General features: G+C 43.0%; 114 protein-coding genes, 2 tRNA genes and 1 other RNA gene (2 of these 117 running past the window's edge). 69 read left to right on the plus strand and 48 right to left on the minus strand.

What is annotated here, in order from left to right; genetic code table 11:
• On the plus strand, window positions 1-387 hold the final stretch of the coding sequence (locus AC2D6U_RS01750; RefSeq protein WP_484719215.1) for an alpha/beta fold hydrolase. Its footprint begins 501 nt before the window's first position; only the last 387 of its 888 coding nucleotides appear in the window; the start codon falls outside the window, past its left edge; it ends in the stop codon at window positions 385-387.
• Window positions 388-433: 46 nt separating this feature from the next.
• On the opposite strand, the gene AC2D6U_RS01755 is transcribed toward AC2D6U_RS01750, so the two are convergent.
• Together AC2D6U_RS01755 and AC2D6U_RS01760 are read right to left on the minus strand one after the other, a co-directional pair.
• A complete protein-coding gene (locus tag AC2D6U_RS01755) occupies window positions 434-1,471 on the minus strand; it encodes a DUF481 domain-containing protein (protein WP_484719216.1) in 1,038 nt (345 codons plus the stop codon).
• 52 nt (window positions 1,472-1,523) lie between these two features.
• On the minus strand, window positions 1,524-2,081 hold the full coding sequence (locus tag AC2D6U_RS01760; protein WP_484719217.1) for a hypothetical protein: 558 nt from the start codon (window positions 2,079-2,081) through the stop codon (window positions 1,524-1,526).
• A gap of 84 nt (window positions 2,082-2,165) precedes the next feature.
• Here AC2D6U_RS01760 and AC2D6U_RS01765 point away from each other — a divergent pair, with 84 nt between their 5' ends.
• Both AC2D6U_RS01765 and AC2D6U_RS01770 read left to right on the plus strand, forming a co-directional pair.
• Window positions 2,166-2,753 (plus strand): hypothetical protein, encoded by a 588-nt coding sequence (locus tag AC2D6U_RS01765; protein WP_484719218.1) that lies wholly within the window; start codon window positions 2,166-2,168, stop codon window positions 2,751-2,753.
• Window positions 2,754-3,689: a pyruvate kinase gene (locus tag AC2D6U_RS01770; RefSeq protein ID WP_484720574.1), complete on the plus strand. Its 936-nt coding sequence runs from the start codon at window positions 2,754-2,756 to the stop codon at window positions 3,687-3,689.
• 18 nt (window positions 3,690-3,707) lie between these two features.
• Here AC2D6U_RS01770 and AC2D6U_RS01775 read toward each other — a convergent pair whose 3' ends face one another.
• The 4 genes from AC2D6U_RS01775 to AC2D6U_RS01790 form a co-directional block, all read right to left on the minus strand.
• A complete protein-coding gene (locus tag AC2D6U_RS01775) occupies window positions 3,708-4,793 on the minus strand; it encodes an AI-2E family transporter (RefSeq protein ID WP_484719219.1) in 1,086 nt (361 codons plus the stop codon).
• Between the two features lie 99 nt (window positions 4,794-4,892).
• Window positions 4,893-5,531 carry a hypothetical protein gene (locus AC2D6U_RS01780; RefSeq protein ID WP_484719220.1) on the minus strand — a complete coding sequence of 213 codons (639 nt, stop codon included), beginning with the start codon at window positions 5,529-5,531 and terminating at the stop codon, window positions 4,893-4,895.
• A gap of 16 nt (window positions 5,532-5,547) precedes the next feature.
• Window positions 5,548-6,168, minus strand: coding sequence for a hypothetical protein (locus tag AC2D6U_RS01785; RefSeq protein WP_484719221.1), 621 nt, complete (start codon window positions 6,166-6,168; stop codon window positions 5,548-5,550).
• On the minus strand, window positions 6,119-6,418 hold the full coding sequence (locus AC2D6U_RS01790; RefSeq protein ID WP_484719222.1) for a hypothetical protein: 300 nt from the start codon (window positions 6,416-6,418) through the stop codon (window positions 6,119-6,121). Before AC2D6U_RS01790 ends, AC2D6U_RS01785 begins: the two co-directional genes overlap by 50 nt.
• A gap of 261 nt (window positions 6,419-6,679) precedes the next feature.
• On the opposite strand from AC2D6U_RS01790, the gene hisG reads away from it, so the two are divergent.
• The 8 genes from hisG (at window position 6,680) to hemL (ending at window position 16,723) form a co-directional block, all read left to right on the plus strand.
• Complete coding sequence (gene hisG / locus AC2D6U_RS01795; RefSeq protein ID WP_484719223.1) at window positions 6,680-7,540, plus strand: ATP phosphoribosyltransferase; 861 nt, start codon at window positions 6,680-6,682, stop codon at window positions 7,538-7,540.
• Complete coding sequence (gene hisD / locus AC2D6U_RS01800; protein ID WP_484719224.1) at window positions 7,537-8,826, plus strand: histidinol dehydrogenase; 1,290 nt, start codon at window positions 7,537-7,539, stop codon at window positions 8,824-8,826. The genes hisG and hisD overlap by 4 nt, the downstream gene beginning before the upstream one ends.
• On the plus strand, window positions 8,819-9,868 hold the full coding sequence (hisC, locus tag AC2D6U_RS01805) for a histidinol-phosphate transaminase (RefSeq protein ID WP_484719225.1): 1,050 nt from the start codon (window positions 8,819-8,821) through the stop codon (window positions 9,866-9,868). The genes hisD and hisC overlap by 8 nt, the downstream gene beginning before the upstream one ends.
• Entirely contained in the window at window positions 9,865-10,962 is a 1,098-nt protein-coding gene (gene hisB / locus AC2D6U_RS01810) for a bifunctional histidinol-phosphatase/imidazoleglycerol-phosphate dehydratase HisB (protein ID WP_484719226.1), read from the plus strand. The genes hisC and hisB overlap by 4 nt, the downstream gene beginning before the upstream one ends.
• Before the next feature lie 35 nt (window positions 10,963-10,997).
• Window positions 10,998-11,894 carry a hypothetical protein gene (locus tag AC2D6U_RS01815; RefSeq protein WP_484719227.1) on the plus strand — a complete coding sequence of 299 codons (897 nt, stop codon included), beginning with the start codon at window positions 10,998-11,000 and terminating at the stop codon, window positions 11,892-11,894.
• A 194-nt stretch (window positions 11,895-12,088) separates the two neighbouring features.
• Window positions 12,089-13,618, plus strand: coding sequence for a glutamine-hydrolyzing GMP synthase (guaA, locus tag AC2D6U_RS01820; RefSeq protein WP_484720575.1), 1,530 nt, complete (start codon window positions 12,089-12,091; stop codon window positions 13,616-13,618).
• Window positions 13,618-15,453, plus strand: a complete 1,836-nt coding sequence (locus AC2D6U_RS01825) for a hypothetical protein (protein WP_484719228.1) — start codon at window positions 13,618-13,620, stop codon at window positions 15,451-15,453. The genes guaA and AC2D6U_RS01825 overlap by 1 nt, the downstream gene beginning before the upstream one ends.
• Window positions 15,434-16,723 carry a glutamate-1-semialdehyde 2,1-aminomutase gene (gene hemL / locus AC2D6U_RS01830; RefSeq protein WP_484719229.1) on the plus strand — a complete coding sequence of 430 codons (1,290 nt, stop codon included), beginning with the start codon at window positions 15,434-15,436 and terminating at the stop codon, window positions 16,721-16,723. Before AC2D6U_RS01825 ends, hemL begins: the two co-directional genes overlap by 20 nt.
• On the opposite strand, the gene AC2D6U_RS01835 is transcribed toward hemL, so the two are convergent.
• The 4 genes from AC2D6U_RS01835 to AC2D6U_RS01850 form a co-directional block, all read right to left on the minus strand.
• On the minus strand, window positions 16,720-17,892 hold the full coding sequence (locus AC2D6U_RS01835) for a DUF3667 domain-containing protein (protein ID WP_484719230.1): 1,173 nt from the start codon (window positions 17,890-17,892) through the stop codon (window positions 16,720-16,722). The genes hemL and AC2D6U_RS01835 overlap by 4 nt on opposite strands.
• A gap of 105 nt (window positions 17,893-17,997) precedes the next feature.
• Window positions 17,998-18,597, minus strand: a complete 600-nt coding sequence (locus AC2D6U_RS01840) for a hypothetical protein (protein ID WP_484719231.1) — start codon at window positions 18,595-18,597, stop codon at window positions 17,998-18,000.
• 292 nt (window positions 18,598-18,889) lie between these two features.
• A complete protein-coding gene (locus AC2D6U_RS01845) occupies window positions 18,890-20,041 on the minus strand; it encodes a DUF2911 domain-containing protein (RefSeq protein ID WP_484719232.1) in 1,152 nt (383 codons plus the stop codon).
• Window positions 20,042-20,107: 66 nt separating this feature from the next.
• Complete coding sequence (locus tag AC2D6U_RS01850; protein WP_484719233.1) at window positions 20,108-20,614, minus strand: DUF4442 domain-containing protein; 507 nt, start codon at window positions 20,612-20,614, stop codon at window positions 20,108-20,110.
• Window positions 20,615-20,664: 50 nt separating this feature from the next.
• Between AC2D6U_RS01850 and AC2D6U_RS01855 the strand changes: the two genes are divergently transcribed.
• The 7 genes from AC2D6U_RS01855 to AC2D6U_RS01885 all read left to right on the plus strand — a co-directional run bounded on the left by AC2D6U_RS01855 (window position 20,665) and on the right by AC2D6U_RS01885 (window position 28,575).
• A complete protein-coding gene (locus AC2D6U_RS01855) occupies window positions 20,665-21,789 on the plus strand; it encodes an NAD(P)/FAD-dependent oxidoreductase (RefSeq protein ID WP_484719234.1) in 1,125 nt (374 codons plus the stop codon).
• 32 nt (window positions 21,790-21,821) lie between these two features.
• Window positions 21,822-23,276 (plus strand): Na+/H+ antiporter NhaC, encoded by a 1,455-nt coding sequence (gene nhaC / locus AC2D6U_RS01860; protein ID WP_484719235.1) that lies wholly within the window; start codon window positions 21,822-21,824, stop codon window positions 23,274-23,276.
• 32 nt (window positions 23,277-23,308) lie between these two features.
• A complete protein-coding gene (locus AC2D6U_RS01865; protein WP_484719236.1) occupies window positions 23,309-23,857 on the plus strand; it encodes a 3'-5' exonuclease in 549 nt (182 codons plus the stop codon).
• Window positions 23,854-24,492: a porin family protein gene (locus AC2D6U_RS01870; protein WP_484719237.1), complete on the plus strand. Its 639-nt coding sequence runs from the start codon at window positions 23,854-23,856 to the stop codon at window positions 24,490-24,492. Before AC2D6U_RS01865 ends, AC2D6U_RS01870 begins: the two co-directional genes overlap by 4 nt.
• A 42-nt stretch (window positions 24,493-24,534) precedes the next feature.
• Window positions 24,535-25,122: a hypothetical protein gene (locus AC2D6U_RS01875; protein ID WP_484719238.1), complete on the plus strand. Its 588-nt coding sequence runs from the start codon at window positions 24,535-24,537 to the stop codon at window positions 25,120-25,122.
• A 61-nt stretch (window positions 25,123-25,183) separates the two neighbouring features.
• The gene (locus AC2D6U_RS01880) at window positions 25,184-26,143 is read left to right on the plus strand and encodes a DUF4097 family beta strand repeat-containing protein (protein ID WP_484719239.1); all 960 of its coding nucleotides are present in this window, start codon (window positions 25,184-25,186) and stop codon (window positions 26,141-26,143) included.
• Window positions 26,144-26,211: 68 nt separating this feature from the next.
• A complete protein-coding gene (locus AC2D6U_RS01885; protein WP_484719240.1) occupies window positions 26,212-28,575 on the plus strand; it encodes an ABC transporter permease in 2,364 nt (787 codons plus the stop codon).
• On the opposite strand, the gene AC2D6U_RS01890 is transcribed toward AC2D6U_RS01885, so the two are convergent.
• The 4 genes from AC2D6U_RS01890 to AC2D6U_RS01905 are packed head-to-tail and all read right to left on the minus strand — an operon-like array spanning window position 28,544 to window position 32,850.
• On the minus strand, window positions 28,544-30,757 hold the full coding sequence (locus AC2D6U_RS01890) for a hypothetical protein (protein ID WP_484719241.1): 2,214 nt from the start codon (window positions 30,755-30,757) through the stop codon (window positions 28,544-28,546). The two genes, AC2D6U_RS01885 and AC2D6U_RS01890, sit on opposite strands and share 32 nt — an antisense overlap.
• 58 nt (window positions 30,758-30,815) lie before the next feature.
• Window positions 30,816-31,346 carry a GNAT family N-acetyltransferase gene (locus AC2D6U_RS01895; RefSeq protein ID WP_484719242.1) on the minus strand — a complete coding sequence of 177 codons (531 nt, stop codon included), beginning with the start codon at window positions 31,344-31,346 and terminating at the stop codon, window positions 30,816-30,818.
• 2 nt (window positions 31,347-31,348) lie between these two features.
• Window positions 31,349-31,960, minus strand: coding sequence for an IMPACT family protein (locus AC2D6U_RS01900; protein WP_484719243.1), 612 nt, complete (start codon window positions 31,958-31,960; stop codon window positions 31,349-31,351).
• Window positions 31,957-32,850 carry a hypothetical protein gene (locus AC2D6U_RS01905; protein ID WP_484719244.1) on the minus strand — a complete coding sequence of 298 codons (894 nt, stop codon included), beginning with the start codon at window positions 32,848-32,850 and terminating at the stop codon, window positions 31,957-31,959. The genes AC2D6U_RS01900 and AC2D6U_RS01905 overlap by 4 nt, the downstream gene beginning before the upstream one ends.
• 68 nt (window positions 32,851-32,918) lie before the next feature.
• Here AC2D6U_RS01905 and AC2D6U_RS01910 point away from each other — a divergent pair, with 68 nt between their 5' ends.
• From AC2D6U_RS01910 to AC2D6U_RS01925, 4 genes are read left to right on the plus strand one after another with little or no spacing between them, the layout of a single operon-like run.
• The gene (locus AC2D6U_RS01910; RefSeq protein ID WP_484719245.1) at window positions 32,919-33,308 is read left to right on the plus strand and encodes a sugar 3,4-ketoisomerase; all 390 of its coding nucleotides are present in this window, start codon (window positions 32,919-32,921) and stop codon (window positions 33,306-33,308) included.
• Window positions 33,305-34,240: a GNAT family N-acetyltransferase gene (locus tag AC2D6U_RS01915; RefSeq protein ID WP_484719246.1), complete on the plus strand. Its 936-nt coding sequence runs from the start codon at window positions 33,305-33,307 to the stop codon at window positions 34,238-34,240. The genes AC2D6U_RS01910 and AC2D6U_RS01915 overlap by 4 nt, the downstream gene beginning before the upstream one ends.
• Window positions 34,241-34,251: 11 nt before the next feature.
• Complete coding sequence (locus AC2D6U_RS01920; RefSeq protein ID WP_484719247.1) at window positions 34,252-35,508, plus strand: MATE family efflux transporter; 1,257 nt, start codon at window positions 34,252-34,254, stop codon at window positions 35,506-35,508.
• The gene (locus tag AC2D6U_RS01925; RefSeq protein ID WP_484719248.1) at window positions 35,505-36,425 is read left to right on the plus strand and encodes a glycosyltransferase family 2 protein; all 921 of its coding nucleotides are present in this window, start codon (window positions 35,505-35,507) and stop codon (window positions 36,423-36,425) included. Before AC2D6U_RS01920 ends, AC2D6U_RS01925 begins: the two co-directional genes overlap by 4 nt.
• A 52-nt stretch (window positions 36,426-36,477) precedes the next feature.
• On the opposite strand, the gene AC2D6U_RS01930 is transcribed toward AC2D6U_RS01925, so the two are convergent.
• Window positions 36,478-37,014: a cysteine dioxygenase gene (locus AC2D6U_RS01930; protein WP_484719249.1), complete on the minus strand. Its 537-nt coding sequence runs from the start codon at window positions 37,012-37,014 to the stop codon at window positions 36,478-36,480.
• Between the two features lie 133 nt (window positions 37,015-37,147).
• On the opposite strand from AC2D6U_RS01930, the gene AC2D6U_RS01935 reads away from it, so the two are divergent.
• From AC2D6U_RS01935 to AC2D6U_RS01945, 3 genes are all read left to right on the plus strand, one after another.
• Window positions 37,148-38,533: a pyridoxal phosphate-dependent decarboxylase family protein gene (locus AC2D6U_RS01935; RefSeq protein ID WP_484719250.1), complete on the plus strand. Its 1,386-nt coding sequence runs from the start codon at window positions 37,148-37,150 to the stop codon at window positions 38,531-38,533.
• Between the two features lie 6 nt (window positions 38,534-38,539).
• Window positions 38,540-40,057 (plus strand): sodium/proline symporter, encoded by a 1,518-nt coding sequence (locus AC2D6U_RS01940; protein WP_484719251.1) that lies wholly within the window; start codon window positions 38,540-38,542, stop codon window positions 40,055-40,057.
• A 159-nt stretch (window positions 40,058-40,216) separates the two neighbouring features.
• Window positions 40,217-40,501 carry a hypothetical protein gene (locus AC2D6U_RS01945; protein WP_484719252.1) on the plus strand — a complete coding sequence of 95 codons (285 nt, stop codon included), beginning with the start codon at window positions 40,217-40,219 and terminating at the stop codon, window positions 40,499-40,501.
• A gap of 181 nt (window positions 40,502-40,682) precedes the next feature.
• Here AC2D6U_RS01945 and AC2D6U_RS01950 read toward each other — a convergent pair whose 3' ends face one another.
• From AC2D6U_RS01950 to trxA, 3 genes are all read right to left on the minus strand, one after another.
• Window positions 40,683-41,669 carry a bifunctional methionine sulfoxide reductase B/A protein gene (locus tag AC2D6U_RS01950; RefSeq protein ID WP_484719253.1) on the minus strand — a complete coding sequence of 329 codons (987 nt, stop codon included), beginning with the start codon at window positions 41,667-41,669 and terminating at the stop codon, window positions 40,683-40,685.
• 63 nt (window positions 41,670-41,732) lie between these two features.
• Entirely contained in the window at window positions 41,733-42,113 is a 381-nt protein-coding gene (locus tag AC2D6U_RS01955; protein WP_484719254.1) for a DUF302 domain-containing protein, read from the minus strand.
• Window position 42,114: 1 nt separating this feature from the next.
• Window positions 42,115-42,483, minus strand: coding sequence for a thioredoxin (gene trxA, locus AC2D6U_RS01960; RefSeq protein WP_484719255.1), 369 nt, complete (start codon window positions 42,481-42,483; stop codon window positions 42,115-42,117).
• A gap of 126 nt (window positions 42,484-42,609) precedes the next feature.
• On the opposite strand from trxA, the gene AC2D6U_RS01965 reads away from it, so the two are divergent.
• On the plus strand, window positions 42,610-43,170 hold the full coding sequence (locus AC2D6U_RS01965) for a hypothetical protein (RefSeq protein ID WP_484719256.1): 561 nt from the start codon (window positions 42,610-42,612) through the stop codon (window positions 43,168-43,170).
• Here AC2D6U_RS01965 and AC2D6U_RS01970 read toward each other — a convergent pair.
• From AC2D6U_RS01970 to AC2D6U_RS01980, 3 genes are read right to left on the minus strand one after another with little or no spacing between them, the layout of a single operon-like run.
• On the minus strand, window positions 43,164-43,406 hold the full coding sequence (locus AC2D6U_RS01970; RefSeq protein ID WP_484719257.1) for an acyl carrier protein: 243 nt from the start codon (window positions 43,404-43,406) through the stop codon (window positions 43,164-43,166). The two genes, AC2D6U_RS01965 and AC2D6U_RS01970, sit on opposite strands and share 7 nt — an antisense overlap.
• Window positions 43,407-43,453: 47 nt before the next feature.
• Entirely contained in the window at window positions 43,454-44,803 is a 1,350-nt protein-coding gene (locus AC2D6U_RS01975; RefSeq protein WP_484719258.1) for a sensor histidine kinase, read from the minus strand.
• On the minus strand, window positions 44,793-46,169 hold the full coding sequence (locus AC2D6U_RS01980; protein WP_484719259.1) for a sigma-54-dependent transcriptional regulator: 1,377 nt from the start codon (window positions 46,167-46,169) through the stop codon (window positions 44,793-44,795). Before AC2D6U_RS01980 ends, AC2D6U_RS01975 begins: the two co-directional genes overlap by 11 nt.
• Before the next feature lie 569 nt (window positions 46,170-46,738).
• On the opposite strand from AC2D6U_RS01980, the gene AC2D6U_RS01985 reads away from it, so the two are divergent.
• The 3 genes from AC2D6U_RS01985 to AC2D6U_RS01995 all read left to right on the plus strand — a co-directional run bounded on the left by AC2D6U_RS01985 (window position 46,739) and on the right by AC2D6U_RS01995 (window position 50,198).
• Window positions 46,739-47,986, plus strand: a complete 1,248-nt coding sequence (locus AC2D6U_RS01985) for an efflux RND transporter periplasmic adaptor subunit (RefSeq protein ID WP_484719260.1) — start codon at window positions 46,739-46,741, stop codon at window positions 47,984-47,986.
• 32 nt (window positions 47,987-48,018) lie between these two features.
• Window positions 48,019-48,732 (plus strand): ABC transporter ATP-binding protein, encoded by a 714-nt coding sequence (locus AC2D6U_RS01990; protein WP_484719261.1) that lies wholly within the window; start codon window positions 48,019-48,021, stop codon window positions 48,730-48,732.
• A gap of 107 nt (window positions 48,733-48,839) precedes the next feature.
• Window positions 48,840-50,198 carry a TolC family protein gene (locus tag AC2D6U_RS01995; RefSeq protein ID WP_484719262.1) on the plus strand — a complete coding sequence of 453 codons (1,359 nt, stop codon included), beginning with the start codon at window positions 48,840-48,842 and terminating at the stop codon, window positions 50,196-50,198.
• On the opposite strand, the gene AC2D6U_RS02000 is transcribed toward AC2D6U_RS01995, so the two are convergent.
• The 4 genes from AC2D6U_RS02000 to rsfS all read right to left on the minus strand — a co-directional run bounded on the left by AC2D6U_RS02000 (window position 50,191) and on the right by rsfS (window position 54,327).
• Window positions 50,191-50,991, minus strand: coding sequence for a hypothetical protein (locus AC2D6U_RS02000; RefSeq protein WP_484719263.1), 801 nt, complete (start codon window positions 50,989-50,991; stop codon window positions 50,191-50,193). The genes AC2D6U_RS01995 and AC2D6U_RS02000 overlap by 8 nt on opposite strands.
• Entirely contained in the window at window positions 50,981-51,748 is a 768-nt protein-coding gene (locus AC2D6U_RS02005) for a UDP-2,3-diacylglucosamine diphosphatase (RefSeq protein ID WP_484719264.1), read from the minus strand. Before AC2D6U_RS02005 ends, AC2D6U_RS02000 begins: the two co-directional genes overlap by 11 nt.
• Before the next feature lie 81 nt (window positions 51,749-51,829).
• On the minus strand, window positions 51,830-53,911 hold the full coding sequence (gene ftsH, locus AC2D6U_RS02010) for an ATP-dependent zinc metalloprotease FtsH (protein WP_484719265.1): 2,082 nt from the start codon (window positions 53,909-53,911) through the stop codon (window positions 51,830-51,832).
• Window positions 53,912-53,967: 56 nt separating this feature from the next.
• A complete protein-coding gene (gene rsfS, locus AC2D6U_RS02015; protein WP_484719266.1) occupies window positions 53,968-54,327 on the minus strand; it encodes a ribosome silencing factor in 360 nt (119 codons plus the stop codon).
• Between the two features lie 55 nt (window positions 54,328-54,382).
• Between rsfS and AC2D6U_RS02020 the strand changes: the two genes are divergently transcribed.
• From AC2D6U_RS02020 to AC2D6U_RS02035, 4 genes are all read left to right on the plus strand, one after another.
• Entirely contained in the window at window positions 54,383-55,144 is a 762-nt protein-coding gene (locus AC2D6U_RS02020; protein ID WP_484719267.1) for a biotin--[acetyl-CoA-carboxylase] ligase, read from the plus strand.
• A gap of 65 nt (window positions 55,145-55,209) precedes the next feature.
• The gene (gene ahcY, locus AC2D6U_RS02025) at window positions 55,210-56,517 is read left to right on the plus strand and encodes an adenosylhomocysteinase (protein ID WP_484719268.1); all 1,308 of its coding nucleotides are present in this window, start codon (window positions 55,210-55,212) and stop codon (window positions 56,515-56,517) included.
• A gap of 75 nt (window positions 56,518-56,592) precedes the next feature.
• Complete coding sequence (locus tag AC2D6U_RS02030) at window positions 56,593-57,372, plus strand: FkbM family methyltransferase (RefSeq protein ID WP_484719269.1); 780 nt, start codon at window positions 56,593-56,595, stop codon at window positions 57,370-57,372.
• Between the two features lie 111 nt (window positions 57,373-57,483).
• Window positions 57,484-58,113, plus strand: a complete 630-nt coding sequence (locus AC2D6U_RS02035) for an O-methyltransferase (protein ID WP_484719270.1) — start codon at window positions 57,484-57,486, stop codon at window positions 58,111-58,113.
• Here the strand turns inward: AC2D6U_RS02035 and AC2D6U_RS02040 are convergent.
• Entirely contained in the window at window positions 58,101-59,756 is a 1,656-nt protein-coding gene (locus AC2D6U_RS02040) for an ArnT family glycosyltransferase (protein WP_484719271.1), read from the minus strand. The genes AC2D6U_RS02035 and AC2D6U_RS02040 overlap by 13 nt on opposite strands.
• Before the next feature lie 74 nt (window positions 59,757-59,830).
• Here AC2D6U_RS02040 and AC2D6U_RS02045 point away from each other — a divergent pair, with 74 nt between their 5' ends.
• The 3 genes from AC2D6U_RS02045 to AC2D6U_RS02055 are packed head-to-tail and all read left to right on the plus strand — an operon-like array spanning window position 59,831 to window position 61,987.
• The gene (locus AC2D6U_RS02045; protein ID WP_484719272.1) at window positions 59,831-60,643 is read left to right on the plus strand and encodes a glycosyltransferase family 2 protein; all 813 of its coding nucleotides are present in this window, start codon (window positions 59,831-59,833) and stop codon (window positions 60,641-60,643) included.
• A 7-nt stretch (window positions 60,644-60,650) separates the two neighbouring features.
• Window positions 60,651-61,427, plus strand: a complete 777-nt coding sequence (locus AC2D6U_RS02050; protein WP_484719273.1) for a glycosyltransferase family 2 protein — start codon at window positions 60,651-60,653, stop codon at window positions 61,425-61,427.
• Window positions 61,424-61,987, plus strand: coding sequence for a DUF3109 family protein (locus AC2D6U_RS02055; RefSeq protein ID WP_484719274.1), 564 nt, complete (start codon window positions 61,424-61,426; stop codon window positions 61,985-61,987). Before AC2D6U_RS02050 ends, AC2D6U_RS02055 begins: the two co-directional genes overlap by 4 nt.
• A 27-nt stretch (window positions 61,988-62,014) precedes the next feature.
• Here AC2D6U_RS02055 and accC read toward each other — a convergent pair whose 3' ends face one another.
• The 8 genes from accC to pdxA all read right to left on the minus strand — a co-directional run bounded on the left by accC (window position 62,015) and on the right by pdxA (window position 69,381).
• A complete protein-coding gene (gene accC / locus AC2D6U_RS02060) occupies window positions 62,015-63,358 on the minus strand; it encodes an acetyl-CoA carboxylase biotin carboxylase subunit (RefSeq protein ID WP_484719275.1) in 1,344 nt (447 codons plus the stop codon).
• Between the two features lie 44 nt (window positions 63,359-63,402).
• Window positions 63,403-63,882, minus strand: coding sequence for an acetyl-CoA carboxylase biotin carboxyl carrier protein (gene accB / locus AC2D6U_RS02065; protein WP_484719276.1), 480 nt, complete (start codon window positions 63,880-63,882; stop codon window positions 63,403-63,405).
• Window positions 63,883-63,894: 12 nt separating this feature from the next.
• Window positions 63,895-64,458, minus strand: coding sequence for an elongation factor P (gene efp / locus AC2D6U_RS02070; RefSeq protein ID WP_484719277.1), 564 nt, complete (start codon window positions 64,456-64,458; stop codon window positions 63,895-63,897).
• A gap of 24 nt (window positions 64,459-64,482) precedes the next feature.
• A complete protein-coding gene (locus tag AC2D6U_RS02075) occupies window positions 64,483-65,481 on the minus strand; it encodes a beta-ketoacyl-ACP synthase III (RefSeq protein WP_484719278.1) in 999 nt (332 codons plus the stop codon).
• Between the two features lie 164 nt (window positions 65,482-65,645).
• A complete protein-coding gene (gene rpmF, locus AC2D6U_RS02080; RefSeq protein ID WP_484719279.1) occupies window positions 65,646-65,837 on the minus strand; it encodes a 50S ribosomal protein L32 in 192 nt (63 codons plus the stop codon).
• A 26-nt stretch (window positions 65,838-65,863) separates the two neighbouring features.
• On the minus strand, window positions 65,864-66,409 hold the full coding sequence (locus AC2D6U_RS02085; protein WP_484719280.1) for a YceD family protein: 546 nt from the start codon (window positions 66,407-66,409) through the stop codon (window positions 65,864-65,866).
• 75 nt (window positions 66,410-66,484) lie between these two features.
• The gene (locus AC2D6U_RS02090; RefSeq protein ID WP_484719281.1) at window positions 66,485-68,152 is read right to left on the minus strand and encodes a SulP family inorganic anion transporter; all 1,668 of its coding nucleotides are present in this window, start codon (window positions 68,150-68,152) and stop codon (window positions 66,485-66,487) included.
• A gap of 134 nt (window positions 68,153-68,286) precedes the next feature.
• Entirely contained in the window at window positions 68,287-69,381 is a 1,095-nt protein-coding gene (gene pdxA / locus AC2D6U_RS02095) for a 4-hydroxythreonine-4-phosphate dehydrogenase PdxA (RefSeq protein ID WP_484719282.1), read from the minus strand.
• Here pdxA and rsmA point away from each other — a divergent pair.
• The 5 genes from rsmA to AC2D6U_RS02120 all read left to right on the plus strand — a co-directional run bounded on the left by rsmA (window position 69,380) and on the right by AC2D6U_RS02120 (window position 73,456).
• Window positions 69,380-70,162, plus strand: coding sequence for a 16S rRNA (adenine(1518)-N(6)/adenine(1519)-N(6))-dimethyltransferase RsmA (gene rsmA / locus AC2D6U_RS02100; RefSeq protein ID WP_484719283.1), 783 nt, complete (start codon window positions 69,380-69,382; stop codon window positions 70,160-70,162). The two genes, pdxA and rsmA, sit on opposite strands and share 2 nt — an antisense overlap.
• Entirely contained in the window at window positions 70,144-71,508 is a 1,365-nt protein-coding gene (gene mgtE, locus AC2D6U_RS02105; RefSeq protein ID WP_484719284.1) for a magnesium transporter, read from the plus strand. The genes rsmA and mgtE overlap by 19 nt, the downstream gene beginning before the upstream one ends.
• Window positions 71,505-72,455 carry an NAD(P)-dependent oxidoreductase gene (locus tag AC2D6U_RS02110; RefSeq protein WP_484719285.1) on the plus strand — a complete coding sequence of 317 codons (951 nt, stop codon included), beginning with the start codon at window positions 71,505-71,507 and terminating at the stop codon, window positions 72,453-72,455. Before mgtE ends, AC2D6U_RS02110 begins: the two co-directional genes overlap by 4 nt.
• A 132-nt stretch (window positions 72,456-72,587) precedes the next feature.
• Complete coding sequence (gene greA, locus AC2D6U_RS02115) at window positions 72,588-73,064, plus strand: transcription elongation factor GreA (protein ID WP_484719286.1); 477 nt, start codon at window positions 72,588-72,590, stop codon at window positions 73,062-73,064.
• Window positions 73,064-73,456, plus strand: coding sequence for an HIT family protein (locus AC2D6U_RS02120; protein ID WP_484719287.1), 393 nt, complete (start codon window positions 73,064-73,066; stop codon window positions 73,454-73,456). The genes greA and AC2D6U_RS02120 overlap by 1 nt, the downstream gene beginning before the upstream one ends.
• Window positions 73,457-73,474: 18 nt before the next feature.
• On the opposite strand, the gene treF is transcribed toward AC2D6U_RS02120, so the two are convergent.
• The 4 genes from treF to ruvC all read right to left on the minus strand — a co-directional run bounded on the left by treF (window position 73,475) and on the right by ruvC (window position 76,274).
• Window positions 73,475-75,073 (minus strand): alpha,alpha-trehalase TreF, encoded by a 1,599-nt coding sequence (gene treF, locus AC2D6U_RS02125; protein ID WP_484719288.1) that lies wholly within the window; start codon window positions 75,071-75,073, stop codon window positions 73,475-73,477.
• Window positions 75,074-75,175: 102 nt separating this feature from the next.
• A complete protein-coding gene (locus AC2D6U_RS02130; RefSeq protein WP_484719289.1) occupies window positions 75,176-75,358 on the minus strand; it encodes a hypothetical protein in 183 nt (60 codons plus the stop codon).
• Between the two features lie 110 nt (window positions 75,359-75,468).
• Window positions 75,469-75,639 carry a hypothetical protein gene (locus tag AC2D6U_RS02135; RefSeq protein WP_484719290.1) on the minus strand — a complete coding sequence of 57 codons (171 nt, stop codon included), beginning with the start codon at window positions 75,637-75,639 and terminating at the stop codon, window positions 75,469-75,471.
• 77 nt (window positions 75,640-75,716) lie between these two features.
• Window positions 75,717-76,274, minus strand: a complete 558-nt coding sequence (gene ruvC / locus AC2D6U_RS02140) for a crossover junction endodeoxyribonuclease RuvC (protein ID WP_484719291.1) — start codon at window positions 76,272-76,274, stop codon at window positions 75,717-75,719.
• Between the two features lie 53 nt (window positions 76,275-76,327).
• On the opposite strand from ruvC, the gene AC2D6U_RS02145 reads away from it, so the two are divergent.
• From AC2D6U_RS02145 to AC2D6U_RS02210, 14 genes are all read left to right on the plus strand, one after another.
• Window positions 76,328-77,434, plus strand: a complete 1,107-nt coding sequence (locus tag AC2D6U_RS02145; protein WP_484719292.1) for a glycosyltransferase — start codon at window positions 76,328-76,330, stop codon at window positions 77,432-77,434.
• On the plus strand, window positions 77,431-77,688 hold the full coding sequence (locus AC2D6U_RS02150; protein ID WP_484719293.1) for a hypothetical protein: 258 nt from the start codon (window positions 77,431-77,433) through the stop codon (window positions 77,686-77,688). The genes AC2D6U_RS02145 and AC2D6U_RS02150 overlap by 4 nt, the downstream gene beginning before the upstream one ends.
• A complete protein-coding gene (locus AC2D6U_RS02155) occupies window positions 77,685-78,908 on the plus strand; it encodes a PP2C family protein-serine/threonine phosphatase (RefSeq protein ID WP_484719294.1) in 1,224 nt (407 codons plus the stop codon). Before AC2D6U_RS02150 ends, AC2D6U_RS02155 begins: the two co-directional genes overlap by 4 nt.
• A complete protein-coding gene (locus AC2D6U_RS02160; protein ID WP_484719295.1) occupies window positions 78,895-79,518 on the plus strand; it encodes a polysaccharide deacetylase family protein in 624 nt (207 codons plus the stop codon). Before AC2D6U_RS02155 ends, AC2D6U_RS02160 begins: the two co-directional genes overlap by 14 nt.
• On the plus strand, window positions 79,518-80,594 hold the full coding sequence (locus tag AC2D6U_RS02165; protein ID WP_484719296.1) for a glycosyltransferase: 1,077 nt from the start codon (window positions 79,518-79,520) through the stop codon (window positions 80,592-80,594). Before AC2D6U_RS02160 ends, AC2D6U_RS02165 begins: the two co-directional genes overlap by 1 nt.
• Window position 80,595: 1 nt before the next feature.
• Window positions 80,596-81,372 carry a TatD family hydrolase gene (locus tag AC2D6U_RS02170; protein ID WP_484719297.1) on the plus strand — a complete coding sequence of 259 codons (777 nt, stop codon included), beginning with the start codon at window positions 80,596-80,598 and terminating at the stop codon, window positions 81,370-81,372.
• On the plus strand, window positions 81,332-82,423 hold the full coding sequence (locus AC2D6U_RS02175) for an asparaginase (protein ID WP_484719298.1): 1,092 nt from the start codon (window positions 81,332-81,334) through the stop codon (window positions 82,421-82,423). The genes AC2D6U_RS02170 and AC2D6U_RS02175 overlap by 41 nt, the downstream gene beginning before the upstream one ends.
• A gap of 85 nt (window positions 82,424-82,508) precedes the next feature.
• Window positions 82,509-82,596, plus strand: a tRNA-Ser gene (locus AC2D6U_RS02180).
• Between the two features lie 93 nt (window positions 82,597-82,689).
• Window positions 82,690-83,499, plus strand: a complete 810-nt coding sequence (locus AC2D6U_RS02185; protein ID WP_484719299.1) for a MotA/TolQ/ExbB proton channel family protein — start codon at window positions 82,690-82,692, stop codon at window positions 83,497-83,499.
• 25 nt (window positions 83,500-83,524) lie between these two features.
• Complete coding sequence (locus AC2D6U_RS02190) at window positions 83,525-83,884, plus strand: hypothetical protein (protein ID WP_484719300.1); 360 nt, start codon at window positions 83,525-83,527, stop codon at window positions 83,882-83,884.
• A gap of 7 nt (window positions 83,885-83,891) precedes the next feature.
• The gene (locus tag AC2D6U_RS02195; protein WP_484719301.1) at window positions 83,892-84,554 is read left to right on the plus strand and encodes an ExbD/TolR family protein; all 663 of its coding nucleotides are present in this window, start codon (window positions 83,892-83,894) and stop codon (window positions 84,552-84,554) included.
• A 2-nt stretch (window positions 84,555-84,556) separates the two neighbouring features.
• Window positions 84,557-85,018 (plus strand): ExbD/TolR family protein, encoded by a 462-nt coding sequence (locus AC2D6U_RS02200; protein ID WP_484719302.1) that lies wholly within the window; start codon window positions 84,557-84,559, stop codon window positions 85,016-85,018.
• Window positions 85,019-85,086: 68 nt separating this feature from the next.
• The gene (locus AC2D6U_RS02205; RefSeq protein WP_484719303.1) at window positions 85,087-86,370 is read left to right on the plus strand and encodes an MFS transporter; all 1,284 of its coding nucleotides are present in this window, start codon (window positions 85,087-85,089) and stop codon (window positions 86,368-86,370) included.
• Between the two features lie 167 nt (window positions 86,371-86,537).
• Window positions 86,538-89,411, plus strand: coding sequence for a DUF4961 domain-containing protein (locus AC2D6U_RS02210; RefSeq protein WP_484719304.1), 2,874 nt, complete (start codon window positions 86,538-86,540; stop codon window positions 89,409-89,411).
• 23 nt (window positions 89,412-89,434) lie between these two features.
• Here the strand turns inward: AC2D6U_RS02210 and AC2D6U_RS02215 are convergent, their stop codons facing one another.
• Entirely contained in the window at window positions 89,435-90,208 is a 774-nt protein-coding gene (locus tag AC2D6U_RS02215; RefSeq protein ID WP_484719305.1) for an AMP nucleosidase, read from the minus strand.
• A 37-nt stretch (window positions 90,209-90,245) separates the two neighbouring features.
• On the opposite strand from AC2D6U_RS02215, the gene AC2D6U_RS02220 reads away from it, so the two are divergent.
• Both AC2D6U_RS02220 and AC2D6U_RS02225 read left to right on the plus strand, forming a co-directional pair.
• Complete coding sequence (locus AC2D6U_RS02220; RefSeq protein WP_484719306.1) at window positions 90,246-90,704, plus strand: type I restriction enzyme HsdR N-terminal domain-containing protein; 459 nt, start codon at window positions 90,246-90,248, stop codon at window positions 90,702-90,704.
• Window positions 90,705-90,720: 16 nt separating this feature from the next.
• Window positions 90,721-91,809, plus strand: coding sequence for an alkane 1-monooxygenase (locus tag AC2D6U_RS02225; RefSeq protein ID WP_484719307.1), 1,089 nt, complete (start codon window positions 90,721-90,723; stop codon window positions 91,807-91,809).
• Window positions 91,810-91,857: 48 nt separating this feature from the next.
• Here AC2D6U_RS02225 and ald read toward each other — a convergent pair whose 3' ends face one another.
• Window positions 91,858-92,970: an alanine dehydrogenase gene (gene ald, locus AC2D6U_RS02230; protein WP_484719308.1), complete on the minus strand. Its 1,113-nt coding sequence runs from the start codon at window positions 92,968-92,970 to the stop codon at window positions 91,858-91,860.
• A 344-nt stretch (window positions 92,971-93,314) separates the two neighbouring features.
• Here ald and AC2D6U_RS02235 point away from each other — a divergent pair, with 344 nt between their 5' ends.
• Window positions 93,315-95,723, plus strand: a complete 2,409-nt coding sequence (locus AC2D6U_RS02235; protein WP_484719309.1) for an alpha-ketoacid dehydrogenase subunit alpha/beta — start codon at window positions 93,315-93,317, stop codon at window positions 95,721-95,723.
• A 5-nt stretch (window positions 95,724-95,728) separates the two neighbouring features.
• On the opposite strand, the gene AC2D6U_RS02240 is transcribed toward AC2D6U_RS02235, so the two are convergent.
• On the minus strand, window positions 95,729-96,505 hold the full coding sequence (locus AC2D6U_RS02240; protein ID WP_484719310.1) for a hypothetical protein: 777 nt from the start codon (window positions 96,503-96,505) through the stop codon (window positions 95,729-95,731).
• A gap of 70 nt (window positions 96,506-96,575) precedes the next feature.
• Here AC2D6U_RS02240 and AC2D6U_RS02245 point away from each other — a divergent pair, with 70 nt between their 5' ends.
• Both AC2D6U_RS02245 and AC2D6U_RS02250 read left to right on the plus strand, forming a co-directional pair.
• Window positions 96,576-97,553 (plus strand): LuxE/PaaK family acyltransferase, encoded by a 978-nt coding sequence (locus tag AC2D6U_RS02245; RefSeq protein WP_484719311.1) that lies wholly within the window; start codon window positions 96,576-96,578, stop codon window positions 97,551-97,553.
• Between the two features lie 87 nt (window positions 97,554-97,640).
• A complete protein-coding gene (locus AC2D6U_RS02250; RefSeq protein WP_484719312.1) occupies window positions 97,641-97,778 on the plus strand; it encodes a hypothetical protein in 138 nt (45 codons plus the stop codon).
• Here AC2D6U_RS02250 and AC2D6U_RS02255 read toward each other — a convergent pair whose 3' ends face one another.
• From AC2D6U_RS02255 to AC2D6U_RS02285, 7 genes are all read right to left on the minus strand, one after another.
• Window positions 97,779-98,933, minus strand: coding sequence for a sigma-54-dependent transcriptional regulator (locus AC2D6U_RS02255; RefSeq protein ID WP_484719313.1), 1,155 nt, complete (start codon window positions 98,931-98,933; stop codon window positions 97,779-97,781). It lies immediately after the preceding gene.
• 114 nt (window positions 98,934-99,047) lie between these two features.
• An RNA gene (rnpB, locus tag AC2D6U_RS02260) (RNase P RNA component class A) lies at window positions 99,048-99,418 on the minus strand.
• A 121-nt stretch (window positions 99,419-99,539) separates the two neighbouring features.
• Window positions 99,540-100,112: a hypothetical protein gene (locus AC2D6U_RS02265; RefSeq protein ID WP_484719314.1), complete on the minus strand. Its 573-nt coding sequence runs from the start codon at window positions 100,110-100,112 to the stop codon at window positions 99,540-99,542.
• A gap of 39 nt (window positions 100,113-100,151) precedes the next feature.
• Window positions 100,152-100,397: a hypothetical protein gene (locus AC2D6U_RS02270; protein ID WP_484719315.1), complete on the minus strand. Its 246-nt coding sequence runs from the start codon at window positions 100,395-100,397 to the stop codon at window positions 100,152-100,154.
• Window positions 100,398-100,470: 73 nt separating this feature from the next.
• Window positions 100,471-101,343: a DUF2279 domain-containing protein gene (locus AC2D6U_RS02275; protein ID WP_484719316.1), complete on the minus strand. Its 873-nt coding sequence runs from the start codon at window positions 101,341-101,343 to the stop codon at window positions 100,471-100,473.
• Between the two features lie 16 nt (window positions 101,344-101,359).
• A complete protein-coding gene (locus AC2D6U_RS02280) occupies window positions 101,360-102,661 on the minus strand; it encodes a cryptochrome/photolyase family protein (RefSeq protein ID WP_484719317.1) in 1,302 nt (433 codons plus the stop codon).
• A gap of 25 nt (window positions 102,662-102,686) precedes the next feature.
• Window positions 102,687-107,135, minus strand: coding sequence for a translocation/assembly module TamB domain-containing protein (locus tag AC2D6U_RS02285; RefSeq protein WP_484719318.1), 4,449 nt, complete (start codon window positions 107,133-107,135; stop codon window positions 102,687-102,689).
• Window positions 107,136-107,230: 95 nt separating this feature from the next.
• On the opposite strand from AC2D6U_RS02285, the gene tsaD reads away from it, so the two are divergent.
• From tsaD to AC2D6U_RS02330, 9 genes are all read left to right on the plus strand, one after another.
• On the plus strand, window positions 107,231-108,244 hold the full coding sequence (gene tsaD / locus AC2D6U_RS02290) for a tRNA (adenosine(37)-N6)-threonylcarbamoyltransferase complex transferase subunit TsaD (RefSeq protein WP_484719319.1): 1,014 nt from the start codon (window positions 107,231-107,233) through the stop codon (window positions 108,242-108,244).
• The gene (locus AC2D6U_RS02295) at window positions 108,241-108,630 is read left to right on the plus strand and encodes a thioesterase family protein (RefSeq protein ID WP_484719320.1); all 390 of its coding nucleotides are present in this window, start codon (window positions 108,241-108,243) and stop codon (window positions 108,628-108,630) included. The genes tsaD and AC2D6U_RS02295 overlap by 4 nt, the downstream gene beginning before the upstream one ends.
• A 7-nt stretch (window positions 108,631-108,637) precedes the next feature.
• Window positions 108,638-109,105 carry an SsrA-binding protein SmpB gene (smpB, locus tag AC2D6U_RS02300; RefSeq protein WP_484719321.1) on the plus strand — a complete coding sequence of 156 codons (468 nt, stop codon included), beginning with the start codon at window positions 108,638-108,640 and terminating at the stop codon, window positions 109,103-109,105.
• Entirely contained in the window at window positions 109,102-109,887 is a 786-nt protein-coding gene (locus AC2D6U_RS02305; protein WP_484719322.1) for a C40 family peptidase, read from the plus strand. The genes smpB and AC2D6U_RS02305 overlap by 4 nt, the downstream gene beginning before the upstream one ends.
• A 3-nt stretch (window positions 109,888-109,890) precedes the next feature.
• Window positions 109,891-110,388, plus strand: coding sequence for an HNH endonuclease (locus AC2D6U_RS02310; protein ID WP_484719323.1), 498 nt, complete (start codon window positions 109,891-109,893; stop codon window positions 110,386-110,388).
• Window positions 110,389-110,584: 196 nt separating this feature from the next.
• Window positions 110,585-112,642 carry a 30S ribosomal protein S1 gene (gene rpsA, locus AC2D6U_RS02315; RefSeq protein WP_484719324.1) on the plus strand — a complete coding sequence of 686 codons (2,058 nt, stop codon included), beginning with the start codon at window positions 110,585-110,587 and terminating at the stop codon, window positions 112,640-112,642.
• A 165-nt stretch (window positions 112,643-112,807) separates the two neighbouring features.
• Window positions 112,808-112,878 (plus strand) — tRNA-Cys (locus AC2D6U_RS02320).
• A gap of 802 nt (window positions 112,879-113,680) precedes the next feature.
• On the plus strand, window positions 113,681-114,928 hold the full coding sequence (locus AC2D6U_RS02325) for a c-type cytochrome (protein ID WP_484719325.1): 1,248 nt from the start codon (window positions 113,681-113,683) through the stop codon (window positions 114,926-114,928).
• 37 nt (window positions 114,929-114,965) lie between these two features.
• On the plus strand, window positions 114,966-115,343 hold the beginning of the coding sequence (locus tag AC2D6U_RS02330) for a TAT-variant-translocated molybdopterin oxidoreductase (RefSeq protein ID WP_484719326.1). 2,718 nt of this gene lie beyond the right edge of the window; the window shows 378 of its 3,096 coding nt (coding positions 1-378); the start codon lies at window positions 114,966-114,968; its stop codon lies off the right edge, out of view.

Genomic DNA, 115,343 nt, shown 5'->3' on the forward strand with positions numbered 1-115,343 from the left:
TCAAGTTCTGGCTTGATGCGTTCAAAAAACGCCACCCCCTATATCGAACAAATGATGATGCTCTCTTATAAACCTCAGTTTTACGATCAGGAAAAAAGCGATGGATTGAGCTTACACTTACCGAACGATTATTATGAAAGAAGTGCTGTGTTTATGCAATTGGCTGGTGAAATGAATGATTACGATCTTATCAATGACTTAGCCACTGTTTCAACACCCACCTTGCTAATTTCTGGAGAATCAGAGCCGGCAAAAGACCTCTACCTCCGTGAATTCGCTCAATCTTTTCAAGCTGCTCAGATACAAATTATTGAACAAGCGGGACACTTCCCATTCATTGAGCAAGCCAAATCCTATTTTGAAGTAATTGAAGAATTCTTAAACTGAGAAGCTCGATTTTTTCAAGCTTTTCATGTCTTAATCTAGTGGTTCTTTACAGTTCCCAGCCAAATCCTAAGTTCCAGACATAATCCGTATTGTTTCCAGCCACAGCCTGATTGTCGTAGTTTAAGGTTAACCCGGTTTTGATGTAAAAGTCATAAGGGAGGTCGTACTTGATATCAAACGTAAGGTCTGTTCTAAAACGTTGTTCACCGGTAAGGGCATCTTCCTCGGTAAGACTTGGGTAAGCGAAGACTGAACCTAAGAATGAGAGATCGCCTGTATCAAATAAATTCCACTGTGTTCCTAAAAACAGTTCAGTACTGGCGTTGTCATCAGTAACTCCATCACTAAAGCGTTCATTCAATGGCTGCACACCAACGATTATTCCCCAAGTGGCTTTATTGTTTTCGACAATACTACGACCTGCTCCAATTTTAGCAGAGTAGCGCAAGTCAATGGCCTGTTCTGTGTTTGAAAACCAGTTCATGTTGGCATAGAGATACCACTTTCTTTTCGGGAAGAATTGAAAAGTTGCGCCATAGTCCCTTCGTTGAATATCATCTGATCCATCTTGTGAGGAGTTCAGAGCATCATATTTTCCTGACAAAGTCCAACGATCGGCACGATAGCCTACGTTACTTCTAGCATTGAACTGGCGCAAGTTGTTCGCTCTGGTAAAATTAATTCCAAAATCTACGCTGGCACTCAATCGACTCCAAAAGGCATTGTCCAGTGCCTGCATAAAGACGATTTCATCTTTGCTCGTAACTCTGTCTCCTGTTTCATCCGTTTTGATGATGATCGTACCTGCTTCTGTTGTTCTTAGTGTTCCCGTTACTCGGACATTACCGGACAACCCGATCAAGAACCTCGAGGTGGTCTGAATTTCCTTGATCTCTAACCATTCTACTTCAAAGTCATTTTCAGAATAGGAGGTTTCAAACTTCAATACTCCTTTAGAAAGACTTTTTACTTCACCATAGAGGTAAGAGTCGTCAGGGAGTAGCAATGTGTCTTGCGAAAAAACTAATGTTGATGTTCCAAAGAGTAAGAACATGATGACCAAACGATTTAGCATGCGCTTCATAATTTAAATTAACACCACAAAAGTATAGATTAATTTGTATTTCGCTGTGCCATCAGAATCGCTTGGCAATGCCTAAGGCTAGGTTAAAGGCATTGTAGGCTTCGAAGCGGAAATCAACGCTGAATGTTCCCACAACTTCAAAATTATTGGGTAATTCAACATAAGGTTCGATCCCTATCCTTATTAAGTTGAAATCTTCTTCGGGTGCAAACTCCCTACCAATGCCAATGGAAGCGGCTAAGAAATCGGTGAGTTCATGCGATACGGTCAGCGCAGAGGAGAAGGGTCTGGATCGACTGACCGTAATGTCCACATCATTTTCTTTGATCTCCACTTCAAATTCTTCCACAATAATATCCGTATGAAGGCCAATCTTCCATTTTTCATTGATTAACCGATCATAGTTCAAACCCCAAGCTGGCAATACCAGTGTTTTTCTGTTCCCATTTTGAACGCCTTGACCGATGTGTGCATGACCGATGCTCATGGTCAGGACACTCTTTTTACTGCTTTCGGTATCTTCTTGAGCAAGTAGTGGAGCGCTAAAGAAGCAGATAGCGGATATAAAAAAGGGAAAGATTTTCATTTGTCTGAAGTCGTCTGTTAGCATGTTTTCGAAACTAAAGTAATCAATACGTTGGCAACAGTGCGTGGTGCTGACACTTTTTTGCGGGAATAGTTGTTAGACTTATACATGCTCAAGCCCACCCAACAGCGAATCATCAAACAATTAATCAAGAAGATCTTAGCTGTTCATCATGTGCTGATCAACCGTGAAAAATGGATCAACGCCCAATTGGCTCATTTGCATCCGAATTATCGCTACAGCGCTAAAAATTTATTGAGGTATCTCCTCCTGAGAGACGTTGATCTTCGGGATATTCAAGCTCAACTCACCAACTTAGGCTTGAGTTCATTGAGTCATGCTGAACGCCAAGTATTAGCCAATGTGGAGAACATCTTGTATTTACTCCATGCGCAGCTTGGTGAACCTTTCAAAGGGAAATATCCTTTTGGCACCCATCCGGTCAATTACGCACAGAGTGCCAAAAAGCTTCAGGAAAACTCCAAGCGCTTATTTGGTCAACAGCTGAATAGAACATGCCTTATGGTGACATTACCCACAGAAGCTATCGATCCAAGCTATGTAAAGATGTTACTACAAAACGGCATGCAAGTGTCAAGAGTCAATTGCTCACACGACGATGCTGAGGTTTGGTTAAAGCTCGTGCAGAATGTCCGCAGAGTGAGTAAGGAAATGGCTAAGTCCTGTTCAGTATAAATTGATCTTTCTGGTCCTAAGATTCGAACAGACCAGTGGTATCCTGCAGATCCGACAAAACCAAAGGAGAAATTCCTTTTGGTTCATGAGGGCGATCGATTTTTGATGGCGGACGAGGCAATTGTAACAAAGCCTTCCAGCTTGGCCAAGCTGACCTGCAGTTTGCCTGAAATTATCGAGGATGTACAAGTGGGTCATCATATTTGGTTTGATGACGGAAAAGTGGGTGGTGTTATCGAGGAAAAGCTTGACAAGGCGATCAAGATCCTGGTTACCCAAGCGGCACCTGAAGGGGTCAAGATCAAAAAAGAGAAAGGGATCAATTTACCTGATACACGGTTGAGCCTACCGGCTTTAACGGATGAAGACCTGACCAATTTGGATTTCGTTTGCCAACATGCCGACATTGTAGGCTATTCATTCGTTCGCACACCGAGCGATGTGGCGCACCTGCAGAAGGAATTGATCCAAAGGGGAAGGGAAGAAATTGGAGTGGTCTTAAAAATTGAGAATAGGGAGGCATTTACCAACCTGCCTTCCTTGATCTTGCAAGGAATGGAAAGTCCGAATATCGGCATTATGACGGCGATGGGCGACTTGGCTGTAGAATTGGGGCCAGAGCGGTTATCTGAAGTACAAGAACAGATCATGTGGATTTGTGAGGCAGCGATGATTCCTTGCATTTGGGCAACACAAGTGCTGGAAGGTTTAGCAAAGAAAGGCATTGCAAGCCGGGCGGAGATCACTGATGCGGCAATGTCTGTTAGAGCTGAATGTGTCATGTTGAATAAAGGGCCTTACATCGGCAAAGCGATGCAGACACTCAACGACATCCTATTCAGGATGGAGCAGCATCAATACAAAAAACAGGCAACCTTAGGCAAGTTAAAAGTGGCCGAGGAATTTTGGTCCAAGCAACATGTTCAAAATAATTGAGTCAACTGACGTCTACCGTCAAGGCGTCTTCTCAGTCAGTTGCTGAGCTTCTTCTTCCCCTTCTACCCAGTTGTTTAAAAGTTGATACCCGAGGGATAAGATGATCGCCCCTACAAAAAGTCCAATAAATCCTGACGTGAAGAATCCACCAATGGACCCTAGAAAGATGACAAGCATAGGGACAGGAGCACCTTTTCCGAGCATGATAGGTTTCAGTATATTATCACTGAGCCCAACAACGATGAAGTAGAAAGCCCATACAAATGGCCCAAATCCCGTGCTTTGAGAGAACAAATAAATGACTGCTGGAATGAATACCAAGGTTGGCGGCAATTGCATAATGGCTAACATCAATACCAACAAGGTCCACAAACCAGCATAAGGAACACCCGCCAATAGAAAACCCAAACCGGCTAAAAAGGCTTGGATAAAAGCAACACCAATAATGCCTTTGGCTACATTTCGTATGGTACGATTGCTGAGTTCAGTAATATCCGCTCCTTTATCTCCTGCAATTTTTCTAAAAAACTTGTTTGAAAAAGAGTTTCCCGCTTCAGCATAATTCAAAAGAACACCTGCAATGATGATGGAAAAGACAAACTGCAGGATACCCTTTCCTGTGCCGAAAACGATGCTCAAGATGCCCTTGCCTAGTTTAGTCACTTGATCTTGATACGTGAGCAATGCATCATCTAAATTATTGGCAAAAAGGGTCCAAACTTCAAAGGTCTTATCTCCGATCAAGGGCCAATCCCGAACATTTTCTGATGGCGGTGGAAAATTGAATTCTCCTTGTTCCAGCGCCGAACCAATCTGTTTTGCACCAGAAATTAAAGAATCAAAGAAGAGATGGCTTGGGGCTAAGATGAGGAGGAGCATGAGCACGGTAAGAATAACTGAGCTGAGTTTGGTGCGACCTCCAAGACGAGCAGAGAGTTGGTTAAATACTGGGTAAAGAATTATGGAGATCAAAATCCCCCAAAGCACCGGGGCAACAAAAGGAACTAAAATCATGATACACCAGGCAACCAAAAGGGCGAGCAGCCCGATTCTTACCAGGACGTCTATCGTTTTTTTGGTTAAATCGAAAGAACTGGAACTCATAACACCTGATTTACTGAGAAATTTACTTCTTTTGACCCGATTGTCAATACAAATAAAAGCCCACTTCTGGTGGGCTTTTGGTTTTGGAAACTAATTCTGTTAGAACAATCCATCTGCCATCATGGATTCAGCCAGTTTGGTACAATACTTCAGCGTGAATTTTTCAGGATTGCTAGGTTCATCTACTTTGTCTTGAACTGTCCACACCAGTGCATTGTATGCTTCCGTACCCGGATTGTTCAATTGATAAAAGTTGAATTGTAGCATGTAGACATTGGTGGTGGTATAATATCCGGGTTCTTGGATCATACCTCCATAGTATCCATAATAGCCTCTAAACCCTCTACCGTAATAACCCGGATAGGTATTTCCCTGCACGTAATTTGTTTCCTTGTCTTTATCGATCGCGGCAGCGGTCATCACGCCATCAAATCCATTTTCTTTCAAGACTTTTTCGAGCGTTTCAGCATCAGCATTCTGGTCGACATTGTTGTTGTTCATCCACGTAAGAGAAGAAGTAGCTGTGATCCCTTGTGCCTGAAATGCCTGTACCATTGCATTCTCAAAACGTTGTCTTGCGCCTAAGTTTTGGCCAATCCCGATCACCATGACGTTTTCATAGGTCTCTTTTTCATATTTGGGTTGCACCCATTGATAGGTATAACCTCCACCGCCACAAGCGGTAAAAAGCATGATGAATAATAGGCTTAGCGCGCTTAGTTTAATTGAGTTTTTCATTTTCTGTTAGTTAAAATTAAAGTCCAAATGCATAATTAAGAGAGAGAAGTACTTGTTGTTTAGAATTGATGGCACCATACTCAGCCCTGAGTTGCCAGGATCTATTGAATTGATATTGACCACCGAATAGTAAGTTAAATTCGTTTTCTAAACGCTTGTCGAATCGATAATGGACAGTTGTATCGATGACATTGTTAAAGGCATCGTATACTCGGTTTCCATAAAGTTGCTGCTGAAGTGGTGTCAATCCGTTGTACCAAGTATCTACTCTTTGCTGTAATTGCCCATCAGGGTCCACGGCTTCTTGCAAGGGAATGTTGCCCTCAGTTTTCGAAGCTAATTTTTGATATTGAGCACCAACCCACACCCCTAACAAGCGATCCGGTTTTTGTCCAATAGGAAAATTGTAGACTAACCTGCCACTGACCACATCTGCCCGAACAGGATCTAAAAGTCTTTCATTGGTGGTCCATGCCGGAGCCCAATTTACTGCCAAATTTAGCGGGCCAAGAGGAGCTACCATCAGGAAATCCAAGGCGTAATAACGCCCTTTGATATCTGTGACGCTCTCAAAGGCAATAGGTGCCTCAAGACGGATCACTTGCTCTCCCCATACTTCCCCATAGTTGAGGCTCACCGCAAAGAAAGGCTAACTCCATGTTCTCTAATACAATGTTTTGCTGATTAAAAATGGAGTTCACCATAACCCCATGAGGTAATGGCAGCTTATATCCTCGCGTATAGGCTTTATCACCAAGAATAGGGAGTTTGTATGGGTATTTCTTTCCGATTTGTGTGCTGTCGAAACCTTGTGCCACCATAGGGATCGTGACTGACAAACAGAGCAAGAAGCAAGTAACGATGCGAACGCGATTGTTCTTGTGCATTTTTTTCTAGTATAAAATTATCAATAATGCGCCAAAGGTCGTTGATAATTCTCCATAATTTCGTTGTCATTTTTATCGACCTGCTTATCTTTGATCTCGCGAACATGAAGGATCAAATCTTTTCACGAGCTGCTCAAGCACATCACTTCCATCATCTCTTTTGAGAGAGATGCAATTAACCCATGGTGACCTATGTGGTCACTTCTATACAAATCCACTATTTCTTAAATCAATTTCTCAATTACGCTGTTGAACAAACAAATGAAAGATGTTTTACGCATTGCGGTACAGAAAAAAGGTCGCTTGAGCGATGATTCCTTGAAACTAATTAAAGAGTGTGGGATCAAGGTCAATAACGGAACGGGTAAGCTCATGGCGGCGGCTTCTAATTTTCCAGTGGAATTTTTATTCCTGAGAGATGACGATATTCCGGGCTATGTGCAAGACGGAATCGCAGACATTGGCATTGTTGGTGCCAATGAGGCTGAGGAAAAGGACAAACAGGTCGATTGGGTGAAGAAATTAGGCTTTTCTAAATGCAGATTGTCCTTGGCGATCGACAAGAACCTTCCTTACCAAGGAGTTCAGGATTTCGAGGGAAAAAGTCTCGCCACTTCATACCCGAAGATCTTAAGCGACTTCCTGAAAGCAAATAACATCAATGCTGAGATCCATGAAATAAGTGGTTCGGTAGAAATTGCACCAAGCATTGGTCTGGCCTATGGTATCTGTGACATTGTCAGCTCAGGATCCACCTTGTTGTCAAATGGCTTAAAGGAGGTAGAAGAGATCTACCAATCGGAGGCTGTCTTATTGGCAAGCAAAAACCTCTCAAAGGAGAAGAAAGCCATACTCAATAAGCTCTTGTTCAGAATGGATGCTGTGCAAACGGCAAAAAGTAATAAATACATTTTATTGAATGCCCCAACGGATAATATTGATAAGATCATTTCAATTCTACCGGGAATGAAGAGTCCTACTGTTCTTCCTTTGGCGATGGAAGGTTGGAGTTCAGTGCATACTGTGATTCAAGAAGATGACTTTTGGCAGATCATTGAAGATCTAAAATCTGAAGGTGCGCAGGGTATATTGGTGGTTCCGATCGAGAAAATGATCATATGAAACAGTACACTAACCCAAATCGGTCAGCTTGGGCAGGCATATTGAAGAGACCTACGATGGACCTTCAAACCATCGCTTCCCAAGTGCAGCCTGTAATGGATGCCGTGCGATCAGAAGGAGATCTGGCAATAAAGAGATTCACCAAGCAGTTTGATGGAATAGACCTTCAGGAAATAAAGGTAACTACGGCAGCATTGGAGGCCGCAGCAGATCGTGTCGATGATGATTTGAAAGAAGCCATTCAAACGGCTGCTGCAAATGTTACTGCTTTTCATCAGGCACAGCACCGCACAGAACTTAAGGTAGAAACGATGCCTGGTGTGCATTGCTATAGGCGTGCCGTTCCTATTGAGAAGGTAGGATTGTACATTCCGGGTGGGACAGCGCCTCTTTTTTCTACAGTACTCATGTTGGCCATACCCGCGAAGATCGCAGGCTGTCGTGACATAGTCCTTTGTACTCCACCGGATCAAAACGGAGAAATTCCTTCGGCCATTTTGTATACCGCCCATTTGATCGGGATTTCTCAGGTCTATAAAGTAGGTGGCGCTCAGGCAATTGCTGCCATGACCTACGGAACAGAAACCGTTCCAGCAGTGTATAAGATTTTTGGACCCGGTAATCAGTATGTTACGGCTGCAAAACAGTTGGCTACGAAATCCGGCTTATCCATTGATATGCCTGCTGGCCCGTCGGAAGTAGCAGTCTATGCAGATGATTCTGCAAACCCAGCCTTTGTCGCTGCTGACCTGCTCTCCCAAGCAGAGCATGGCGTTGATTCCCAAGTAGTATTGGTCGCAAGTCATGAAGACATTGTGCAAGAGGTGATTGAAGAAATCGAACAACAGCTTACCGCATTACCTCGGGCAGAAATGGCACGAAAAGCCTTGGCTAATTCGGTCGCCATCGTGCTGGAAAATGAAGCGGATGCAATTGATCTGTTAAACGAATATGGTGCAGAACATTTGATCCTTTCTGTGGATGAACCTTGGCCAATTGCCAATCGAATCATCAATGCGGGCTCAGTATTTTTAGGGCATTTCACCCCTGAATCAGCTGGTGATTATGCATCAGGGACGAACCATACGTTACCCACGAATGGTTATGCGAAAATGTACAGCGGGGTGTCCTTAGATAGTTTCATGAAAATGATCACTTATCAGGAAATTTCGGCAAAAGGTATGGAGACCCTAGGGCCGACAATAGAGAAAATGGCTGAGGCAGAACAATTGGAAGCACATAAGAATGCAGTTACTTTGCGCTTAAATTGGTTGAAAGATGTTTGATCCCACCGCCTTACTAAGACCACACTTGCGTGACCTGGTGCCGTATTCCTCTGCAAGAGATGATTACCAAGGAGAGGAGGGTGTTTTCCTGGATGCCAATGAAAACCCCTTAGGTTCGATCACAAAAAGCTCATGGAATCGATATCCTGACCCTTACCAAGTGGCCTTGAAAAAAAGGATCGCAGAGATCAAATCAGTTAACTGGGAATATCTTTTTCTTGGCAACGGCAGCGACGAACCCATAGATCTTTTGCTACGTGCCTTTTGCGAGCCGCAGCGCGATCATATCATCATCAATCCACCGACTTATGGGATGTACCGGGTCAGTGCAGATATCAATGGGGTAGCCGTAAAGAAAGTTTTGCTTACACCCAATTTTGAGTTGGATGGCGATGGTATTTTAAAGGCAATAGATGCACAGACGAAATTGATCTTTATCTGTTCTCCGAATAACCCCACGGGGAATGACCTTGCCGAAGAACAAATTCTGAAGGTTTTGAAGAAATTTAATGGGCTAGTCGTGATCGATGAGGCCTATGTCGATTTTACAGAAAGAGATTCGTGGATCAACAGATTAGAGGAATATCCAAATCTTCTTGTACTACAAACTTTTTCGAAAGCCTGGGGATTGGCTTCCTTAAGATTAGGGATGGCCTTTGCCAGTAAGGAAATAATCCAAATCTTGAACAAGATCAAACCGCCTTACAACATAAGTGGCCTAACGCAGCAAACCCTACTAGAAGCATTAGACAATCACCAAGAGAAGGACCGTATGGTCACTCAGATCAAAGAAAACAGGGCACTGCTGGAAGTTGGATTGAATCAACTCTCGGGCATTGAAAAGGTGTATCCTACAGATGCCAATTTCTTACTGGTCAAGCTACGCTCTAATGCAACGGAGATCTATCAACGATTGATCGAAAGAAAAGTGATTGTTAGAGACCGCTCGCGTGTGGTGCTTTGTGAACAAGGGCTAAGAATTACAGTGGGAACAGAAGCAGAGAATCAAACATTGCTCAATACATTGAAAGACATCTTATGAAAAAGGTACTTTTTATAGATCGTGACGGAACGATCATTGTTGAACCACCGACAGATTATCAGGTAGACAGTTTAGAAAAGTTAGAATTTTTACCCGGAGCAATCTCCAACCTTAGAAAAATCGCAGAGCAATTGGACTATGAATTGGTGATAATTACCAATCAAGATGGTTTGGGGACAGATTCATTTCCGGAAGAAACCTTTTGGCCGGCGCACAATAAAATGCTCAAGACACTCGAAAATGAAGGCGTAGTGTTTGACGAGATCTGCATTGACAGAACCTTCGAGCATGAAAATGCACCTACGCGTAAACCCGGTACAGGTCTACTCACCAAATACATTGAAGGTGATTATGACCTCGCAAATTCCTATGTTTTTGGAGATCGAATGTCTGATGTACAACTCGCTGAAAACTTAGGTGCACAAGCGATTCTCATTGCAGAGGAATCGAGTGATCGAGCCGCCTTAACCACCACCTCGTGGGACGAGATCTTTGGTTTTTTACAACTACCGCCTCGAAAGGTCTCGGTGGTTAGAAAGACGAATGAGACCGATATTCAGATTGATCTGTGCATTGATGGGTCAGGGAAATGCCATAACGATACCGGGTTGGGTTTCTTTGATCACATGCTCGACCAGCTCGGCAAGCATTCTGGAAGTGATTTAAGTGTTCAAGTGAAAGGCGATTTGCACATCGACGAACATCATACTATTGAAGATACCGCACTTGCTCTTGGAGAAGCCTTCAGAAAGGCGATTGGTGATAAACGAGGGATCAATCGGTATGGCTTTCTATTGCCTATGGATGAAGCATTGGCACAAGTGGCCATTGACTTTAGTGGCAGGCCCTGGTTGGTATGGGAGGCGGAGTACAAACGCGAAAAAGTTGGCGACATGCCGACCGAAATGTTTATGCACTTTTTCAAGTCTTTCTCTGATGCAGCACAATGCAACCTCAACATTAAGGTAGAGGGTAAGAATGAGCACCATAAGATCGAAGCGACATTCAAGGCCTTGGCAAAGGCGATCAAAATGGCGGTCAAGCGAAATGCAGATGAGCTAGATAAATTACCTAGCACAAAAGGTGTACTTTAGAGGGAAGTTTTTTTCCGATGAAAAGGATATTTTTTGTGTGCATATTTTTAGTCCCTTTCATGGCCTTTGGCCAAAACTATTGGGACTGGTGGAACCAATTGCACAATTACCCGGATGCCGCAGGACCAAACCGCAGAAGATACATCAACATTTCTCCTGGGTACATGGGCCCCAATGCACTTCCCGTTGTGCGTCAATTCAATGGCACTTATGATGCGAAACTTTGGGTAGATCTTCAGTGGCAATGGCATGAAGGGAATGGCGAAAGCACACAGAATTTATTCGCCAGAATGAATATTCCAGTGGCCAAAGATCGGGTCAATCTCTACATTATGAGTGTCCCTTTTGAACAATGGGAAACCAACGCCCAAACTAGAGATGAGCGGCGGATGATGAACTTTGCCGCACGAGGAAATGATACAGGTGATGTGTTGTTTGGGTTTAATGTTGTCGTGTTCAATGAAGAAAAGCACTTCATAAACGCGCTTTTTAATGTTGAAGTCAAAAGCACGACGGGATCCGGGATTGAAAATGCCCGCTTCTCGGATCATGGGCAGTACACCTATGGTGGTCATTTTGGTAAAACCTTGATCAAAACCAACGATCAACAGCTAATGGTGAAAGCCATGTTGGGCTTCGTTACCTGGCAGACCAATCAAAACAATTTACCCGGAGGGTCTAATCATTTACAGAATGATGCCTATTTGTACGGAGGTGGTTTAGAATGGTCTTACGGTAAATGGGAAGTTGACTCGGATGTTTCAGGATACACGGGGTATTTAGGCAATCGCGATAATCCACTTTTCTGGCGTTCCCAGCTTCAATATAACCTGAGCAGGCTTGCCTTTCGTATGGAGTACAATACGGGCTTTCGTTGGTGGGATTGGAATTCTTTCACTCTTGGCATTCGTTACCATTTTAACAAAGACTAAAAAGTGATCCATGCAATTGACTTCAGGAGGGGTATGGTTGCTGAGCAGGAATACATGGAATGGTTTTGGTGGTGATTTCTCCTCCCTCAAAAGAAATGGAATGGCTTTTTGTCGCAGCCCATTTTAGATCGGAGGTATTCCATAAATCAATCTCAATTATTGGGGAATAGTCTAGGCTAATGTTATTTTTGCGAATGGCAGAAAAGATCCTCATTCTAGACTTCGGATCACAGTATACGCAACTCATCGCCAGAAGAGTAAGAGAATTAAACGTTTACTGCGAAATCCATCCGTATAACCATATTCCAGAGATCACAGACGACATCAAAGGCCTTATCCTTTCAGGAAGTCCTTGTTCTGTCAGAGAAGCAGATGCACCGGATGTTGACCTTGACCAATTCAGAAATAGATTTCCAGTTTTAGGAGTCTGTTATGGTGCCCAACTGATGGCGCAAAAGTATGGGGGTAATGTATTGCCTTCTGAAATAAGGGAGTATGGTCGTGCTCGCTTGAATCGTGTCGATACGCATTTTGAATTGTTGAAGGCGATAAGCCTTGATTCTCAGGTTTGGATGTCACATGGTGACACCATTTCGGACCTGCCAGAAGGCTTTGATGTCATTGCAAGTACGTCATCTGTACGAGTAGCGGCCTATAAAGTCGCCAATGAAGAGACCTATGGCATCCAATTCCACCCGGAAGTAACGCATAGCGAGCAAGGGAAAACCTTATTAAGGAATTTTGTGGTGCATGTCTGCGGTTGTGCTCAAGATTGGACACCGGACATATTTGTAGAGACCACTGTAGAGGAGCTGAAGCAAACCTTGGGCAATGATAAAGTTGTTCTTGGTCTTTCCGGTGGCGTTGATAGTTCAGTTGCAGCCGTTTTGATTCACCATGCCATTGGAGAAAATTTGCATTGCATCTTTGTCGATAATGGTCTCTTGAGAAAGCACGAATTTGAATCCGTCTTGGAGTCTTATCAAGGTATGGGACTGAATGTCAAGGGCGTTGACGCTAAGGAACAATTCTATGATGCGTTAAAAGGTTTGACAGACCCTGAGGACAAGCGCAAGGCCATTGGTAGAGTATTCATTGAAGTGTTCGATCAAGAAGCCCACAAAATTCAAGATGTGAAATGGCTGGGTCAAGGAACAATTTATCCTGATGTGATTGAATCTGTTTCTGTAAAAGGACCATCTGCCACAATAAAGTCGCATCATAACGTTGGGGGATTACCGGAAAAGATGAACCTAAAAGTTGTAGAGCCGCTGAATACCTTATTCAAGGATGAGGTCAGAAACGTAGGGCGTTCGCTTGAGATCGATCAAAATATCCTTGGCAGACACCCATTCCCGGGACCGGGCTTAGGGATTCGTATCCTTGGCGATATTACACCAGAAAAGGTGGCCATTCTCCAGGAAGTAGACTACATCTTTATTAATGGGTTGAAGGAACGTGGACTTTATGACGATGTCTGGCAAGCAGGTGTTATGCTATTGCCTGTGCAATCCGTTGGTGTTATGGGTGATGAGCGTACGTATGAAAAAGTGGTCGCACTCAGAGCCGTTACCAGTTTAGACGGAATGACAGCCGATTGGGTCAATCTACCCTATGATTTCCTTCAAGATGTTTCCAACGAGATCATCAATAAGGTAAAGGGAGTCAATCGAGTAGTCTATGACATTAGTTCGAAACCACCAGCAACCATTGAATGGGAATAATGAAGAAATTGTGGATCACCTTTGTACTACTGACCATAGCTGGATTTACTCAGGCGCAAAATATCAAAGAGAATTTTGAAGCCGGGAAAGCCTACTTTGATCAACAACAATACGCTTTAGCAAAAAGCAGTTTTGGAAAAATCACTGCACTAGATGGAGCGAATGAAATGGTGCAATGGGCAAACTATTACTTCGCAATTGCTGCTTACCATTCAAACGACCTTGACGCGGCCAAGAACATGTTTTTGCAGGTTCTTGAAAAGTATCCGTATTGGGAGGTAAAGAACGAAACGTATTTCTGGTTAGCAAAGATCAGTGCCGAGCAAACGCGTCTTAAAGAAACATTTGACTACCTATACAGAATAACGGACAGAGGTATGGCCCAAGATATTGAGGCATTGAAGTTCAGCGCGACCTCTTCAATTACCTCTATTGATCTTTTGAAAGAGGTATTAGCTGCTTTTCCGAATGAACAGGTGATTGCATCTAGATTGGCAGATCAGATCTTGAGTCAGCCACGACCTGAGCAAGACGTCGAGACACTGATGCAGCTTGAACGAAATTATGACTTAACACTGTCCGTTGCTTTAGACGGAATTGAAGAATCTCCACGAAAGTCCATGTACAATGTGGGCTTGTTTTTGCCTTTTTATTATCGATCAGATTCTGCTTCGTTGGTTAGAGTAGAGCGCGCATGGACAACCAAACTGTATTATGGCCTTCAGCTAGGTGTTGAAAAACTTAAGGAAGAGGGTGTGGCGATCAATTTGTTGACCTACGATACCAGAGGCTTAACAGATTTGGCTACGATTATTTCATCAGGAGAACTTGATGAGCTTGATCTGATCATTGGTCCTGTTACGCAGTCAAGCATTGCCTTGATGAGTGAATTTGCACAAGAAAAGAAGATCAACATGATCAATCCGCTTTCAGCAAATAATGAGGTGATCGAGAATAATCCTTTTGCTTTTCTTTATTACCCAAGCAATGAATCCATCGCGAGAAAAGCGGCAGACTATAGTGTCAATCATTTTACAGAAAACAAGAATGCTGCGATCTTTTACAGTGGGGTGGCCGATAAGGACAGGGCAGACCTCTACAGAGAATTGATCGAAAAGGACTCGTTTAACGTGGTCATTTTTGAAGGAATACTTCCTAATGAATCAGTGAAAATTCAGCAAATGTTACTGGACGAAGAGGAATTGGCTAGAGATTCCTTAGTTGTTGAGGAAATGATGGCCGAGATGGATTCTCTTCGCATGGCAGGAGAAGAGGAATGGGAGATCTACGATGAAATGGATTTTGTTTACGACACCCTGAAGATTCTACCCGATAGTATCGGTCACGTCTTTGTGGCCTCTGATTATTCTTCTCTCGTGACAAGCGCTTTAAGTGGAATTGATGCACGACCCGATACGATCGCCATCATGACCAGCAGTCGTTTCTTAGCAGCGGAACAGAGTATTTCCTTAGATCAGTTAGAGCGCTTAGATGCAGTTCTTTTGGGATCAAACTTCATCCCTTACGATTCAGCCTCAGTATCCGAATTTAGGACACGCTTTATCCAAAAATACATGACCAATCCAGTAAAAACCGATTTGTTGGGTGATGAGTATTTGGGCTATGACCTGATGGTGAATTTTGGCAGACTGCTTGATCGTTACGGCCAATACTTACAGTTGGGGCTGGTTCGAAACGCCGATATGGAGGGAGAATTGATTGACGCTTTCAATTATCGATTGACACAAGACAATAACTTTATTCCTTATCTGAAAGTTAGGGAAGCGAAAATCGAACTAAGGAATAACGAGATCAATGAAAACCATCCGCAGTAACGAATTATTCTCTCAAGCACAATCCTTCATACCCGGAGGAGTAAACTCACCAGTAAGAGCCTTCAAGGCAGTAGGAGGTAACCCTCTCTTCATCAAGAGAGCCAAAGGAGCTTACATCTATGATGAAGATGATAATGCGTTCATTGAACTGTTCAACTCTTGGGGTCCAATGATCTTGGGGCATGGGAATGAGCAAATTGAAGAGGCTGTTGCCAAGGCCATCAAAGATTCACTTTCCTTCGGCGCACCTACCGCCATCGAAGTTGAAATGGCCGAATTGATCTGTGAGATGGTGCCAAGCATTCAAAAAGTGCGAATGGTGAACTCAGGTACAGAGGCGACCATGTCTGCGATTCGTTTGGCCAGAGGCTATACGGGTAGAGACAAGATCATTAAATTTTCAGGCTGTTACCACGGACATGGTGATTCATTTCTCATTGCCGCAGGAAGCGGAGCCATCACATTAGGAGAACCGGATAGTCCCGGTGTAACACGAGGGGTGGTCAGGGATACCATTTCTGTACCATTCAACGACCTTAATAAAGTACATGAGGCGGTCAATGATCACCACGGAAAAATAGCAGCGATCATTGTCGAGCCGGTAGCCGGCAATATGGGCTGTGTTTTGTCTGAGCCAGGCTTCCTTGAAGGGCTTCGAGACATTTGTGATGCCCAGGACATCGTTTTGATCTTTGACGAAGTGATGACAGGTTTTCGATTGTCTAAGGCAGGGGCTCAAGGACTTTTGAATGTTCAGCCTGACATTACCACGCTAGGCAAGATCATTGGAGGAGGGATGCCAGTAGGAGCCTATGGTGGAAAGCGGGAGATTATGGACTTTGTATCTCCAGCAGGACCAGTTTATCAAGCAGGTACATTGTCCGGAAACCCGGTTGCCATGGCTGCTGGCAGAGCGATGCTGCAACAGATCGTAGCCGATGAGACCTTATTCGATGACCTCGCTTTGATCACTGCGAAATTGGAAAAGGGCTTTCAAAATAATCTGGACGCCTTGGGTTTGCCCTATACCATGAATCGTATCGGCTCGATGATCAGTTTGTTCTTTACTCAACAAAAAGTCATCGATTTTGAGACGGCAAAATCTACGGATACTACACTTTTTGGAAAGTACTTTAGAAACATGTTGGAGGAAGGTGTCTACTTACCACCTTCTCAATTTGAATCCTTGTTTATTTCGACAGCTATTACTGGTGAACTGGCCGATCAGATCATTGCCGCGAACAAACGCGCGTTAGAAAAATTAGTCTAGCCGTAATACCAAAAGCTGATCCACAATTCAAAATAGAAAAAGATCTGAAGCAAGATGGCATAGACAAAGCCAACGATGTTGAACTTGATCAAGGTTTTGAACCATCCTTGCTTATACACTTTCAAGAAAGAGATGTAGGCATAAGTACTGACGATCACAAAAAATATTCCTGCAATTATCCCTCTGGAGAGTGCAATGTTAGCATTTGGAAATATTTCTTCTGTTACCAGCCTAAACATAATGATAAGGCTTAAGCCGTACATCAGGTAAGCAAATGAATGGACATGTAGGGCATTCACTACATGCTTAATGTATAAATGATTGCATCGGATATAGACGAACTTCAGGATAGCGGCAAAAAGAGGGATCAGGATGAACATCATTAAGGGTAAATTGCCCAATACGAAATTTTTGAAGCCCTCGTCGTTTTCAAAAATTTTCCGCACCTGTTGGGCAATGTGCTGTCCATCCTCTTCATCAAACCAACCAGAATCTAAATTGAAATCGTTCCCTTGGTTTAAGGAATCCATAAAGGCATCGTCACTTAGGGACCGATCTCTAGCCAATCGGTGGTAGCGATCTATGGTGGTTTCACCTTTTGCTTGAGGTACTTGAATGCCACGAAGGTTGATTTTTGTTTCTGCAAGAAAATCTTCTCCGTAGGTAGATTGTAAAGAATCCAATAGAGTCTCGAAGTTTTTAACATCTTTGAAGTCGTTCCCGACTTGCTCAGAGAACAAGGCGATTTTGGTGCTATCAGGAATAAGGCTCAAAACATCATCCTCTTTTATGGCATCAAGAGTAGCAGAGGTGTATTCTATCTCTTCATCAAAAGAGCGAAGGTCATAATCCGAAAGTAGGTAGCTGATGGTGAAAAAATAAAAGAGCGACATCACAAAGTACAAGCGAACCGGATGAATGAAACGCCTTATTTTCCCGTCATTGAATCGATTGGTTAATGAACCGGGACTCAAAACAAAAGGAACCACACTGTGGGCAAGCTTCGAATCAATCCCCAAGTAATTATCCATGAACTCCTTCATCAAAGTAGAAAAGGAGACATTGTTATCAGAGTTGCTTTGCCCACAGACAGGACAATAGTTATAATTCTCTTGAAGCTCCGATTCGCAGTTGTTACAAAAAGTACTTCTTCTTTTCTTTTCTTTCATGAAGTGAGAAGACAAGGTGTTGTGAGCCTAAATGTAAACAATTTGCACAAAAAAAGCCGATACGCAGTATCGGCCTAGTTCTACATTGTTTAGGTGAAAGGAAGTCTAAATCATATGGATAAGCTTCTCTAAGTGTTTAGGTTGCAATGCAGATTGTTGAGTGCTTTGACGTCTAAGCGCCAATCGTAAAGGATTGACTATTTTAAAAGAACTGCTCAAATAGGTCATTTGTTTAATTAAGCCTGTGTGGACTGTGATTATATTGTTTAAATCATCGGTAATGATGTTCCCCTGATCTAATGAAATGTAGTATTTTTTCTGTAGTAGTTCTTCGAGTTGTACATCAAAATCTTTCGGTACACTGCGAAATTCTACATGGCCATAGAAAAACTGTTGATCAAAGAAATGGTACTGTTGAATGCATTTCAGTCCATTAAAGATTTTTTTGTAGAACAGTACTTCATGTCCTTCTACTACAGAATCTCTTTTGATCGAGAAATTGGGTTTACCTTTGGTCTTGATTAATTGCTTAGGACTTTGGCCAAAATCAAAACGATCTAAATTGATGAGGGTCTGCGTGTGCTGTGCGTTGATGTTTGAAGGAAACAGTAAGTTTTCAAAGGCTGCCAAAGAAGCCAGCTTGTTGCGGCTGGTGTAAAAATCAACCCTGCTTTGTTCATAAAAGCGACGCTTTTTTGACCCCAATAGCCTTGAAAGAATTGATTTGTTGGAAAGCATGATTCCGTCTTACATGTGCTTAGGTTGATTGAAAATACCTCCCAAGAGGTAGTCGAATTTAGAGAATAATTATTAAGAAAAACAATTAGCAAAAAGCGAAAACATGAGGATACGGAGCTGTATAGCCCTTTTTCAGCATGTGTTCAGTGAAAAAATGATGACCAATAGCAAATAAGTGTATTCAAAAATATTTATTGATTTTTAGAATATTCTGTGCTATTCAATCAGTGCTGAGTGCAAATCCAAAAACAAACCCAGATCAAAATGTGAAGTCAACGAAGAAGATCGTCCGATCCCACATGAGCTGGAGTTGCCCCCCACTAGAAGTCTCATCAATGACGATAGTGAATGCTTCGACGGTGGAGTTGCTCTCGGCTTTTTGCATCGGTACACGCATAAAGTCCCTCGACTGATCATACGACTGACCATTCTGTCCAGTCTGACTATTGATGATCAGTGTTCCTCCACTTGGTTCGGGTATTGTAAATAAGGTGTATTCACCGGCTGGCAGTCTTTTTCCATTGAGGTATAAGTCTCTTGAAGTCTTAAAGTGAGTTGCTCTGTTGGCGCCGGTTCTCCACCGTTGATCATAGGGTACAATACCTCCAAAGATATCGCGCCCCCTTTTCAACGGAGATCCGTAGTTCACTTCGAACCTGCTGTTTTTGAAGAAGTATTCATTTGTCACGGCAGGAGACAAGGTGCCGAATGGAGAGTTGATCTTGTCATTTTCGGCAAAACGTGTTGCCAATACATCAAAAGAGAGGTCAAACCCTCGCTCAACTTTGAGTTTTCTAGTGGTTTGTGCAGCGTCAAGACTTAATAATTCGCCTTTCTGACCTGTGTTGACTTCCATCACACCTCTCGAGGGATGTCTGAGCGTGTAAAAACCGTCATTAACTCGGTGGATAATGAAATTGGATACCCTTCTTCCCGACAACATGTATTGGTTTATGGAGTCTATTTTGCTTTTGCTTGCTCGATTAAAGGCCAACTCAAAAGGCCAGTGAACCATGTCAATGAATGGAATTAGCTCACTTCTATTGGGGATTTTTCGGGCTTGATCATTGGCCGTTCCGAAGGAGATCATGCGTAGACTGTCTCCTTCCGAAGTATATTTTTGAATTATTTCACCATTACCTGCATTGAAGGAATTCACTGAGGTAAAATCAGTGACCACCAGTTCGCTAATTCTTTGCTGCTTATCCCAACTCATTTGGTACCTGCGAAGAGATGTTCTTGGACTTCGTAAGACAACATCTGCGGTAAGTGAGTCCGGATCAATCAAGAAACGCTCAATAGCCAAGGTGTCATTTCCGAGCTTTGTTAAGAAAAAGGACTCCTGAGCTTGTTTTTCAACACAGGAAAAAACCGAAATGCAGGTGAGTAGAATAAGCAGAAAAAACCTCATCGCGCTGTTTGTGGATAAAAATAGCAGTTCATGATTCAGAAGTAGTTGAAATTATACCAATGGCACTTATTTCGTACGCACTTTTTCCCACGCTTTGATATGCCAGAAAATGTTTCCTGTAGTGAGATGATTATCGTCTAAGTCGTAGGAGCGTACCTCACAATTAATGGCCACAGCTTCTTGCGTTTTGAGAGGATCGATGACTGTTTCATTGAGCCAACTTTCAGTGATCTCAAAGACCACGCGGGTGTCTTTTTTTGCTTGGTAGTGGTACTGCATTTCCATCTTTTGCATGATGATCCGATACTTCTTCGGATTGAGTTTGTTGAGCAGGACAAGTCCGGTGGCATATTCAGAGGCAGTGGCGAGTGCACAGGCGTGAATACCTTTGATGTGATTGAAATTGGCTCTTTTATATGGGATCTTTACCGTCACCGACCAATCTGTTAATGAGGTGATTTTAAATCCGTGGGGTTTGTTGAAGGGAATCATTCGGACCAAACCGAAGTTCAACAAACTTAAATGTCTCTTTGAATTTTTTGCCTTTTCAAATAGGGTAGCAGGATCAAACATAGCGGTAATAATTTCTTTTAATTTAGAGAATCTAATGATAAGTCGTTGAGATGTTAAGTTTTTGGGAGCAAGATGTTTTTTTAACCTATGACCATATTGTCATCGGTGGGGGTATAGTGGGGCTGTCAACAGCCGTTTCTATCAAGGAAATGGACAAGTCCAAAAAAGTACTGGTTTTGGAAAAAGGAATCTTTCCAAGTGGTGCCAGTACCAAAAATGCTGGGTTTTCTTGCTTTGGTAGTCTAACAGAAGTATTGGCCGACCTTCAAACGATGTCGCGCGAAGAGGTATTGGACTTGATCAAGGTTCGTTGGGAAGGGCTAGGTCTCTTGAAGCAAAGATTAGGAGCACAAGCGATCGACTTTAGACAGTGGGGTGGATACGAATTATTAGTAGGAGAACAGGTAAAAGCTGTCGACCGAATAGAAGAGATCAATGAGTTGCTTTACCCACTCTTCGAAGCTCAGGTGTACTCTCTATGCGACCAAAAGATCGTGGAATTTGGCTTCAACCCTTCTCGAGTTGACCAGATGGTATATAATCCATTCGAAGGGCAGATCCATACGGGTAAAATGATGAAACGCTTGCAAGCCTATGCCGCTTCCTTAGGGGTCGAAGTCTATAGTGGGGTTGAGGTTGATGCGATTAAAGAAGAGGAAAACAGTGTCAGAGTGGTCGTCAACAGTGACTTGACTTTCAAAGCAGAACGGGTAGCGATTTGCACGAATGCTTTCTCAAAAAAACTATTACCTGAATTGCCCTTAGAACCGGGTAGAGGATTGGTCCTGATCACAGAGCCCATCAAAGGCTTGCCCTTTCAAGGAACCTTTCATTATGATGAGGGCTATTATTATTTCCGAAATTATGAAGATCGGGTGATTTTTGGTGGGGGTAGGAACCTCGCTTATGAAGAAGAAAACACGACAACCTTTGGCATTAATCAACAGATCCTGATGAAATTAGAAAAGGATCTTCATGAAATGATACTACCTGATAGGCAAGCGAAGATAGCGCAAACTTGGTCTGGAATCATGGCTTTTGGAAAGAATAAACAACCCATACTTCGACGCACGAGTGATCGAGTATTTGTGGGAGCTCGGCTTGGAGGCATGGGCGTGGCCATTGGGAGCCAATTAGGATTGGATTTAGCTCAGATGATGCTGACTTCTGAATAATTCTTATCTTGCTCGCTTAGCACTACTTACTAATGAACTATTCGTATCAGAAGCCCAGCTTACTGCAAGCGTTAATACCAATACTTTTTTTAATCATTGCGCTTTTTATTAATGTTAGAATTTTTGGTGATGCCTCTTTAGATGGGTCGAACCAATTGATTCTTATTTTTTCAGCCGCCGTTGCGGCCTTAGTGGCTATCCGATTGAAAATGCCTTGGTCCGACATTCAAGACGGTATTGTGAAGAGCATCAGTAGTGCCATGGCCTCGATCATTATCTTATTATTGATTGGTTCCTTGGCGGGTACCTGGTTGCTTTCGGGCATTGTACCGGCCATGATCTATTACGGGTTACAGGTGTTGAATCCGACAATTTTTTTGTTTGCTGCTTGTATTGTCTGCTCCATTGTTTCCATTGCCACGGGAAGTTCATGGACAACCGCTGCCACAGTGGGCATTGCACTGATTGGAATTGGTAAAGCATTAGGACTTAATGAAGGCATGGTCGCCGGTGCGGTTCTTTCAGGGGCATATTTTGGCGATAAGATGTCTCCTCTGTCAGACACCACCAATCTTGCTCCGGCCATGGCGGGTACGGATCTATTTACACACATTCGTTACATGGCCTATACCACCATTCCATCTATATCCGTGGCATTGATTGTCTTTTTGATATTAGGTTTTACCTTCAACGTAGAGGGTACTGTAGGGCAAACAGAAGAAATTTTGGCAGCTATAAGTTCAAAATTTAATATTTCAGGTTGGCTGTTTATTGTTCCTGGTGTGGTGGTTTTTTTAATCATCAAAAAAATGCCTGCTCTTCCGGCTATACTCATTGGTGCCTTATTAGGTGCTGTATTTGCATTGATCTTTCAGCCTGAGGTGGTCAGAACTGTTGCTGACTGGAGTGGGACCTCTGCGACGCAATCATTTGTCGGAGTGATGAAATCAATGTACGGAAGTATTGCCATTGTAACGGGCAATGAGATAGTAGACGAACTTTTAAGTTCCGGTGGTATGTATGGTATGCTTGGAACTGTTTGGTTGATTCTTTCCGCGATGATCTTTGGTGGTGTTATGGAGTCTTCAGGACTTTTAAAAAGAATTGCTGAGGCCGTGATCTCGGGTATCAATTCCATCGGTTCATTGGTGGCTTCAACTGTTGGAACCTGTGTCTTTTTTAACATTACGGCATCAGATCAATACCTCGCTATTGTGGTGCCCGGAAGAATGTATGCTGACATTTACAAGGAGATGGGATTAGCACCAGAAAATTTAAGTAGAACCTTGGAAGATTCTGGAACAGTTACTTCTGTGTTGGTGCCTTGGAATACCTGTGGAGCTTACCATTCCAATGTGTTGGGAGTATCTACTTTTGCCTATGCACCCTATGCCGTATTCAACTATTTAAGTCCGTTAATGACCATTGCATTCGCTTATTTTAAGATCAAGATCCGCATGAGAAAAGAAACCAAGGCCGCCTTATGATGTTTCCATTGGCAATATCCAAAGACGAGGTCATGGAAAGACCGCTAGCTCATTACAACGGAAAGATACGAATTGTAAGTGATGTAGAGGAAACCGATCGAATCCTAGCCAATTTGTTGAAGGAGGAAGTAGTGGGTTTTGATACAGAAGCCAAACCAACCTTCAAAAAAGGGCAACGAAGAAGAATTTCTCTCATTCAAGTGGCAACGGACAAGGAAGTGTATCTTTTCAGAATCAAAGGTACCGGCTTGAGCAATGTGATGATCTCATTCCTAGAAGATGAAGCCATTAAAAAAGTAGGGATCGGATTGATCGATGATTTTCAATTATTAAAAGAGATTCGGAATTTTGAGCCTGGGGGTTTTATAGACCTTAATGACACCTTTACAGAACTTGGTGCGGAGAGCATTGGTGCGCGTAATTTGTCTGCCATGGTGCTTGATATTCGTATTTCTAAATCTGCACAAACCTCCAATTGGGAGGCTGAAAGTTTGAGCGAGAAGCAGAAAAAATATGCCGCAACAGACGCTTGGATATGCTTAGAGATGTATAAGAAATTAGATTATTGGGGCTACCTTTGAGTTCAATTATAAAATACAATGAAAAACTACTACTTGCACTGTCTTTGTTTTTTGTCATCATTCAAGTGAACGCTCAAGGCGATATTGAGGTCACGGGTTTTGGTGGATTTACATTTAAGAATTCATTCAATATTCGCGGAGGGAAAGCGACCGTTGGAGATGGAGGTACCTATGGTGGTAGTTTGGCCTTCGGAATCCAAGATAATCTCGATGTGGAATTCTATTACAGCCGCCAAGAGTCTACCTTGTCGGCGTTTTCAAGTTTTGATAATATCAATTTCCGAGAGTCTGGGAATGTGAGCTACTGGATGTTGGGAGCCAATCGGAATTTCCAAGGATTAAATCCTAACATGTACTTTTTCACTGCGATCCGCCTCGGAGGTGTAACCTTCTCAACGAAGGATGGTACACCCGATAGTATCACAAAATTTGCGGCTTCATTCGGAGGTGGAATGAAATTTTTCTTGAGTGATCAAATGGGAATTAAGCTATCAGGGAACATGTTATTTCCAATCTTTGATGCAGGAGCTGACCTCTGGTTTGGAACAGGTGGAGCTGGTGTTGGTGTTTCTACCTGGTCTCCAATTTTACAATTCAATTTCAACGGCGGAATCTTCTTTCGCTTGAGCAAGTAAACTGCGTTTTCCTAAATGAAAAAACGTCTATGTTGTTTTTTCATGCTGATTGCACTCAGCGCACTCGGTCAACAGAGACTTGAGTTTTCCTTATCTGCCGGTTATTCGGGCCGTAATAGTTTTGCCATCAATGGGGGCTCTGCTCTAATTGAAAATAGTGAGGTGTTTAGTGGCAGTGTAGCTTATTTTATTCAACCCGAGTTCAGTGCCGAGGTCTTTTATTCCAGACAGTTGACAATTCTTTCGGCGTTCTCCTCAATTGATAATTTGCGCATTAGGGAAGAAGGTAGCGTAAGTTATTGGATGCTTGGAATACGACCTGAAATCCCTTCTTCTCTCTACAAGGCAAGTTTTTTCATGTCGTTTAGGTTAGGTGGAGTGACCTTCTCTACGCGTTCTGATGAGTTCGAACGTTCCATCAAGCTGGCAACTTCCTTAGGGGGAGGCATGAGGTATTTTGTAACGGATCGCTTCGGAGTAAACCTAATGGCCAACATGTTACTTCCTGTTTTTGATGCCGGGTCAACCCTATGGTTTGGTACCGATGGCTCTGGCGCAGGGGCTACATCATGGTGTCCAATCCTGCAGCTTAATGTCAATGCCGGACTTTTCTTTCAGCTGTCGTATTGATTTTTTTCTTTCTCGTGCATCCTTTTTTCTGAAGGACTGTCTATCAAAGAAAATCATCGAAATGAAAAAACTCAAATCAACACTATTCATCGCCTTACTTTGCGCGTCAATAAGCTTACAGGCGCAAGAAACCATTGAAAAGACATTTTCAGGGGTAGAGCGGATCAGGTTAACTACTGCGTCCGGCAATGGTACCATAAAAAAGGGTAACTCGAATGAGGTAAAGGTCACCCTGGTGTATACCTACGACGAAGACGACTATCAACCCGAGTTTGAACAACGGGGTTCTTCCTTGATCATTTCAGAGGAGTTTCGCAGAAGCCGCTATACGAGAGGCTACTCTGAATGGACGATCGAAGTGCCTGACGGCCTTTCCCTTGATTTCAAAACAGGTTCAGGAAATATCGAGATTGAAGGATTAACGATAGAGATTCAGGCCAACTCTGGTTCTGGAAATATTGAAGTTTTTGATATCAAAGGGAATACAAGAACAAACACGGGTTCAGGAAATATTGAATTCGATCGTGTGGAAGGTAGTGTGGATGCAAATACAGGTTCAGGCTCAATTCGTATTAGGGAAATCTCTGGAAATGCCGATCTCAATACAGGGTCAGGAAATATTCGAGGAAGTCAGCTGGAAGGTGCGATCTCTTTCAATACAGGCTCAGGAAACATTGAAATGCTGGAGGCTGTATTGACAGGAAGGTCGTCTGTAAGTACAGGCTCAGGCAACGCAAGAATCGAGTTGGCCGCTGCCTTGAATCACGACGTTTCGATCAGCACGGGGTCGGGAAATGCAACCTTGGATTTCAATGGACAAGAAATAGCGGGGGAATTCATCATGAAAGCCCAAGACAAGGACGATATCCGAGCACCTTTCAAATTCGACCGAGTGAGTGGAGATGACGATGACAACGGACGCTGGAGACGAGGGAACTACACGAAAGAAGCCAAGATTGGAAATAAGGACATCTTGATTCGAATAAGCACCGGTTCTGGTCGTGCCGAGGTGAAAGATTGATGCGATAGGTCAGCGAATCTCATTACGGTCACTCTGCACAACTAGTCAAACACGAACAATAAGGTCAAATGCTCAAAAATTTTCTTCTGGTAGCCCTCCGTAACCTACGGAGGAATACCCTTTACTCAGTCATTAACATTTCCGGCTTATCTGTTGGTATCGCCTGTTCAATGCTCATCCTTCTATGGGTTCAGGATGAAACATCCTTTGATAAGTTCATTCCGAAGGCAGAAAAACTACACCAGGTTTGGGTGAATGCCGAATTTGATGGAGCTATTCAGTCGTGGAACTCAGTCCCCTTACCTACTTATGAGGAAATGAAGACCGCAAATGCCAAGATCGTTAATTCTTGTGTCATGGGATGGGGAGCCGAACGACTCTTGACAGTTGGAGAGACGCGATTGATGAAGCAGGGCTATTTTGCCAGTAAGGAGTTTCTTCAGATGTTTGAATTTCCGCTGATCAGCGGGGAGCATGATCAAGTCATGCAAGATCCTTCTTCCATTGTGATATCGAAAGAAGTGGCACTCGCACTTTTTGATCGACTAGATGTCATAGGAGAGTTTATCAAAGTAGATGATGAAAGTACGCTTCAGGTCACAGGAGTTTTAGAAGATGTTCCTCAGAATTCAAGCTTTCAATTCGACTATCTGATTCCTTGGAAACACCGTGAGGCCATTCAAGAATGGGTGGTCAACAACAAAACCAATTGGGGGAATTACTCTTTTCAAGTGTTTGTTGAAACTGCTGGCACAGCAGACGGCGAAGAAGTTGAAGCCGGCATTAAAGATATTTTGACAGAAAAAGGTGAGACGGATGTACCCAGAGAATTCTTTCTTCATCCCATGCCGCGCTGGCGCTTGCATTCTTACTTTGAAAATGGTGTTGAGGCTGGCGGACAACACGAGTATGTCAAGTTATTTACGATCATTGCCTTGTTTATTTTGGTCATTGCTTGTATCAATTTCATGAATTTGGCTACGGCTAGGTCTGAAAGAAGAGCAAAAGAAGTAGGTGTCAGAAAATGTTTGGGGTCAAAGAGAGGTCAACTCATTGTTCAATTTTATGGGGAGTCCCTGTTCATCGCCACTTTGTCTTACCTAGTTGCATTGTTATTGGTCTTGCTGGTGTTACCGGCCTACAATCAACTGGTGGATAAGGTCCTTTTTCTCAATTTGATAGAAATTGAGTTTTGGGTATTCTCCTTGGGGGTTATTTTCCTGACAGGTATTATTTCGGGTAGCTACCCATCCCTATACCTGTCTTCCTTTAATCCGATCAAAACACTTAAAGGAAAAGTGAGTGTTGGCAAGAACGCCAATTTGCCTAGGAAAATTCTCGTGATGCTTCAGTTTGGTTTTGCCGTGGTTTTGATCATTAGCACGCTCGTGATTTTGAAGCAGATCGATCTGGCACGGTCACGTGACTTGGGTTATGAGCAAGATGGTTTGATTTCCATTTCTTTAACGGAAGATATCGACGAGCATTACGATCTGATCAAAGAGGCGCTTGATCGAACCGGTGTGGTGGTGAGTATGACACGATCCAATAGTACCGTGACACAGATCAATTCCAATAATTTCCTTGGATGGCCAGGCAAGCCTGAAGCACAGAAAGTGATGTTCGTGACCATAACGACAACCTATGACTATGCAAAAACGGTAGGTGCTGAAATGTTATACGGGCGTGATTTTTCAAAAGATTTTGCCTCAGACTCCACAGCGATTGTAATCAACAAATCTGCTTTGGACCTGATGCAGTTGGAAGATCCGATTGGCACACAACTCGATCTTTGGGGGCAACAGCGAACGCTGATTGGCGTCATTGACAACATCTTGATGGGTTCTCCTTACGAAGAGGTAAGGCCAATGTTCATGGTTTTGGACAACTGGGGTGGTTCTGTAATGATCAGATTAAAACCGACAACGGATATCCAAGCATCAATGGCTCAAGTACAGGAGGTTTTTGAACAGCATAATCCGGCATACCCATTTGATTATAGTTTTACGGATGTAGAATTTGAGCGGAAATATACTGCCATCAACCTTACAAAGCAGCTATCCACCATTTTTGCCTTGCTGACGATATTCATCACAGGTCTCGGTTTATTTGGATTGGCTTCTTACACGGCTGAGCAACGTACGAAAGAGATTGGAATACGTAAAGTATTAGGCGCTTCTGTGCCCAATTTGGTAGGGTTGATGTCAATCGATTTTGCAAAGCTCGTAATGATGGCCTTTGTCGTTGCGGCTCCCGTGGCTTATTACTTATTGGATGGATATCTTCAGCGCTACGCTATTCGCACAACCATTGATTGGTGGATCTTTGCCTTAACAGGTTTGGTCGCCTTGATTTTTGCTTTGCTGATCGTTATGAACCAGGCAAGAAGAGCGGCAACTGCTAATCCGGCTGTTTCTCTTCGGACCGAATAGTTTTTCTGAGTCCAATATTATCCAACGCAATGATGCCTTTGGTGCTTTGGTCAAACACAAACTGCAGTTTTTTCAACCAGACTTCTTTTTCCTGAGGAATCTGTAAGGGGATGGCGGCAGTTTCCATGTTCAACTCCCATTCATCGCCAAAAGAACCATTCATTTGTTTGAGCTTCATGTATTTTACCTTGAGCAAAGGAGCAGGTTTTATTACTGTGGAGAGTGTGGGGAGTGTCATGGTGTCTTGATCGCTTACGAGTGACACACTGAAGTCAATGGGTTCATCTCCTTCTAGTTTTAGATCTGAGGCATCTGTGCGTCCAATACTAAATGTAAGAGATTCAACATCGCTCAATAAGATGGAATCTTTAAGTATTAATTCATATGTCGCTGTGCCGAGGCTATCTGCGTCCCAACCTAGGATCACAGCATTGGTGCCTTGATTGCCACCATCGCGCATGGTCAATGTTTCCTCTCGCCAGACCAAGAAATTGGAGGCATTGATTGAAACATGTTGGTCATTGACAAGGTTCAAATCTGATTCAAAATCTAACAAATAATCTGTGTTTGGTCGTTGATAATTTCCCAAGAGAACGGTTTCGGGTAGCCAGTTGCTGACCAAGTAAGGTTGTTCAAAAATCGGGTCATAGGCCTGCTGATTAAATAGTCGCTCCGCAAAGGCCGAAATAAAGACTTTAGCGGTTTGCCTTTGCTCTTCGCCTTGAATTAAGGCGCCTGTATTGAGGAACCAACCGGAGGGTTCGCCAAAATCTCTTCTGCCCCAGATCGAATTGAATTGCCCATGATTGGCTTTGTGTATCAAGACTCCTGCCTTGAAATGTTCGCTTGAATCAGGTAGGCTTATGCGTTGATATTGCCGAAGACCAAAAAAGCTTGCTTCATCTGCGTCATATGTGCCCTGAAGAGACAAGTAACTTATGTCTTGAAGTTCGATACGGCGAAAGTAACGAGCATCGGTAGGCGCAATGGCGACCAAGCCCTTAATGCCGTAGTTAAAGTCAAAGGCAACGGAGGCGTCGTCAGGAAAATGGCTCAATTGGTTATAAGCTGCCGCAATCGAGATAGCCTCTCCACCTCTTGAATGACCGATCAAGATGACATTGTCTGTATCGGCTTTTTGAAATAATGGCGACTCTTCATCTTGTGCCCATACTTTCCATTGGTCTAGATGCTTCAAGAGTAGCCAAGCTCGTGCAGGCATTTCTTTTCCTCTGAAATCACCCGACCACGTACCATTGATGAAATTCTCATCCACAGATACTGTGATAAAACCTCGACTTGCCAGCAATTCACCCAGGTAGGCATAGCCGGGATCGCTGTGGTGTTCCATGCCATGATTGCCATGGACGATCAGGACCAAGGGCAGCTGATCTCCTTCGGCAGGCATCCAAACGCGGCCATTGATAGGAGCGTTTTCAATACCGAAGCCCCAATACCTTTCTCTCCATTTTTTTCGTTTTCCTTTCCATTCCGGTAGGAGCGGTAAGGCATTAACTGATTCAGTGGTGTAGGTAACATCTGTTCCAAATTCTTCTCTTCGTATATCATTGCCACTTCCATAAGTGAAATAGCGTACCTCGTGCGAACCTTTTTGTGAGGGGTCAGGTAAAGCAAAGGATTGCCGATCTGATGGATAGTAGTCTTTGGGCTCCAATGGAAAAGGGTCTTCTCCGGATTGAAGGATCGGCCGAAGGGAGAAATAGGCGCATGCCATGCCGATAATTGCAAAACTCAAATAGAGTCCTTTACCTGTTCTGTGACGAAATGCTGAAAATAGGCCACTTCCGATCAGTATTGCACTGGTCATGGCCAACACCATGGATTTAAGGAAGACGGCTCCGGGCCAGCTAAAACGAATTTCGGTGGCCAACCAAAACGTTGCGACCGTGGCCAAGATCAACATCACAAAACGACCCGAGATCCTTGTAAAAATGGCATGAACCAAGGCACCAATCCATCGAAAGGCATAGAAGGCTACTAAACCAATAAGCACATAAACGAACACCTGCAACCACGGTGATAGGCCTGTTCTGAAAAAATAGCCTCCCATGGCAAGAATGAACAAACACAATGCCCATAGTCCCAAATAGGCTCCGATCAGAAAACTGTCGTTTTTTTTGAAACGATAGTCCTCTTTAAGTTTTTTAAAGAATCTCTGCATGTAGTCTGAGTATATTGAAAGATAAGAAAAAGGGGGAAAGGCTGGGTTTGCTTTCTTATTAGCGGTTAAATTCTCTATAGAATTGAAAGCATCGGGCTCCTTGAAATTCAAAAAGTTCGCCCTTAGTCATACCATTTTTGTAGGCGATACGTTGGGAGGCAAAATTCTCGATAGCTATTGTAGATATTACTTTATACCCGAGTTCATGGCGAATAAAATACTCCATAAACCGCTCTGCGATTTCCGAGGCAATTCCTTTACCCCAATAAGCGGGAATTACGGAATACCCAATTTCATAAACATCCTCTCCTAAAATGTTTTCTCGCCAAATGAGCCCTCCATTACCTACCAATTGGTGATTGGATTGGTTATACGCACCCAATATGCCTAGGCCACTCGTTGTGTAACGGGCCATTTGTCTATCAATCCATTTCTTGGATTCAATTGGAGCAGCTTGTGGGTTGTCGATTCCCACAAACCGCAGGTCTGGATTGTTCAGGAAGAATTTCTCCCAACTTTTTAGGTCCTTATAGCTTAGGTAGTCGTAGTAAAGAGTGGCGGAAGTCAGTGGGAATTGGTAGCTGTTCATCGTTAACGTTTGGTAAAAGCAATGGGTGTTCCCGTATCGTTCAAAAGCTTTACTTGTGCTGCCAGCTCCTGCGTTTTACTGATGAGGCAAGTGGCCTCAAGACGACAAGTCATTTCGAATTGCTGTTCCTTGATCTTTAAGTCGAAGTCCTTCACCAATTTCATGACCTCGTTCATTTGCTCATAGGCAAATTTGAAGAGGACAACATCTCGAATGTCTACCTCTATGATCTGATTGGCGTCCAAAGCATCTTGCGCAGCGGTTCTGTAGGCATTTATCAATCCGCTTACCCCCAACTTGGTGCCCCCAAAATATCGAACCACCATGACTAAGGTATTGGTCAATTCTCTACTTCGAATTTGACCTAAAATGGGGTCGCCTGCAGAGTGATTGGGTTCTCCATCATCGTTTGCTCGGACCTGTTCACCTTTTTGCCCGAGCGCATAAGCATAACAATGGTGCCGAGCGTCATAATACTGTTTTTTGAATTCTTCCAGCATTTCCTTTACATCTTCCTCAGAATGAACCGGTGTCGCTAAACCTATGAATTTACTGCCTTTCTCTTTGTATAAACTTTCTGAAAGCTGCTTTATGGTTCTGTACTTATCGATCATCTAAACAAATAGGTTAACATCTCCTGATGGCTCAGTAATAAAATCACCAAAATAGCAACAAAAAGCCCAATCCAATTGATCTTGGTGAGTCTTTCGTTAAAGAGTAGAATGGCGCTGAAGGTCGCTAAGATGATGATCCCTACGTTGACAGTGGGATAAACAAGTGCACCATTATTTTCAAAATAAGAAAGCGCCTTTAGAATGAAGTACACCGAAAAGTAATTGGGTATTCCTAAATAGATTCCGCCAATCAACTCTTTTAGTCCGAAGGGTATTCTTTTTATCAGAGCGAATGCCAAGCCGATCAAAAAGGCAAAAAGAAAAATGTAAATAGGAAATACAGCACTTAACTGCTCATTGATGAGTTGTCGATTGACGAAATTCAAGCTGGTGTCAATCAGTCCTCCTAAAAAGAATACTGCAAGTGGAAGGCCTAGCCGTCTAATGTTGGAACGAGGGATGTCCTCTTTTTTCTTGAATGTGACCAAAATGATGGCTAAAAAAGCCAGCAATATGCCAAGGTAGTGCCATCGGTTAAGATCATCTGTACCGTACTTGAAAATGAATAGGCTAAAAAAAACCGGAATGGCCAGGCTCATTTTGCTGGCTACCGTTGCAACGGCGACTCCACGAATTTGTGTAGTTCGGGCCATCAAATAAAAAGTACTAATAAAACAAAGGCCTAGAAAGACCGCAGAAATAAACCAAGGAGCAGTGGGATCACTCGATCGAAGTAATTGTTCAGGACCAACAAATAGGACTCCGGTGATGACGCAAACGGCATAATTTGTCAAGATAGCAGGGAACGTGTCGATGCGAAATCGACTGAACGATCGAAAAGCAAGAAAGATCAAGACATTCAATAAAACGGCCAATAGCACGTAGATCATGATGTAAAACTAGTATTCCGAATCAGTTTTTATTTACTTCAAGAGTCTCTTTTCTTAATTAGATGGAAATGCCCTTAGAACCTCGTGTGATTAACTTTAAACGGATCATCGATCCAAGAGGGCAATTGTGCTTCACTGAATTTCAACACGAGATTCCTTTTGAAGTCAAAAGGATCTATTGGATCAATGAGATGCCCGAAAACCAAAAAAGAGGAGGCCATGCCCATCGAACTGACATTCAATTGATCGTTTGTTTACTGGGAAAAGCCAAGGTAAGACTCGAGTCGACTCAGGATGAAGAGTTTACGGTTAGGTTGGACCCTGCTCACCAAGGCTTGATCATTCCTCCTATGTGGTGGGGTGAAATGGAGTTCTCGCATCAAGCCGTATTGCTTGGCATGGCTTCTGAAGTTTTTGATGAAGAAGACTACATTCGAGATAAAGCGGATTTTCAATGAAATCACTGCGCGTTGTTCAGGAATTGAAAAACAGCCTTGACTGGTCCTTTGATCCGTTTTTATATGATCAGGAGAAGTTTCAATCGATCAACAATGACTTGCCTCGCAAGCACTTTTACCTAATAGATGAGGGGAATAAGCGCATTGAAGGTCATGTCTGCTTTCAGCTTTCTGAAGGAAAAGCCATCTCCCACACGACAGCCCCCTTCGGTGGGTTTTCTTTCCATGAGACAGTGGCCATTGAGAACAGACTTTTTTTTGTTTTGGAGGTGCTTCGGTTGATGAGGGCAGAGGGTGTTTCTTCATTAGTGATTCATCAATCTCCTTTGATGACGGCAATGGATACAGCCTTTCTAGAGAGGTTAGAACTCTTAGGTTTTACGACCATAAGGCAGCGCGAATACCAAATGTGTTCGCTGAATAGTGATTTTATGGTGGGACTGCACGATATGGAGCGGAGGAAACTGAAAAAAGCAGAAGAAAAAGGCTTTCTATTTGATTTAGCTCCTGCTTCTAAGTTGAAGGAAGTATTAGACTTTGTGACAGAACAGCGCAGTATTTTGGGTTATGATTTCTCGATGAATTGGGAGCAATTGCGTGAGTATCAAAAAGCATTTCCAGCTCACTATGTGGGTGCCAGGGTTTGGGATGGGCCTAAATTAATAGCTGCCTCCGTTATGGTTATGGAAGATCGAAAAATGCTTTATCAGTTTGCACCGGCACATCTTAGATCCTATAACCGATATTCCCCCTTGGTTTACTTGACGAGTGGAGTTTATGCATGGGCCAAACAACAAGGGTTTAAATGGTTGAACTTGGGGACTTCTTATGTGTCGGAAGAGAAGAATGAAGGGTTGTTTCGCTTTAAGGAAAATTTAGGGGCCCAATCTTTTATTGCACCTTCTCTTCAAAAAGTAATAACTTCGTTGTAAACAGGGCGGAATTGAAATCCAATTTTCTTAAGAGTTCTTCGTGGTCGTTTACAGCCGTAGCGTTTCGTGCGATAGGAGGGTTGACGATCAATAAATTATTCTCCATTTACCTAGGCCCGGCAGGGCTGACCTTACTCTCCCATTTTCAGAATTTAACCTCACTTTTCACCTTAGTCCCAAGTGAAGGGGTCAATCGAGGGATCATGAAGTACTGGTCGGATCCAAAGTTATCAGAAGCAGAAAAAAAGGAGGTTTTTCAATCCGGTATTTGGGTTACATTGACGATCTACCTGCTGACTTTCTTAGGACTTTATGTGTGGCAAGGCGACTTCTTTTTCAATCGTTTCATACAAGATCTAAGCGCTTCACGTTTCTTGACGATCTTTATTCCGGCTGTTTTGCTTATGCTCTTATCGGGTTATTTGAACTCTGTAATTCTTGCCCTAAGAAGAGTAAGAGCCTATGCCATCATCAATATCATTGGATTGATCTTGTTGGTAGGAGCGGTCTATCTCGGTATTCAGTCCGGTAATCAAGATCAAGCCTTATTGAGTTTTGCGCTGGGTTATGGATTGATGTTTTTCTGTGCCCTGGTCTACCTTCTGGCAAACCAGAAGACCTATCGCTTGTCTGTTGGGAAACCTAACAAACGCGCATTAGGCAGAATATTCAAGTTTTTGGCCATGGCGGTAAGTGCCATCATTTTTGGTCGTTTCTTAGACTTTATGGTGCGCGATTACGTCATCGATCTTTATGGGTTAGAAAGAACGGGTTACTGGCAGGCCGTTGCAAAAATGTCCACAAGCTACCTGCTGGTCTTTACCGGAACGGTAGGTGTGGTTTACTATCCTAAAATGGCTTCCTTAATTCATGAGCACGGTGAACTGAAGTCGTATGTGTTGCGCGTGATGGGGTTTGTTTGCTTTGTCAGCGTCATCGCTTTGGGTATTTATTGGTTGAACAAGGAATTTGTGCTTAAGCTCTTCTTTGCCAACGGGTTTGAGAAAGGAGCTTATTTGGTGAAGTATCAGGTGGTGGGTGATTTCTTCTCCATTCTCTCTTATCTCTTGGCTTACTTACTCAGTGCGAGAGTAGAAACCATCAAATACATCTTTGCACAATTGTTTTCAGCCTTGATCTATGTGGTGCTGATCACGGTACTTATCGATCACTTTGAATTAGAAGCCCTCACCATTGCCTACATGTTTCGATACGTTGGATTTTTCTTTCTATTGCTTTGGTTGAATAGGAGGTCATTGTTCAGATGAAACCATTAGTCAGCGTAATTGCCATATCTTATAATCATGCCGCTTATTTGGAAGAAGCGCTTGACTCATTATTCAATCAAAGTTATGATCATTTAGAGATCTTATTGATCGATGACGCAAGTACAGATAATTCCGTAGTAGAACTCGAGAGAATTACTTCCTCCAAACAGTTGCAGTTCATCAAGCACAAGGTGAATCGTGGCTACACCAAAACCTTCAATGAAGGACTCGCACATGCAAGTGGTCAATATGTCATCGACTTTGCCTTGGATGATGTCTTATTGCCTCACTTCATTTCCCATTCCGTTGAAGTGCTTGAAGCAAGTGGAGATGAAGTGGGCTTGGTTTTTAGCAATGCCGCCTACATCGACGATGAAAGCAAGGTCATCGGGTACCACAACGACATACTCTTCGAGAAAGGAATGATCAAAGCCGTTCCACATGGAGATGTTTTTCAGTGGGTTTTACGGCGGTACTTCATTTGTACGCCGACCATGGTCATGAGAAAATCCATGTTGGATAAGTTAGGCGGATATGATGAAACATTAGCCTATGAAGATTTTGATTTGTGGGTGCGCGCCTCACGCCATTGGCAGTTTGCGTATTTGAATAAAGTGACGCTCCAAAAGCGGAAATTACTGACGTCGATGTCCGCTCAGCGACATTTGCATCATTACAATGAACAGATGCAGTCGGCATTCATTGTCTGTAGTAAGGCGTTTCACTTGTGCAAAACGAAAGCCGATCTCAAGGCCTTGTATGAACGGATAAATTATGAATACCGGCAATGTGTTAAATATGGCGCAGAGGAATTAGCAGACCAATACGTAGAGTTGATCGACCAGGCAGGTGGGCGATTAACGCTTAAATCCTTAGCCTTTCGATGGCAAAAGGGAAAATTTCAACTGATTCGTTAGGCATGAGTTGACCTGCTTTTGTTGAGAAAAAACAGATTAAACTCCTTTAGTTCTAGATATTTACTTCATTGACGCCAATTTCGTGGACTTGGTCATAGCACATTTCTTTCATTTCAAATCTGTCTGTATCCTCGTTCAATACTTGGCAGGCTTCAATGGGTTTGACATAAACATGAAGTGTCATGGCTCTTTTATTCGATCTATTCTCAATTTTATGATAGCCCAAGGTATCGTTCATGTAACTGATTTGTCCTGGGGATAAGGTCCCAATAGATGCTACTTGTAATTCTTGGGTGTCACCGGAATAACGTGTTTCTACTACTGTACCGTCTAATTGGTAGACCCAGCAATTTTGGTTTGCATGGTCGTGAACGGCTGTTTCGGAGCTGCCATCCCAGCACAATAAAATGAACTCGTAATCTTCTGTTCGCGCCAGGCAGTTTCTTGTGTAGTCGTTTGGTTTCCAAGAAGCGTATTCTAGCAGGTCGGTTAGGGGAATGTCTATATTTTTGATAATTTTAACCTGTTCTAAGGGATCGGCGTCATCAAAATTTTCTATTAGTTCTTGTACTGAGGTGATAGGATCCATGAATAAACTCTATTTGATTCTCCCCGATTCGGTTAGGATTCAACACGATTGCAAAAGATCCGGGCGGAGAATGGTTACACGATATAACCGAAGGTACTAAAAAACAGACTTATTGTAAAATCTACCCCTTGATATGAGGAAAACACTAGAAAAGTTCACGGAAATAACGGAAGATCTATTACAAGACGAAAAGGAGCATCCCGTGGCGGAGTTTATCCCTGCAGAAGAGCTTTTTGATACGCTGGATCTTGAGCTTACTGAAGAAGGTAGCCCTTCTTCTGAGTTTGAGGAGGCACTTAGAGACTTAGTCATGAAAACCCCTCGAACAGGAACGAATGCCTTTTTTAACCAACTCTTTGGTGGAAGGAATGAGCATGCCATTCTAGGGGAGTTGTTAGCGGTCATGCTGAACAATAGTATGTATACCTACAAGGCCGCAGGTCCTCAAATTGGCGTCGAGAAGGTTATACTGAGAAAGGTGTGTGATCTCATTGGATGGGATAGGGCAGCAGACGGAACATTCGCGCCTGGTGGGTCTATGACCAATTACATGGCCATGGTGATGGCCAGAGATGCTGCAAATGATCAGATTCGATTCGAGGGTGTTACAGAGAGAATGACGGTCTATACATCGGTGGAATCGCACTACAGTATCCCAAAGAATGCAGCCTTTATGGGGATTGGAAGGGACCATGTTCGAAAAGTACCTACTGATGAACAAGGCAGAATGGACATGGTAAGCTTAGCAGAAATGATTGAGCATGACGTGCAAGAAGGATTTCTCCCCATTATGGTGAATTGCACAGCCGGAACCACTGTTTTAGGTGCCTTTGATGACATCCGAGCGGCAACGGAGATATGTAAGAAACACAATATTTGGTTACACGTCGATGGGGCTTATTGTGGATCCGTGCTCTTCAGTGAGCATTACAAGCACCTGATTGATGGAGTAGAGTTGGTTGATTCATTCAGTTTTAATGCTCACAAAATGCTAGGTACACCGCTGTCCTGTTCGATCATCGTGGCAAAGAATAAAGAGCACCTCCATGATTCTTTCTCAAATGACGCGAGCTATTTGTACCAAACAGACCACGATGAATTCAACCTGGGGAAAATGTCATTACAATGCGGAAGAAGAAATGATGCCCTTAAATTCTGGACTCTTTGGAAAAGCGTAGGGACCAAGGGACTCCAACGAATTGTTGATCAGCAGTTTTTGTTGGCCGATGTTGCGCTTGATTACATAAGAAATCATCCGGATTATACCCTCTATTCTTATGATGAATCCGTTTCGGTCTGCTTTAATTACAAAGACATTCCGGCTGAGGATGTTTGTACCGCCCTGTATGAGCATGCCGAGCTAATGGTCGGCTATGGCACATTCAGGGAAGACACCTTTATACGCCTGGTGACCATTAATGCACAAAATGAGAAAGAAGATATTCTGAATTTCTTCAGGGTACTGGAGCAATTTGTTGAAGAAAACGAAGAAGTGTTCATAGCGCAAATCAACCAATAACCTGATATGGAACCCACTAAGCTGGTTGTACTTGGTCTATACGTAGCGATTTTATTTGTCATTGGTCTTGTGGCCTCTCGCCGCGTTAAGAGCATGAGCGATTTCTATGTTGGTGGGAAGAAACTGGGTTTTCTAGCGGTAGCCTTTTCTGCCCGAGCAACGGGAGAGTCAGGTTGGCTGTTGATCGGATTGACCGGTATGGGCGCCTTATCAGGTCTTTCTGCGTATTGGGTAGTGGTTGGCGAAGTGCTCGGAGTTGCCATTTCTTGGTGGTTCATGGCTAAGAAATTTAAACGAAAGACGGATGATTATGGTGCCATTACAGTGCCTGATTATCTTGAAAGTCATTTCAAGTCGACCAAGCACACCATTCGAATCGTCGCTTCCATCATACTTTCTGTTTTTGTGATCATCTACGTGAGTTCTCAAATCGATGTCACCGGTAAGGCTTTTGAGAGCATGATCGGCATAGACTACTATTGGGGTGCGATTATTGGATTTTTGATCGTGCTTTCTTACATCTTTATTGGAGGCTTTGTTGCTGCCGTATGGTCTGATTTGTTTCAAGGTGTGCTCATGTTCCTTGGACTTGTCTTGCTCCCGATTGTGGTTTTTTTCTCCTTGGACGGGCCTGTCGCCATTACGGAAAGCTTGCATTCGATCGATCCTACTTTGACCAATTGGTTTGGTACCAGCGAAGACCCTTGGTTTAACCTGGCGACCATGTTGGGCTTTGCTTTTATTGGGCTCGGATTTCTGGGTTCTCCACAGGTTTATGTGCGCTTTATGTCGATCAAAAACGAAGCCCAGATCGACAAGGGCAAATGGGTGGCTGTGGTCTTTACCTTGTTAACGGATGCTGCCGCCGTAACCATCGGCATTTTAGGAAGGATAATTTTTACTGAAAACGGTCAAGATCCGGAAATGATATTGGGCGGCGGGGCTGAAAATGTTCTCAGCATGTTAACCGACAACTTCCTCCCGTATTTTGTTGCTGCCATTTATGTCGCCATTGTCCTTTCTGCGATCATGTCCACCATCGATTCTCTTTTGGTGATTGCTTCAAGTGCTATTGTAAGAGATTTTTATCAGAAAATATTCAGACCTGACACGCTTGATCAAGACCTTGGACCCTTGTCGAAAAAAGTAACGCTGGTCATGGCTTTATTGGCGTTGGCCATCGCCATGATCATCGCAGTCATTGCACCGAATCACACCGTGTTTTGGTTGATTATTTTTGGTTGGTCGGGAATTGCCGCATCTTTTTGTCCTGTGATCATCCTCTCGTTGTTTTGGAAAGGCTTATCAGAAAAAGGTGCTATAGCCGCTATGATTGCCGGATTCCTATCCGTAGGTATTTTTAAGTTTGTCATACAACCCATCGAAGGCATTGGCGAGTACTTTGTTCAACTAGATGTTTTAGGTCCTTCTTTTGCCATTGGAATGCTTGTCGCCTTTATCTTCTCAAGAATTTATCCACCAACACACTTACCTGATGTCGCAATGCAAGAAAAGGAGTCCTGAAAAATCAGCAAAAATAACGTATTGAAGACCGTATTTTTAGTTGAAAGGCTTTGATGCGCGACATTCCCTGAATATATTCTACACGTTTATAAGAGGTCAATGAATTGCCTTGAAGAACCATTATTTTTTATGCATTGAAAGAAGGAGAAAAGGATAAGATTGACACATTACAACTTCAACTCCGGGGTAGTGGAAGCGGCATTGAATGCAAAACTCTTATACAATATCAAACCTAAAGCATGCTCTAGATTCTCGCCTTATGCAGAAGGCTTCGTTTCAACCGCCAATGCGAACATAGAAAATGGAAACCCTTTTTGGGTAGTCAGTGATCGGTATTATGTTGGGGGTGGATTAGCGTGGACATATGGAAATCAGCAACCAGGTTCACTTTATTTTAGAGCAGATGGGGCGCATTTTATGATAGCTACACAGGGCCGTTTGTAAGGTTTACAGGAACATTTTCCTTCCCGATCAAGAAACACGTGCACTTAAATGGCCAATTTGAATACTTCAATCAGGAGCTTTATTATTCAAATGGGTTTCGATTTGGCATCAGTTATTTCTTAGACAGAAAAAGACAATACACCTATCGAAAAAGGCCTTATGATAGTCTCTATGAATGAGATCAGTCCATTGGATCTTTTAATCGATCAGTAAACATGGTCCTAAGTTTCTGAAGTTTCGGGTTAATGACCGCCATACAATAGGGTTGATTTTGATGTTCATTATAGAAGTTCTGGTGGTCTGCTTCAGCTTTATAAAATGCATCGCCCACTTTAATTTCGGTCACTATAGGATCATCAAACAGGGCCGAGAGTTCTGATTTTACTTCTTCAGCGATTTTTTGTTCTTCTTCATTGCGAGCAATGACGATTGAGCGATACTGGGTGCCCGTATCATAGCCCTGTCGATTCAGTGTGGTGGGATCGTGGGTTGAAAAGAAGATGCGCAACAGATCAGCATAACTTAGCTCATTCGGATCATAGGTCACTTTGATGACCTCAGCATGCTCCGTTCTGCCACTGACCACTTCTCGGTACGTTGGATTTGCAATAATACCTCCTGCATAACCAGACTTAACAGTAACCACTCCTTTGATGCGCTGAAAAACTGCTTCTGTACACCAAAAACAACCGCCACCAATAATTGCTGTGGCCGTTAGTGATTCAGTCGATAAGAGTTGCATGGAAGCTGAATTGATACAATAGCGCAAACCGCTAGGCGCTGGCCCGTCTGGGAATACGTGTCCCTGATGGGCATCACAAACATTGCACATAACTTCCACGCGGGTCATGCCAAAGCTAGTGTCCTTCTCGTATTTGATCGCGTTTTCGGCAACAGGTTGCGTGAAACTTGGCCAACCAGATCCAGAATCGAATTTTTCTCTTGAGTCGAAAAGAGGTGTGCCGCAGCATACACAGCCGTAGAGGCCTGGCTCATGTCGTTCACAGAATTCACCTGTTCCGGCGCGTTCAGTTCCCTTTTGTCTGGCAATTTGAAACTGCTCAGTAGTGAGTAATTCTTGCCATTCGGTAGTGGATTTTTCTACCCTACGGTCAGGAGCTGGGCTGCCGTTGTTTGCAAATTTAATGACGTCTATCCAGGTTAGCATTTCTTAATGTTTAACGCTAAACAGTTCTAGGAAGCTGAAGGTTCTCGACCTTCCACAAGATTTTTACAAAGTGGCCAGAAGTACCTCAATTTTCCCACTGAGCTCTTCTGCCATTTGAAGAAGTTCCCTTGGCGAATTCGATGGAATAGAGTCTTGAGGGCTTTGAACATCAATGGCGTATTCGTTTCCTTTCCGTCTGACCAGCACGTTACATGGCAATTGTATGCCAATACTCGGCTCCAATGTAATGGCTTGATGGGCCAAGCCTGGATTACAGATCTGTAGGAGTTTGTATTCTCCAATGTCTTCACCAATCTTTTCTTTCAGCGTTTGCTGAAAATCGATGGTATGCAAAACACCGAAACCAATTTCTTTAAACGCTATTGTTAATTGTTCTTCAAGCTGTCCCAAAGAATTGGCTTGTATAGTTGTTGAGATGGCCATTTTATGCTTCTTCTTTGTTTAACAACTCTTTTTCAATGATCTTTTCCAATGCATTTTTAGGAAGTGCACCAGCTTGCATCATGGGCTGTCTGCCGTCAGCTGGAATGAATAAAATGCTAGGGATGCTACGAATGCCAAACATGGCGCTCAATTGCTGTTCTGCCTCTGTATCTACTTTATAGATGTCTATTGCCGGTATTTCATTAGAAAGTTCTTCGAAGATCGGAGCCACCATTTTGCAAGGACCACACCAATCGGCATAAAAATCAATAATTGCTGGTTTCTCACCCTTGAATTTCCATTCTTTTTCGTTTTCGAAGTCAAAAACATGCGCTTTGAAATCGGCTAATGTTAAGTTTTTTGTTGGCATAATTTTCTTGTTATGCAGCTATAAGGAAAATAGGCAAAAAGGAGTTCCCTACCTTTTTTCTAAGTGTAACATGAGTTACAAAGCAGGCGGTCTTAAACATATTGTTTAATCGGTAGTCTTTTACTTATGCTCGTTGGAATAGACTATGGAAGTAAATTGGCAGGGACTACAGTAATTGCCAGTTTAGGTAGTGATAATGTCATACAATTGATCAGTTCTGACAAAAAACAAGATGCTGATGAGATGATTCGTCGCGAAATGAATAGACTCCAACCGTCTCTTGTCGGAATTGATGCACCGCTAAGTTTACCTTCTGTGTATCAAGGAAAAGGGGAGGATTACTTTTATCGTCAGTGTGATCGGCAATTAAGGGCCATGTCTCCCATGTTTCTCGGGGGACTGACTGCGCGCGCAATGAAGCTTAACGCACAACTCGAAGTTCCACTGATTGAGGTCTATCCGGGCGCCCTAGCCCGTGCAAAGTCATTTGAGGAATTCAATTACAAGCAGAAAACAGTGGCCTACGAAAAAATATTGAGTAGCCTTGATTGGGCTTGTGAATATGCAGCACTTCCTGAAAACGGGCATCAACTAGACGCCATTTTAGCCTTGTACATCACCTGGCGATTCAAGAACAATCAAGCGGAGCAGGTTGGTGATCCTGATGAGGGTTTGATCTATTATTGAGCTTGAACCTTGTCTTCGATATAGCTCACGGCCTGACCTATGGTCAGTAGCTTTTCCGCATCACTGTCAGGGATTCTGATGTCGAAGGTTTGTTCGAACTCCATCACAATCTCAGCATAATCCAGTGAGTCGATTCCAAGGTCTTTTATAAAATTGGCATCTAGGGTAGCTTCTGTAGGGGCGATTCCAATTTTGTCAACTAGAATGGTCGTGATTTGCTCTTGAACTGTACTCATTGAACGGGTTTATAATGATGTGGGAAGTTAAGTCTTTTCAATAAATACTAAAACCTTAAAGTGAATTCCGTTCCTTCCCCAATGACAGAACGGACACTAATTGCCCCGCCATGTTTTCGCATGATCTGTTTCGATAAGCTGAGCCCAATTCCAGAACCTTGTTTTTTAGTAGTGAAAAATGGAATAAAGATTTTAGTCAATGCCTCTTCATCAATACCTGAGCCATTGTCTCGAATGGTTAAGGTCGGTCGTTCGTAAGGGTTAATAAAACAATTGATCACTAAGAATTTTTCATGTGTGTTCTCTTCCATGGCATGAATGGCATTTTGAAAAATGTTGATCAATACCTGCTCGATCTGCTCTTTATCCACCATGAATATCAGACCACGTGGTTTTACATTCAATGAAATCTCAATGCCCCTCTCTTCCAATTGCTTGGAAAGTAAAACGAGAATGTGCTGAATGACGTCTTGCATGTCCTCCTCCTTCATCTTTGGTTCAGGCAGTCGGGTCAGGTTTCTGAAATCTGAAACAAAGTGAATCAGTCCTTCGCTTCGTTTTTTAATGGTCTTTACGGCAAGGTAAATGTCTTCGAGCTCGTCCTTTTCAATAGGAACATCATCTTCTATGTTATCGACCAAGTTCTCTTCGACTGTCGCAGCTAATGACGATAGGGGAGTGACGGAATTCATGATCTCATGGGTCAGCACTCGAATCAGGTTCTGCCATGCATCCATTTCCTTTTCTTCCAATTCACTTTGGATGTTTTGAATGGAAACCAGTTTGAATTCTTCTCCTCTCAGTACGAGTTCTATCACATAAACAGAAAGTTGAATCCTACTTCCCTCTATCGAAATATCAATTAGATCGCTACCGCCGGTTTTTAGTTTTACCAACGATTCAACCAACTTCGGACTCACTTTACTTAATTCGAAAATACTCGCAATAGAATCAACACCGATGAGTTGTTTTGCCGCTGCGTTGATGATTTGTACGTCTCCTTGCTTATTGAAGGTGATTAGGCCAATACCCACATGTTGTACGATCGTTCGGAAGTAGTGGTAATTGGCTTCCTTTTCCGCTCGAATTTCGCGAAACTTTTTGATCACACTATTGAACTCTTGATAGAGCTCATTCATGGATTTACCACGCCCCTTGGTTGGGTACGTGGTCGTAAAGTCGTCGTATCGGATAGAGCTTAGAAAGTTTGAGATCTCGCGATTGGTTTTGTCAAGCACCTTGAGTAGAAAATACACTTGAATTAGAGCGAAGAGCCCAAGATAAATGGAGCTGCTCACCTGATCCAATCGGTAATAGGTGTGCGCAATGCCGATCATCGTCAAAAGCAATAACGCGATGCGTGCGATTATATTGAGCCGGAGGTTTTTAAAGCCCATGTTTCTCTAGTCTTCGATACAAAGAAGCTCGTGTAAGGCCTAATTCTTTTGCAGCCTTACTGATATTACCTGAGTGTTTGTTGATGGCTTTCAGGATCACATTTTTTTCCACATCATCGAGGTTCAGGTTGTCGCTATTGTCAATCGTCTGATCGGTCTTTTGCACCAGGAAAAAGAAATCATCGGGCATTAAGGCTTGCCCTTCGCTCATGATAATGGCGCGCTCAATAGCGTGCTGCAATTCACGAATGTTGCCAGGCCAGCTATATTTTTCCAGTTTCTTAAGCGCAGAAGGAGCTATTTTCTTTCCAGGCTTTCTATACTTTTCGGCGTATACCTTTACAAAGTGCTGTGCTAAAAGAGAAATATCTCCTTGGCGGTCGCGAAGCGCCGGAAGATGAATCTCAACCGTATTGATTCGATAAAGTAGGTCTTGTCGAAAAGTACTGTCCGCTACCATTTGGTAAACGGGCATATTGGTCGCACAGATCAAACGAATGTCAATGTCCATCGATTGGTTATTGCCTATTCGAGTGACTTTTCGGTTTTGAAGTACGGTCAGGAGTTTGGACTGCAAAGGCATGCTCAGGTTACCAATCTCATCCAAGAACAAGGAACCGCCAGAAGCGACCTCGAAACGGCCGGCTCGGTCTTCTTTTGCGTCAGTAAATGAGCCTTTTTTATGTCCAAATAGTTCGCTTTCGAAAAGGGTTTCTGTAATGGCTCCCATGTCCACGCCAACAAACACGTTGTCTTTCCGCAGTGAACGCTGGTGAATGGCACGAGCCACCAACTCTTTGCCTGTACCATTTTCTCCTAAGATGAGGACATTGGCATCAGTACCGGCCACTTTGTCGATGATGCTAAAGACATTTTTCATCGAAGGACTGTCGCCAATGATGTTTTGAAACGGTTTATTAATGTCTGCTTCTAATTGCTTGTTGGCTGTTTTGAGCTTATCTACTTCTTTATAAGACTCTTTCAGTTTAATGGCTGCAGAAAGAGTGGCCAACAACTTCTCGTTTTGCCAAGGCTTAAGCACAAAGTCCGTTGCGCCCTGTTTGAGGGCTTGGACAGCCATTTCTACGCCTCCAAAAGCAGTGATCATGATAACAACCGCCTTAGGGTCGGCATCCAGTATTTGTTCTAACCAATAGAACCCCTCTTTGCCACTTGTTGTGTCCTTACTGAAGTTCATATCCAATAGGATAACGTCGTAAGAGTCGTTGTTCATGAGGAAAGGAATCTTCTTTGGATTCTTTTCTATGAGTACCTCTTTGGCATGTTTTTTCAATAACAGTTTGGCCGCGATGAGCACATCTTCATCGTCATCGATGACTAGTATTTTTCCTAATTGCTTCTCCATTGACATCATTTGAGTGGTATTAAGCTGAAATGATGCCAACACCCGTGGTCAGCTGAATGGGCATCATCATAAGTTTCAATGTACGATAATGATCGATAAAGTGTTCGTTTAAGGACATATTAAACTGGCGGAAGTGATCGGCGTAATGTTTCCTCTTTTATTAGCCTTATGATTTTAATAAGTTTTATTTTTCTTAAAATAAGTTGGTACATATATTTTTCATTTTACCTCAGAAAAATGAGCGAAATGAAGAGGGCTTATTTTGCAGATGTTAACAAAGTACTTATATTGCCATCGTTGTTTTGAATTAATTATACATTAATTCAGATATTTTGAGTTTTTGACCTTTGGGCTCGGTTCTGACCAAACTGAGCCTTTTTTTATGCCCTTCCCTTTCTAAAACCCCATTAAAGTGTTCGATTCCGATCAATATGTGTTTTGAATGTGTACACTTTCATTCGATGTAAATCTTCCTGATATTATATAATACGCTGATAATTAGTGTGTTGTAAAATTGGCACCCTTGTTGCCACTAGGGAGTCGGAATAGAAAACACAGAATAGATAGCAATGGACAGAAAAATCAAAAAGAAGCAGTTTACACTAAAGCGCGTAGTGACAGTTGTTGGTAGTGCTAGTGTATTATTTTTAATTCTCTATGTCTTCGTTTTTGCGGATAACTCATCGAAACTCAATGTAGAACTGGATAAGATCAGTGTAGCTGCTGTTTTTGAAGGTCCGTTTCAAGAATATATTCCTATAGAAGGAGCAGTAGAGCCCAAAACAACGATTCGGTTGGATGCTGTTGTAGGAGGAAATGTGAAGCGTCGTTTTCTTGAAGGTGGCGTAGAGGTGAGCGAAGGAGACACCATCCTAAAGCTTGAGAACAGTAATTTGGAAATGAGTTACATTCAACAACAGACGCAAACCAATCGATTAAGAAACGAGATTGAAAACACAAATAATCAACTCCAACAAAGGCTTTTCGCCACTAAGGCGCAAGTAATTACCTTGGATTTTGATATCGATGAGGCGAGAGATCGTTACCAACGAAATAAATTGCTTTGGCAAGATAGTGTCATTTCAGAGTTGGATTTTTTAAATTCAAAAAGGATGTACGATCGATTGTTGGCAACACGGACGAATACTTTAAAGCAAATGGAGTTTGATTCAATCAACGCCGTTACCCAGGTAAAACAGAATACAGAACGTCTTGTGACCTCTCAAGAAAGTTTGGAGATCGTACGACGACAGTTGGAAGACTTGTGGGTAACTGCTCCGATTGACGGACTATTGTCAACAGTAAATGTTGAAATTGGGCAACAAATCGGTCAAGGGACTACCATTGCCCAAATCGATGACCTGGATGGATTTAAGATCAGAGCAAATGTCGATCAGCACTACTTGCCTAGAGTCTACGAAGGACTGGTAGGAACTTATGATTTTGCTGGCAATTCATATGCGCTCACTATTCGAAAGAAGTTTCCTGAAATCATTAACGGCCAGTTCGTTGTGGAGATGGTCGGTGAAGTGCCTGATGGAGTGAGAAGAGGTCAAACGCTTTCTATTAGGCTTCAATTAAGCGAAGAAAAGAACGCTGTTCAGATACCGCGCGGAAGCTTCTTCCAGACCACAGGAGGCAATTGGATTTTCGTTCTTAACGAAACGGGAGATGTTGCAGAAAGACGCCAGATCAGAATTGGAAATCAAACTCCAAGACATTACGAGGTTTTAGAAGGTCTCCAGCCGGGTGAAAAGGTCATCTTTTCTTCTTACGACGGCTATGATGACAAAGACAAACTGATTATCAAACAATAATTAATTCAATACAACTATAAACTATTTTTATCATGGAAAACAACAAAAGCCTTATCACGACAAAGGGACTCAAGAAGTTCTACTATACTGATGAGATTGAAACAACTGCTTTGAATAATGTAAATATTGACATTAAAGAAGGTGAATTCGTTGCAATCATGGGTCCTTCAGGTTGTGGTAAATCCACTCTTTTGAACATTATCGGTCTATTGGACAACCCTTCTGAAGGGGAGTTCTTTTTTTACAATGAAGAGGTCTCAAAATATTCTGAAAGACAAAGAGCTGAGCTAAGAAAAAGGAACATTGGGTTCGTATTTCAAAGTTTCAACCTAATCGACGAATTGACAGTCTATGAAAATGTGGAGCTTCCTCTCATCTATTTGAAATACCCTTCTGCTGAACGCAAGAAAAGAGTGGAAGAAGTATTAGAGCAGATGCAGATCATGCACAGAAAAGATCACTTTCCACAACAGCTCTCAGGAGGTCAGCAGCAACGAGTAGCTGTGGCTCGTGCTGTAGTAGCTCAACCCAATTTGATATTAGCGGATGAGCCAACTGGAAACTTGGATTCTACCAATGGTCAGGAAGTGATGACGCTATTGAGTACACTCAATCAAAGCGGAACAACTGTCATCATGGTAACACACTCTGCGACTGATGCAGAATATGCTCATCGCATAGTGAACCTCTTTGACGGACAGGTGGTGTCTGAGAACATCAATTCTAAAGAGAACTCTCTAGTATAAATCAACCTACATAGGAATCGCCGTCTGTCAACAAAAGACGGCGAAAATCACGCTTTCTTCAAAGGGTATGGCGTAGCCTTGTCCTAATACAATCAGAAAACACAATTATGAAAAAGTTACTCTACACATTTGCACTTTTAGTCAGTAGCCTGTATTTCGTTGAAGCGCAGACCGTTTTAACACTAGAGGAATGCATCAACATCGCCTTGGAAAATAACCTCGACATCAAAAGGGCAAGAAACAATGCCATCAGTCGAAAAGCGGGCTATACCCAAAGCAAAATGCAATTTCTACCATCCTTGAGTGCTTCTGCTTCTCATAATTGGAATGAAGGACTGCAGTTCGACCAAACGACTGGTAATTTGGTGAACACGACAACGCTTTCCGGAGGAGGCACTATTAGTGGGAACTTCACTATTTTCAATGGTTTTCAGAATGTTTATGGCGTAAAGCGCGACAGGTATCTCTACGAAGCTTCGCAAGAGCAAGTGCGATCCAATGAATTGGCAACGGAAGCATCGGTGGTGAATGGCTTTCTCAACATCGTGAATACGCGCGAAAATTTAAGGATACAGGAGCAGACCAATAATTTGTTGAAAGAGCAATTGGAGAGAGAGCAAAAGAGAGAAAAAGCAGGGGTTGGCAATATGGAGCAAGTGTATAATTTTCGTTCGCAGGTTGCGCAACAAGAATTGCGGATCGTCAACTTGAAGAACCAATTGCAGAGTGCGAAGTTGACCTTAATCCAACTACTTCTGTTAGACCCTCTGGACAATTATGATTTTGAAGGCATTACACCTGAGGATGCACAATTAGAGGCTGAGGTTGAGGAATATCAATCCGTATACACTAAGGCCAGAGATTATTCTCCAGCCCTAAGGTCTGCTCAGCTAAATCTTGAAGCATCCAAGAAGTCGTTAAAGATTGCTCAGTTCAATTGGATGCCTAGTGTAACCTTAGGTGCAAGCTATGGAACCGGTTGGTCTTCGAATTTAAAGGACCCAGCGGATGGTTCAGTTTTAGATCCAACTACACAGTTTCAAACTAATGCTTCCAAACGTGCTAGTTTCAACTTGAATATTCCGCTCTTCACACGATTCAATAATAGGACACAAATGCAGCAACAAAAGATCAGTTTTTTGAATGCCGAACTTAGTCTTCAAGACACAGAAAACACCTTGCGTAACAATGTTCAGCAAGCCTATCTAGATCTCTTGAATGCGAAGGAAAGCTATAGAGCGGCGAAAGAGAGTTTACTCAATCTGAATACAGCCTTTGAATTTTCAAAAACCAGATACGAAAATGGAACAATTGATTTTGTTACCTATTTGGTCAGTTTGAATGGAAAGAATAATGGCGAGTTGGAGCTTACTCGTGCTAAATACAGCATTTTATTCAGGAAGTTGATCTTAGATATTTACATCGGTGAGCTCAATTTAGAGCTTGATAATTTCGGACTCAATTGATTTGAAAGCGTTCGATGCGTTTTCCCTTTATACCGATCAATTGATCTTTTTCCATGAGCACAAAATCGAACGAGTGGTTGCCAATAGGTACCACTCGTTTCTTTTTGGTATAAATGTTCATCAATTCGAGCGTATTCCCATCATAGAGAATTATTTCATCGTTAAGAAATGAGAAATAAGAGATTCCCTTTTTGGGTATAAAGTCCAAAAAACCACCTAGGTTGTCGAATACAGCTATGCCATGGTCTTTTTCGCTAATGAACACAAGGTTCTGATAAACGCGCATATGCTCCGGGGAGATGTCTTCTATGTTCAACGTCAGGTTCAACTGGTTGTCGAACAAGAGTTCATTATTATACAGGTCTACTTTACGTAAGGTTTGTGTTTCGGTATTAAAAGCCCAGAGGGTCTGATCATTCTCTAGCGTTGCTAGCCCATCAAATGTCCTGAACTCATTGCCTTCTACCCGATAAAACTCTGAATTATTGAAGAACCTATCCAAAAAGAAATACTCTTGATACGCGCTTGAATAAACAAAGGTCTTAAGACCTTGCCAGGCTTCAATCAGCGTAATAGGAAATCTTCTATTGGTAGAATTGTTATACTCTAAATTACCTTCTGTGTCGTAGCGTTCGATCTCACCATTGCTGAGGCCTAGGTACAACCTACCCGTTCTGTCAATAGAAACGGAAACAGGTTGCTGCTGTATTTCAAAGGCGCTTATCAACTTAAGCGTTTGTCCGAAGGCAAGAGGAGGGAGGAGAAATAAAATAAATGTCAGCTTAATCCTCATGTTTTGTGAGCTTCAATACCCCTTCTTCAAAAATAGCATACGTGTATTGCGTTATCCATTCACCTAAATTGATGTAACGGCTTTTTTTACCGACTTCTAGATCAAGGGGTAGGTGGCGATGTCCAAAAACGTAGTAATCGTGATGAGTTGAAGACTCCACAAACTTGGCATATTGCCACAACCATTCTTTATCACCAAGGAATTCTTGTTCTACATTGTTCGCTTGAGCTCTGCTTTTTGATGACCAAAAATTGGCAAGTCCGACGCCAATGTTTGGATGTAGCCAATGAAAGCACCATTGGAAAAAAGAATTCGTAAAGATCTTTTTCAACTGTTTGTAGCCTTTGTCTCCTGGTCCTAAGCCATCACCATGCCCGACATAGAGCGAAACATTATTGATAGAGACTTGAATAGGGTTATAATAGACCTTCGCATTCAGTTCTCTTTCGAAGTACCCAAACATCCAAAGATCGTGGTTGCCGACAAAAACGTGCAGCTCAATTCCGGCATCAGAAAGTTCAGCGAGTTTGCCTAAAAAACGGGTATATCCTTTAGGTATGGTATGCTTGTATTCGAACCAAAAATCAAAGAGGTCTCCGACAAGGAAAATGGCTTTTGCATCTTGCTTGCACTGATCTAGCCATCGAATGATCCGCTTTTCTCGCGCTAAACTACTTGCATAATCAGGAACACCCAGATGAAAATCAGAGGCGAAATATACCTTTTGTCCTGGATTCAACGAGATCTTCACGTCCACTTCAGCAATATCTTTAATGCGACTGAATAAAAAACATCAGACCGCATGCGACCTGATTTTGACTATTAGTATTGTTGAGGATTACTCCTCCTTTTTGACGTCTTCGGCCTCCTCAACTGTTGTTTCAGTGGCAGCGGAAGGAGAGACTTCTTCACTAGCGTCTTTTACCGAGTCTTCTTTTTTCTCTTCATTGTTCTCGGTAAAGGCTTGGTAACTCGTTTGATTTTCAAACGGTCGTTTACCAATTAATCCTTCAAGGTCAGATTGGAAAATAATTTCCTTTTCCAACAATTCTTGCGCGAGAATTTCTAATTCCTTTTTCTTTTCTGTCAATAAAGTGATGGTGCGTTTGTAAGCATCATCGACAATTTTCTTCACCTCTTCATCGATCGTTTTTGCTGTATCTTCCGAATAAGGCTTTGTCATGCTGTATTCACTTTGCTTGGAATCATAGAAAGAAATGTTCCCAATTTTTTCATTCATGCCATACACGGTAACAATGCTATAGGCTACCTTGGTGACACGCTCAAGATCACTTAGCGCACCGGTTGATATCTTTCCAAAGATGATCTGCTCTGCAGCTCTACCGCCTAACGTCATGCACATTTCATCGATCAACTGTTCTGTCTGGTACAAGAACTGTTCTTTCGGTAAATATTGTGCATAGCCTAAAGCAGCAACTCCACGAGGTACAATCGACACCTTGACCAATGGGTCTGCATGCTCAAGGAACCATCCAGCTACTGCGTGACCGGCTTCGTGGTATGCCACGATCTTTTTTTCCTCTGGAGAAATAAGCTTATTCTTTTTCTCTAGTCCCCCAATGACCCTGTCGATGGCATCTTGGAAGTCCTGCATGTCGACCGCCTTTTTGTCTCTTCTGGCTGCAATTAAAGCGGCTTCGTTACAAACGTTGGCAATTTCTGCACCTGCAAACCCTGGCGTTTGAGCTGATAACTTCTTAGGGTCAACGTCCTTCTCTAATTTGATCGGCTTAAGATGCACCTTAAAGATAGCTTCCCGACCCACGATGTCCGGTTTGTCAATACTGATTTGACGATCGAATCGGCCTGGTCTTAGCAAGGCATTATCAAGCACGTCTGGACGGTTAGTGGCTGCCAATATGATCACTCCAGAATCGGTGGCAAAGCCATCCATTTCTACCAAAAGTGAATTCAAGGTGTTCTCTCTTTCATCGTTAGAGCCTGGCATTTGTCCTTTACCTCGCGAACGGCCGATGGCATCAATCTCATCTATAAAGACAATACATGGAGCTTTTTCTTTGGCTTGTTTGAATAAATCTCGCACTCGAGCGGCACCCACACCCACAAACATTTCCACAAAATCGGAACCCGACAAGGAAAAGAAAGGAACTGCTGCCTCGCCAGCAACTGCCTTTGCAAGAAGGGTTTTACCCGTTCCCGGAGGGCCTACGAGTAAGGCACCCTTAGGTATTTTACCACCAAGTTTCGTGAATTTGGAGGGGTTTTTTAGGAACTCAACGATCTCCTTGATCTCCTCTTTCGCTTCATCTAAGCCTGCAACATTATCAAAGGTGATTTTCACCTTATTCTCTGCATCAAATAAAGCCGCTTTAGATTTACCGATGTTGAATATCTGACCTCCAGGACCTGCATTACCTGTCATTCTTCTCATCATTAACCAGAAGAACAGAATGATCAAAATTAGGAAACCCCAAGTACTTAGGAAGTCAATAACTGTCGTCCGTTCATTGAATTCTACCGGCACTTGTTGTGCTTTATTGATGTTGTTGTCTTCTAGAAATTCATTGTAGTATTCATCGAATTTATCTGCTGATGAATAGAAATCCTTCATTACATAGTGCGGCCCTGTAGCAGTACCGAAAAGACTGTTGTTCTCAAGTTCGGTTTTGTACTTCGCGTTCTGTAGCGCTTCTTGTTTCAGTGTAATTTCGACACTGCGCTGATTGGTAATGAAAACGATCTTCGCTATATCATTGCTTTTGACCATGTCTTCAAATCGTGAGGGCGTGATAGGAATGCCCGTATTTGAATTGGTTAAAAAGGAAATGGCGAAGAATACAATGATCAATGATATGAATATCCAAAGCTGGTTGTTAGGCTTTTTACCAGGCTGCCCGGGCTTTGGTATAATGTTCTTCTTTCTTGGATTATCTGGCATTTGCTATTCTTTTCTAGTTTTGAAACCTATTGTATAACGCTCAAGTGTTGATTAAGTTAACCTTGAGTAGGTTGGATTGTCGTTAATTGTGCATCACCCCAAAGGTCCTCTAATGCATAGTACTGGCGCTTGTCTTTTTTAAAAACATGTGCGACCACATTGACATAATCCAAAAGTATCCATTCTTTGTTCGTGAACCCCTCTTTTTTCCATGGGTTTTCCTTTGAGCTTTTGAAAATGGCTTCTTGAATTGATTCTGAAATGGCTTCAACTTGCGTATCAGAGTTTCCTGAACATAGGACAAAAAAATCTGTAACTGCTCCTTTCACGTGGCGCAAATCCATAAGAACAATGTCCTCGGCTTTACGCTCTTCCATTCCCTTTATGATGAGTTGACTTATTTCTTGGGAGGTCATTCAGTAATTAATGAGATAATTTTTCTTTTTTCGTGTTTCAAATTAACGAATTACGTTGTACAAAATCCTTGCAAATACGCTATTTCTCGGTAAAGAAGTCGTTTACATGCCAACCTGTCATTCAACTAATGACACGACTCGAGAACTTGTCAGCTATACTGACAAAAAAGAGGGGCTAATGGTGATTACTGATGCGCAAACTCAAGGAAAAGGGCAGCGCGGAAATACATGGAGTTCGGAGCATCATAAAAATTTGACATTCAGTCTTTTGCTGAAACCAAGTTTTTTGCAAGTCAACCAACAATTCTATTTGAATATGATCAGCTCCTTAGCGGTCGTGGAGACATTAAAAAAATGGATTCCAGATAAAAAAGTGCAGGTAAAGTGGCCCAATGACGTGTTGGTGGATAAAAAAAAGATCTGTGGGATCTTGATTGAAAATAGCTTGAGTGGCACCAAGATGACCAATTCCATTGTGGGAGTGGGGCTAAACATCAATCAAGAGGAATGGGATACGCCAAATGCCACCTCTTTGATTCACCATGTAAAAAAGGAATTGGAACTAGCTCCTATATTGGAACAAGTAATCGGTTATTTGGAGCAGTCCTATATTCGATTGAGATCCGGTGATCTTACTGCCATTAAGGCCAAATATTTAGCGAATTTGTACGGATTTAAAGTACCTGTAAAACTTTATTCTAGTCAGGAATTTTTCGGTGAAATACTGGACATAGACGATAGAGGCAGGGTAATCGTAGTTGACGATCATAAAAGTCAAGTGTTTGATGTTAAGGAGATTAGATTTGTCTTGTCTTAACTCTTCGTCATCGTTGATATATATCTTTTCTTACCTTACCTTTGCAGCATTAAAAAAAAACAAATATGTCTGAAACTGCTGTCGCATACAAAGTAAAAGATATCAACCTCGCAGAATGGGGTAGAAAAGAAATTCAATTGGCTGAGGCTGAGATGCCTGGTTTAATGGCACTAAGAGAAGAGTACGGTGAATCAAAACCACTCAAAGGTGCTAGAATAGCAGGATGTCTTCACATGACAATCCAAACTGCTGTATTAATAGAGACCCTTGTAGAGCTAGGTGCTGAGGTGACTTGGTCTTCATGTAACATTTTCTCAACACAAGATCATGCCGCTGCAGCGATTGCTAAGGCAGGTATTCCGGTCTTTGCTTGGAAAGGCATGAACGAAGAAGAATTTGATTGGTGTATTGAGCAAACTTTGCATGCATTCGAAGGTGGACAACCTTTGAACATGATTCTAGACGACGGCGGTGACTTGACCAATATGGTATTGGATCAATTCCCTGAATTGGTGCCGAATATCAATGGACTTTCAGAAGAAACCACTACCGGTGTTCATAGACTTTATGAACGAATGAAGAATGGTAAGCTTCCGTTACCTGCTATCAACGTGAACGATTCAGTAACGAAGTCGAAATTTGATAATAAATACGGTTGTACAGAATCACTTGTCGATGCGATCAGAAGAGCTACCGATGTGATGTTGGCTGGAAAGGTTGCTGTTGTTGCCGGATATGGTGATGTCGGTAAAGGATCAGCAGCTTCTCTAAGAGGTGCAGGCGTTCGTGTGATCGTTACAGAGATCGATCCAATCTGTGCGTTGCAAGCGGCAATGGATGGATTTGAAGTCAAAAGAATGGAGACAGCTATCCCAAGAGCTGACATTGTAGTGACTGCAACAGGAAATAAGGATATCATCGCTGAGCGTCATTTCAGAGCGATGAATGACAAGACCATTGTTTGTAACATTGGACATTTTGACAATGAGATTGACATGGCCTGGTTGAATGGTAATTATGGCGACACAAAAATTGAGATCAAGCCGCAGGTGGATCTTTATAACATCGAAGGTAACGACATCATCGTGCTTGCTGAGGGTAGATTGGTGAACTTAGGCTGTGCTACTGGACACCCTTCTTTTGTGATGTCCAATTCATTTACGAACCAAACCTTGGCACAGATTGAGCTTTGGACCAATACAGGAGCATACGAAAATGCTGTATACACGTTACCAAAGCATTTGGACGAAAAAGTGGCAGCCTTGCACCTTGAAAAGATTGGTGTTGAGCTTGAAACCTTATCTAAAGACCAAGCAGATTACATCGGAGTAACCGTAGAAGGCCCATACAAACCGGAGCACTACAGATACTAGTCGATTTTTGAAATTCTAAAAGAGGGCTCCTATATGGAGCCTTTTTTTATTTGAATTTTATCCTTAACCTTATTTATGGCTTTGAATAAAAAGATCACTCGATACAAAAACCTTATTGGTGATTTTAAGAACTGGTACACTTTTCTGTTGTATAAGCTCTTTGGTGGAGACTCCATTACTTTTAAGATGAGGAGTGGTTACGAAATCAATGTTGAGCGAAGACTGACACATACGTTTAAAGAGAATTTTTTTGATAAGGTATACTTAAGTCATTTGGGAGAATCCTTTGTTAAAGCGGAGCGTCCCATCATCATCGATATTGGAGCACAGGTTGGCTTTTTTAGTTTGAGCATTCTCACTCAAAAACCACAAGCAAAGGTCATCGCCTATGAGCCGATGCCCGCTAATTTCAAGCGGCTGAGCGAATACAAAGAGCAGTTCAAGGCATTCGATTGGAATTTAAATCATGTTGCCGTAGCTGCCACCAATGAACCTCTTGTTCTTTATACCAATACAGTTGAAGGCTTTTCAAGTCGTTCCAGCATTTTTAATGATGGTAATGATAAGATTAAGGTAGAGGTGCCGTCCGTAACATTTGACCAGATCATGGCTGAGTATGAGTTGAAAAAAGTGGATCTTTTAAAGCTCGATTGTGAGGGCTCTGAGTATCCTATTCTCTATCACCTTGGAGAAAAACAGTTTAAGCTGATCAACAACTTGTGCATAGAAAGTCATCAAGGCCAAGGAAAAGATGAAAACCACGATGCCCTTGTTTCGTACTTACGACAATTCAATTACCAGGTGAAGGAACAAAGTAATGGGGATGGAACAGGGTATATTTGGGCTTCTCGATAAGCAATAGAGCGTTAAACGAAAATTTACATGGAGACATTAAGTGGAATATACTCAAAGGGAACCCGACGGAAATTGCTAAAACTTTTCGGGTATGAATCGAAAGATCCATACATGAAGTATAAGGAGATCGATTTTTTCAAAGAATTATTGTCTTCCTTTCAACCCGACCGTTGCTTAGAATACGGCTGTGGTACGAGCACGCCCTATTATATTGAACATCTGCCCAAAGAAAGTCATTGGTCATCAATAGAGCATCACAAAGGATGGTTCGATAAGATTTCTCAAGAGATCGATCGGCCGAATTTGGATTTGCATTATGTGAATGTAGAGGGAAACGATCCGAAAGTGCCCTCAGAAGACATCTATGCCAGTTTCCCAAAGTCTTTTGCTCCCTTCGATTTTATTTTAGTGGATGGCATTCGTAGAGAAAACTGCATTGAGTTGGCGCACGATTTACTTTCGGATAAAGGAATCGTCGTGGTGCATGACAGTAATAGAGCGCATTATCATCCACACATCAAAAAATTCAAGTATTGGTTCATCTTAGAAGATTTTAGGAAATCTGCAGGGGGATTAGGCTTAGCATCGAACCATGTGGATGTTACCCAATTGATCGACCTTGAACAACATGCTGCGCTCTGGAGACAGGACACCGCAGTATCAAATTTTTTCAAGTTTAAATTTTTGTTAGGCAAGAAGGCTAAAGCATTTCGCTTGCAAACATCGAATCAAGGTTTGTAGATCAAGACAAAGGGTGCGAATTTTTCACTATTTCCCTGCTTGGCTTGATTGGTTGCCTTAACAAATTTGAAGAATTGTGATTCGGAGGCAAAATCGTAAATAAGACCTTCCCATAAGATTTCATAAGGAAATTCAACTGCAGCGAGATGATTCTTTGGTACAAGGGCAAGCGTTTCGTTGTTCTTTGCGTATACATTGATCATCTCAACAGATTGATCTCTTTTCGCCTTTCTTTCAGTATAGAAAGGTAAATTATGGATGATCCATGCATCTAAAAGAAGAGGAGTTGATGCCTGAATCTGTTTATTTTTTACAACGGCTCCAATCGTATCGTAAGGCCTGAATTCTTCAATTTTGGGTAAATAACTACTAAAGACGATCAAAAAGCCAAACATTGCCCAGAAGGGGAGTAATTGAAAATGTTCTTTGTCAAGGGTAGAAAAACCTTTTGCCACTAAGACTCCAATAACGGTTGTGATCAATAAAAACAACCAGTGCATCTGGAGGATGAAAATGAGATAAACAGTGCCAACAAGTAGGATTATCGACATGACCATGTTCAGAAAGGTAAAGAACCTTAATTTCGAAGTGTTCAAGAAAATAGGCACCATAAACAGCGCAAAGGCAGGATGTGCTTGAATGATGTATGTCGGTATTTTCCCTTTCGCAATAGTAAAGATCACCAGCATCACAGCGATCCAAGCGATGGGAAAAAGCACCTTGGTGATTTGTTCCTTATTCCTTATCCAAAAATAGATGCCATAAAAGAAGGTGAGTGAATATGGGATAATACTCCAGCTGATCACACCGATATAAAAGAACGGTTGAAGTCCCTTTGATGGCTTATCTAATGCCCTGCCAAACGTTTCTCGATAGTAGATCTCCCAAAAGTCTTGTCCATCTTTCAAATACATGTAAATGACCCAGCTGAGCCCAATGGCGGCAACGATGAGTATGCCTAAGGGAAGTTTCAACCAAGCGATTTCTCTTAGGAATAATCGCCACTCTTTCCAGTTTTTAAGTAATAAGTAAAAGACAACAATACCACCGATGACAATAATGTAAGGAAAGCCTTTGGTGAGTACCGTTAGACCTAGTGCTACATAAGTTAATGCGAGGAGTTCGTTTGATTGCCGCTGATAGGCTCTGTTGAATAAAAATAAGGTTAACGTAAAAAAGAAAGCTAAGGGGATTTCGGGCGAGGCATACTGTTTCACAGCGAGCAATTGTAAGCCGAGGCCATAGAGAATCATGGCATATATACCGCCCTTATGTCCATAGAGATCTTTACCAAGTAGAAAAGTGAGCCAAATTGACCCGAGTGCCATCAAAACGATCGGCAATCGAATACTAAATTCATTGAGACCAAATACAGCAGCACTGGCGGCTATTGCCCAGTAGGTGAGTGGTGGTTTATTATACCGGGGTTCGTAGTTGTATTGGATGTCCAGAAAATTACCGGACTCAAACATTTCCCGAACAGATTCGGCATAAAAGCTTTCGTTTGGTGTCCAAATGTCGTTAACATGAAAATTGTAGAAATAGAGGATGGTCAGCAAGGACATGATGACCCAACTCTTGTGAAGTGTCGTGCTTGTTGCGAGTCTGAAGCTTTTGAGTGTATGAAGGAAAGAAAAACTCACAGAATCGAAGGGTTAGCAGGTTGGACTATTGTTTCTATCTTTGCAATCTAACAGCAAATATAGAAAGGTCTCTTATGAATTCTTCAAGCCTTCGCACTTCTTTAGTCATTGCTACATACAATTGGCCTAAAGCCTTAGACTTGGTTTTGAAAAGTGTTTTGAGGCAATCCATATTACCTCATGAGATCATCATTGCTGATGATGGGAGTACTTCCGAAACGAAAGAACTGATCGAGGAATATCAAAAGGTCTTTACTATCCCTATCCGTCATTTTTGGCATGAAGACCAGGGCTATACCAAAACGATCATCCTAAATAAGGCCATGAAAACGATCGAAAGTGACTACATCATTCAAATTGATGGTGATGTCATTTTGCATCCAAGGTTTATCGAAGACCACCTCAGTTGGTGTAAAAAAGACTGTTGGCTTCAGGGGAGTCGTGTTTTGTTAGGTCCTACAATTTCTGAGGAAATTCAAGAGAGCGGAAAAATTGATTTTGGCCCTTTTGAAAAAGACATTACCAATAGGCTGAATGCCGTACGGTCGCCGTTGATACGCAAATTGTTTTATGATAAGGAGGCGTTCAATACCGAGACCCGAGGGTGTAATATGTCTTATTGGGCAAATGATTTTTTTAAAGTAAATGGGTTCAACGAAGACATCATCGGTTATAGCCGAGAGGATAGTGAATTGGCCGCTCGGTTCACGAACAACGGGATCAAAAAGAGAAAGCTGAAGTTTGGTGGATTACAATATCACATTCATCACGAGTTTGCCTCACGAGAGCGTTCTTCCCAAAATATTAGCATAGAACAACAAACCATAGAGTCAGGCATAAAGTACTGCATCAATGGCTTAGAGAAACTTGAACAGCCAGTCCAATAAGCCGTCGATGAAAAAACCTGTTACTGCCATCATACCCACCTTCAATGAAGAGGAGAATATCGCCAGAGCCATTCAATCGGTTTTGTGGGCGGATGAGATCATTGTGGTTGATTCGTACAGCACGGACCGAACACTAGAGATAGTAAAAGGATTTGATGTGACCCTGCTTCAGCACGAATACGTCAATTCTGCTACTCAAAAAAACTGGACCATTCCGCAAGCCAAGCATGAGTGGATATTTTTATTGGATGCTGATGAAGAGGCGACTGATGAATTGATCAAAGAAGTTGATGAACTTTTGACAGACCCTGAGGGTCATGTAGCTTTTTGGATCAGAAGAACTAGTTTTTTCATGGGAAAAAAGGTCCGCTTCAGTGGTTGGCAAAGGGATAAGGTCATCCGACTATTCATGAGAGATCGCTGTCGCTATGAGGACAGTAATGTGCATGCGGAGGTGATCGCTGATGGATCGGTAGGCTCGTTAAAACACCGGATTCTTCATTACACCTATAAAGGGATAGATAAATCGATAGAAAGAATTCGTTGGTATTCAACATGGAAGGCTTTTGATAAAGTAGAAAAGGGTTCATCGGGAAACTTTTTCTTATTAATTATCCTGAAACCCTTTTGGCGCTTTTTTAGACAGTACGTAATTCAGTTGGGTTTCCTTGATGGGAAAGTAGGTTTTCACATTGCTGCACTTAGCGCCTATGATGTCTACATTCGGGGCTTGAAAATCACCCGCATTTTGGCCGGAGAAAAAATACAGAAGGAGAAGAAATGATACTAGTAGATAATGCCGTATTGAGTGATGATATCAAAGAGAATTTCTTTGTCTGTGATCTTGACGCATGCAAGGGAGCCTGTTGTGTTGAAGGTGACCTTGGTGCTCCTTTAGAAGAGCATGAGCTGAAAGAACTGGAGGATGCCTTTGAAGCCGTTAAGCCTTATCTATCTGAAGAAGGTTTAGAGGCGATTGAAAAAGAAGGCCTTTACATTAAAGACTTTGAGGGAGATTACTCAACGACAACCATTGGTGGGAAGGAATGTGCGTTTGCGATCTACGATGACAAAGGAATTCTTAAATGTGGAATTGAACAAGCTTACCGAGATGGGAAAACCAAATTCAAGAAGCCAATTTCCTGTGAGTTATACCCGATTAGGGTCACCAAATACGATCATTATGAAGCTCTGAACTACGATCGCTGGTCGATTTGTTCTGCGGCTTGTAAATTAGGGGAAAAATTAGGCGTTCCTATTTACAAATTTCTGAAAGATGCGTTGATCAGAAAATATGGAGAAGCGTGGTATGCCGAGCTTTGTGAAGAGATCGAAGGACAATAAAAAAAGCCGGTTAAATCGGCTTTTTTATTACATATCTGAAAAATCAAAACTTTCTAAGAACTTGGTGGTGAAGTCTCCGGATTTAAACCCTTCATCATCCATCAACTTGATGTGGAAAGGAATCGTCGTTTTGATCCCCTCAATCACAAATTCTTCTAGGGCTCTTTTCATTCGAACAATGACTTCTTCCCGAGATTGACCACTAACGATCAATTTGGCGATCATGGAGTCATAATTCGGAGGAATGGTATAGCCAGCATACACATGGCTATCTATGCGAACACCGTGTCCACCGGGTAGATGGAGGTTCGTGATTTTACCAGGAGAAGGCCTGAAACCATGCGCAGGGTCTTCTGCATTGATTCGACATTCCATGGCAAATAGCTTTGGATAGTAGTTCTTTCCAGAGACTGGTTCTCCTGCTGCTACTTTGATTTGTTCTTTGATCAAGTCGAAATCAGTCACCTCTTCCGTAATCGGGTGCTCTACTTGGATCCGGGTATTCATTTCCATGAAATAGAAGTCGCCATGTTTGTCGAGCAGGAACTCAACGGTTCCGGCACCTTCATAAGCAATCGCTTCTGCAGCTTTCACTGCAGCATCGCCCATTTTGTCACGTAGGGCTTGATTGACGGCCGGCGAAGGAGTTTCTTCTACTAATTTTTGGTGCCTTCTTTGGATGGAGCAATCTCTTTCTGACAAATGACAAGCTCGTCCGCGGCTATCGCCTACCACTTGGATTTCAACGTGGCGTGGCTCTTCTATGAATTTTTCGAGATAGAGTCCATCGTTACCAAAGGCAGCTGCCGACTCCATTTTCGCATCATCCCAAGCCTTTTGAAATTCTGAATCATTGTTCACGATCCTCATCCCACGGCCACCACCACCTGCCGTAGCTTTCAGAATGACAGGGTATTTTATTTCGTTGGCGATCTTGATGCCTTGCTTAACAGAGTCTAAGAGGCCATCAGATCCGGGGATTGTAGGAACTCCGGCCGCCTTCATCGTGGCCTTAGCGGTTGCCTTATCACCCATTTTGTCGATCATATCAGGGCTTGCTCCAATGAATTTAATGCCATATTCGGCACAGACTCTTGAAAATTCTGCGTTCTCTGATAAGAAACCATAGCCTGGATGTATAGCGTCAGCATTGGTGATCTCAGCTGCTGAAATGATATGAGGGATCTTGAGATAGGATTGATTAGATGGAGCAGGTCCGATATTCACGGCTTCATCGGCAAAGCGAACATGCAAGCTCTCTTTATCTGCAGTAGAATAAACTGCTACAGTTTTAATGCCCATTTCTTTGCAGGTTCTGATCACACGTAATGCAATCTCACCCCTATTGGCGATCAATATTTTTTTGAACATAAGCTTCTTGTTAAATGTGAAATACTAATGGCTGAAATCAGCCATTATGAAGGATCTACCAAAAACAACGGTTGATCGTATTCAACTGGCGAAGCATTATCCACAAGGACTTTGACGATGGTGCCTGAGACTTCTGATTCGATCTCATTGAAGAGTTTCATCGCTTCCACAATACAGACCTTGTCTCCACTCGAAATAGAATCTCCCACATTAACGAAAGCAGGATCTTCTGGCTTTGGAGAACGATAGAATGTGCCGATCATAGGTGATTTGATCTCTACATACTTTGAAGAATCATCGGCAGCAGGTTGTGCCGGTTCCGCAGGTGTTGCTGCAGCGGCAGGCGCTGGAGCAGAAGCCGGGCTTGGCGCTGATGCAGGGGCTGCCATTGGAGTTCCACTCACGTATTTTGTATCCGCTTCGCGCTTCACTTCAATTTTGAATTCTTCAGTTTCAATATTGACTTCAGCCAAACCAGATTTGGCGATGAAGTCGATCATGTTTTTAATTTCTTTCGGGTTCATGTTGAGCTTGATTTATTTAACACGCTCGCCATATGAGCGAGTCCTGGTGTCTACTTTGATTTTGTCTCCTAAGTTAATGAATAATGGCACTTGAATTTCAGCACCGGTCTCTAAGGTTGCCGGTTTTGTTGCATTCGTGGCCGTGTCTCCTTTAATACCCGGTTCGGTGTAGGTAATTTCTAACTCTACATAAGCGGGTAATTCACAGGTTAGCGCTTCTTCCGTTTCTGCATGAAATAGGATATCTACTGACTGACCATCTTTGATCAAGTCCGCATTTTCGATCATGGCTTCCTCCACCATAACCTGTTCATAGGTATCGCTATTCATGAAGTGAAAACCAAAGTCATCTTTGTAAAGGAATTGGTGAGTTCTTTTCTCAACCCTTGCCGTTTCGATCTTGTGTCCTGCGGAGAACGTATTGTCGACGACTTTTCCAGTCTTAACGTTTTTGAGTTTTGTCCTAACAAAAGCGGGTCCTTTGCCAGGCTTTACATGTTGAAATTCAGTGACCATGTAGAGGCCATTGTTGTAAACGATGCACAGTCCGTTCTTAATATCTGCCGTAGTTGCCATATAATAAGGTTTTACTAAAGTCGATTATTTGGGGTCGTAGGCCCATTTGACATACACCGACCCCCAGGTGAATCCGCCGCCAAATGCAGCCAGAATCAAATTGTCACCTTTGCGAAGTTCGGATTCATAATCCCACAAACAAAGTGGAATTGTACCACTGGTTGTGTTGCCGTATTTGTGAATGTTGAGCATGACTTTGTCATCGCCCACATTCATGCGATTTGCCGTCGCATCAATGATGCGTTTATTGGCTTGATGCGGAACAAGGTATTTGATATCATCTCCATGCAAGCCGTTTCTTTCCATGATCTCAGCAGCCACATCAGCCATGTTGGTGACGGCAAATTTGAAAACTGCTGAGCCTTCCTGATAAACGAAATGCTCTTTGTTTTGTAGGGTTTCTAATGAAGCCGGCCTTCTACTACCTCCGGCCTTCATGTGCAAGTGTTTGGCACCTGAACCATCAGAGTGCAAAATGGAATCCATGATACCCACATCCTCAGTCGTTGGCTCCAGCAAAGCTGCTCCACCACCATCCCCAAAGATGATACAAGTGGTTCTATCCGAATAATCGATGATAGAGGACATTTTATCTGCTCCGACAACAACAACTTTTTTGTACTTCCCTGTTTCAATGAATTGACTACCAGTTGCCAGTGCATACAAAAATCCTGAACACGCCGCCTGAAGGTCATAGCCAAAGGCATTTGTCGCACCAATTGCATCTCCGATGATGTTAGCTGTTGCAGGAAACAACATGTCGGGAGTGGTTGTGGCACAAATGATGAGATCAATTTCTTCTGCCTTTGTGTTGGTTTTTTCCAAGAGACCTTCCACCGCATGAATTCCAATAACGGATGTGCCTTGGTCTTCACCTTTTAGGATTCTCCGTTCTCGAATACCTGTTCGAGAAGTGATCCATTCGTCAGTGGTTTCTACAATGGTTTCTAGTTCTTTGTTTGTCAGGATGTAATCTGGTAAATAACCATGCACACCACTGATCTGAGCTCTGAGTTTCGTCATTATAAAAGGAGGGTCTTTTGGCCCTTATGCAAAATTGCTTGTCAATATAAGGTTAATGCGTTCAGAATCATAATCCTAAACTTTAGCACAGTGCGGAAAGGGCTTTAAAAAATAAAAGCTCCTGTACCTAAGGAACAGGAGCAGTTTCTTGAATACTGAGGAACTTAAGCAAGAACCTCTTTTTCCATCACTACTTTACCTTTGTAGTAAAGTTTACCCTCATGCCAAAATGCTCTGTGTGGCATGTGTAGTTCACCTGTTGTAGGGCATACCACTAATTGCTTTGCACTTAGTTTCTTATGAGTTCTTCCTTTGTCTCTTCTCGTTCTCGAGGTTTTTCTTTTAGGATGCGCCATAGCTTAATTAATTGTGGGCCAAGCCCTTATTTTTTTAAATTCTTTAATTTCTCCCAACGAGGGTCAATCGTATCTTCGCTAGTTGTTTCCTCTTCAACTGACTCTTCAGGTTCAGAAGTGTAGACGACCAACAATTCCGATTCATCGTCTTCATCGAAATCTTCTCTATGCTTGGGATGTATTTTTTTCATTGGAATCTCCAACAAAATAAATTCAAAGAGTATGGAAGCAATGTTGATGATTTGTGTGTCTTTATGGATCACCATGACATCATCAGCAAGCTCCTGCTCTTCCTCTCCAAACTTGTAGAGCATCGTTTTTTCAGTATAAATTTCTTCTTCAAACTCCTCAAGGCTTCTGTCACAGGTTAATGTGACGCCTCCCTCGATCGTTGCGTGAAGCTGAATCATACGGTCAGTCTTGTCTAAAGAGATATTGGCGACTAAGTTGCCTTGGTGCACTATCTCATTAGTAAACAACTCAAAGAACGACTCCTTAATTTCGAACTGGTAATCATGTTGCCCATTCGAAAGCTTGAAAATATGAATGTCAAAGTCTCTAAGCGCTTTCATGGACCAGGTCAAATTTCAGGACTGCAAAGGTATGAAAATCTTATTGATATGAGAAAATTATTTAAGGGATAATTGTCAGCTTGAAGAGGTCTTTGCCTTCCTTTTTGTCCCTTTGGCAAAAGTAGTGATCAGGTCATGCTCCTTTGGCATGGAGGCCAATTCATCGGCTGTAACCACAAGTGATCGAAGTGAATCCTCATAACCCCCAAAATCAATATGCTCCATGTTGGTCAGTTTGATGGAAATGTCTTTGTACACTGCTCCGTGCTTAAAGTCATCAAATATTTCGAGTACATCTTGCTCAATACTTATGGTGTTAGTGCCGTCAATCAGCACTTCAGCGTGATTCGGTATTTCATCCAATTGCTTAAGAATTTGTGCCTTATTCAGGAAACTCACTTGTTCTGATAAGACAATTCGAAAGTGCGTATTTGACAAATCGTGGGTTTCTTTTAGCACGTACGGGTTTTTTAAGTTGCTGAAAAGAATCTGGAAAAACGCGACTCCGAGCCCGATACAAATACCAACAAGCAAATCAGAAAAGATGATGGCAAGCACGGTGACAATGAATGGGAAAAACTGCTTTCTGCCCATTTTGTACATTTTCTTGAAAAGCGAAGGTTTAGCAAGTTTATAGCCAACGATCAATAGAATAGCGGCTAAACTCGCCAGTGGGATCATATTGAGGATATTCGGAATAAAGAGGGCAGAAAACAGAATCAAGAAGCCATGGATAAAGGCTGCCATGCTTGTCCTTCCTCCTGATTGAATATTTGCCGAACTTCTGACAATGACCTGGGTGACGGGTAGTCCGCCAATTAAACCCACGACCACATTCCCTATACCTTGTGCTCTTAGTTCTTGGTTCGTTGGGGTGACGCGTTTGAGTGGGTCTAACTTATCAGTCGCTTCAACACAGAGTAAGGTTTCAAGGGAAGCCACTATGGCAATGGTTAAGGCAATGATCCAAATGCGTGGATTCGTGATCTGAGCAAAGTCTGGAGTGGTAAACTGGCCTAAGAACCCGTTGAGGTTTTCCGCCACGGGTATATTGACCATGTGCTCTCTGCTAATACTATAGACAGTTCCGTCAAGGACGAAACCCATGAAAATTCCAAAACCAACAACAATTAACGGACCTTGTACGACTTGAAATAGTCGAATTTTTTTCATGAACGGTCTTTCCCAAATGATCAAGATCAATAGGGAGATGACGGCCACTATAAGCGCACCCGGTGTAATATAATCGAGCATATTCCAAAGCTCAGAGAACGTGTTCTCTCCATCGGGTTGGATGAACTCCATATCTCCTTCAGGATCTGCATCATAACCAAAGGCATGAGGGATTTGCTTCAGAAAGATGATAATGCCAATGGCTGCCAACATCCCTTTGATCACCGAGCTAGGAAAGTAATAACCGATAATGCCTGCTCTGAGAATGCCAAGAATGAATTGGATCACACCGGAAAGAACAACGGCCAATAAGAACGCATCGAAAGTTCCCAGTTCTTGTATCGCTGCCAGCACGATCACCGCAAGGCCAGCGGCAGGTCCACTAACCCCTAATTGAGAACCGCTGAAGGCGGTGACAATGATGCCGCCAACCATTCCCGCGATAATTCCTGAGAAAAGGGGGGCTCCGGAAGCGAGAGCAATGCCCAAGCAAAGTGGTACAGCAACTAAAAAAACCACCAATCCCGCAGGAAGATCATACTTGAGATTGGAAAAAATAGATTTACTCATGCACTACGAATCAGATTAAAGTTAATCAATGCTGGGCATTAAATCGAACGTTTCGGCCTAGGACATTTTCATCCCACCTGAAAAAGTGACGAAATCAGCCACTATTCAATTCTATTGATCAAATAGTTAACGTCCTAGCCCGCTGTCTTTGCCTCAATTCGTTGGCGAGCAATATCAATGGCCATGTATAGAGCCGAACGCATACTTTGTTCATTCGCTTTGCCCTTGCCTGCAAGTCCAAATGCAGTTCCATGATCGGGTGATGTGCGTACAATGGACAAACCTGCCGTAAAATTAACGCCATCCTCAAAGGCTAAGGTTTTAAAAGGAATAAGTCCCTGATCGTGGTACATGGCCAATACCGCATCAAATTGTGATTGGCTATGCATTCCGAAAAAACCGTCAGCTGGGAACGGTCCAAAAATCAAGTGGCCTTTGTTCTTAAACTCATGGATGACAGGTGCGATCAATTCCTTTTCTTCATTCCCTAACAGACCATCTTCTCCGGCATGGGGATTAAGCCCTAAAATGGCAATTCTTGGTTTGTTGATGCCAAAATCCTTTTTCAACGACTTGAGCATCAAGTTGATCTTGGAAGAAATGACCTCCTTTGTGAGCTTTTCCTGTATTTGCATTAAAGGAATATGTCCTGTTGCGACACCGACGCGCATGTCTTTATTGCAAAGGAACATGAGGCTGTCTTTGGCTTCAAATTGAGTGGTGAAGTATTCCGTATGGCCTGGAAACTGAAAAGATTCACCTTGAATGTTGTGTTTGCTGATAGGAGCGGTCACTACGGCATCCAGCAGATCATTCTTTAAGTCTTCTACGACTTTTTTCAATGAAGCTAAGGCATATTTTCCACCGGTCTCGTTTTCCACCCCAGGAGTGATCTCAAAATCTTCTTCCCAACAATTGATCAAATTCACTCTACCTTGTCTGGCGGCTTGGTCTCCTTTTAATTGATTGAAATTGAACTGGTTGAGCTCTAATTCTTTTTTATAATAGGAGAATACTTTACCATGTCCGTAAATCGTAACGTCAGCCTGATCGAGCAGGGATTGGCTCGTCAAGGTTTTCATGATCACCTCCGGACCAATCCCGTTGATATCGCCAACGGTAACACCAATTCTTGGTCTTACCAATTCTTTCTCTCCACGCTCACCTTGATATTCGCTCATGTTCTTTACCTTGTGCTTCAGATTTTGCGCAAAATAATATTTTTCCATGTCTTACGTTCGTCCCAAAAAGCATTTAGGTCAGCATTTCCTCAAAGACCTCAATATTGCTAAGCGAATAGCTGATGCGCTCGTTGGCCATGGCGATTATCAGCACGTGTTGGAAATTGGTCCGGGTACGGGCGTGATGACGCAATTCTTGACGGAAAAAGATTTCCAATTGTGGCTGATGGATGTAGACAAGGAATCGGTCGATTACTTGATGACCCATTTTTCTCATTTAAAGGAGCGAATTGTATTTGGCGATTTCCTGAAAGAGGATCTTGGTTTTTTGGGTGATAAATATGCTGTGATCGGTAATTTCCCTTACAACATTTCATCTCAGATCTTTTTTCGGATCCTAGAGAACAGAGAGCACGTGCCTGAAGTGGTTTGTATGCTGCAAAAGGAAGTTGCGGAGCGCCTAGCCTCACCTCCCGGTAACAAACAGTATGGCATCCTGAGTGTACTGCTTCAGGCCTATTACGAAATCGAGTATTTATTTACTGTTCCTCCCTCTGTTTTTAACCCTCGACCAAAGGTCAATTCAGGTGTCATTCGTCTCAAAAGGAATGCAATTGAAGCCTTGAATTGCGATGAGGTTCTTTTTGCACGAGTTGTGAAAGCAGGATTTCAAATGCGACGCAAAACATTGCGCAATGCCTTAAAACCAATAAATTTGCCGGCAGGCATGGCCGATGACCCTGTCCTAAATCAACGGGCTGAAACGCTCTCAGTAAACGAATTTGTCAACCTCACTAACCGTATAACGTCTTGTCAGAGAAAAGTGTAGCGTTTGAATTATCGAAGGAATACCTCGAATTGGTTGTTCAAGCCATTGAACAGCAGGATGAAGACTTTATCAAGTCTTCGATGGAAGGGGTGAATCCGGCAGATATTTCAGAACTGCTTGACGAGTTGGAGACCGATGAGGCGCGCTACATCTTGCGGGTGCTGGAAAACCAGGTCGGTGCAGAGATCATAGAGGAGTTAGAGGATGACACGCGTCAGGACTTCTTAAACGAACTCACTGCAGAGGAGATTTCTCAATACATACAGGAAATGGAATCTGACGATGCCGTCGATGTCATCAATGACCTTCCCGTCAAGATGCGTGAGGAGGTGATCGCTGCCATCAAAGATCCCGAAACCGCCAGCCATGTGAACGAACTCATGCGTTATGATGAGGACTGCGCAGGAGGGCTGATGGCAAAGGAAATGATCGTTGCTAACATCAATTGGACCGTTAAGCAGACCATTGAAGAAATACGACGACAAGCCGAGAACGTAGAAAAGATCTACTCCGTGTATGTAGTGGACGATCTGGACAAGCTGAAAGGAAAAGTCTCTGTCAAGAAGATTATCCTCTCGGGCGATAAGGTGAAAATCCAAGACATCTATGACGAAGACATCATTTTAGTGGAAACCTACATGGATGAAGAAGAGGTGGCTGAAGTGATGAAAAAATACGATCTCGATGCTGTTCCGGTGGTGAATCTCCAAGGCAAACTCGTGGGAAGAATCACGATCGACGATGTGATCGATGTGATCACCGAGCTGGCAGAAGAGAATGTCCAGTTGATGTCAGGGATTTCCGGCGATGTCGAAGAGGATGATAGCATTTGGGCGATTTCAAAGGCACGCTTGCCTTGGTTGTTGATCGGTTTGTTGGGCGGAGTTTTAGGAGCCTGGGCGATCGGTTTCTTTGAAGGAAGCCTTGAACAGAATGCAGCCTTAGCCTTTTTTATTCCTTTGGTGATGGCAACCGGTGGAAATGTGGGCATTCAATCGTCGACCCTGGTGGTGCAAAGTTTAGCGAATAAATCTGCCTTCGAAGAATCCTTTCTGAGGAGGATCGGTAAGATGTTCTTGGTAGCCATCTTCACAGGTCTCATTCTTGCAGTGATCAGTTTTGGCATTGTGTATTTATGGAAGGGTAATTCTGAACTCGGCTCAGTAGTGTCTATTTCTCTTGTCTGTGTGGTGATGCTCTCTTCATTCATGGGGACATCAACACCAATTGTTTTGGATAAATTGGGCATTAACCCGGCACTCGCCTCTGGTCCGTTCATCACGACCACCAATGATATTTTAGGAATTATTGTGTATCTCGCCATCGCGAATTTGTTATTGCCATGAACAAGAAAATCTGTTTGATCGCTGATGATATGCACGAAAGCATTTGTCCTCTTCTCGAGGACCTGGGCTTCCAATGCGTCTATGCACCACAAGCTACTCGTGCAGAGTTGCTTCAACTCATTCCGACAGCAGAGGTATTGTTGATTCGAAGCAAAACTACCGTGGATCAGGAATTTCTGGATCAGGCCGTGAAGTTGGAATTGATCGGAAGGGCTGGGGCGGGCTTGGACAAGATCGATGTGGCCTATGCGGAAGGAAAAGGGATAGAAATCGTCAATGCACCTGAAGGAAATCGGGATGCCTTGGCTGAGCATTCCATTGGTCTACTGCTCAGTCTGTTGAACAACATCAATCGCTCAGATAAGCAGGTACGCAATTGGATATGGGATCGAGAAGGGAATAGGGGCGTAGAGCTAAGCGATAAAACTGTAGGCATTATCGGTTATGGTTACATGGGCCAGGCATTTGTTCAGCGGTTAAGGGCGTTTGATTCCCGCATATTGGTTTATGACAAATACAAGAAGGGTTTCGGTACCAAGAAAGTCGAAGAAGTAGGTCTGGAGAAACTTTTCGACAAGGCCGATATCCTGAGCCTTCATGTTCCGCTAACGGAAGAAACACAACAATGGATCAATGCTGACTTTCTGAACAAATTCAGGAAGAACATTTATCTATTGAATACGGCTAGGGGTGAAATTCTACCCTTGAAGGATCTGTTACACTTAATGGATACAGGTAAGATTCTTGGAGCAGGGCTTGACGTGCTGGAAAAGGAAAAGTTCGATCAACTGACATCAAAAGAACGTTTGCGGTACGAGGACCTTTTCAGCAGGCAAAATGTGGTGCTTTCGCCACATGTCGGAGGTTGGACTTTCGCATCCTATAAAAGGATCAATGAAGTATTGGTAGGAAAGATTGCAACGCATTATCGCATCGACCAAGACTAATTTTCTTTTTTGAGTAAAAAATGGCTAATTTTGAGAACTGATCGCTGTAACAAGCGATTTTCTTTGTTTAAGTACGTAACGGTTTCTGGCGGAACCGTTCTTTGTTTTTATAGCACATAACGCATTAGGAATATGTCAGAGGTAAGGTATTATACGGAAGAAGGGTTGCAGAAGCTGAAAGACGAGCTGCAAGAACTGAAGACGAAAGGCAGAAAGGACATGGCCAAGCAGATCGCTGAGGCCCGTGACAAGGGAGATTTGAGTGAAAATGCAGAGTACGACGCGGCTAAAGATGCGCAAGGGTTGATGGAGATGCGAATTGCTGAGCTCGAAGGCCTTGTAGGAAATGCTCGTGTAAAGAAACAAGAAGATGTTGACCTTTCGAAGGTGTCCATCTTGTCAACAGTGAAGATCAAGAATTTGAAGAATGGCATGGAAGTGAAATACACACTCGTGTCAGAAAAAGAAGCTGACTTGAAATCAGGAAAGATCTCTTACGAGTCGCCGATCGGTAAAGGATTGTTGAATAAAAAAGTGGGAGAAGTTGCAGAGGTAAAAGTGCCTGCCGGCTTAATGGAATTTCAAATTCTAGACATTACCTTAGAGTAATGGCCAGCATATTTACAAAGATCATCAATAGAGAAATACCAGGGTATATTGTTGCTGAAAATGAGCACGCCTTGGCTTTTCTAGACATCAATCCGCTTGCACCCGGACACACCCTAGTGGTTCCCAAAAAAGAGATAGATAAGCTTTTCGATCTTGAATTGGAAGAATACCTCGCTTTACAGAAGTTTGCCTATGAGGTAGCGCAGGCGGTTGAACAGGCGATTCCTTGCTTAAGAGTTGGGGTTGCTGTGATTGGCCTAGAAGTACCTCATGCCCATATTCATTTGATTCCACTTCAGACCATGGATGACATCAACTTCAGTCGGCCAAAGTTGAATCCAAGCCAGGAGGAGCTCAGTGCGATCAGAGCGAAAATCGCAAGGCAGATTTAATTTTTTGCTAGTTCATTGTTATTGCTGGTCTTCAGACAGAAGCTTTAACAGGACCCCATTCGTCCAACCAAAGCCGTCTTGCACGGGGTATTCTCCGCCGCCGCCTTCGAGACCAATTTCATATACGTTATACTTTTCCACCAGCTTACCGGTTTTTTGATAGACGTCGACGTTGAAGTCTACCCAGCGGGTTTTAATTTCATTGGCTAGTTCATCGATCGAGTAATTTCGCAGCCCTTGGATGGTGATCCATTGTAAAGGGGCCCAGCCATTTGGGGCATCCCACTGCTGACCGGTGTTGCGCAAAGTGGAAGTTACACCGCCTGGTTTAAGGAAGTCTTGTTCAATCATTTGGGCAGCCCTTTCGGCTTGCTCTTGATCGGCAATACCAAAAAACAGAGGGTACATCCCAGCGAGGGATAAGACAGGGGTTTGCTGTTGATCAACCCAATTGTAATCTCTGAAAAAACCTGTTGTTGCATCCCAACAGTAGTTTTGTAAGGCTGCCGCACGATCTTGTGCTTTTTGTCGATATGCTTCAGCCAAAGCAGGTGCTCGATTTGCTTCATAGGCTTCAGCAAGCGTTTGCTCCAGGTAATAGAGCAAGGCATTCAGGTCGACCGGGATGATGTCTGTGGTCTCTATGGTAGCCATGTTTTCGCCATCGGCGAACCAACGACTACTGTAGTCCCAACCGGATTCTGCGCCGGCTCGAATGTCGCGGTACGTCTTTTCATTGGCATTGGGAATGCGCTCAAATAGTTCCACATCTTCTCTGTACGATTCAGGGCGTGCCTTGGGGATGTCATCAAAATAACGGTTTAATACGGCCCCATTTGGCATGCTCACCACGCGGCGATAGGCTGGCGAAGCGGCTGTACGATCTGAAGCGCCATCCATCCAGAAATCATATTCTTTCTGCAAATAGGGGAGGTAGTTGACCAATGTGCCCTCGCCTTTGCCCTCAGCCAATAAACTGACCATTAAGGCATAGAAGGGCGGTTGGGAGCGGCCCTGGTAATAGGTTCTGTTTCCATTGGGAATGAAGCCCATGGTTTCGATCAGGTAGGAAAAATTATCCACCATATCTTCGATTAACTCATATCGGTCCGACACTTGCAGGCCCAGCATAGTGAAATAACTGTCCCAATAATAGACTTCTCTAAAACGTCCTCCTGGCACCACATATGCATTGGGCAAGGCGATCAGCGTGCCTTGGCTACTCTCGTCGGTTTGCCGCGTCAGCTCGTCCCATAACACATTGATGTGTGCATCAACTGAGCGCGACAGGTCCGTTTGAAAGTCGGAGGTTATGCCTGAAGGAATGCTAAAGTTGGATTCGACAAAAGTTTTCAAATCAAAACCTGGCGTTTCTTTGGCCTTAGCGTAAGCAGCAATGATTTCGTCGGTGCTAGCTTTCGGACTGGCATCCGCAAAGGTTTTGGAGTCTGGATACAAATGAGCCATTTGGATCTTTTCAAACAACTGGCCGTAGCGGGCGTCTGGACTTAGTGTTTGTTTGGGGTCTGATCTTTCAGTTTTTGCTTGTTCAACATCACTCGACTGACAGGCGACCAATAGGAGTAAAAAGAAAAGGAAGTGAAGGGAGAATCTCATGCGGGCTAGTCTTTAGGCTAAATATACAAGAATCAGGAGGCTAGACGCAATAGGGTGGATTTGATTAGTTCGTTGAAATAGAAAATGAGGTGATCCGAAAGTCTAATGTCTCTGAAGCTCTTCCAGAATTAAGTCCAATTCCATTCGGGTCTTTTCTATTTTTTTGGCGATGCGATCTAGCACACCATCTCTATCTTGCTGAACACCATTGAAGTCTTCATCACTCAAGGTCTCATACCTCCATTTCATCATGATGCGTATCTCACGCCAGCTTCTTAAGATCATCTTTCCTTGTTAATTTCTACTATTCTGTGGTATGGCTTTTCCATCCAGACTTTTTGTATCACCTCATTCTTCGAATCTACCCAAAAACAAGTGTACCCATGTAGGCTTGGTCAAACCAGTTCGCGCTCGAACAAAGCTAATTCTTTTCGGTCGGGTTCATTAGGAAATCGACAGTAATAAATGCTGTCCACATACCGTCTGACGATTAATTTTATTTCAGGGTCTTTTTTGGCGTAGACCTCAGCTCCTGCTGAATATTTATTGGCTTTGACTGCTCTCATTTCCTTCATAACCCTCAAAACGTCCATTAGATTCATTCTAGATGCTGTTGAATGCCAAGGGCCGAACGAATGTGCCTTCATTTGATTCTGCTAGGGTTTTCAGAGATAAAACTCTTCCAACTGGCCGCTCGACTTTGGGCTTGTCCATTTTGAAAATGGTGGCAAAGGGCTACTGCCAAGGCATCGGTGGCATCGAGCATTTTTGGTAGTTCCTTAATATCCAAGAGCGTCTGAAGCATGGCCGCCACCTGCTCTTTTGAGGCATTACCATTTCCTGTAACCGATTGCTTCACTTTTTTGGGAGCATATTCAGTGATGGGTATTTCTCTGGCCAAAGCAGCCGACATGGCGACCCCCTGAGCACGTCCTAGCTTTAGCATCGACTGAATGTTTTTCCCATAGAAGGGAGCTTCTAGTGCCATTTCATCAGGATGAAACTCTTCCAGTAAGGAGGTCACTCGCTCAAAGATCTTTTTCAGCTTGAGTTCATGACCCACATATTTTTTCAAATGGATCACACCGAATTGCAGCAGCTTCATCTCCTTCCCTTTGATGAGCACGACACCATAGCCCATGACACTGGTGCCGGGGTCAATGCCTAAGATGATCTTTTCTTTATGAGCTGTCTTTGCCATCAATTGGCAATATAAGCAAATGCTAAGCCTCTCGTTATGTATATTTGGGAGGAATGTTATTCATGCTTGCGATATCGATAGTTTATGCCGCGTACTGCATCGCCATGCTCAGTTTTCTAAGGGCATGGCATCGAATACCCGTCGAGACTGAATTGGCATCATTGGCTGTTTCCGTAGTGATACCCTTTCGGAACGAAGCCAAACATGTAGAACGGCTCGTGAAAGGCTTTGCAAGTCAAGAGCACCCTGATTTTGAATTGATCTTTGTCGATGATCATTCTGAAGACAATGGCCAGGAGAAGTTACTCAAGGCCCTCAATGGGAAATATTTAAACTTTCGGCTCATCGAACTCACCGATAGTGAAGGTAAAAAAGCAGCATTGACCAAAGGAATTGCCGCTGCGCGGTATCCATTGATCGTGACGACGGATGCGGATTGCTTTATGGGTAAACATTGGCTGCAAGCAATGATAAGCCCTTTTAAAGATGAGGGTGTGCAGATGGTGTCGGGCCCTGTTTCTTTCATTAAGCATTCCTTATTTGCCCGATGGCAGGCGATCGAATTTCAAGCCTTAATTGCTATCGGTGCTGCCGGGATAGCAAGAGGTCGACCAACGATGGCCAATGGGGCCAATTTAGCCTTTCGTAAGTCAGCTTTTCAAAAACTCGATGGTTATGCTCATACGGCAGATACACCTAGTGGGGATGATGAATTTTTGCTGTCGAAGGTAGTCAGGCAGTGGCCTAAGGGAGTGTGTTTTCAGAAGAATAAAGAAGCGGTTGTGGTAACAGAAGCACCCCTTACTTGGAAGGCCTTGAAAGAACAGCGCATCCGTTGGGTGAGTAAATGGAAGAAAGGCGGACGAAAAACGACAATTCGACTTGCCATGCTGATCGCACTAATGCAAGTGGCTCAATTGGCGCTTTATGTTTCTTTTGCATTTCTTGAAGAGTACTGGCCTCTTGCGCTCGTTTTGATCGGATGTCGTTTGATGATGGAGGCCTTACTCGTCTATCGTTCGGGTAAAGAACTCGACGTCAGTCGTCCTTCCATCGGCTTATTCGTCCTTTCATTTATTCTCTATCCTTTCTATTCACTTTATTTTGCTTTGCTCGCTAATTTTGGTTCTTTCGAATGGAAAGGTAGAATGTATCGATGACCGACCAAGAATTTGATTTATTGGATGAACTGTATTTTGTACAGCCCTATGCTTACCTGAAAGAAGAGTTGGGTTGGTCGGATGAAGAGCTGCTCCATACACTAGAAAGACTTCATCAAAAAGGATGGCTGAAATGCTATGATAAAATGGATGAAGAAGTTTATGAGTCCCATGTTGACCTTAAATCCAATTATCAGAGTTATTTTTATTTGGCCAGTAAAAAAGGCCTAATGGCACACAACGGGAGGGCATGAAAGAGGATCGATTACAAAAGAAATTAGATGAAAAGGAGCTAGAGCTCAATGCCTTGCTTGAGATCACTCAAGCCGTCAATAGCAACTTACCGGAGGAGGATCTGTACAAGATCTTCGAATTCATTTTGAGAGCGAATTTGTTCATCTCCAAGATGGCCTTGTATGTGCTCGATGATCAATGGGAATGCAAAGTGCAGTTCGGTACCTCAAAGGATTTCAATGCCGTAGCTATCGGCGAAGGCTGTTTGCAAATTTCCGAGATCACAAAAGTGAAGCATGTGGATTTGGATGTGCCTTGCTTCTCTGAGTTCGACATCATCATACCCGTTAAGCATAAAGACCGTTTGCTTTCGTTCGTGTTCATCAAAGCGAAGAATGAAGAGGAGGTAGACACCACCTTCATTCAGGCCCTGTCCAATGTGATGCTTGTGGCTATTGAGAACAAACGATTGGCTAGAAAGCAGTTGGAGCAACAAGCCATCCAACGTGATATTGAGATCGCGCGGAACGTGCAAAGCTATCTGTTTCCAAAAAGTTTACCTAAGACAGAAAAACTCGAGGTGGAGGCCTTTTATCAGCCTTGCCGAACAGTGGGTGGTGATTATTACGATTTTATTCCCTTAGAAGAGGAAAATCAATTTGTGGTGTGCATTGCAGACGTAAGTGGAAAAGGAGTGCCGGCGGCCATTTTAATGTCCAACTTTCAAGCCTCTTTGAGAACAGTTAGCCGCACCGCACAAAACCCAAAGCAAGTCATTGAAGAACTCAATTATCAATTGGTGCAAAGTGCTAATGGAGAGAATTTCATCACTTTCTTTTTAGCCGTTTACGACTATGGCACCAAAGAATTGAGGTACATCAATTGCGGGCACAATCCACCCCTTTTAATGAATGGGGAAGCAAAGGTTCAACGCTTAGAAGAAGGCACTACCATTCTAGGTGCCTTTGAGACGCTGCCATTTCTGCATATGGGTTCAATTAAAAACCTTCATAATTTTTCGCTATTCCTCTTTACCGATGGGCTAACGGAAACCTTCGATTTTGAAGAAGAGGAGTATGGTTCGGAGCGGTTAGAGTCTTTTTTGGAAAAGAACTACAACAAACCACTAGACGAATTGCATCAAGGGATCATCAAAGAGCTGAACGATTTTAGACAAGGACGCTCTTTCGATGACGACCTGACTTTCTTATCTTGTCGAGTCAATAATGGTTCCACATAAAACCCCCTCGATCATCCAGCAGCTTATGCCTTCACGATTATGGAGGGTAACTACTGAGGATAAAAAACTCTTTCTCACGTTTGACGATGGCCCGATACCGGGGCTAACAGAATGGGTGCTGGATGTCTTGACACAATACGATGCCAAAGCCACCTTCTTTTGTGTGGGGGCCAATGTTGAAAAGCATCCAATGATCTTGCAACGGATGGTTAACGAAGGGCATGCTGTTGGGAATCATACCCAAAACCATTTGAATGGTTGGGAAACACCTCTCAAAACCTATGTAGAGAATGTATCACTTTGCCAACAGTCTTTCCAAAAACAGGGCCAAAGCACCCAATTATTTCGACCTCCTTATGGTCGATTACGGTGGCAGCAAAGGCAACAGCTTGGCGATCTTAAGGTGGTCATGTGGGATGTGCTCAGCAAAGACTATGTACAGACCCTAGCCGCTGACACTGTATTGAAGGAAAGCATTAAAGCGACCCAGGCAGGCTCTATCATTGTGTTTCATGATAATTTCAAAGCAGAAAAGAACTTGAGATATGCATTGCCAAGGTACATTGATCATTTTCAGGGTTTGGGCTATCGATTTGAAAAGCTGAACTGATGCTTGTGCTGATCCTCTACGTTGTTATTCTTTTGGTGGAATTGGTCCTCATTTTATCATTTCAATTTCGTTTCAAAAAGAATCCTGTTGACCAAATAGTGAGTACGCCAGTCTCCGTGTTAGTCTGTGCTAGAAATGAAGAGGAGAACCTCAGACGTTGTTTGAATAGTTTGATCAGGTCCAATTACGACTTGAGTCAAGTTGAGATTTTGGTGGGAGATGATCATTCTACGGATCGCACCCCTGAGATCATCGCCCAATTCATGCATGAATATCCCTCGATCAGGTCAATTAAAATTGATGATAGGAAAGAGGGTTTGATCGCCAAAGGGAATGTACTGGCACAGCTGGTCGCTCATGCCCAATACGAAAAGATATTGATCATTGATGCAGACATGAAAGTGGCTGATTCCTGGTTAATGACCATGAGTCAGTTATTGGAACAGCACGACATGGTGAGCGGTTTTACGATGATCGATAAGGACTACCATCGACCACAGATGCAATTCTTTGATTGGGCAACTGTTCTTCATAGCATGAAAGCCATGGCTGATCTGTGGCAGCCCATCTCTATTCTTGGCAACAACATGGGCTTTACCAAGCGCGCTTATGATCAGGTAGGAGGGTTTAAAGCCCTTGGCCCAACTGATGTCGAAGACCTTGGTCTCCTTCGTGTATTTCAAAAGGCAGGTTTAACAAGTTTTCAATACCTCGGTAAAGAAGGCAAGGCCTATACCAAAGCACAGCAAGGATGGCGGGCGATGCTTGAACAGCGTTGCCGATGGATGAACGGCGTCTTTACCCATTATTGGTTATTGGCCATTCCGGCCTTTTTTGCACGCCTGTGGATGCCTGTCTTTTTACTGTGCTTTGCCTTTGGGTTTTGGTTTAGTCCTTACATACTCATCTACGGGCTATTATTTCCAACCATCAAGTATTTGCAAGTGACTGCGCGTGCCAACCATAAGTATAAATTGTTATTTAGTTCACCAGCCATTATCTCGGTTTTGGATACATTTGCCCTGATCCGAACACTGGTATTCGGAAAAGTAAGCTGGAAAGGAAGAAAGTTTTAAGATGATCGATACGCATGCCCATATCTATGACGAGCAGTTTAAAGAAGACATTCCCCATGTACTTGAACGGGCGCAACAAATAGGAATTGAGAAAATCGTGATGCCGAATATCGATCATCAGTCTGTCGAGGGCATGATGGAATTAGAGGAAAAGTATGCGGGATTTTGTTATGCCACGATGGGGCTACATCCTTGTTCGGTTAAAAAGGACTTTGAAAAGGAGCTGTATCTCGTAGAGGAATGGCTGAGTAAGCGTGAGTTTGTCGCCATTGGAGAAATGGGGACAGATCTTTACTGGGACAAAACCTTTATTGACGAGCAAATTGAGGCGTTTAAAATTCAAGTGGCTTGGGCCAAACACTACAAAAAACCGATCATTATTCATTGCAGGGAGTCCTTGGATTTAACCATTGACTTAGTGGAAGAACTAAAATCAGAGGAATTGAAGGGCATCTTTCATTGCTTTAATGGATCTATCGAGCAGGCTGAGCGCATCAAAGAATTGGGCTTTTATTTGGGTTTGGGAGGTGTAAGTACCTTTAAAAACTCAGGAATGAGTGAGGTGATTTCTGCACTGGATCTGGATCAGATCGTTTTGGAAACGGATGCGCCCTATTTGGCGCCAGTACCTTATCGAGGGAAGCGCAATGAGCCGGCTTACGTGAAGGAAGTGGCACAGAAGATAGCTGATCTTAAACAAATGTCATTGGAGGAGCTGGATGACCTAACTACTCAGAATGCGAATAAACTTTTTGAATGGAATGGTGGAGTTAAATAAGATAAGAGATTACAATTTGGTAAAGGCACCGAATGCACGCCTCTTGGTGATCTATACGGGTGGCACCTTGGGTATGGATTATGATCAGCACGGTGCATTGGTTCCCTGCTCTTTCGATCAGGTGATCGCAAGAATGCCTGTGATCAATGAGTTGAACATCAACTTATCCGTCACCTCTTTTGCTCAGCCGATTGATTCTTCCAATGTGCAACTCCAACACTGGCAAGGAATGGCACAAGCCATTTACGATGCTTACGACCGTTTTGACGGGTTTATCATTTTGCATGGAACCGATACCATGGCCTATTCGGCTTCGGCCTTAAGTTTTATGCTTGAAGGACTGAATAAGCCGGTGATATTGACGGGTGCTCAATTACCCATAGCGTCACCTCGCTCCGATGGACAAGATAATTTCATTACGTCCTTAGAGATCGCCGCTGAACAACGGAATGGGAAACCCATCATCACCGAAGTCTGTATTTTCTTTAACCACTTATTACTACGTGGCAACCGTTCAAAGAAAGTTGAGTCACAACATTTTGATGCATTTGAATCTGACAATTACCCTATTTTGGCGGAGGCAGGTATTTCGATCGACTATAATGAGGCGGCGCTAAAACCCTTTCAACATAGCATTCTAGAATTGAATTTGGCCATGGATAATCGTGTGGCCATCTTGAAGCTTTTCCCGGGCTTGAATGAGAATCTAATCTCGAGTCTCTTAAAAAGTGAACACATTAAAGGAGTTGTGCTTGAGAGTTATGGAGCAGGAAACGTGCCTAATCACCTATCGTTCATTGCTTTATTGCAGGAAGCAGCAGCTAATGGAAAAATTTTATTGAACGTTTCTCAATGCAATGGGGGGAGAGTGGACCATGGAAAATATGAGACCAGCAGCAGCTTAACATCTGCTGGTGTTCTCAGTGGAAGAGACATGACCTCAGAAGCGGCCATCACAAAAATGATGTACGCCCTGAAACGATATAAAAAAGTTTCGGAGGTCAAAAAGTGCCTAATTACCTCAATTAGAGGTGAAATGAGTGATCTTTAAGGCTGCTGACAAAAACAAAAATCAGCTTGCATACTGCAATTATTATTGATTTATTTGTCACCCTGCGAAAAGCGCAGTGTTACGAAGAGAGGTGGCCGAGTGGTCGAAGGCGCACGCCTGGAAAGTGTGTATACCCCTCAAGGGTATCGAGGGTTCGAATCCCTTCCTCTCTGCAATCAACTAAAAGTTTAAGTATAAATTTCTTTTAACAAGATTTATTAATAATTTAGAAACCGTTTTAACCTTTTATTAATCAAAACTAGACTATGAAAAAGTTATTTTCTTTTCTAATGATCCTGGGTGTATTCACCATGGGATTTAATGCTGTAGCGCAAGATGATCAAGCTACAGATATGGCAAGTGACACTACCGAAATGGTAGAAGATACGTATCCAGAAGAGCCAGATTACTCTGATGAGATGGGTATGGATGAGGAAGCGTCATTTGAACAAGTGATCAAATCAAAGTTCATCGAGGGTGATCCAACATTCATGTCTCCTGTATTGATCTGTTTGATTCTCGGATTAGCGATTGCTATCGAAAGAATCATCAGCTTGAACCTTGCAACAACCAACACATCAAAACTACTTAGCAAAGTAGAAGACGCATTAGAGTCTGGTGGTGTTGAAGCAGCAAAAGATGTAACTAGAAATACAAAAGGCCCAGTTGCCTCGATCTTTACTCAAGGTCTAATGAGAATGTCTGAAGGCATCGACATGGTTGAAAAATCAGTGATCGCCTACGGTTCTGTAGAAATGGGTAGATTGGAAAGAGGTTTGGTATGGATCTCATTATTTATCTCCTTGGCACCAATGCTTGGTTTCATGGGTACGGTAATTGGTATGATCGGAGCCTTTGACTCTATCCAGGCAGCAGGTGATATCTCGCCTTCATTGGTAGCTGGAGGTATTAAAGTAGCCCTTTTGACAACAGTAGCAGGTTTGATCGTAGCGATCATTCTTCAGTTGTTCTACAACTACTGTGTGTCTAAAATTGACTCTATTGTGAACTCTATGGAGGATGCATCAATCTCTTTGGTGGATATCCTTGTGAAGCACAATTTGACATCTAAGTAATTCAAACCACTAAAAAAAGCAGATTATGAGCGAACAGTGGATTGATATCATGTTATATGCTGCCTACATCCTATTAGGAGTGGCGGCTGTATCTGCGGTATTCATGAATTTGTTTAACTCGTTGAAGAATCCTAAATCTTTGATCAAGAGCGGTATTGGTATCGTCGTCTTGGGATTGATCTTCTTCATCGGTTATTCAATGGCACCCGCAGAATTGGATAGATTAGCAGTGACTGCATTTGAGGCCAATGAAATGGACCCTCAAGCAGCAGGCACAGTACAAGTGTACCGACTTGTTGGAGGTGCAATGACAACTACATTGGTTTTGATCGTGTTAGCTGTTGTTGGACTTATTTATTCATCAGTGGCTAGAGTTTTAAAATAAGATCCTTATGGCAAGAAGTAAAGATAAAGGAAGTCAGGAAGTGAATGCAGGCTCAATGGCCGATATTGCATTCTTGCTCTTGATCTTCTTCCTTGTAACTACTCAGATTGCCACTAACAAAGGTCTCACGTTGCTTCTTCCTCCTAAACAAGAGGATGATGAACCAATTGAGATCAAACAGCAGCAGAGAAATATCTTTAAAATTCAGGTAAACTCTGCCGATAGACTGTTAGTGGAAGATGAGCCACTAGATGACATTTCACAGATCAGGGATATGGTCTATGATTTCGTATTGAACTTTGGAAGTCCTAACGATGCAAAAAAAGGATCAGACAAAGTAAGCGACAGAGATGTGTACAACTCGCTGCCTGCTAGTATGAAATCGTACATCACTAGAAACCTTGGTTCAAGTGAATCGTCTGACGGACCTAGTTCCGCGATTGTCTCCTTAAAGGCTGACCGTGGAAGTAGTTATGACATCTTCATTCAGATTCTTGATGAGCTCAATGCAGCCTACAACAAGATCTATGGTGAACGAGTCGGTATTTCAGATGAGGAATTCAGGAAACTGAACAGAAATGATCCTCGTCAGAAAGAGATGTATGACAGAGCGCGCTCAGGTATTCCAAAAGCGATCTCTATTGCTGAACCAACAACGCAAGGAGGATAATTATGTCGAAGTTTAAGAAAAAGTCAACATCGAGTCAGGACATCCCTACAGCGGCATTGCCTGATATTATCTTCATGCTTTTGTTCTTCTTTATGGTGTCTACCGTGTTGAGGGAAACCACAATCAAGGTAGAGCAACGTATACCAAGGGCTGAGCAATTGGTGAAATTGGAGAAGAAAAAATTGGTGACGTACTTATACATCGGAAAACCAAAAGACTCTTCATTCGGTACCGAACCATTGGTTCAGGCGAATGATGTGTTCATTGGAATTGACGGTGTCGTGAAATGGGTGAATGAAGAGAAAGCAAAGCTTAGTGAAGTGGAGCGTGATCAGATCACCATCTCAATGAAAGTAGACGAAGAAACCAAAATGGGTATCATCGTCGATGTTCAAACAGAGTTGAGAGAAGCCAATGCGCGTAAAATTATGTACGCAACGCCACAAAAGACGAAAGACAATTAAGGAAAATAACTTGTTAGATAAATTGGAAAGAGACCTTAGGGTCTCTTTTTTTATTAGCTTTAGTTGCCATGAAGCTTAACGACAAGAAGATCACGAATGCCTGGTGCATGTACGATTGGGCCAATTCAGTCTATTCGTTAACGATTACCACGGCGATCTTTCCTGTTTATTATGAGTCGGTGACCACACAACCGGATGGAAGTTCGATGGTCTCTTTTATGGGCTTGAACCTACCCAATACGGTGCTGTACTCTTATGCACTTTCCTTCTCTTTTCTATTTACCGCGCTGCTCCTTCCGGTACTTACCGGTATTTCGGATTACAGTGGTAAGAAAAAGCTGTTTTTGAAAATATTCGCTTATCTCGGAGCTGCAGCTTGTGCAGCGATGTTCTTTTTTGAAGGAGAGAATGTAAGCTTTGGGATTCTAATGGCCATCTTGGCGAGCATTGGCTATTCCGGCAGTTTGGTCTTTTACGATGCTTATCTTCCAGAGATCGCGACGCCTGATCGCTTCGACAAACTCAGTGCCCGTGGATATTCAATGGGCTACATTGGGTCTGTACTTTTACTCATCATCAACCTGGCAATGATTCAAATGCCGGATCTTTTCGGTCTTCCGGACAATAGCCTCCCTGCACGAATATCTTTCTTAACCGTTGCGATTTGGTGGGTGGGTTTTGCGCAAATTACGTTCAAGCGCTTACCGGAAAACATATTTGGTAGGGAGCCTCAAGGGAATATTTTTTTAAAGGGGTATCAAGAGTTGCGACTGGTTTATGTACAGATCAAGGAACTCAGTGATATGAAGCGCTTTGTTTTTGCTTTTTTCTTTTACAACGCCGGAGTACAGGCCGTGATGTACTTGGCGTCCTTATTTGGAGCAAAAGAACTAAAAATGGAAGCCGGCATGCTCATTCTTACGGTGCTGATCATTCAATTAGTAGCCATTGGTGGGGCGTATTTGTTTGCGAACGTTTCTGAACGTAAGGGGAATATTTTTGCCCTTGTGGTCATGAACATCATCTGGGTACTGGTCTGTATAGCGGCTTTTTATGTGCAGAATAATAGCCAATTTTTCATGCTTGCTTTTGTAGTGGGTCTGATCATGGGTGGAATTCAAGCACTCTCACGAGCCACTTTTTCCAAACTCATTCCCAAGGAGACGAAAGATCATGCGTCTTTCTTTAGTTTCTATGATGTAACCTATAATGTGTCAATTGTCATGGGTACATTAGCTTACGGATCGATTGAATACCTGACGGGTTCAATGCGGTTTAGTGCCTTGGGATTAGGTTTGCTCTTTGTTGTCGGCCTTTTTCTTTTGAGAAAAGTGAAAATGACTGTTGCTTAAGTTTGTCGTGAAGCCGCAAACGTTTGCAAAGACAAACTGAGCAAAATCAGTGATTTAGGGTGCGTTATTCACTATTATTGAAGGAAATCGATTGTAAATCCATTGCACACGCACAGTCAACCGACACAACCAAATGAAAACCTGTTGAAGAATGAAAATCTATTAAGATGATGAATCGCCTACTTTTCCTATTCATGTTGTGCTTTGTTGGTTTTTCAATGCATGGCCAAATTGTCCGCATAGAGCCAGCAAATGCCTCTGGTGAAGATGAGATCAAGATTATTTACGACGCCACACAAGGCACAGCGGGCTTAGTAGGGGAGTCAAAAGTCTACATGCATTCGGGTGTTGTTACCGACAGCCCAGAGGGATTGGCCTGGACGAACGTAAAAGGCAATTGGGGACAGGACGATGGTGTTGGACAAATGACGGCGGTATCAGGAGCATCGGATCTTTGGGAGATCACCTTAACCCCGTCTGCTCGCCAATATTATGGTGTGGCCGAGGGAACGAACATGTTCAGGCTGAGCATGGTTTTTCGAAATGCAGATGGCACCAAGGAGGGGAAGGGAACCCCCGGTACATTTGAGGGTGGTTTAGTCGCCGAGAATCAAGACATTTATATTGACCTGAGTGCAGGAGAATTCATCACGATCACTTCTCCTGCTGAGCAGGACGTGTACTACATAGAGCGAGGGAATTCGATCACATTGGCAGCGAGAGCTTCTAATCCAGTAAGTGCCATGTCGGTCTCAGTGAATCAAGGCAGTGGTTTTACTCAGCTGGCCTCAGTGAGCTCGGGAACACAAATAAGTCACACCTTCACACCTGCTCAATCCTTTGATGGACAAGTAAAGTTCGAAGCAACAATTGGGGGTGAACAGGTTGAAGCTTCCCAAGCATTACATGTTGAGCTGATTGATGCAATTCCAACCTTGCCACTTCCCGCTGGAATGAAGAAGGGGATAAATTACCATCAGGGAGATGATACCAAAGTTACGCTGGTACTTGAGGCGCCAGGCAAAACCATTGTGCATGCGGTAGGTGATTTCAACGATTGGGAAGCTAGCGATCCGTACATTATGAATAAGACGCCAGATGGTGAGCTGTTTTGGATAGAATTGAGCGGGTTAACTGCAGGAAAAGAATATGTCTTTCAATACTGGGTAGACGGGATGATCAAGATTGGCGACCCCTACACAGATAAAGTGGCAGACCCATGGAATGACCAGTTCATTCCAAGCACAGTGCATGACGAAATTCCGGTATACGGCAGGCAAGCCTTTGGTGTAGCCAGTACCTTTCAAACCGGTCAGGTCCCTTACGACTGGGGTGCTAATGAATCGAATTGGCAGCGACCTCATAAGGAAGATTTGGTGGTTTATGAGCTCTTGATCCGAGATTTTATTGGAACGCATGACTACCGTGGGATGATCGATACACTCAGTTATTTAAAGAACTTAGGAATCAATGCCATTGAGTTAATGCCAATAATGGAGTTTGAAGGCAATGAATCATGGGGATATAATCCCATGTACTTTTTCGCAGTGGATAAATACTATGGGAAGAAAGATCAGCTAAAGGATTTCATCAAAGCTTGTCATGAACAAGGCATCGCTGTGATTCTGGACATGGTGATGAATCATGCCTTCGGATTGAATTCGATGGTTCAGCTCTATCGTGAAGATTATAACGATTATGGTTCTGCACCAACAGAGGAAAACCCCTGGTTTAACACTGAAGCGACACACCCGTTTAGCGTTGGGTTTGACTTCGATCATGAGAGCACCTATACTCAGGCACTTTTGGATTCAGTCAACCGCTATTGGTTGGAGGAATACCATTTTGATGGCTACCGCTTTGATCTATCTAAAGGGTTCACTCAAACTAAGAATACCGATGTCGGTGCTTGGAGTGCATACGATCAATCGAGAGTGGACCTCTTGGAGCGAATGGCGAATAAAATTTGGGCGTTCGATTCTGAAGCCTACATCATCTTAGAGCATTTTGCGGCAGATTCAGAGGAGAATGCACTGACAGGTAAGGGGATGCTGTCTTGGCGTAATTTGGTCTATAATTATTATCTGCCACTGGGTGGTCATGCCACGCAGACAGATTTTAACGGAGCTAGGGCTAGCACGCACGTTGCTTACATGGAAAGCCACGACGAGCAACGACAGATATGGGAGGTTCAAAACTCTACGGATTGGAGTGGAAGGACTTCTGGAAATTACAATACGCAGGCGACCGTCGTGGCGCTAGATCGCTTGAAGCAAAATGCAGCGTTCATTTATCTTTTACCTGGCCCTAAAATGCTCTGGCAGTTTGGTGAGTTAGGTTATGACATAGACATCAATGAAAATGGTAGAACGGGTAATAAACCTTTGCCATGGGGTACTGATGGCTTAGGTTATTACGAAGATGAGGAGAGGTTAAAGGTATACCAAGCCTTTGCCGCCATCATCAACTTGAGAACCTCGAACAGCGAGACCTTCCGAAATGCTACGTTTACAACGGATTTGAGTAGTGAAACACGACGGATCAAAATGCAATCCGATGATTTTGACATGGTTGTGGTCGGTAACTTTGGGTTGAACTCAGAAGCCTATAATGCCCAATTCACTAAAACGGGTACATGGTACGATTACATCACGGGTCAGGAGCTGCAAGTGGACGACACAAACCAACCCATTGACCTTCTTCCGGGTGAATTCAGAATTTATACCTCTGTCCGAAAGTCGAATGGTTTTGGCGATATCGTGAATGTCTATAATGGATTGGTTACCAGTATCACGGAAGGTATTCCGGGCTTTACTTTTTATCCTAATCCAACCACGGGTGTCGTGTCATTCGAAGGAGAACTGCCAAATCAACCAAGGGAAGTACTTGTTCAAGACGCCTCAGGTAGGATCGTCTACCGTACGGAGACATCAACAAGAAGCTTAGCACCAATCGACCTTAGCGAGATGAACTCAGGCCTTTACTTGATTAGAATCTTAACAAGTGATCGTTCGTACACCTTAAAAGTACTGAAGCAATAAAACAAGCGGCATTGGCTCCTTTGCTATTCGAAGCGCATATGCTTGACGGAATCCCCCGAATCACGGAGTTCGCAAAGCGATGCGATTCCTATGTCTAGGTGGTCTTCGACAAAAGAGGACGTTACTTGCTTGTCGCTTTCTTCTGTTTTGACACCTTCCGGTATCATGGGATTATCCGACACCAAAAGCAAGGCACCTCTTGGAATCTGATTGGCAAAGCCAACCGTGAAGATGGTAGCTGTTTCCATATCAACGGCCATTGCTCGTATTTGCCTTAAATATTTTTTAAAGCCCTTGTCATGTTCCCAAACTCTTCGATTCGTAGTGTAACAGGTGCCGGTCCAATAATCTCGCTCATGTTTTTTGATCATAGAGGACACAGCACGCTGAAGCCTGAAGGAAGGTAAGGCTGGAATCTCCATGGGCATGTAGTCGTCGCTCGTACCTTCTCCTCTGATCCCTGCAATGGGTAAGATCAAATCACCCAATTCGGTTTTCTTCTTTAAGCCTCCGCACTTACCCAAGAAGAGTACGGCCTTAGGTGAAATGCTAGAAAGAAGATCCATCACAGTAGCAGCCATGGCGCTGCCTATGCCAAAATTGATAATGGTAATGTTTTCGGCGGTTGCCGATTGCATGGGCCTGCCTTCGCCTCGAATGGGTACGTCAAACTTTTTGGCGAACATGTTTACGTAGCCAATGAAATTAGTTAAGAGTATGTATTCTCCAAATTTATTGATTGGAACACCAGTGTATCTTGGAAGCCAATTTTCAACGATCTCTTGTTTACTTTTCATAGTTATGCGGAATGAAAGATTTCTCTAGTTTTGTCTTATGCTGCAATTGAATTTGCCTGCCTATGCTCATCAACTCAGGTCTGAGGCTGGAAAACTACAGATTTTTGATCCAATCAGAAAAAAATACATTCATTTAACGCCTGAAGAGTGGGTGCGACAGCATTTGTTGAATTTGTTAACCAATGAGTTGAAATACCCTGCCTCTAGAACCAAAGTAGAAGGTGGGTTGACTTATAATTTACGAGCCAAAAGGACCGATATTCTGATCTATGATGAGCACATGAAGCCCTTGGTCTTGGCTGAGTGTAAAGCCCCTCATGTTGAGCTCACAGAAAGGACAATTGAGCAATTGGCCCTCTACAATAAAGTGCATCAGGCAGACCTATTAATTCTCAGTAATGGTATTCAAACGTTGGCCTATCTTGCCAGCGGAAAAGCGGGTACGCAGATGTTACAACAAATGCCAACTTACAATCAGTTGCTTGAATTGCGCTGATTCCTTATTTTTCTACATGACTTGGCTTAAAAAGATCGGTTTTCTCACGGCATTCATCATCCCGCTTTGCGCACTCATCGGCTTTTATATTGGGGGATGGGCAAATTTCATGACACCATTACTGGTTTTTGTGATCATTCCATTGCTGGATGGACTCATTGGCAAAGATCCGGAGAATGTGAGCGATGCGGAAGCATTGAAGCTTTCTGAAGATTTCTATTACCGTTTGATCACCTATGTTTGGGCCTTTTTTCAACTGGGATTTGTGATTTGGGGCTGCGTTGTTGTGGCAACTACGACATTAGAGATCTACGAATGGATTGGCTTTGTGATCAGTTTTGCCTTAGTGACCGGTGGGATTGGAATTACTGTTGCGCACGAATTAGGGCACAAAAAATCAAAACTGGAGCAGTTCTATTCGAAGCTGATCTTGATGACAGTGGGGTACATGCATTTCTTCATTGAACATAACAAGGGTCATCACGTGTATGTAGCCACTCCACGTGATCCAGCAACAAGTAGAAAAGGGGAGCATTTTTACAAATTTTGGATTCGCTCTGTGTTTGGAAGTTACTTTAGTGCATGGAAGCTCGAAAACAAGCGATTAGAGCGCAAGGGATTGAATAAGTTGAGTATCCACAATCAGATGATCTGGTTTTTCATCTTACCGCTAGCCTTCACGGCAGCGCTGATGTTAGGATTGTCTTGGTATACTGGTGAGCTGCAATGGAATGTGGTGTTATTCATGTTGATCCAAAGCACACTAGCGTTCAGTTTGCTTGAAATGGTGAACTACATTGAGCATTATGGTATTGTTCGAAGAGAATTATCACCAGGCCAATACGAGCGAGTAAACCCGATGCATTCATGGAATGCAAACCACAGACTTAGCAATTTCTTTTTATTTCAACTTCAGCGCCATTCTGATCATCATGCAAATGCCATTAAACGTTATCAGGTGTTGAAGCACTATGACGAATCACCGCAGTTGCCTGCGGGCTATCCCTCAATGATCTTATTGGCGGCTTTTCCTCCGCTGTGGTTTCAACTCATCAACCCGAGGTTGGAGCATTGGGAAAAACAGGTTTATCAGGCGCAAGGATAAAAAAAAGGGAGCTGTTGGACTCCCTTTAATGTCTATGCTGATTATTCGTTAAAGATACTTATCTACACTTACATAAGGTAAATTAAAGGCCTCAGCTACTGCTTCGTAGACTACCTCACCTTTGATCACGTTTAGGCCTCTGGCCAAACCTGCGTTATCCTGACAGGCTTTTTTCCAGCCCTTGTTGGCCAATTGGATCGCGTATGGAAGTGTTGCATTCGTCAGCGCAATAGTCGAAGTATAAGGCACTGCACCAGGCATATTGGCTACACAATAGTGGACAATATCATCGATGATGAAGGTTGGGTCTGCGTGGGTTGTTGGGGTACAGGTTTCAATACATCCACCTTGGTCAACGGCCACATCCACCAAAACGGTTCCGGGCTGCATTTCTTTCAACATGTCTCTCGTGATCAAATTTGGTGCTTTCGCTCCGGGAATAAGAACCGCTCCGATAACCAAATCGACTAAAGGAAGCATTTCCCTGATGTTGACTTCGTTGGAGTATCGCGTCACCACATTTGGAGGCATTACGTCATTTAGGTAGCGCAATCTGTCCAAATTAACATCCATGATGGTCACTTGTGCACCTAGTCCAGCAGCCATTTTTGCTGCTTGCGTCCCAACAACACCACCTCCTAGTACCAATACGCGTCCAGGGGACACACCGGGCACTCCACCAAGAAGTACTCCTTTACCCATAATGGGTTTTTCTAAGTATTTGGCTCCTTGCTGCGTCGCCATACGACCGGCTACCTCTGACATTGGCACCAATAGTGGAAGGCTTCCGTCAGGGTTTTCTACCGTCTCATAAGCCAGGCAAACCGACTTATTCTTGACCATGGCATTCGTCAATGGCTCATAAGAAGCAAAATGGAAATAAGTAAACAATAACTGGTCTTCCCGTATCAAATCGTATTCAGGTTCGATCGGCTCCTTTACTTTCATGATCATCTCTGCCTTGGCATAGACATCTTCAATGGTAGGCAGTATATGGGCACCTACACCTTCATAGGCTTCGTTGGTAAAACCACTGTTTAACCCAGCATTGTCTTGAACGTAAACGTCATGACCTCTTTTGATCAGCTCAAGGGCACCACCCGGGGTTAACGAGACTCTGTTCTCGTTGTTTTTGATCTCAATAGGAACACCAATAATCATTTCTTTTCTCGTTTTAATTTGACTTGGCAAATATAGCAAGCAGGCCGTAGCATTGATGCTTTTTCGATTTAAAATCCTGCAAATAAGCCATAATCAATAGGATGATTGCCATCAATACAAATTGTAAAATATTGTTCTTCTTATCGAATTTTAATAAAAATATAATTTGGCAAAAGTATAAATATGGTGTTTTCGATGTAGTGTAAACGTTTGCAAAAGAAATATAATATGGAAAAAACATAAAATAAAGGTGATTATCCAAATTTGATTTGTTGTAAATAATAAGTACTTTTGATACATTCTGCCAGAAGTGTAATAAGGGGTAATCTTTAAAATAAAGAATTGTGAAAGAATCGAAAGCTTCGAAATCCAAAAAACCGAATGTTCAAGAAATTTTGAATGATTATCGATTAGCTGTTGCGAGTAGAGAAGCCAGCTTGATCGGTCGTAAAGAGGTTTTTATGGGAAAGGCCAAATTTGGAATTTTTGGCGACGGTAAAGAGCTCGCTCAAATCGCCATGGCCAAAGTGTTTCGCAACGGGGATTTCCGTTCGGGATACTACCGCGACCAAACCTTTATGATGGCCATTGATGCACTTTCCATACAAGAATATTTTGCTCAATTGTATGCACACATGTCCATTGATGCTGAGCCTGCTTCAGGTGGCCGAATGATGAATGGACACTTTGCCAACCGATTATTGGATGAGCAAGGCCATTGGAAGAAACAAACAGAGATGAAAAATTCTTCTGCCGATATTTCCCCGACGGCAGGACAAATGCCAAGACTAGTTGGCTTGGCTTATGCTTCTAAACTTTACAGACAGAACAACGCCTTACACAACCTCACTGATTTTTCGATCAAAGGAAATGAGATCGCTTTTGGTACCATAGGGAATGCTTCCACATCCGAGGGGCATTTTTTCGAGGCCATCAATGCTGCCGGTGTTTTACAGGTGCCGATGATCATGTCCGTTTGGGATGACGAATATGGTATCTCCGTTCCAAAAGAATACCATACTACTGGCGGTAGTATCTCAGGTTTCCTGTCGGGGATTCAACGCTCAAAGGATAAAAAAGGCTATGAGATCATCAAGGCCAGAGGCTGGCATTACAATGAGCTGATTGCGGCATATGAGAAGGCAGAAAAAGTTGCTCGCACAGAGCATGTACCTGTTCTCATCCATGTTACTGAAGTAACCCAACCTCAGGGTCATTCGACTTCTGGTTCTCATGAAAGGTACAAGTCGAAAGAGCGTTTGGAATGGGAGAAAGCCCATGATTGTAATTTAAAATTCAAGAATTATATTTTTGAAGAAGGCATTGCCGACGAAAATGAGGTCGAGCAAATTGAGAAAGAAGCAAAAGAATCGGCGAAACAGGCAAGAGTAAATGCCTGGAATGCTTTTATCAGCGAGATCAAGGAAGAGCAAGGGCAGGCAGTAGAAATTCTTGAGGCACTTTCACAAGAAAGTGAACATGGAGGAGTCATTATTCCATACATCACAGAGCTGAAGAAGGCGATGAATCCGATTCGCCTGGACACAGTAAAAGCTGTCAAAAAGGTCTTACGCATCACACGAAGCGAAGCTACCTCTTCTCGTGCCAGTTTAGTGTCTTGGTTGTCGCGTTATGAAAAAGACAATGCTAGGCGTTTCAATTCTCATGTCATGAGTGAGTCTGACCAGGCATCGCTCGCGATTGAAGGCGTCGCTCCTGTATTTACGGAGAACTCACCTTTGGTTGATGGTCGAGAAGTATTGCAGGCCTGTTTTGATGCCGCACTTGAAAGAGATCCTCGTGTTTTTGCCATTGGAGAAGATGTCGGAAAGATCGGAGATGTCAATCAGGCATTTGCGGGGTTACAAGAAAAATTTGGTGAGATCAGAGTGACGGATACCGGCATTCGTGAGACGTCAATCATCGGTCAAGGAATCGGCGCTGCCATGCGTGGGCTACGACCTATTACTGAGATTCAATACTTGGATTATTTATTGTATGCCATCCAGACCTTATCAGATGATTTGGCCACTCTGCAATACAGAACAGCAGGTGGGCAAAAGGCACCATTGATCATTCGTACGAGGGGTCATCGATTAGAAGGCGTCTGGCATAGTGGATCTCCTATAGGCATGATCTTGAATAGCCTAAGAGGAGTGAACGTTCTCGTGCCGCGTGACATGACGCAAGCTGCAGGTTTTTACAATACAATGCTTGCTTCTGATGATCCGGCCTTGATCATTGAATGTTTGAATGGTTATCGACTTAAGGAAAGAATTCCAGATAATATCGCCGAGTTTAAAGTGCCAGTTGGAGAACCAGAAGTCATCAGAGAAGGGAGCGACATTACGGTGGTTACCTACGGATCCATGTGTCGTGTGGTGATGCAAGCAGCTCAAGAACTAGAGGAAATTGGTATTTCGGTGGAAGTGATCGATGTGCAATCCCTTTTGCCATTTGACGTACATCATCGGATCGTTGAATCAGTTAAGAAAACAAACCGTGTCGTTTTCGCTGATGAAGATGTACCGGGTGGTGCTTCGGCCTACATGATGCAAAAGGTTGTTGAAGAGCAAGGAGCTTATCGATTCCTAGATTCTCAACCGATGACAATTTCAGCTCAAGAGCACCGTCCTGCGTATGCATCAGATGGCGACTATTGGTCAAAGCCCAATGTTGAAACGATCTTTGATAAACTCTATGAAATGATGGCTGAAGTTGAGCCTCAGCGTTATCCGAATATTTACGAGTAAGCTAATTAGTCATCCGAAGAGGTCTGTCCCACTTGAATACTCTGTAAGGTGAATTCAGGGGTTTCAGCGACATTACTCTCGTTCAACGCGCGGTCTTTGATCTTGAAGGAGAGTTTGATGGTGTCAGTTCGGAAGATGGGTAGAAAAAGCCCAGAGTTCATGTCATAGGTGACGATGCCTTCAATCGGGCGATTATTGCCCTGAATGAATCCACAGGGGTTGTCATCAGAGGAAAGACAAGGAAACCTACCGTCAAAAGAGATTCCGCAAAAGGTATTGGCATTGGCACTTCCCGGCGGTTGTGCGCGCAGGTCGATCTCTTGGAATTGACCAAAGCGCTTCACGAAGAAGTCGACTTCAATATTGAATTGATTCATATTGAAGTCAATGAGCAAAGTGTCCAGTAAATCGCCGTCACCATTGAGGTCAGTATTTTCACGGTCTTCAACTGCGTAATCCAAACAGGTAAAACTAGGGTCTCCGGGTCGTTGACCGAACTCAATGAAATCACCATTTTCTAAGACAAGGTCAAAAGAGTTGTAAGGAGGGAAGTCTTCACTTCCGTCAAGCCCTAAGTCTCCGTTACCATCGGATACATTGAATGACAAGCGAAGGACTGTTTCTTCAAATAATGGATCCCCAGCATTCAATATTTCAAATTCTACCTTATTGTAGCTGATCTCGGGTACATCGGGGAGATCAGGTGGCCGAATACAGCCAAGGACAATCGCCAAAAGTGCGATTACAGAAAAAGTGGGGAGTATCCTTTTTTGAAAATTCATTTATGCCCTTTAAATCAGTACAATATTACTAATATTTGTGCTAATTCGATTGGAATAACGCACGGCTGATATGAATAGTTTGTTTGAGGAGATAAAATTGGTCGAGCCATCTACTTTTGATGAACTGGCACTTGCCGTTTTTAATTACCAGGCAAAACATAACCCAACAGTTGCACAGTACCTTCAGGCTTTAGGTCATAGGGGAGAGGCCTCACAAATCAGCGAGTTGGTGTTTTTACCCATTGAGTTTTTCAAAAGTCACGTAGTAAAAACAGGAGAGTGGAGCGAAGACGGTGTTTTTGAAAGTAGCGGCACCACAGGTCAACAAACGAGCAAGCATTTTATTCAAGATTTATCATCCTACCGAAATCAAACGAAAGCCACCTTTGAATCACTTTATGGGCCTTTAGAGGACTACACCATTCTGGCCTTGCTGCCTTCCTACATGGAAAGAGGTAATAGTGGCTTAATTGCAATGGTGGACCATTTCATGGAATGCACTCAGTCCGATGATTCCGGGTATTATTTAAGCGATTTTACACGGTTGTTCGACAAACTAAATGAACTCAAAAAGGCAAAGCAGAAAACCATTTTATGGGGAGTCACCTATGCACTACTGGATTTTGCCGAACAGTTCAAGATGCATTTCCCGGAACTTGTCGTAATGGAAACCGGGGGAATGAAAGGAAGAAGAAGGGAAATGATCAGAGCCGAAGTTCACCAACTCTTGTCTGCAGCATTTGGAGTTGAACAGGTGCATTCTGAGTATGGCATGACCGAATTGAACTCTCAGGCCTATGCTCTAAAAGAAGAGGTGTTTACACCAGCCAAGACAATGAAAGTGTTTGCGCGCGACGTCAACGATCCTTTTCAATTACTGTCTCATGGAAAGACAGGGGCCCTAAACATCATAGACCTCCAAAACCTGTATAGTTGTGCGTTCATCGAGACGAAAGACTTGGGGCGTGTCAATGCGCAAGGGCAATTTGAGGTGTTGGGTCGAATGGATAATGCAGACATTCGGGGTTGTAATCTTATGGTATTGTAATAATCATTCCCTGTCGACGTTCAACTGATTGTAGAAGAACAATTTACAAATAGGAAAATTTATTATCTTGGGCAGGAATTTGAAATCATGAAAAAGAAACACTTCATCACCTTACTACTCGCTGTGCTCTTTTTAGGAATGCAATCTTGTGCTCAAGGCATTTGCGCCGCTTATGCGCAAGCAGACGATAAACCTAAGCAAGAAAAGAAAGAAGGTAGATTCTGATCAAATCAGATACTTTTTTACATCTTCTGCACTAATTTGATCTCCGCCCATAATGACCAAACGTTCCGTCACGTTGCGTAATTCCCGGATATTTCCGGACCAATCATAGTCATGTAGCTTTTTTAGGGCGTCCTTGGCTATTGCCTTTGGTTTAGTCCCATATTCGTCAGCAATATCTTGTAGAAATTTTTCGACAAGCAGTTCAATATCATCTTTTCTGTCTTTGAGTGCCGGTACCTTGATCAAGATCACACCTAAGCGATGGTACAGGTCTTCTCGAAAGCGGTTCTCCTCAATTTCCTTTTTCAAGTCTTTATTTGTCGCAGCAAGAACTCTCACATTCACGTGGATGTCTTTGTCGCCACCGACGCGATTGATCTTATGTTCTTGTAAGGCCCTGAGCACTTTAGCTTGTGCCGATAAACTCATGTCGCCAATCTCATCCAGAAAGAGGGTGCCTTCATTTGCTTGTTCGAATTTGCCAATACGTTGTTTATGAGCAGAGGTAAAGGAACCCTTCTCATGACCAAATAACTCACTTTCTATTAGTTCGGAAGGAATTGCTGCACAATTTACTTCAATGAATGGTGCGTTTGCCCGCTCACTTCTCTCGTGAATGCCGCGCGCCACAAGTTCTTTTCCCGTACCATTAGGCCCAGTGATCAAAACCCTCGCATCTGTTGGGCCCACCTTATCCATCATTTCAATTACCTCTTTCAAGGCAGGTGATTCCCCGACCATTTCATACTTTTTGGAAAGCTTCTTTTTGAGTGTTTTGGTTTCAGTGACCAGGGAGGATTTATCCAAAGCGTTTTTGACCGTGAGCAATAGTCGGTTCAAGTCTGGTGGCTTGGGGACGAAGTCAAAGGCACCCATTTTTGTGGCATCAACGGCTGTTTCTATCGTGCCGTGAGCAGATATCATGATGAATTGGGTATCGATGCCCACCATTTGTACACGCTCAAGCAGTTCGATACCATCCATCTTTGGCATTTTGACGTCGCAAAGAGCAATATCGAATTTTGTCGAAATCAACTTCTCAAGGCCTTCTTGTCCATCTTGGGCTTCTTCAATTGTGTATTTTTCGTATTCAAGGATCTCACGAAGTGTACTTCTTATGCTTTTTTCGTCGTCTATGATCAGGATCTTGGCCATGGCTTGGGATTGATTTGTGTTGCGTTAAAATAGTCTATTCAAAAAGAAAACATGTGCTCTATTGGCACAATTTGTCGTGCTATGCACCTTTTCTTGTTGCTGGTGATGAAGAAAAAAAGATATAGGCCGATAAGCCGGGTTCTGTCGTGTCCTATCATTTATCTGGCCTTGCCGTCACCGACAAGATCTAGCAACCTACCCACCAAGATCGGACGAGCCGCCCTCAAGCCTTGGCTTATTTGGTCTTTCAGCCCATAAGGTTTACCCTGCCTCGTTTGTCACCAACCGAGCGGTGCGCTCTTACCGCACCTTTTCACCTTTTCCTCCAAGGATAAATCCACGGAGGTAGTTTGTTTTCTGTGGCACTTGCTGTTTCCCGAAAATCGGAACCCTTCCCGTTAAGAAGTATGGTGCTCTGTGCTGCCCGGACTTTCCTTACCGATCCCGATAGCTATCAGGATCGGCACGATAGGATAGCCTATATCTTGCACAAAGATACACTTCGCATGCTACTTATCCCTAACCAGACCGTTGGATTATCGATGGGGTATTTTGTGGAGAGTTCTTGGGGAGATAATGAGGCTAGGAAGCCCCATTATGATAGCATTAGCCTCTTCTTTTAGGAGACACTTCTTTCACTTCGCCATTGGGCAGGGTAAGAAGTGCTACGTTATCGCAAGAACCGTCTCCGTAATCAAGGACGAAGACAGCATCGTTTTTCGTTAGCATTCGAATTCCTGAAACCGGGATTTTTGTGCCAACCTGTCGACAAGATTTTTTATAGATCAATTCTTCGGTGATCTCATTGTAAAAACTCTCACCAGATCGGTTGATGCCGTTCATTCCACCGCTCACCGATAAGACGACCTCTTCGCTACTTTCATCAAAAGACCATGTTCTTGTTTTACTTCCTGAGAACGTTCGATAAGTTTCATCTGGGAAGGTGATCTTACCATCTTCAATGCTGACCTCAAAGGCGCGTTGTCTCTCGGTGCCGTTGCTAGTGTTGGTTAGTGTTCGGATGCCTTCAACCACAATTCCGTTGACAGTAAAATTATCAAATGTGGTGGTAATCTGCGCGCCAGACACATGCCGGGCATCAGTATAACGGACCAAGATCATACCGCTTCTAACCACGCCGTCGGCATTTTCGCAGTCTTCGCCAAAGTCAATGGTCACAAGTCGATCGGTCTTTGTGATCTCTGCGCAAGAGTACTTTCACGCGAATGGTCTAAATCGTTTACGATCATTTGCTGCTTGCCCGGTGATGGCCCCTGTTCTTTTGTCATCCATTAGGTCAATCACCAATTCATTGATGTCTTCTTCAGCATAGTCAATAAATGCTTCTGCTGTTACGTCATCCATAGTGGTTACATTTTCTTCGGGTGCGATGCTAGTCTCTTCACAGGAGGTGAAGAGTATCAGGAACCCAAGTGCAATCAGTTGATAGAGATTCTTTTTCATACCATTCATTTTTCTTGATTTCGCTACTTAGATTCCAGCCATATAAGAAGGTTTAACCTAAGCAATTAAAGTGTTAGTGGTACAATAAATGGCCTTTTACCCCGTTTTTGCTGATTTCTAAAGCAGGGGCAGGCCATTTGATCATATCGGCTATGTATAATATGGTTTTAAGCCATCTTTTGTCGGTTTGGATGTAACTGAAGTCAAAGTCAAGCCCTAAATAATATTGCCGATAACTGCTGTATCCGTTGGCATTGTTCTCATTTTCTCTGGCATACACCATTTCATTGGCACCATAACCAGCGGCTAAATTCAGCCACTTTGGAAAAGAGGATTTCTTCATAAAAGAGTAAATATCGAAGGACAACCAATAAGTCTGTCCGTTATAATCTTTGAGCACCTGTTGCAAAAAGTTTTCCCCGAGGAGTTCGGGCCGGATGTTGGCATAGCTTGTTTGATGAAAGCTAAATTTCATCTTGATCCGTTGTTCTTGCCAAAGCAATTCCTGGCCAAGGAATAGCCCGGAACCTGCTGCATTGGCGATCAGATCGCCATAGGAAAACCCATAATCTGGAGAAAATCCATCGAGGATCTCAATCGGAAGAAAAAGGGCAAAACTTAACCCGGCAGACCAAAGAAGGGCTTGGCTATCCGTTAATTCGGTCTTTCGAAGGACATCGTAGCTAATTCTTGTCAGCTGATAGGTGCCAAAGGCATGACCAAGCTTATCGACTTGATTCCATTCCGCATTGTCATTAAAAAACTTGAATCGGTCAAAGCCATTTTCTCCGTACCAGCCAACACTTAATGCAGTCAAACTAGCGGTATAACCTATGCCTCCATAAAGAGCTACCTTCTTTAGCGGAATGCTGTCGCTTTGTGCATTGAGGGTCAACGGAGTGAAGCATGACGCAGCGATGAGCAGAAAGCTAACAAAAAGACGCATGTTGCAAGATATGGAATTACTTGCCTAATGCGGACTTGTACGTGTCAATTGCCCGTTGCCTTGCAAATTTATGTTCTACTATTGGTTCTGGATAGGCTGATGTTCCATACTCTCTCACCCATTTCTTGATATAGGATAAGTCTTTGTCGAATTTTTCAACCTGAGAGCTAGGATTGAATACCCTGAAATAAGGTTGAGCGTCGGTTCCTGTTCCAGCAGCCCATTGCCACCCCCCATTATTAGAAGCTAAATCAAAGTCAAGCAGTTTTCTGGCAAAATAGGCCTCACCCCAACGCCAATCAATGAGCAAATGCTTGGTGAGAAAACTGGCGGTGATCATACGCGATCTATTATGCATAAATCCAGTGGTATTCAGTTCTCGCATGCCTGCATCAACAATGGGGTAACCCGTTTTGCCTTGACACCACTTTTCAAATTCTTCTTCATTGTTTCTCCATGGAATGGCATCATATTCTTTTTTAAAGGCTTGGTCCACTACATGAGGAAAATTAGCCAATACTTGTGCGTAAAAGTCTCTCCAGATCAGTTCGTTTAGCCAAGTCTCGCTGGTTTTGTGTGCGAGCTCGACCATTTCCCGAATGCCTACCGTGCCAAATCGGAGATGAATGCCTATGCGTGTGGTTCCTTCTTTGGCGGGAAAATTACGCTGTTCAGCATATTGCTTGACAATGTTTCTATCCACGGAGCGGCTAGGAATTGGGATATCACTTGTTTGAAAACCCATTTCTTTCAAAGAGATCATCTCGAAGGGATTTGTTTTGAACCAATTCTTATGCTGAGAATGGTCCGGTAAAGGAGCGATTTTGGACTCCTCGTATTTCGATTTCCATTTTTTGCTGTACGGGGTGTAAACCTTGTAGCAATTACCGGTATCGGTCTTGATTTCTTCTTTTTCGAAAATCACATGATCTTTGAAGCTGTAGAAATGAGCTTCGTTTGCTTTGAGGAGCTGTTCAATTTTTGAATCTCGTTTGATGGCATATGGTTCATAATCTCTGTTGCAGTACACCTCTTTAACACTGTAGTTTTGGCAAAGGAGCTCAAAGACTTCTTCTGGGTGGCCGTAGAAAACCTGTAAACTGCCACCAGATGCCTCTAAAGTTTCCTTCAACGCACTTATTCTATCATGAATAAAGCTGACACGGGCATCGTCTTTATCTTCTAATTTGTCTAAAATGTGTCGATCAAAAATAAAGATAGGGAGTAGAGGAGTTTGACTCTGCAATGCATGGTGCAGGCCATTATTGTCATGTAGCCTTAGGTCTCTTCTGAACCAAAAGATGTTTACTTCTTGCATGGGAATAGAACAAAGGGAGGCTAGCTTAGTTCGAAGTGTCTTTCGATTTTTCTTCTTCTCTACGACTCTTGGATTCTTTTCTGCTTTTTTCAACGCGCTGAAAGAGTTCTTTAAAGGAGTTGAAACTGGACGTTTGAGTAATGCTTGCTCCTTGGGTAGTAAACGTACCACTTTGTGAAATGGCGCCAGCCGTGTAGTCGTAATTGCTGCGGTAATAGATCTTTACCCGATAACGACCGTCAGGGGTTAATAAGTATTCGGCGGTCCAATCGCCCACTGCTGAACTCACGTCCTGAACATTGGCCAAGCTGCCTTCTCGAGTCACACGCAATCGCCCGTCAAGAAATGTATAAGATAACCTCAAGCGCATGGTATTAAAGGCTTCCTCACTCAGGTCTCTCAAGTCAAAATCAATCTCGAGGTTTTCATCTAGCTGGGCTACCAATTGGCTCAATTGGTTGGAAAGAAGCTGTGATACGCTCTGGCTGGCTGCACCGCCTACAATATTTACGTTGCCTTGATCTGAAAATTTGCCGAGTAGGATCAAGCTCAATACCTGTCGGTTGAGTTCTTGCTCGTCGGATTGAATTCGGTTTTTGAATGCGTTGATAGAGGTGACTGTTTCGTAGTCCTGTGCTTGAACATCTCCAAAATCAATGTCGAAACTGATTTCTGGAGAAAGCAAAGGCCCTTGAAGGTCGAGTAATACCTTGACCGGAACTCTTCGTCCGAAGTTGTTATTTCCTTCCTCTAGATTGCCAAAGCCTGCTTGCTCGAGAATTGGTGTTATCGGCGTGTTTTCATTATAGGCCGCATTGATCGAAAGTACCCCGGTGTAAGGATCTCCGTACCAAGTTATGCTAGAAGGTTGTTCAATTTGAAACTCCTTGTTGATGATCGAGTAGAGAGAAAAATTATAGGCACCTTCTTCAATATCGAGACCTCCGGTCATTTGGAAATCACCATCCGAATCAATATTCAATCGAAGTTGGCCATTGCCCCTTCCTCTAATGATATCGCCTGTTCTTGGGTCGATAATGATCTCAGCATAGGCATCCGGTGTGACTTCAATGTTCAAATCCAGGCTTAAGCCTTCGATCTTCAATTGTTCGACATCTGACTGCTTCAAATTGGTCGCTTTTGAATTCTCTGTGGTGTCGGTACGGTCGATAAACTGAATGTAGTCAGCCTCGAAGTTGTCTTCATTCGGCTTGGTGATAGGAATGAAGATCCTTGAACCTGCTTCTGATCGTGCATCAGCGGATATATTCAGGTTAGAGGCGGCACCTTGAATGGCAATGGTTCCGGTAGCATACGCCTCGCCGTAAAAATCACTCGATAGGTCAGTCGGTAAATTCATGACTTGAAAAGCCCTCAAATTACCCCCCAGGTTTAGTTTGAAATTGCTGTAATTCTCATGTTCGATGGTTCCCTGAAAGTCTGCTTGGTTTTGGTTAGCATCTAAGAAGTTGAAGTTTTCTAAGGTGATGAGGTCTTTTTGTACCCCTACTTGTCCATCAAAGCTGTACAAGGTATTGAGGTAATTGATCTTCATTTGTCCTTGGTCGATAAGGCCATCCCCTAAAAGCAAGGGGCTATTCAAACTGCCACTGATGTTGAAATCTCCACTGATGAATCCGTCAATATTGGTAAAGTAGTCAGCGATGTAGGGTTCAGCTATGGTCAGGTTGGCATCATTTAACTGAAGTGCGAGTGCAAGTTGTTCTTCGCTTCTTGGAAAAATACCTCCATTTAGTTTGATGATGTCTTTTTGATTTCTTTTGACACCAAAATTGACCTCTAATTTGTTTTCAGGGTCATTCCAGTTCAGGTCACCGATGATGTCACCAACTAAAAAATCGTTGATGTGCAGATCCATTAAGTTCAGGTTGCCAAAAAACAAGGGGTCAAAGAGTAAATTTTGAGCAACAAGCTCTCCGTTGAGAAGACCCTCGTAGTCTTGTTTGGCAAGCGCGTTGATGTTTTTGACTTGAAGCTCCTCAAAATTGATCTGAAGGGTTTCCAAACTATCCTTCTGGATTGCGATTGCCCCATTGAGGCTTAAGGATTGCTCATTGTTGAATACTCTTAAACTATCGACACTGATCCGTTCATTTGTAAATACTACTTGGTTGTTGTTAGCAATCCGCCATTTCTCACCATAAGCGATGATATTTGAATCTTCGAATGCGAGTTCTACTCGTTGCTCTAGAAAACGGATGTCTGCTCCAAGCTCCGCATAGTTGCCTGAAGACGTGTCTTGTAGGCTATTGCGTAAATCCATATGATCCCCATCCCAAACCGCTTCTAAGGTCAACGATTGGGTGGTGTTCTGGCTTTTATAAAGTTGTTCGCTACTGTAGATGTAGCCAATGACGTCTAGCTCTGTAGGCGAGCTGATCTGCCTTCCCTCTATAGAAAACTCATTTTCTTTAAACCGGGTATTCCAATAATTGAATTCAGGCAAATAGCCTGAAATGCTAAATTCTTCTTTGTTGTTGCTGTTAAAGGACCCTTTTATCCAGCTATCTTTTGCGATAAAGATGCTAGTGTCGACCAAGTGGATGATAGGGGTGATGTCTTTGAGCTGAATGTCATAGGAGAGGTTAAACGAGTTTTGGCTATTGCCTTCATTGGCAGCAAATCGAACGGACTCTTTTAAATTACCCGAGAAAAATTCTTCGTACTGGTAACGATAATCATTAAACTCTTCAAGCATGGTCGAGAACAAGAAATTTCCCGTCATGTTCAAATCTATATGCTCTGAAGCGAAGTTAATGGTTCGGCTGTTTTGTGTTTTTGTTGAGTTTAGCGAAAGAGAATCGAATGTCAATTCGCGTTCAGCGTACGCGATCTGTGTGTTCAACAGTTTAATGTTACCAACCAGGCTGTCAAGCTTGATACCTTCTGCATCAATATTAAAGTCTGTTGAAATGCTGATCGGTTCGGGAAGGATATTGAGACTATCTAATGCGGCATTTCCAATATTGCCGATGATATTGAACACACGTGCATTGTTTCTCAGGTCTACAAAGCCGTTGGCAAACAAGCTCAGGTTGGGATCAGCAATACTTAATTGGCCTGAAAAGAATGACTGCGCTATCGCGCCATCCGTTTCAATGCCCCTGATCTCATAGTCATTAATTCCGAACCTCGGAATTTCAGCCACTAAGTTGAATTGGGCATCTTCTAAACGGAAACCTGACCCGTTGATGGTACCAGCCATGTCGATCTTTTGATAGAGCGGGTCTTCTGTAAATCTGCCAAGGTCGAAATCATCAAGCGCTAAATAACCGTCGTATGTGGGGATGTCACCCGTTAAGTTGATCTGAACATTTGATTGAACCTGACCGATTTGGGTTTCAAAACTGCCATCTGCTACAAAATCGTTTACGAAACCATCAAACTGGCCTGAAAACTGAATACGTCCAAAATTTTCGATGATGGCGTAATTCGCTCTGCTTACCAAATGCTGAATATCCTGCGGATCGAACGTGGATTGGTTGAATGATAGGTCGAGGAAAGTATTCTGTATGTCAGGCAAGCCTTCAATATCCAATTCACCTCTGACTTTTGTTCGATCACCAATGCTGAGCACACTTTGTTCACCAACAAAATTATTGACCTTGCCAGTGTATTTCCCTGAAATACCAATTCCCATAGCATATTGGGCAACTTCAGGAGCGAAAAAGGCCAGATCGTCCGTGTGAATATAGGTGTCGTCCAAGTTGGCGACAACATCAACGCTATCGATAAAATAGCTCATCTGGCTGGGGCTATCGTGTAGAAACGAAATGCGATGACTAATGCGACTTTTGCCTGTTTTCAATCGCAAATCAAGAAAATGCATGCCCTTAGTTGAATACCTGAAGTAGGTACTCATTTCATCGATCTTCATCCCAGACTCCAGATCTTCTACCCTAAGGTACTTAACGTCTAGGTTGAACGAATCGGATGTTGCTTTCAAATTCAGTAGGTCAGCATCGATGTTGGTCAACTGAAAATGATTGTAATTGAAGCCCTGCTCGATCGAGTCTTTCCTAGGGTCAGCAATACTGAATTTGGAGTTGATCAACTGGATTTCATTCAGCAGGAAAGCACCAGCCCCTGAAGAGCTATCAGCAGAGGCAGATAACCCGGACAGTTTTCTTACCCACTCCTCAATATTCAATCCTGAGTTATCGGAGAGAAACCTCAGGTTCACATCGGCTTGGTAGATCCAAGCTTCTTGCGCTTTAAAATCCTTTTTTCCTAAAAGGTCGGCCAAGCTAAAACTCAAGGCCAATTCATCAACTCCGATCATGAGCTCATCATTTCCATCGTAGATCCTTGTGCCATCCATGGTGATGGAATTGAACCATCGGATATTCACGTAATCTATTTCTGTTCGGTAGCCTGTGCCCTCAGTAAGGTAAGTAGTGAGTTTTGAAGTGATGGCGTTTTGAATGGGCGGGATATGGATCAAAAGGATCACCAGGCCCAAAAGGAGAAAAGGAGTAATGATGAGCCAAAGTATTGATTTGACTATTCGTTTTTGTATAACTTGCGACCTCCTAGACTTCACTGTTTATGTCCACCTCCGATATCAAAATATTAGCCATAGAATCCTCTTGTGACGAGACGTCCGCTGCTGTTATAGATAACGGTAAAGTACTTAATAATTATATAGCCACACAATCCGTGCACGAAAAATATGGGGGTGTCGTGCCTGAGTTGGCGAGTAGGGCACACCAGCAAAATATTGTGCCGGTTGTCGACCAGGCCTTGACTGATGCAGGCGTCAAACCGGAAGAGTTAAGTGCCATTGCGTTTACCAGAGGGCCAGGACTCATGGGTGCTTTGCTGGTCGGTACGTCCTTTGCAAAATCAATGGCTCTGGCCTTAGGTATTCCTTTGATTGAGGTCAACCACATGCAGGCCCATATTTTGGCTCATTTTATTGAAGAACCTTCTCCGAAATTTCCTTTTTTATGTTTGACCGTAAGTGGAGGGCATACCCAAATAGTGAAAGTTTCGAGCTTCTTAGACATGGAAGTGATCGGTGAAACACAAGATGATGCCGTGGGTGAGGCCTTTGATAAATCTGCGAAATTGCTGGGGTTAGGGTATCCGGGAGGGCCAAAGATCGATCAGTTGGCGCAAAAGGGAAATGCTGAACGTTTTTCATTTCCTGAGACCGAAATGCCGGGTTATCAATACAGCTTCAGCGGGATAAAAACGGCCATTCTCTATTTCCTCAGAGAGCAGTTAAAAGAAAATGAGCACTTCATTGAAGAAAACCTTCCGGATATTGCTGCTAGCATCCAAAAGACCTTGATCAACATGTTGCTTCAGAAATTGAGAAAAGCAGCAAGAGACCTGCAAATCAGAGAGATCGCCATTGCAGGAGGTGTGTCTGCGAATTCGGGATTAAGGGCTGCCTTGGATCAAATGGGACAAAAGGAACAATGGGAGGTCTATGTGCCCGCTTTTGAGTATTGTACAGATAATGCAGGGATGATCGCCATGGCTGCACATCACAAATACTTGGCAAAGGAATTTGTGGGTCAAGAGGTCAGTGCCTTGCCGAGAATGAGCTTATGAAAGAGGGCGTTTTTACCATAGGCGATATAAAAGAACATTCCTTTGTTGTTGACGAGAAGGATACTGCCCAATTTCAAGGTAAGGAACTCCACCCGGTGTGCAGTACTTACAAGCTAGGACAGGAAATGGAATGGTCGAGTAGGTTGTTCATGCTAGACATAATTGACGATCATGAGGAAGGGGTTGGTACCATGTTGCACATCGAACACTTGTCGCCCGCATTTGTGGGAGAGCGCGTAGATATTTGTGCGATATGGAAGTCATTTGAACAAAAGGTATTATTATGTGATATTGAAGTGAGCGTGGGCGATCGGATGGTGGCCAGAGGCGCCACGGGGCAGAAACTGCTCTCAAAGGAACGGCTAAAAGCGCTCATGAAGCAGTAGACAACGTATGGCAAAAACAACTGAACGATTTTCAAAAAACATCAGCATTCAGAACCGAAAGGCACGCTATGAATTTGAATTCATTGACGAATATGTCGCAGGAATTCAGCTACAGGGCACTGAGATCAAATCTTTGAGAGAAGGGAAAGCCAGCTTACAAGAAGCCTATTGTTACTTTAAGGGGGATGAATTGTTTGTTAAGCAAATGCATATTGCTCCGTATGCACAGGGAACGCACTACAATCACATCGAAGACCGCGAACGCAAATTGCTGCTGAATAAAAGAGAACTCGAAAAGCTAAACGCAAAGTCAAAAGAAAAGGGGCTTTCGATTATTCCAACCATATTATTCATCAATGCCAGGGGCTTTGCTAAACTGGCTATTGTACTGGGTAGAGGTAAAAAGCTCCATGACAAGCGCGACAGCATTAAGGAGAAAGACATCAAAAGGGATCTGCAACGGATGAAGCTATGATGGATCTCGCTTTTGGTATTTGTCGTTTGTCAACTGTGCCCATCAGAAAAAACCCAAGTGATGCGGCTGAAATGATTTCACAACTGCTTTTTGGTGAGCATTACCGCGTGTTGGATAAGAGTGGTAATGAACAGTGGCTCCGCATTCAAAATGAGTACGACAGCTACACGGGTTGGATAGACCATAAACAACATGAGTCCATTTCAAGAGAGTTTTTTGAACAAATCAATAATTCAGATTATCAGATCAGCACAGATGTCATCTCAGATCTAACCTTTAAGGAAACCAAGCACCGGATAAGTATGGGTTCAGTTTTGCCGCTGTTGAGTAATCCGCTGTTTCACGAAGAAGAGGAGGTTTCCTTTCGTGGAGAGGCTAAGCCCATTTACCAGAAATTAAGTCGAGCAAAGCTCATTCAACTGGGAAAGTCCATGTTGAACACGCCTTACCTTTGGGGAGGCCGTTCTAGTTTTGGGATCGACTGTTCAGGATTTACGCAGTTATTGTATCGTTTGGCGGGTTATCGACTCCCAAGAGATTCCTCACAGCAGATCTTAAAAGGAGAACGAATCGAGTTGGAGGAGGCGAAGCCAGGAGATTTGGCTTTTTTCTGCAATAGTGAAGGGAAGATGAGCCATGTAGGCCTAATCTGTTCTGCCGAGCAGATCATGCATGCTTCGGGTAGAGTTCGTGTGGATAAGATTGACACGAATGGTATTTTTAACCTCGAACAAAATGTTTACACACATCATTTGTTCATGGTCAAAACGTACCTTCCTTAGCGCATGAGAAGAGTTCTTGTCTTAAATCAAGATTACCATCCCATTTCCCTTTGTTCTGCGGAACGCGCATTTTTGCTGTTGTATTTAGAAAAAGCGGAGCTCATTCATCAAGCCGAGGATATAGAAATGAGATCGGTCAACAAGAGCTATCCCATGCCTTCAGTGATTCGCTTAAACCGTTACATTGTTATTCCATTCAAGCGCGTCATGCTCACGCGACAAAACCTGTTCAAACGAGATGGCAATACCTGTCAATACTGTGGCAGTCAACAGGATTTGACCTTAGATCATGTCCTCCCCAAATCACGTGGTGGTCAAAGTACCTGGACTAATTTGACAACGGCTTGTCAAAAGTGCAATTCGATCAAAGGAGACAAAACACCGGAAGAAGCCAATATGCCCTTGACCAAAGCACCATTTAAGCCTTCCTATATCATGTTTGTCAGGAATTTCAGTGGATTTACTTCCAAAGAGTGGTTGAAGTACTTGAGCGTCAATTGATACAGAATCATTTTTGGTCTTTATGTAAGGAATAATAAATGGCTCTTCTAAGGGTGGGCTATTATTTTAAAAATCAAACTTATTCCATACCTTTGCACTCCGTTTCAAACGAGGCGGTTCCGACGTATCGGAAATGTAAAATCAATTGCTAGCCAAATTGTCCCAGTTGACTAGCAGTAAGAAAGGGACGTAAAACATGTCAGAAGAAAAAAAAGCAGCAGAAACTGTTGAAGAACAACCAACAGCAGAAGCTACTGAAGCTACAACTCCTGTAGCGGCAAAAGAAGAGGCGACTGAACCAGTGGCCGAAGAAGCTCCAAAAAAAGAAACCAAAAAAGTAGCAGCGAAAAAAGCTGAAGCACCAGCAGAAGAATTTGACTGGGAAGCTTTTGAAACAAAAGGTTTTGGAGAAGGCTATTCTAGAAAAGAAAAAGAAGAGCTAGCAAAAGTTTACGAAGACACGCTAACTACTGTTGAAGAGAAGCGTGTTGTTCAGGGAACAGTGGTTTCTGCCAATAGCAGAGACATTGTCTTGAACATCGGTTTCAAATCTGATGGATTGGTGAGTGCCTCTGAATTCAGAGACACACCTGCTCTTAAAGTAGGTGACCAAGTTGAAGTCTACATCGAAGAACAAGAAAATGCTCAAGGTCAGTTGGTGCTTTCGAGAAGAAAAGCCAAGATCGTTAGAGCATGGGAATTGATCCACGATGCATTAGACAACGACAAAGTGATCGAAGGTTTTGTGAAGAGAAGAACGAAAGGTGGTTTGATCGTCGATATCTACGGCGTTGAGTCATTCTTGCCAGGTTCTCAGATCGATGTAAAGCCAATCAGAGACTTCGACGTATTCGTTGGAAAGAAAATGGAAGTAAAGGTCGTCAAGATCAATACCGCCAACGATAACGTAGTAGTATCGCATAAAGTACTGATCGAGAAAGATCTTGAAGCACAAAAAGCTGAGATCCTTGAAAACCTTGAAAAAGGACAAGTACTCGAAGGTGTGATCAAGAACATGACCAACTTCGGTGTATTCATCGACTTAGGTGGTGTAGATGGTCTATTGCACATCACGGACATTTCATGGGGTAGAATCAATGACCCGGCTGAGGTGTTGAACTTGGACGAAAAAGTGAACGTGGTTGTTCTTGACTTCGACGACGATAAGAAGAGAATTTCATTGGGTATGAAGCAATTGACTGAGCACCCATGGGATCAATTGGATAAAGGAATTGAAGTGGGTTCAAAAGTGAAAGGTTCAATTGTGAATGTGGCCGATTATGGTGCATTCTTAGAACTTTTCCCTGGAGTAGAAGGATTGATCCACGTTTCAGAAATGTCTTGGTCTCAGCACTTGAGAAATCCTCAGGATTTCATCAGTGTAGGAGATGAGTTAGAAGCAGTGGTTCTTACGATCGACAGAGAAGAGCGTAAGATGTCATTGGGTATCAAGCAATTGACTGAAGATCCTTGGACGAAACAAGATGTGTTGACCAAGTATGGTGTTGGCACAAATCATAAAGGAATCGTAAGAAACCTTACCAATTTCGGCCTATTCATTGAGTTGGAAGAAGGTATCGACGGTCTTGTACACGTTTCTGATCTTTCTTGGACTAAGAAGATCAAGCACCCTTCCGAGTTTGTGAAAGTTGGTGATGAGCTTGAAGTACAAGTTCTTGAGCTTGATATCGATAACAGAAGATTGGCCCTTGGTCATAAGCAGCTAGAGGAGAATCCTTGGGATACCTTCGAGTCTGTCTTCACACTAGGTAGTACGCACAAGTGTACGGTATTGGCGAAGAATGACAAAGGTGCTACCCTAGAACTTCCTTACGGAATCGAAGGTGTAGCAACGAACAAAAACCTGACGAAGGAAGATGGTTCTTCTGTGGAAGTTGGTGAAACGATCGACTTTGTGGTGCTTGAATTCTCTAAAGAAGACAAACGCATCGTTCTTTCACATATTTACACGTATGCAGCACCGTCTGAAAGACCAGCAGCACCGAAGAAAGCAGCTCCAAAAGCGAAGAGAAAATCTGCGCCTCAAGAGAGTGATGCTACCTTAGGTGATTTGGGTGCTTTGGCCTCATTGAAAGCTGAAATGGAAGATAACACCAAGAAGGCGAATGAGAAAAAAGCAGCAGCTTCTAAAAAAGCCGATGAGGCAAAGAAAGAAGCACCAAAAGCAAAAGCTAAAAAGGAAGAGCCTCAGGTAGAGGAACCTAAAGAAGATGCTTCTGCTGAGGAAGAATAATTATTTGAATTAGATATGAAAAAGGCACTCGATTTCGAGTGCCTTTTTCCTTTTAATCATTGGTGCAAAACGGGAATATGCCTACTTTTGCCCACGTAGAATGCATGAGGGCTCTGATAGGGTGACTTATTGTTTTTACACAATCAGGAAACTGATATTCTTAATGGCGTTGTGGCCGAGTGGCTAGGCAGAGCTCTGCAAAAGCTTGTACAGCGGTTCGAATCCGCTCAACGCCTCTGAAAAAAAAAGCAGCTTTAGGGCTGCTTTTTTGGTTAATATGAATTCAGTTATTGGTTATTGGAGTTTAAGATTTGAGGAGTAAAAGTTCTGCGGATGAGAATCGCTCGGTTCGAAATGGAGGACCGTAGGCACGACATTCGCGAGCTCAATTGCATCAAATAAAGGTTGCGCGAGCAATCCCTGCCTATCGGCAGACAGGCGCTCAACGCCTCTGAAAAAAAGCAGCTTAAGGGCTGCTTTTTTGGTTTTTGGTTGATCAGTTAAAGGATAAGCTTAGGACTTCGAAAACCTATTAAGCACGTCATTGCGAAGAATGACCGCAGGACATGATAAAGCAATCCACTATGAAGTCTACTTCGATCATTTCTACAGAAAATAGTGTGCTGTTTTTGGAAATGTAAGTGCCTTTTAGATACAGTTCAAATAGCGCTTTGTGAGGTAATTGTGAGAAGTGCGCGGATGAAGAGAGGAGGCAATCCAACGCGATTACCAAAATGACACTGAGGAGTATGAGTAAAATTCTCCAATTATTTTGTGACTTTTATCAAGTTTTACTTGGAGAAATGACAAGTGTGCGTTTCTGAGCACTCATTCCTATTATTTATAATAATTCTAAATAAGAACAAGTAGCATATTAATGAATTAAAGTATTGATAAGCAATGAATTGAATATATTCCTATCCTTCCTTTTAACCCCACTTGCCCCCGAATAATTTGTTTGAAAAAAGACCCCTCGATGCTACCTTTGCCACCAAGATTTAGTAGGAAAAGTCCGTCTTTGATAAAAAGGAACATTTCATGTTAGAAAAAAATATCATTACGCGCTTCGCGACAGCCTTATTCTTTGTTTGCTGTTTTGTGGTATTCGGTCATTCATTAACTGCTCAGCGAGACGCAGTGCCGACCGATGCAGAGACCATCGCGAGAGGAGAGCAATTATTCAGTGAGTGGGCATGTAATACCTGTCACAGAGTTGACCAAAAACTAGTTGGACCAGCTCTTCAAGGGGTTTACGACAGAAGAGATGTTGAATGGTTATACGCCTTCATCAAAAACTCTCAGAAAGTCATTGCTTCTGGGGATGCCTATGCCGTGGCCTTGTATAACGAATACAATCAGCTACAAATGCCAGCGCATGATCTGGAAGATGATCAGATTTTGGCAATTCTAGCCTATGTGCGTGATTACGAGGAGAATCCTCCGGTTGAAGAAGTAGTTGCTGCCGATTCAGCAACAGGCGATGCCGCTGCATCTGGTGGAGGTATTCCTGCTACCTATCTGAATGTCATCATCGGTGCGTTGATCGTTATTTTGGTCTTGATCTTAATCGTTTTGGTTCTGATCATGGGCGTGATCAAGAAGTACCTGCAGGATAAAAATGATATTTCAGAGGCCGATGCCGAAGTCATCAATGAGCGCTTCGATCTAATGGCCTTCTTTAAAAGTCCTACCGTCATTGGTATTGTGACGTTCTTGGTGATTGCCTTGGCGTCGAAAAACGTGATCGATGGCCTTTACACAATAGGCGTTCAACAAGGCTATGCGCCGAAGCAGCCCATTGCTTTTTCTCACCAATTGCACGCGGGTCAATACGAAATTGCTTGTCAATATTGCCATACAGGAGTAGAAATTGGCAAGTCGGCTAATATCCCATCAGTAAACATCTGTATGAATTGCCACAGTGCGATCAAAACGGATTCTCCTGAGATTCAAAAACTTTATGCTGCACAAGATAGCGGCGAGCCGATCGAGTGGGTGAGAATACACAACCTGCCGGATCTGGCTTATTTCAATCACTCTCAGCACGTGAAAGTGGGAGGAATTGAATGCCAAACGTGTCACGGAGAGATCCAAGAAATGGAAGTGGTACAACAGCACGCGCCACTAACCATGGGTTGGTGTATCGATTGTCATAGAAACACAAGCCTGAATACCGAGGGTAATGGGTACTATGATAAGCTCGTTGAGTTGCACAACTCAAATACGAAAACACCGATGAAAGTGACGGACATCGGAGGGCTTGAATGCTCAAAATGTCACTATTAATTAAGAGAAGAGAAGTACGATTTCTGATTTAGATAAAATGAAAGAAAATCAAAAGACCTACTGGAAAGGGATCGAGCAATTGAAGAACGATCCTGAATTCATCAAGAAGAATGAAGGAGAATTTCCAGAATACCTTCCGATCAATGAAAACGGAGAAGGGGCTAGCAATCGACGAGATTTCTTGAAGATGATGGGCTTCGGTATCGCAGCAGCTTCTTTAGCGGCTTGTGAGGCGCCGGTGCGAAAAGCCATTCCTTACTTGAACAAACCTGTTGATGTTGATCCTTCTGTACCGAACTACTACGCGTCAACTTATGTAAACGGCGGAGATGCCGTGAGCGTTGTAGTGAAAACGAGAGAAGGAAGACCAATTAAAATTGAAGGCAACAAGTATTCTTCTATTACAAAAGGAGGT

This window comes from Roseivirga sp. YIW32, assembly GCF_057219245.1.

Coding starts and splice junctions, on each gene's coding strand:
- AC2D6U_RS01755 (WP_484719216.1), bottom strand. CDS start 1,471: ATGAAGCGCATGCTAAATCGTTTGGTCATCATGTTCTTACTCTTTGGA.
- AC2D6U_RS01760 (WP_484719217.1), bottom strand. CDS start 2,081: ATGCTAACAGACGACTTCAGACAAATGAAAATCTTTCCCTTTTTTATA.
- AC2D6U_RS01765 (WP_484719218.1), top strand. CDS start 2,166: ATGCTCAAGCCCACCCAACAGCGAATCATCAAACAATTAATCAAGAAG.
- AC2D6U_RS01775 (WP_484719219.1), bottom strand. CDS start 4,793: ATGAGTTCCAGTTCTTTCGATTTAACCAAAAAAACGATAGACGTCCTG.
- AC2D6U_RS01780 (WP_484719220.1), bottom strand. CDS start 5,531: ATGAAAAACTCAATTAAACTAAGCGCGCTAAGCCTATTATTCATCATG.
- AC2D6U_RS01790 (WP_484719222.1), bottom strand. CDS start 6,418: ATGCACAAGAACAATCGCGTTCGCATCGTTACTTGCTTCTTGCTCTGT.
- hisG (WP_484719223.1), top strand. CDS start 6,680: ATGAAAGATGTTTTACGCATTGCGGTACAGAAAAAAGGTCGCTTGAGC.
- hisD (WP_484719224.1), top strand. CDS start 7,537: ATGAAACAGTACACTAACCCAAATCGGTCAGCTTGGGCAGGCATATTG.
- hisC (WP_484719225.1), top strand. CDS start 8,819: ATGTTTGATCCCACCGCCTTACTAAGACCACACTTGCGTGACCTGGTG.
- hisB (WP_484719226.1), top strand. CDS start 9,865: ATGAAAAAGGTACTTTTTATAGATCGTGACGGAACGATCATTGTTGAA.
- guaA (WP_484720575.1), top strand. CDS start 12,089: ATGGCAGAAAAGATCCTCATTCTAGACTTCGGATCACAGTATACGCAA.
- AC2D6U_RS01825 (WP_484719228.1), top strand. CDS start 13,618: ATGAAGAAATTGTGGATCACCTTTGTACTACTGACCATAGCTGGATTT.
- hemL (WP_484719229.1), top strand. CDS start 15,434: ATGAAAACCATCCGCAGTAACGAATTATTCTCTCAAGCACAATCCTTC.
- AC2D6U_RS01835 (WP_484719230.1), bottom strand. CDS start 17,892: ATGAAAGAAAAGAAAAGAAGAAGTACTTTTTGTAACAACTGCGAATCG.
- AC2D6U_RS01845 (WP_484719232.1), bottom strand. CDS start 20,041: ATGAGGTTTTTTCTGCTTATTCTACTCACCTGCATTTCGGTTTTTTCC.
- AC2D6U_RS01850 (WP_484719233.1), bottom strand. CDS start 20,614: ATGTTTGATCCTGCTACCCTATTTGAAAAGGCAAAAAATTCAAAGAGA.
- AC2D6U_RS01855 (WP_484719234.1), top strand. CDS start 20,665: ATGTTAAGTTTTTGGGAGCAAGATGTTTTTTTAACCTATGACCATATT.
- nhaC (WP_484719235.1), top strand. CDS start 21,822: ATGAACTATTCGTATCAGAAGCCCAGCTTACTGCAAGCGTTAATACCA.
- AC2D6U_RS01865 (WP_484719236.1), top strand. CDS start 23,309: ATGGAAAGACCGCTAGCTCATTACAACGGAAAGATACGAATTGTAAGT.
- AC2D6U_RS01875 (WP_484719238.1), top strand. CDS start 24,535: ATGCTGATTGCACTCAGCGCACTCGGTCAACAGAGACTTGAGTTTTCC.
- AC2D6U_RS01880 (WP_484719239.1), top strand. CDS start 25,184: ATGAAAAAACTCAAATCAACACTATTCATCGCCTTACTTTGCGCGTCA.
- AC2D6U_RS01885 (WP_484719240.1), top strand. CDS start 26,212: ATGCTCAAAAATTTTCTTCTGGTAGCCCTCCGTAACCTACGGAGGAAT.
- AC2D6U_RS01890 (WP_484719241.1), bottom strand. CDS start 30,757: ATGCAGAGATTCTTTAAAAAACTTAAAGAGGACTATCGTTTCAAAAAA.
- AC2D6U_RS01895 (WP_484719242.1), bottom strand. CDS start 31,346: ATGAACAGCTACCAATTCCCACTGACTTCCGCCACTCTTTACTACGAC.
- AC2D6U_RS01900 (WP_484719243.1), bottom strand. CDS start 31,960: ATGATCGATAAGTACAGAACCATAAAGCAGCTTTCAGAAAGTTTATAC.
- AC2D6U_RS01905 (WP_484719244.1), bottom strand. CDS start 32,850: ATGATCTACGTGCTATTGGCCGTTTTATTGAATGTCTTGATCTTTCTT.
- AC2D6U_RS01910 (WP_484719245.1), top strand. CDS start 32,919: ATGCCCTTAGAACCTCGTGTGATTAACTTTAAACGGATCATCGATCCA.
- AC2D6U_RS01915 (WP_484719246.1), top strand. CDS start 33,305: ATGAAATCACTGCGCGTTGTTCAGGAATTGAAAAACAGCCTTGACTGG.
- AC2D6U_RS01925 (WP_484719248.1), top strand. CDS start 35,505: ATGAAACCATTAGTCAGCGTAATTGCCATATCTTATAATCATGCCGCT.
- AC2D6U_RS01930 (WP_484719249.1), bottom strand. CDS start 37,014: ATGGATCCTATCACCTCAGTACAAGAACTAATAGAAAATTTTGATGAC.
- AC2D6U_RS01935 (WP_484719250.1), top strand. CDS start 37,148: ATGAGGAAAACACTAGAAAAGTTCACGGAAATAACGGAAGATCTATTA.
- AC2D6U_RS01940 (WP_484719251.1), top strand. CDS start 38,540: ATGGAACCCACTAAGCTGGTTGTACTTGGTCTATACGTAGCGATTTTA.
- AC2D6U_RS01950 (WP_484719253.1), bottom strand. CDS start 41,669: ATGCTAACCTGGATAGACGTCATTAAATTTGCAAACAACGGCAGCCCA.
- AC2D6U_RS01955 (WP_484719254.1), bottom strand. CDS start 42,113: ATGGCCATCTCAACAACTATACAAGCCAATTCTTTGGGACAGCTTGAA.
- trxA (WP_484719255.1), bottom strand. CDS start 42,483: ATGCCAACAAAAAACTTAACATTAGCCGATTTCAAAGCGCATGTTTTT.
- AC2D6U_RS01965 (WP_484719256.1), top strand. CDS start 42,610: ATGCTCGTTGGAATAGACTATGGAAGTAAATTGGCAGGGACTACAGTA.
- AC2D6U_RS01970 (WP_484719257.1), bottom strand. CDS start 43,406: ATGAGTACAGTTCAAGAGCAAATCACGACCATTCTAGTTGACAAAATT.
- AC2D6U_RS01975 (WP_484719258.1), bottom strand. CDS start 44,803: ATGGGCTTTAAAAACCTCCGGCTCAATATAATCGCACGCATCGCGTTA.
- AC2D6U_RS01980 (WP_484719259.1), bottom strand. CDS start 46,169: ATGGAGAAGCAATTAGGAAAAATACTAGTCATCGATGACGATGAAGAT.
- AC2D6U_RS01985 (WP_484719260.1), top strand. CDS start 46,739: ATGGACAGAAAAATCAAAAAGAAGCAGTTTACACTAAAGCGCGTAGTG.
- AC2D6U_RS01990 (WP_484719261.1), top strand. CDS start 48,019: ATGGAAAACAACAAAAGCCTTATCACGACAAAGGGACTCAAGAAGTTC.
- AC2D6U_RS01995 (WP_484719262.1), top strand. CDS start 48,840: ATGAAAAAGTTACTCTACACATTTGCACTTTTAGTCAGTAGCCTGTAT.
- AC2D6U_RS02000 (WP_484719263.1), bottom strand. CDS start 50,991: ATGAGGATTAAGCTGACATTTATTTTATTTCTCCTCCCTCCTCTTGCC.
- ftsH (WP_484719265.1), bottom strand. CDS start 53,911: ATGCCAGATAATCCAAGAAAGAAGAACATTATACCAAAGCCCGGGCAG.
- rsfS (WP_484719266.1), bottom strand. CDS start 54,327: ATGACCTCCCAAGAAATAAGTCAACTCATCATAAAGGGAATGGAAGAG.
- ahcY (WP_484719268.1), top strand. CDS start 55,210: ATGTCTGAAACTGCTGTCGCATACAAAGTAAAAGATATCAACCTCGCA.
- AC2D6U_RS02030 (WP_484719269.1), top strand. CDS start 56,593: ATGGCTTTGAATAAAAAGATCACTCGATACAAAAACCTTATTGGTGAT.
- AC2D6U_RS02035 (WP_484719270.1), top strand. CDS start 57,484: ATGAAGTATAAGGAGATCGATTTTTTCAAAGAATTATTGTCTTCCTTT.
- AC2D6U_RS02045 (WP_484719272.1), top strand. CDS start 59,831: ATGAATTCTTCAAGCCTTCGCACTTCTTTAGTCATTGCTACATACAAT.
- AC2D6U_RS02050 (WP_484719273.1), top strand. CDS start 60,651: ATGAAAAAACCTGTTACTGCCATCATACCCACCTTCAATGAAGAGGAG.
- AC2D6U_RS02055 (WP_484719274.1), top strand. CDS start 61,424: ATGATACTAGTAGATAATGCCGTATTGAGTGATGATATCAAAGAGAAT.
- accC (WP_484719275.1), bottom strand. CDS start 63,358: ATGTTCAAAAAAATATTGATCGCCAATAGGGGTGAGATTGCATTACGT.
- accB (WP_484719276.1), bottom strand. CDS start 63,882: ATGAACCCGAAAGAAATTAAAAACATGATCGACTTCATCGCCAAATCT.
- efp (WP_484719277.1), bottom strand. CDS start 64,458: ATGGCAACTACGGCAGATATTAAGAACGGACTGTGCATCGTTTACAAC.
- AC2D6U_RS02075 (WP_484719278.1), bottom strand. CDS start 65,481: ATGACGAAACTCAGAGCTCAGATCAGTGGTGTGCATGGTTATTTACCA.
- rpmF (WP_484719279.1), bottom strand. CDS start 65,837: ATGGCGCATCCTAAAAGAAAAACCTCGAGAACGAGAAGAGACAAAGGA.
- AC2D6U_RS02085 (WP_484719280.1), bottom strand. CDS start 66,409: ATGAAAGCGCTTAGAGACTTTGACATTCATATTTTCAAGCTTTCGAAT.
- AC2D6U_RS02090 (WP_484719281.1), bottom strand. CDS start 68,152: ATGAGTAAATCTATTTTTTCCAATCTCAAGTATGATCTTCCTGCGGGA.
- rsmA (WP_484719283.1), top strand. CDS start 69,380: ATGTCTTACGTTCGTCCCAAAAAGCATTTAGGTCAGCATTTCCTCAAA.
- pdxA (WP_484719282.1), bottom strand. CDS start 69,381: ATGGAAAAATATTATTTTGCGCAAAATCTGAAGCACAAGGTAAAGAAC.
- AC2D6U_RS02110 (WP_484719285.1), top strand. CDS start 71,505: ATGAACAAGAAAATCTGTTTGATCGCTGATGATATGCACGAAAGCATT.
- greA (WP_484719286.1), top strand. CDS start 72,588: ATGTCAGAGGTAAGGTATTATACGGAAGAAGGGTTGCAGAAGCTGAAA.
- AC2D6U_RS02120 (WP_484719287.1), top strand. CDS start 73,064: ATGGCCAGCATATTTACAAAGATCATCAATAGAGAAATACCAGGGTAT.
- treF (WP_484719288.1), bottom strand. CDS start 75,073: ATGAGATTCTCCCTTCACTTCCTTTTCTTTTTACTCCTATTGGTCGCC.
- AC2D6U_RS02130 (WP_484719289.1), bottom strand. CDS start 75,358: ATGATCTTAAGAAGCTGGCGTGAGATACGCATCATGATGAAATGGAGG.
- AC2D6U_RS02135 (WP_484719290.1), bottom strand. CDS start 75,639: ATGAGAGCAGTCAAAGCCAATAAATATTCAGCAGGAGCTGAGGTCTAC.
- ruvC (WP_484719291.1), bottom strand. CDS start 76,274: ATGGCAAAGACAGCTCATAAAGAAAAGATCATCTTAGGCATTGACCCC.
- AC2D6U_RS02145 (WP_484719292.1), top strand. CDS start 76,328: ATGTTATTCATGCTTGCGATATCGATAGTTTATGCCGCGTACTGCATC.
- AC2D6U_RS02150 (WP_484719293.1), top strand. CDS start 77,431: ATGACCGACCAAGAATTTGATTTATTGGATGAACTGTATTTTGTACAG.
- AC2D6U_RS02155 (WP_484719294.1), top strand. CDS start 77,685: ATGAAAGAGGATCGATTACAAAAGAAATTAGATGAAAAGGAGCTAGAG.
- AC2D6U_RS02160 (WP_484719295.1), top strand. CDS start 78,895: ATGGTTCCACATAAAACCCCCTCGATCATCCAGCAGCTTATGCCTTCA.
- AC2D6U_RS02165 (WP_484719296.1), top strand. CDS start 79,518: ATGCTTGTGCTGATCCTCTACGTTGTTATTCTTTTGGTGGAATTGGTC.
- AC2D6U_RS02170 (WP_484719297.1), top strand. CDS start 80,596: ATGATCGATACGCATGCCCATATCTATGACGAGCAGTTTAAAGAAGAC.
- AC2D6U_RS02175 (WP_484719298.1), top strand. CDS start 81,332: ATGCGAATAAACTTTTTGAATGGAATGGTGGAGTTAAATAAGATAAGA.
- AC2D6U_RS02185 (WP_484719299.1), top strand. CDS start 82,690: ATGAAAAAGTTATTTTCTTTTCTAATGATCCTGGGTGTATTCACCATG.
- AC2D6U_RS02190 (WP_484719300.1), top strand. CDS start 83,525: ATGAGCGAACAGTGGATTGATATCATGTTATATGCTGCCTACATCCTA.
- AC2D6U_RS02195 (WP_484719301.1), top strand. CDS start 83,892: ATGGCAAGAAGTAAAGATAAAGGAAGTCAGGAAGTGAATGCAGGCTCA.
- AC2D6U_RS02200 (WP_484719302.1), top strand. CDS start 84,557: ATGTCGAAGTTTAAGAAAAAGTCAACATCGAGTCAGGACATCCCTACA.
- AC2D6U_RS02205 (WP_484719303.1), top strand. CDS start 85,087: ATGAAGCTTAACGACAAGAAGATCACGAATGCCTGGTGCATGTACGAT.
- AC2D6U_RS02210 (WP_484719304.1), top strand. CDS start 86,538: ATGATGAATCGCCTACTTTTCCTATTCATGTTGTGCTTTGTTGGTTTT.
- AC2D6U_RS02215 (WP_484719305.1), bottom strand. CDS start 90,208: ATGAAAAGTAAACAAGAGATCGTTGAAAATTGGCTTCCAAGATACACT.
- AC2D6U_RS02220 (WP_484719306.1), top strand. CDS start 90,246: ATGCTGCAATTGAATTTGCCTGCCTATGCTCATCAACTCAGGTCTGAG.
- AC2D6U_RS02225 (WP_484719307.1), top strand. CDS start 90,721: ATGACTTGGCTTAAAAAGATCGGTTTTCTCACGGCATTCATCATCCCG.
- ald (WP_484719308.1), bottom strand. CDS start 92,970: ATGATTATTGGTGTTCCTATTGAGATCAAAAACAACGAGAACAGAGTC.
- AC2D6U_RS02240 (WP_484719310.1), bottom strand. CDS start 96,505: ATGAATTTTCAAAAAAGGATACTCCCCACTTTTTCTGTAATCGCACTT.
- AC2D6U_RS02245 (WP_484719311.1), top strand. CDS start 96,576: ATGAATAGTTTGTTTGAGGAGATAAAATTGGTCGAGCCATCTACTTTT.
- AC2D6U_RS02250 (WP_484719312.1), top strand. CDS start 97,641: ATGAAAAAGAAACACTTCATCACCTTACTACTCGCTGTGCTCTTTTTA.
- AC2D6U_RS02255 (WP_484719313.1), bottom strand. CDS start 98,933: ATGGCCAAGATCCTGATCATAGACGACGAAAAAAGCATAAGAAGTACA.
- AC2D6U_RS02270 (WP_484719315.1), bottom strand. CDS start 100,397: ATGAAAAAGAATCTCTATCAACTGATTGCACTTGGGTTCCTGATACTC.
- AC2D6U_RS02275 (WP_484719316.1), bottom strand. CDS start 101,343: ATGCGTCTTTTTGTTAGCTTTCTGCTCATCGCTGCGTCATGCTTCACT.
- AC2D6U_RS02280 (WP_484719317.1), bottom strand. CDS start 102,661: ATGCAAGAAGTAAACATCTTTTGGTTCAGAAGAGACCTAAGGCTACAT.
- tsaD (WP_484719319.1), top strand. CDS start 107,231: ATGTCCACCTCCGATATCAAAATATTAGCCATAGAATCCTCTTGTGAC.
- AC2D6U_RS02295 (WP_484719320.1), top strand. CDS start 108,241: ATGAAAGAGGGCGTTTTTACCATAGGCGATATAAAAGAACATTCCTTT.
- smpB (WP_484719321.1), top strand. CDS start 108,638: ATGGCAAAAACAACTGAACGATTTTCAAAAAACATCAGCATTCAGAAC.
- AC2D6U_RS02305 (WP_484719322.1), top strand. CDS start 109,102: ATGATGGATCTCGCTTTTGGTATTTGTCGTTTGTCAACTGTGCCCATC.
- AC2D6U_RS02310 (WP_484719323.1), top strand. CDS start 109,891: ATGAGAAGAGTTCTTGTCTTAAATCAAGATTACCATCCCATTTCCCTT.
- rpsA (WP_484719324.1), top strand. CDS start 110,585: ATGTCAGAAGAAAAAAAAGCAGCAGAAACTGTTGAAGAACAACCAACA.
- AC2D6U_RS02325 (WP_484719325.1), top strand. CDS start 113,681: ATGTTAGAAAAAAATATCATTACGCGCTTCGCGACAGCCTTATTCTTT.